The following is a 115,343-nucleotide window of genomic DNA, read 5'->3' as shown; positions in this document are numbered from 1 at the left end:
GCGCCCAAGTGGGGGCGGCGGTATTCGTCTTCGCGCTGATCCTCGAAACCATCCTCACCCTGTCGGTGCCGGGTGCGACCAGAGGGGGATGGGCCCTCGGGGGTGCGGGGGTCGCGGTGCTGCTGGCGTGGATCCGGTGGCTGGTCTTCCTGTACGGCACCAGGAAGGCCGAGCCGATCAGCGAGTGGAACACGCTGCTGGTCGACAGGGCGTCCGCGGCGGAGTCGGTGTACAGCCACATCGCGGGGTTGCTGCGGGACCGGCGGTTGCCGGTGGCGATCTACTACGCCAGGCGGTGGCAGACGCCGTACAACTCCACGGGGAACCGCTTGGTCCTGGTGGACGGGCGGCACGTCGTCTACGTCTCGGTGTTCCAGTACGGGACCGGGCTCTACCTCGGGTGGAGCATGTGGTTGATCCGGACGGGCCGGGACATGGCCCGGCGGTCGCGGTCCCGGATGCGCGAGGACCACCTCGACTACATCGACCGGATCCTGAACCTGGAGCGGCTCAAGGCGATGCGGGAGGCCGTGCACGCGGTGTGCCGGGAGGCGTTGCACACCGCGGTCCGCGACATCGAGGTCGACGAGGGGTATGGGTTCCCCGGTGGGTTGCCCGCCATCGAGGGCTTGCCATACGGCAGTGCGCCCGCGCCAGATGTTGCAGCGCCCGCGCCAAGTTTTCCAGTGCCCGTGCAAGGTGGTCCAGTGCGCGCGCCACAACCGTGACCGGTGTGGTGGTCGCTGGTCGGGATGCCCAGTGGTGGGCGTGGGCGGCGTCCAGGGTCATGCCCGCCACGGGCGCCCAGATGCCCCCGCTGGGCGATCTCCGCACCCGCAACGAGCACTCCGGCCCGGCCGGGCTGGTCGTCCAGGTCGGGCAGCTCACCGGTGGCCTCCACGTCAACGACCGGCCCGCGTCTGCTCCGGATGACTCCGGGTGGTTGCGGTCGGCGTGGTCGCACCTGACGGGTTCGGTCATGGAGATGCGGTACCTCACGGGCCCCGGGTGCGTGGAGGGTTTCCTCTTGGTGCGCAGCGAAGGCACTAGCGGGGAGGAGGCCGAGAAGCGGGTCGTAGACCTGCGGGCCGCGCTCCAGGTCATGCCGGGGCACGCGCAAGCCGTACCGGTCACCGATGAGGCTGAGACCCGCCGGGTGTTGGCGCCGTTGCGGCCGCAGGGCGGGGTGGTCGAGGTCCGCAAGCGGGTGACGACGCACCGGACGGGGCGGGTTGACGCGGACGGTCCGTGGTTGGCGGCGGTGACGCCGTTGCGGTACCGCCGCGTGGAGTGGGGGCCGTTGTGGGCCGCGATGGCGGATTTGCCGTTCCGGACCATGCTGTCGGTCGCGCTGTCGCCGTTCGCAGTAGGTCCCGGGTTGCGGTCACACCTGGCAGCCCGGGTGGCGGAGTTCGGGCGGCTCGCCCGGCAGGGACCGCCGCCGACGGGGGTGTGGAGCGCGCCGAGGTCGCCCGATGGGTTCGCGGTGGCGGCGTTGCCGTTGGTGACCGACGCGGTGCGGCGGTACACGGATCGGGTGTTCCTCACCCGGGTGTCGCTCGCCGGGGAGGAGCCGGTTCCGGGGGTTCTCGCGGAGCTCGCGGCCGAGACGATGTCGCCGCGAGAGGCGAATCGGGGGTTCCTGGGAGCGAGTCCGACGGTAGAGACGCTCGACCACGCCGATAGCGCTACCGCGTGCCACAACCTCAGCACGCTCAACTTCGCGCCGACGTCCACCCCGGGTGTGCCGTCAGAGGCGATCGGTGAGGTGGAGCGAGTACTCAGCTCTATCACTGACATCGACGAGGCTGCTGCTGTGTTCCGTCTCCCCTACCGGAGCGCGGACCACGGGGCGTTCTGGGGATAGGGGCGACCCACATGGGCCGCCCCTGCCCGGTGGGACTAGTAGGCGTAGGCCTGGATCTCGTTCACCCGCGCGTACTGCGGCTGGTGGGAGGGGCCGACCTTGGCCAGGATCTTGACGCCGCGGGTGATGCGGGCGCCGAACCAGACGTTGACCTTGGTGTTGGTGTTGTAGTTGTAGGTGGCGACGGTGTCCCACCAGCCGTTCGGGTTGTAGACCTGCACGTCGAAGTCGCGCAGGGGGTAGCCGTCGCTTGTGTAGACGACGATGTGGCTGACGCTGCGCTCGTAGTGCCAGGTGACCTGGACCCACTCGGGGGTGACGCTGGGCGGGCGGCCGACGTCGTTGGTCCAGCTGTGGTCGCAGCCGAGGGTGGTGGCGGCGCTGCCGTCGTTGACCTTGTGCGCCGAGTAGCCGGGGAAGGTGGACGAGGCGGTGGCCCAGCCCGCGAGCGCGAAGTTCGTCCCCGGCTTGGGCGGGGTCGGTTCGGTCGGCGGGTACGTGGTCAGCAACGGGGAGTTGGGGGGCGACGACGGGCTGGAGGGGTTCGTGGTCCCGGTGTAGGTCGGGCCCCCGGTGGTCGTCGTCGTGGTCGTGGTGGTCGCCGTCGACGTGTCGCACGGCGGCTTGGGCATGGTCGACGACGGCTGGGTGGTGGTGGTCGGCGGGAACGTGGTGAGCGCGGCGGCGGCCGGGTCGGCGCTCTGCGTCGGGGTGGCGGTGGCGGTCGGCACGACCACGCCCAGGATCGTCGCGCTGATCAACGCCAGCGCGGCCGGGACGTGCTTCCGGGCGATCAGGGGCACCGGTGTTTCCTCTCGGTCGGGGTGGGGAAACCCGCGGACCACGGCGGCGGGACGTCCGCATCGAGGCGCGGTGGGAATCGGGACAGCACCGCCAAACTAGCGGAAAAGGATCACCGTCGGAAACTGTTTCCCATTCCGCGATGACAGTGTGTCGACCATCGACAAACTCGCCGGGCGAACTGTGAACCAGGCCCTGACCTGCACGGACTCCGGGACGATCCTGTCGTCACCCCACCGGGGTATCTTGCCGCTCCGGTTCCGGTGACACGATTTCTCGACGTGGCAGCAATACCGGTGTCAACAGAATGAGAATGCCCGCGACGGCGATTGCGGCCCGCGCGCTGGTGAGTTCCGCGAGCACGCCCCACAGCGCGGTTGACGCCGCCGTCACGGCCTTGCCGGTGATCGACCACGCGGACTGCGTCCTGGCGACCCGGTCCGCCGGGACGTGCCGCAGCCGGTACGTGGCCTGCAGCGGGTTGAACACGCCGACGCACGCGATCAGGCCGAACTCGACGACCGCAACCAGGACCAGCCCGCCGACACCCGGTCCGACGAAGGCCAGTCCGATCGGCCACAAGGCGCGCAGCACCCCGGACACGACCATGACCCGGTGCGCCCCGTACCGCTGGGCAAGCCGCCCGACCAGCCGCGAGCCGAGGAGCCCACCGAGGCAGGGAACGGTGAAGACGAGGCCGTACTGCCAGGGCGCGAACCCGAGGTCGGCGAGCATGAGCACGGCCAGCAGCGGCGCGGTCACCATGATCAGGGCATTGACCGCCACGGTGTTGAACAGCAGCGGACGCAACACCGGGTGGGCGAGCAGGTAGCGCCACCCTTCGAGAAGCTCACCCCGCGAAACGCCTGAGGTAGCGCGCACGGGCTTCGGTTCCGTACGGCCGATAGCGCGAATCCCCAGCGCCGAGAGCAGGTAGCTGATCGCGTCGGCGACCACGGTCACCACCGGGCCGAACAACCCGAACGCGGCCGTGCCCAGCGGGGGTCCGACGGCGGTGGCGATCCACGTCGTGGACTCGAGCCGCCCGTTCGCGACGAGCAGGTCCCCCGGTGCCACCAGCGCGGTAAGACACGCGCCCGCAGCCGCCCGGTAGGTGATGTCCGCGGCCGCGACAACAGCGGACACCACCAGCAGCTGCACAAGGGTGAGCCAGCCGAGCGCGTAGGCCACGGGCACGCTCGCCATCGCGGCGAACCGAGTGAGGTCCATGCCGACCATGACGGTGCGCTTGCGGCGGAACTCGACCCACGGTCCGAGCGGCACGGCGACGACCACGCCGACCGTCTGCCCCACGGCCGCCAGCAGCGCCACCCCCGTCGCGCCGGTGCCCAGCACCAGGATCGCGATCAGCGGGAAGGCGTTGAACGCGAGGAACGTGCCGAAGGTGCTGACCGAGTACGACGCCCACAGCCAACCGAACCCGCGCCCCAGCCCCACCCCGCGACTCCCCCGACGACCCGTCCGGCACCGACCGGCGACAGGGTACGCGGCAGCGGCGACAACCGGCAGAATTCGTTCTTCGCGACACCCGTGGTGAATCACCGATATGCCACGCCAAGAATGTCGCGAATTGGCTGGGAAACACCGGTTCCAACCTCGGCAGCTGTCATGGTACCGCGCACGGTACGAGCCCGCACAACCCGACAATGCTTGTCACGCAACGGAGTCAGCGCCGTTCCTACTGGGCCATCCGGTGCACCATTGGTATGGACCATTGACATGGGACCCGGATTTGGCACGATGGGGAAGTGGGTCTCGCGGACCGGGCGGTGAATTGACCGGTGCCCCGCGATCACTCGCTAAACGGGGCCGATGAGCACCGAGCGAGTATCCGGGAACGGCACTTGGCGTCGGACCACCTGGAACCCGGGCGGGCCACGGCGGGTCGCACCCGACCCGGCGCAATCGACAACACCTTGGCGGGGGTCTCAAGGGATGGCTTTGAGCGATAGCGCACGACTGCCGGTCGCCGACCGGGCACCGGTGGACACCGACGACAGGCTCCTGGCCGCGGCGGCCAGGGCGAGCCACCAGCAGGTGCAGCAGGCGCTGGACGTGAACCAGGACGCGGTGGCCGCGCTGCACACCGCGGACCAGCGGAGATCCGCGGTGACGCGGGTGGCGCAACGGACCATCCCGCGCTGGCACTTCGCGATGCTCAACGACGCCGAGCGCAACGACGCGCTGGCCGTCGCGGTGGAGCGGCAGGTGCGGCCGGGGATGCACGTGCTCGACATCGGGTCCGGCAGCGGCCTGCTGGCGCTGATGGCCGCGCAGGCGGGCGCGGCGCGGGTGACCTCGTGCGAGGCGAACCCGATCCTGGCCGAGATCGCCAGGCAGGTGGTGGCCGCGCACGGGTTGGCCGACCGGATCGAGGTCGTGCCCGCGATGTCCACCGACCTGGTGGTCGGCAGGGACCTGCCCCGACCGGCCGACATCATCGTCTCCGAGATCGTGGACTGCGGGCTGATCGGCGAGGGCCTGCTGCCCACCATGCGCCACGCCAGGGACCACCTGCTCGCGCCGGGTGGGCGGGTGCTGCCGCTCTCCGGCACGCTGCACGGGGCGCTGCTGGAGAGCAAGGTGGTGGCCGGGTTCAACCGGGTCACCGAGGCGGCGGGCTTCGACGTCAGCGCCTTCAACATCACCGCGACCACCGGGCACTTCCCGGTGCGGCTGGCCACCTGGCCGCACCGGGTGCTCAGCGGGTACGAGCGGCTGGTCGACTTCGACGTCCGGCACGGCGACCTCGGCGACGGCACCCGCCGCAGCACCCTGCGCCCCGGGGCGGACGGCACCGCGCACGGCGTCGTGGTGTGGTTCGAGATGGACCTGGGCGGCGGGGTCGTGCTGCGCAACTCGCCGGACAACGTGGGATCGCACTGGATGCAGGCGTTCCTGCCGTTCGACGACCCCATCGCGGTCACCGCGCACCACGGCGTGGACGTGCTGCTGCGCTGGCAGGACACCAAGCTCTTCGCCTCGGCGGGCTGAGACCCGCACCGCACCACCGTTGCAGCTCGACGATTCAACCGGGGAGAATCCATGAGCGACGTCGGACCGTACCGCCCGTTCGAACTGGGCGGAGCCGACCTCAGGGACGCGATCAAGCGCTACACCACCAACCCGCTCTACCTCGACAACGAGGAGTGGGAGAACGACGACAACCCGTACCGCAGGCAGTTGCGCCCGCAGGTCATCGAGCACCTGGACTTCGACCGGGTGCTGAGCCGGGCCGAGATCCTGGACTACGAGAACCTCGCCGCGCAACGCATCCTGACCACGATCTACGAGACGGACCTGGTGTTCTTCCCCAAGTCCGGGCTCACCGACCAGGCCAAGTGGTCGGACTTCAACACCTTCTACAGCTCGTCCAACCGGGTGCTCGGCGAGACGATCCGGCCCGCGCTGGAACGGCACTCCTTCGGCTTCCTGGACGACGAGGTCGACGTCTCGGGCGACTGGACGCGCGACTCGTTGGAGGCCTACCTGCGCGCCGTGCAGGACGAACCGCAGGAGCCCTCCCTGGCGGAGCGGGCGATCAGCGGTTCGAGCGACCCCGAGCGGGCGGCGCGCATGTGGCTGATCCAGTACGCGCCGGACTTCCTGTCCGAGGCGTCGCCGATGATCCGCAACGTGCTCGGCTACTACGGCCCCGCCCAGTCCGAGTGGTTCAAGGTCGTCATCGACGAGTACGGCTACGGGGTGCACGACACCAAGCACAGCAAGCTGTTCGAGGACACCCTGACATCGGTCGGGCTGCGCACGGACCTGCACCACTACTGGCAGTACTACCTGTCGAGCAGCCTGATGGCGAACAACTACTTCCACTACCTGGGCAAGAACCACGAGCTGTTCTTCCGCTACCTGGGCGCCCTCTACTACACCGAGACCACGCTGGTGGACTTCTGCCGCCGCGCGGACGCGCTGCTCAAGTCGGTGTTCGGGGACACTGTGGACACCCGGTACTACACCGAGCACGTGCACATCGACGTGCACCACGGCCGGATGGCGCTGGAGAAGATCATCCTGCCGGTGGTGGACGCGTGCGGACCGGCGGTGATCCCGGAGATCGTGCGCGGCCTGGAGGAGTTCAAGGTCATCGCGGGCATCGCCGACGAGGACTTCGCCCGGCAGATCGAGTGGATGGACGCCGGGCCGCGCAACAAGGAGCTGCACGCGCCGGTGTGGGACGCGCTGCGCAGCGGCCGGGTGACCGCGCCGGTGGCGCACATCGTGGAACCGCGCGGGGAGCTGTCGAACACCCACTGCCACAACGGCGACGAGCTGTGCCACATCGTCTCCGGCACGATGAAGTTCGTCAGCGGGTTCGACTCCCACCAGATCCTGGAGGCGGGCGAGGGCACGGTGATCAGCGGCAACCGGTTGCACGGCGCCATCATCGAGTCCGAGGAGTGCGTCTACGAGATCCACTCGGTCGGGGACCACGAGAAATGCTTGTCCTGAGCTTCGCGGTCGGCGGCGCGGGCAACTGCGTGACGGTCGCGGGGGTCCCGTACGTCTACGCCCGGTCCCGGTTCGGCTCCTTCGTGCTGCCCGCGCGGTGCCCGCACCGCGGTGGGCCGCTGCACCTGGGGGTGTTCGAACCGGACCGGCCGCGCCTGGTGTGCCCGTGGCACGAGCGCGCCAGCTCGGTGACCAGGGCGATCACCTCGGGGGTTCCCGTGGTGCGCAACGGGAACCGGGCGACCGCGGTGTTCCCGCACGCGCCGGGGACACCGCACCAGCTCAGCCACCTGCCGTTGTCCGCCGACCTGGCGGGCCCGACCTGGGAGGACCGCGGATGAGCCAGACCCGACCGGCGGTGATCGTCGACCCGTACACCTCGGGCGCCCTGTTCGCGCCCGCCTTCCACGAGGCGGGCGTCCCCGTGGTGGCTCTGCTGTCCAGCCCGGAACCACCCGAGGTCTACGCGGCGTCGTTCCGGCCCGAGGACTACGCGGGGGTGATCGTCCACAGTGGAGATACCGAGCGGCGGTTGCGCGAGCTGGACCCGGTGTGCGTGCTACCGGGCTGCGAGTCCGGGGTCGAACTCGCGGATGTCCTGACCGCTGCGGTGTTCCCGGACTGGGCCAACGTGCCGGAGTTGACCCCGGCGCGCAGGCACAAGGGCGCCATGGCCGAGGCGGTGGCGCTGGCCGGGCTGCCGATCATCCCGCAGGTCTGCACGGCGGACCCGGACGAGGTCACCGCCTGGATCGAGAAGTACGGCCTGGCGGGCAAGGACCTGGTGGTCAAGCCGCCCAAGAGCGCCGGGACCGACGGCGTCACGAAGGTCCCGGGCGGCGACGGCTGGCGGGAGCCGTTCGACGCGCAGCTGGGTCGCCCGAACCGGCTCGGGCTCGTCAACGACGAACTGCTGGTCCAGCAGCACGCCGTGGGCACCGAGTACGTGGTCGACCTGTTCAGCCACGGCGGGCGGCACACCGTGGCCGACGTGTGCCGCTACGGCAAGGTGGACAACGGCAGGCACATGGCCGTGTACGAGAGCCTGGAGTGGCTGGCGCCAGAGGACCCGGTGGTGCCGGTGCTCACCGACCACGCCAGGCAGGTGCTCGACGCGGTGGGGCTGCGCTACGGCACCGCGCACGTCGAGCTGATCCTGACCGACCACGGGCCCCGGCTGATCGAGGTCGGGATCCGGCCGCACGGCGGCGGGCACCCGCGCTACTGCCGGGTGGCCACGGGCGACAGCCAGGTCGACCGCGCGGTCCGGCACTTCACCGGGCAGGGCGAGGTGCCGGACGGTTACCAGCTGCGCAAGCACATGCGGGTCGTGTTCCTGATGAGCCGGACGGCGGGAACGGTGCGCGGCACCGACTCGCTCGCGGTCATCCCCGAGTTGGCCGCGCACCACGAGTCGGTGATCAGCGTGCGGCCCGGGGACCGGATCGCGGTGACCGAGGACCTGTTCTCGACCTTCGACCTGGGGTTCGTGGTGCTCGCGCACGACGACCCGGAGCAGGTGCTCGCCGACGAGGCCGCGGTGCGCAAGGCCGAGGCGGGCCTGGAGGTGCGCGCCGACGCCCAGCTCTGAGCCAGTTCCGGCAACGCAACGCAACGAATCGACCACGGGCGGTGTTCTCAACGGTATGGACAACTTCAGCCACCTGTCGGCCACCCGGCTGGCAGACATGATCAGGCGCCGGGAAGTGTCACCGGTGGAAGTCGTCAAGAGCAGCCTGGAGCAGATCGAGCAGCGCAACCCCGAGGTGAACGCGTTCGTGACGCTGTGCGCGGAGGAGGCGCTCGACGCCGCGCAGCGGGCCGAGCGGGCGGTGGTCTCCGGGGAGCCGCTGCCGCCGCTGCACGGGGTGCCGATCGGGGTCAAGGACCTCGACCCGGTGGCCGGGGTGCGGATGACCAGGGGATCGGCGGTGTACGCCGACCTGGTGCCCACCGAGACCGTGGAGTGCGTGGCGCGGTTGGTGCGGGCCGGGGCGATCGTGGTCGGCAAGACCAACACCCCGGAGTTCGGGCACAAGGCGACCACCGACAACAGCCTGTTCGGGCCGACCAGCACGCCGTTCAACCTGGCGATGAACTCGGGCGGGTCCTCCGGCGGCAGCGCGGCGGCGGTCGCGGCGGGCATGGTGCCCATCGCGCAGGGCTCCGACGCAGGTGGGTCGCTGCGGGTGCCCGCGTCCTTCTGCGGCGTGTACACGCTGATGAGCACGTTCGGCCGGGTCGCGGTCCCGGCCAGGCCCAACGCGTTCCGCCGGTTGAACCCGATGGTGTGCTTCGGCGCGCTGACCCGCACGGTCGCGGACTCGGCACTGGTGCTGGACCTGATGTCCGGGCCGCACCCGCGTGACCCGTACTCGTTCCCGGTGCCGGACCGGGCAGGCGACCACCTGGACCGCTCGCTGGCGGGGGTGCGCGTCGCGTACCTGCCGACGCTGGGCGGGTACCCGGTCGAACCCGAGGTCGACGCCGTGGTGCGGGCAGCCGTACCCGCGTTCACGCAGGTGGGCGCGCAGGTCGACGAACTCGACTTCACCCTGCCGCTCCCCCACGACGAGCTGACGGCCGTGTGGCGCCGGTACCTCAAGGTGGCGCACGCCGAGTCCGTCGAGTACTCCCGCCGCCACGGGCTGGACATGCTCAGCGAGTGGCGGGACCGGATCGCGCCGGAGTTCATCGAGAGCGCGGAACTCGGCGCGCTGCCGTCAGCGGTGGACGCGAAGATGGACGACATCGTCCGCACCCAGGTCCTGGACGCGTTCGAGGACCTTTTCGACACCTACGATCTCGTGGTGAGCCCGGTCAACTGCGTCACCGGCATCGCCAACGACCAGACGCGCACCACCAAGGGCCCGGCGACCGTGGCCGGGGTGGCGGTGGACGCGCAGGTCGGGTGGTCGATGACCAGCCCGTTCAACTTCATCGGCAGCCCGGCGGCGAGCGTTCCCGCGGGGCTGGCGAGCAACGGGGTGCCGGTCGGGCTGCAGATCGCGGCCCGGCGGGGCAACGACGTGGCGGTGGCCGCGGCGAGCGCCGCCTTCGAGCGGGTCGCACCCTGGCACGACCTGTACCTGACGCTGGAGGACCGTGCATGACCGTCGCGTTCAAGGCCGCCCTGTTCGACATGGACGGCACGCTCGCCGACAGCGAGCCGCGCAGCAGGTGGGCGTGGCGCACGCTGTTCCGGACCTACGGGCTGGCGCTCGACGACGCCGAGCTCAAGACGTTCTCCGGGCGGCGGGGCCAGGACGTGCTGGCCGAGCGGATGCACCTGTTCCCCTCGGACTCCACAGTGGACGGGTTGTTCGACGAGGCCATGGGGTACTGGGCGGTCGCCGACGTGCCGAAGGCGGTCGCGGTCGCCGGTGCGCCGGAACTGGTCCGGGCCGTGCACGCGGCCGGGATCCCGGCCGCGATCGTCTCCTCCGGTAGACGCGCGGACGTGCGCGGGTTGCTGGCCGAACTCGGGCTGAGCGAGCTGTTCAGCGTCGTCGTCGCGGCGGAGGACGTGACCGAGGGCAAGCCGCACCCGGAGGGGTTCCTGACCGCGTGCGCCCAGCTCGGCGTGGCACCGGAGGACGTCGTGGTGTTCGAGGACGCGCCCGCGGGGGTCGCGGCGGCGAAGGCGGCCGGTGCCGTCTGCGTCGCGGTCACCACGACGCGCCCGGAGGAGCAGCTCGCGGACGCGGACCTGGTGGTGGCGGACTTCGTCGGGCTGGCCTGGCCACCGGTGCCGCGGTGAGCGCTCTGCCCGGGGGCACCCGGTGGCCGCTGGCGGTGCTGCTCAGCGGTCAGCTGATGGTCAACGTCGACCTGGCGATCGTGAACACGGCCGCGCCGTCGATCCAGCACACCCTGCGCGCGGGCGACGGCGAGCTGGAACTGGTGGTGTCCGGCTACATCCTGGCCTACGCGGTGCTGCTGATCACCGGCGCGCGGCTCGGCGCGATCCACGGCTACCGGCGGCTGTTCCTGGTCGGCCTGGTCGGGTTCGTGCTGGCGTCGCTGGCCTGCGGGCTGGCCCCCGGGACCGGCTGGCTGATCGCGGCCCGCGTCGCCCAGGGCGCGGCGGCGGCGATGATGGTCCCGCAGGTCCTCAGCGGCATCCAGCTGACCTTCACCGGCGGCGCCCGAACCGCGGCGATCGGCTACTACAGCCTGGCGCTCTCGGGCGGCGCGGTCCTGGGGCAACTGCTCGGCGGAGTGCTCGTGTCGGCGGACCTGTTCGGCACCGGGTGGCGGCCGATCTTCCTGATCAACGTGCCGCTGGGGGCACTGCTGCTCGCGGCGGCCGTCCGGTACCTGCCTCGGGACGACCGGGCGCGGCACCGTGAACCACTGGACCTGCGCGGGGTGGCAGTGCTGTCGCTCGCGTTGCTGCTCGCGGTGGTGCCACTGGTGTTCGGGCGCGAGGCGGGGTGGCCTTTGTGGACATGGGTCAGCTTGGTGGCGAGCATCCCCGCCCTGGGGTGGTTCGTGTCGACCCAGCGGCGGACGTCCAACCCGCTGGTGAACCTGTCGCTGGTCGCGCGTCCCGCTGTCCGGTGGGGACTGATCGCGCACGGGGCCAGCACGTTGACGTACCTGGCGCTGCTGTTCGTGCTGGCGGTGTACCTGCAGCGCGGCTTGGGTTTGAGCCCCGCGTACTCCGGCTTCGCCTTGGTGACCTGGGTAGCCGCGTTCGGCGTGGCAGGCCCGTTGCTGCCCAGGCTGCCCGCGCACCTGTCGCACCTCATGCCCGCCCTGGGCTGCGCCATCCTCGCCCTCGGCTACCTCGCCACCAGCATCACCGCCGCCACCGGCCACGCCTCAGGCGGCATCCTCTTGGCCGTCCTGGCCATCGGCGGCTTCGGCCTGGGCCTCAGCTCAGCCGCCCTCATCACCCACCTCACCACCGCCACCCCCACCAACCACGCCGCCGACCTCAGCGGCATCATCAGCACCAACGCCCAACTCTGGGGCGCCATCGGCGTAGCCGCCGCAGGTACCGCCTACCTGGGCCTAGCCCACCCCCCAGGCAACGGAACCACAGCCTTCACCCTCATCACCGCCACCTTCAGCGCATTGGCCCTAGCCGCATCCGGCGCTTCCCTACTCGCCACCCGAGCGGCCGGCAAGCACCAACAACTGGAGTCGACCGATCCACGGACCGCAGCCGAAGAAGCGGCCACGTGATCACAAAACCGCTGCTTGTTGCGGTTCTGGCGGACCTACTGGTCGCGGGGTTGGTCGGCTAGGAAGCGTTCGAACTCGGCGCCTAGTTCGTCGGCGCTGGGGAGGGGTTCGCCGTCGGGGACGAGGAGGCTTTGGGAGCTTTCGGCGTAGGCGTCGTACTGGCGTTCCAGGGCGGCTACGACCTCGGAGACCTCGGTGGACTCGGCGACCTGGCGGGCGATCTCGGTGTCGGCGCGGCGGGCGGTCTCGCGCAGGCCGTCGGTGCGGATGACCAGGTCGGTGGCGGTGATGATCGACTCGAGCAGGCCGAGGGAGGCCGCCGGGTAGGTGCTCTGGGCGAGGTAGTGCGGCACGTAGGCGGCGAAGCCCATGGCGTCGTGACCGGCCTGGCCCAGGCGGAACTCGAGCAGCGCGGAGAGGTTGCCCGGCACCTGGACCCGGTTGAACGGCGACTTGTCCGCCACCAGCTCCGGCCGGGTCGCGTGCGAGATGACCGTCAGGTCACGCGTGTGGGGGACGCCCATCGGTATGCCGTGGGCGCCGACCGCGAGGCGGACGCCCCAGCGCTCGACCAGGGACTGGACCGCCGCGACGACCGCTTCCCAGCGCCGGTCCGGCTCGGGGCCGGTCAGCAGCAGGAACGGCGTGCCCGCGGCGTCGTGCAGCAGGTGGACGACCAGTTCCGGGGTGTCGTAGTCCTGCCACCGGTCGGTGTCGTAGGTCATCACCGGGCGGCGGGCCCGGTAGTCGATCAGGTCGTCGATGTCGAAGCGGGCGATCACCCGGTGTTCGTGCAGCTCAAGCAGGTGTTCGACCAGCGTCGAGCCTGCCGCGCCCGCGTCGACGAACCCGCTGAAGTGGTGCAGCAGCACGCTCCCGGTCAGGTCCGGGACGTCGGAGTCCACCTCGAACAGCTCCGCCGGGTCCACCGCCACCACGTACCTCCCACGTCCGCCACACCGCTGCTTTCCCCGTTCAGCGTCGCAGCACCACCCGGTATTCCCGATCACGGTGAGTGGGACGACACAGCGCGTCTCACCCTGTGGTGCGTCGCTCGACCAGGACCTCGATGCCGTCGAGCAGCCGGTCCAGGCCGAACCGCAGGATGTGCTCCGGGCTGTACGCCGCGCCGTGCTCGGTCCCGGCCGCGGTGCCGACCCGCTCCGCGGTGGGGTGCTGGCCGGGGGTGCTGAACCGGGTCAGCCAGGGCGCCTGGACGCGCCACCACTGCTCGTCGGTCAGCCCGGTGCTGCGTTCGAGGTCGCGCGAGTCGGCCGAGGCGCGGGCTGCGGTGCGGACGTGCCCGAGGACGAGGGTGAGCACCGAGTCCAGTTCGACGTCGTCGAGCCCGGTGCCGTCGAGCGCGGTCAGCTCGCGCTCGTACTTGGCGATCAGGTTCGGCCCGAGCACCGGCCTGCTGGTCTCCACGTGCGCCAGCCACGGGTGCGCCAGGTACAGCTCCCAGTTCGCCCAGGCCACCCGCGCCAGCCGGTCGCGCCAGGTGCCGGACGGGTCGAGCGCGGGCACCTCGCCGTAGGCGGTGTCGACCATCAGGTCGAGCAGCTCCGGCTTGCCCTGCACGTAGGTGTAGGTCGACATGGTGCCCACGCCGAGCGCCTCGCTGACCCGCCGCATGGTGAGTGCGCCGACCCCCTCGGCGTCGGCGACCGCGATGGCGACCCGGACGATCTTGTCGACGCTGAGGTCGGCGCGGCCGTCGCGGGACGCGGGTTCCCTGGTCCGCCACAGCAGCGCGAGGCTGCGGGTCGGGTCCGACTTGATGACGGGCTTCGCGCGATCTCTGGCCATGGTGCGCCCCAGCCTACTGTCGCCCGGGGTGGGTTTCCGCGTCCACCGCGAGGGGGAACTCGGATGGCCGACCCGAGGCCGCCGCGGCGGTGGCGACCACGGCCTCGGCGTTGTCGAGGACCTCGTGCGCCAGCGCGGCGAGCCGGACGGCGTCCGACCACGGGTCCGCCGCCGTGAACCCCTTGCCCGCGAGCAGGTCCGCGGCTCGGCGAGCGGCGTCGGCGGCCAGCACGGCGAGGGCGCGGTCGTCGACCGGCGACACCATCTCGACGTCGGCCAGCAACGGTGCCAGCCGCAGTGGCGGCGCAAGCAATGGACCGGGTGGCTCCGGCAACGGTGCGGGCGTGGCCGACCACACCTCGGCGGCGGGCACCCCCACTTCGGCCGTCCCGCCGACCGCGGCCGCCCCGGCGTTGCGCCGGTGCAGCTCCGCCATCAACTCCGCCTCGCCCCGGCCGCGCACCAGCAGCAGGACGAACGGGTCGCGGTCGAGCAGCCAGGAGACCTGGTAGGACAGCGCGGCGGCGTGCCTGCACGGGCTGTTCCAGTCGGGGCAGGCACAATCCGGGTCCAGGTCGTCGAACCCGGGCAGCAGCCGCACACCGGCGTCCGCGGCGGCGGTGACCAGCTCTCGCGGCATGTCGCGGTCGAGCAGCGCGGCGACGTGACCGGCGCGCCTGGCGGCCTGGTCCAGGAACCGGTCCCAGCCCGCGTCCGTCACCTGGGCGAGCCGGACCACGGTGCTGAACGGGTGCGTGTGGTCACCGTCGTGCACCGACGCCGAGACCCGGCCCTGGCTCACGGTGATGGGGCCGACGTACCCGGCGAAGGCGTGCGCGCGGCCCTTGCGCAGCTGCTCGCGGTCGAGCGCGGTGTCCTCCATGGACTCGGTCCAGGCGTTGCCCCACCAGGTGTCGGCGAACTTCTTGCCGTAGCGCCGGTGCGGCTCGAACGCCGGGAAGGTCACCGCGTGGACCGGCTCCTCCCGCTCGTCGGGTTCGTCGTCGTCCTCGTCGGCGAACAGGGCCGCGAGGTAGTCGTCGTCATCGTTCACTCAGGACTCCTCAGCGCGACGAGGCGGAGCAGCTCGGTGTCGTCCAAGTCGCTGAACGCGGCGTCCCCGAGCACCGCCTCCGAAAGCTCCTTTTTGGACTCCAACAGGACGGCGATCCGCTCCTCCAGCGTCCCCGTGGTGACGAACCGGTGCACCTGCACGGACTTCGTCTGGCCGATGCGGTGTGCCCGGTCGGTCGCCTGGGCCTCCACGGCTGGGTTCCACCACCGGTCGAAGTGGACGACGTGATCGGCTCGGGTGAGGGTGAGGCCGGTGCCCGCCGCCTTGAGCGAGAGCAGGAACACCGGGACCTCACCGGACTGGAAGCGCCGCACCATCTCTTCCCGTTGCGGCACAGGAGTTCCACCGTGCAGGAACAGGGTCGGCATACCTCGCGCGGCGAAGTGCTGTTCGAGCAGCCGCGCCATCCGCACGTACTGGGTGAACACCAGCACCGCGCCGCTCTCCGCCGCGATCGTGCCGACCAGCTCGTCGAGCAGTTGCAGCTTCTCCGACCGGGACCGCGCGGGTGTCCCGGTCTCCTTGAGGTAGTGCGCCGGGTGGTTGCAGACCTGTTTGAGGGCGACGAGGAGCTTGAGCACCAGCCCGCGCCGGGCGATGTCGGTGTCACTGGCCCGGATCTCGGCCATCACCTCGTCGACCACGCGCCGGTACAGCTCCTCCTGCTCCGCGGTCAGCGCGACCGGGTGGTCGGTCTCGATCTTGGGTGGGAGTTCGGCGGCGATGCCGGGATCGGTCTTGCGCCTGCGCAGCACGAACGGCCGGACCAGCGCGCCGAACCGGCCCGCGACGCGGTTGTCGCGGTCGACCTCGATCACCCGCCCCCACGTCGAGCGGAACGCGCCCGCCGTGCCCAGCAGGCCGGGGGTCGTCCAGTCGAGCAGCGTCCACAGGTCGGTGAGGCTGTTCTCCACCGGGGTGCCGGTGAGGGCGACCCTGGCGGCGGCCGGGATCGTGCGCAGCGCCTTGGCGGTCTCGCTGAGCCGGTTCTTGACGTTCTGGGCCTCGTCGGCGACCACCAGCCCCCACCGCACGCCCGCGAGCACGTCGGCGTCCACCCGCATGGTCCCGTAGGTGGTGAGGACGAACCCGCCGTCGAGGTCGGCCAGCGACCGCGAACCGCCGTGGAAGCGGCGCACCGGTGCGCCCGGGGCGAACCTGGCGATCTCGTTCGCCCAGTTCCCGAGCAACGATGCGGGGCAGACCACCAGCGTTGGTTCGTCGGCGGCCCGCAGCAGGTGCAGTGCGATCAGCATGACCGTCTTGCCGAGGCCCATGTCGTCGGCCAGGCAGCCGCCGAACCCGAGCCCGGTCATCCGGTGCGCCCACCGGACGCCGCGCGCCTGGTAGTCGCGCAGGGACGCGGTCAACCCGGGTGGGCCGTCCAGGAGCTCCGGGCCGCCCTCGGGATCGGTGACCAGGTCGACGACCGCGCCGAGCCAGCTGTCCGCGATGGTCTCCACCAGGCACCCGTCGACCTCGGTGCTGCCGATCACGGCGGCGGTGAACCCGGCGAACGCGGGGAACGGGCGCAGGTCGCGGTCCCGTGCCTTGCGCGCGACGTCCGGCGGGACCATCACCCACTGGTCGCGCAGCGCCACGATGGGTCGGGCCGTGGCGATCGTGGCTGTCTCCGCGTCGGTCAGGGGCCGGCCCGCGAGGGTCACCTGCCAGCGCGCGGGCAGCGGGGGCGACTCGCGGAGGTACGCGGCGACGTCGGTCGGACGGTCACCGGGCGCGTGGACCACCACCCGGGCGCCGAGTTCGCGCGACACCTCGTCCGGCCACTCGATCACCACGCCCGCCTCGGCCAGCCGGGCCTCGGCACCGTCGAGCAGGTCGAACACGTCCTCGTCGACGAGGTCCCACTCGACCGGTTCGGCGTCGGCGAGCAGGCTCTCCAGCGGCGACCACACCTTCGCCGCGCGGCGCACCGCCACCATCGCCTCGAAGGTCGCGCGCTCGCCGAACCCGGTCTCCTCACCCGTCCACAGCGCCCGCGCGTCGGTGACCCGGGTCGGGTCGGACAGGTCACGCAGCCGTACGACGGCGGTGACCGGGCTGGTGGCCGGATCGCTCCGGACCTCCAGGCGCAGGGCGACCTGCAAGCCGACGTCGACGCCCGCGGCCACCTGCCGGGCCCACTCCCCCAGGTCGATGTCGCCTTGGGTGCGTTCGGCGCGTTCGGGTGCTCCGGCGAAGCGGGGGTCGCCGGTCAGCCAGGGCGCGCCCGGCGTGCGGGGCATCGTGTCGGCGATGGCGTCGAACAGCGACCGCAGCAGACCTTCGGCGTCCGGCAGCCGGTCGTCCTGGACCGGCGCGGCGCGGGCGGCGGCGGGCATGGCCAGCGAAAGGGCACGCACCCGCTCGATGTCGGCGATGTCGTACGGACCGACCCGCCACGCGTCCACGCCGCTGGGCGAGACACCGGGCAGGATCCGCCCGCGTGCCACGAGGTGCAACGCGACCCTGGCGGCCGCGGCGTAGAAGACGAGCGACGGCTCGGTCTGGTCCGCCAGCAGCACCGGGAGCATGGCGTCGACCGGGACTCGCCGGACCGGGACCGACCGCGTGACGACCGCGCCGGTCTCGTCGGGCAGCGCCAGCATCGCCTCGGACGGCACGCCGAGGTCCGGCAGCGGCTGACGGCCGTAGACGAGGAACGTGCCCGTCCGCGCCGGGTCTCCCTGCTCGAACGCCACCGCCAGTCGATCCAACCGCAAGCGGGCACCCCTTCCCGAACTACGTACGATACACTCTACCGTACATTGTTCTGACGGTGTTCGCCGCCGCTCACCTGGCCGAGGCCGTGCTCCGGGAGGTGCGGTAGTCGGTGGGGGTGACGCCGAGCAGCGCGGTGAAGTGGCGGCGCAGGGTGGTCGCGGTGCCGAACCCGCAGGCCGCGCTGATCCGCTCGATCGGCAGGTCCGTGGTCTCCAGCAGGCTCTGCGCGCGGGCGACGCGCTGGTTGAGCAGCCACTTGAGCGGCGTCAGCCCGGTGGCGGCCTGCGCTCGGCGGAAGAACGTGCGTGTGCTCATCCCGGCGCGGCGCGCGAGGCCGTCCACGGTCAGCGGCTCGTCGAGGTGCGCCGCCGCCCAGTCCAGCACGAGGGCCAACCGGTCGGCGTCGCTGTCGGGCACCGACAGGTCGACGAACTGCGCCTGCCCACCCGGCCGGTGCCCGGAGACCACCATCCGGCGCGCCAGCTGGCTCGCGACCGCCGAGCCGAGGTCGCGGCGGACCAGGTGCAGGCACAGGTCCAGACCTGCCGTCATACCCGCGCTGGTCAACAGGTCGCCCTCGTCGACGTAGAGCACGGACTCCACGACGTCGACCGCCGGGTACCGCGCGGCCAGGTCGGCGGTGTACATCCAGTGCGTGGTCGCGCGCCTGCCGTCGAGCAGCCCGGCCTCCGCGAGCGCGAAGGCACCGGTGCACAACGACACCATGCGCGCACCGCCCGCCGCTGCCGCGCGTAGAGCCTCGATGAACTCGGCGGGCAGGGAACCGCCGCGCAGCACGGAGTCCGGAGTCGACGGCACGATCACCGTGTCCGCGGCGACGAGGTCAGCGAGACCGTGGTCGGTGCGGATGGAGATCCCGCGCGCGAGTGGCGGCTGGTCCGCGGTCACCGCGCACAGCTTGAGGTCGTACCAGGGATCGGCGAGGTCGGGTTGCGGGTCACCGAAGACGGCGTTGGTGATGGCCGTCTCGTACACCTCGCAGACCTGCATGTCGGTTGCGTTGATCACCGCGAAGGCGACCGACCCGGGTGTCATGCCGCCACCCTATGGCAGGAATCGTTCGAAGGTCGTCGCTCCCGTGCCTGTCGGCGCCCACCTAGCGGTGAAACGCTTGCGGCCACAGGGAAATCGGCAGTGTTGAATGGAGCAGGCAATGACGACCCCGGACGTCTCGCGGTCACCGGTCACCGTGATCGGCCTTGGCCTGATGGGCACGGCGCTGGCCGCCGCGCTCCTGCGCGACGGGCACCCGACCACGGTGTGGAACCGGTCGGCAGGCAAGGCCGCCGACGTGGTCGCGGGCGGCGCGGCGCTGGCGGACTCGGTGACCGAGGCCATCTCGGCGAGCCCCTTGGTGATCATCTGCGTGACCGACTACGACGCCGTGCACGCGCTGCTGGACCCGGAACGCGAGGCGCTGGCGGGTCGGGTGCTGGTGAACCTCACCACCGGGACGTCGACGCAGGCGCGTGAGACCGCGGAGTGGGCGGCCGAGCACGGGATCCGGTACCTGGACGGCGCGATCATGGCCATCCCGCCGGACATCGGCACCGCCGCGGCCATCGTGCTGTACAGCGGCCCGAGGTCGGCGTTCGAACCGCACGAGGGCACGTTCGCGGCCCTGGGCACCACGACGTACCTCGACGCCGACCACGGCCTCTCGGCGCTGTACGACATGGCGCTGCTGAGCATCATGTGGGGTGTGCTCAACAGCTTCTTGCACGGCGCCGCGTTGCTGGGCACGGCCGGGGTGAAGGCCACGGCGTTCGCTCCGCTGGCCAACACGATGATCGGCGTCGTCACCGAGTACGTGACGGCTTACGCGCCGCAGGTCGACGCGCGCGAGTACCCGGCCGACGACGCCACGATCGCCATCCACCTCGGCGGGATCGACCACCTCGTGCACGAGAGCGAGACGCTGGGCGTGAACGCGGAACTGCCCCGGTTGGCCAAGCTGCTCGTCGAGCGGGCGGTGGCCGACGGGCACGCGGGCAGCGGGTACGCGGCGCTGTTCGAGCAGTTCACCCGCGGTTGATCCACTGTAGACAGTGAGCGCGGCCACACCCCGCTGGCGAACTTCGGCGTTCCGCACCCCCGGGATCGGGCGGGCCGCTAACATCGCCGCCGGATTGGGGGACACACCACCGTGGATCAAGCCAGGTACGAGGACACGGCTCGGCGGTTCGCCGAGCAGGCGGCGGGGGCGGCGCGGCTCAAGGAGGGCATCGCCGGGCTCAAGGGCAGCGCCCGCAACGGCGACGGGTCGGTGACGGTGACCGTGGCCCCGTCCGGCGCGGTGCTGGGGCTGCAGCTCTCGCCCGCGGCGATGAACCGGTCGCACACGCAGCTCACCCAGGAGATCCTGGGGGCGATCCGCGCGGCGCAGCAGCAGGCCGCCGCCGCGATGGAGGAGCTGGTCCGGCCGTACGTCGGGGACGAGCAGTACGAGCGCTTCCAGACCGCGTTCCGCGCCCACGCACCCGCCGTCGAGCCGATCGGGCCCTCCGCGCCACCTCCACCGGCCGCGCTCCCCACGCCGCACTCCCCCGCGCCGGCTCGTGCCGCGCGGCCTGTTGACGACGACGGTGACTTCACCGACGAAAGCATCTACAAGAGCCGCCCGTGACTGGCAGCATGGACATCGCTGGTGGCGCCCTCTTGGCCCACGCCGCTGGTTCGCGTAATCAGGCGGAGAACTTCAACGGGTTGGCGCGCCTCTTAGAGCAGGCACGCGTGCACGACGAGTGCTTCGGGCCGCTGGGCAGAGTCATGGCCAACTGCTACTTCGACTCGCTGCAGGAGTGCCAAGACCTGGCGGGTAAGGCTTCGTCCTACCTCACGCAGATCGCGGAGGCAGTCGAAGAGTCGGCGGCCGCGTACGGGGCTACCGACGCCGATAACGCCACCGGGCTCACGTCGGCCGGGCAGGGCGTGGGGTCGTTGGGCGATCTCAACAGCGCGGGCGACAGCAACCGTGACGGCTACCTGAGTCAGGTGAGCAACTACGGCAGCTCTTGGGCTGACGCCGCCGACAAGCTCCAAGACGCCGGTAGTCCTGCCGAGGCCGGGTTCGCGCTGTTCAACGCGCGCATGGAACAGATCAACACCTTGATGAGCCCTGGCCAGGCCCTCATCGACAACGGCCTGGGCTGGTTGATCTCGCTCGCGATCAGCCCGCTGGTCAACCTCGTGCTGGAGCCCGCCGTCGGCGACCCCGAGCAGATGCGCAGCACCGCCAAGGGCTGGGAGAAGGTCGGCGACTGGCTCGACCAGGTGGCCCAGCTGGAGCAGAACCGCGCCCAGGCCACCGCCACCGGCTGGCAGGGCGAGGCGGGCGACGCGTTCCGCACCGAGATGACCGAGTTCGCCGACGGTGCCCGCGCGCTCGGCGGCGACGTCAACGGCCTCAAGACCATCCTGGAGACCGCCGCCGACATCTTCGACACCTTCGTCCAGGTCGTCGTCGACATCATCCAGGAGTTCGTCCTCGGCCTGATCATCGAGTGGCTGGCCGCCCTGGCCGCGTCCTGGATCACCGCGGGCGCCTCCACCGCCGCCGCCACCGGTCTCACCACGGCGCAGATCGCGGTCACCAACACCCGACTCGGCACGAAGGTCGCCGAACTCCTGCACCGGCTCCGGCCGTTGATCACCAGGCTGGAGCGGCTCCTCGTGGTGATCCGGGAGAACAAGATCGCCCAAGGAGCCCTCCAGCGGGTCGACAAGGTGACCAACGTGCCCGTCGTGGGCAACCACCTCGGTCGCAAGATCGACCGCGCCAACCCCGCGCTCGGACTCGTCCGCAACCGCGACACGAAGCTGGCCACCACCACGCCCAACCTGCGCGTCGGCAAGTACGTCCGTGACGCCGACGGCAACGTCGTGCTGAACAAACACGGCAATCCAGTCGAGGTCTCCGGGGATCAGGCGCTCGCGCAACGCCTGGTGACCACCGGTCTCGGCTACCTCGGCGTCAGCGGCACCACGAACATGGGCCGCGTGGTGCTCGCCGGGACCCTGGAGAACGTGCCCGGCGCGGCGGTCGAGTGGGGTCTCAAACAAGCCGAGAACCACAGTGACGACCCGTCCACCGCCGAGGAGCGCGCGGCCGCCGAGCACCGCGGCTTCACCGTCGACCCGGGGCGGTCCTGAAGTGGACGAGCTGGGTGTGGCGGCCGCGGTCCGGCCGCTGCTCGACGCCGGGGAACAGTTGCTGTGGGCCGCCAAGACCTACTCGGTGGGCTTCCAGGTGCGCGGGCTGCGGCGGGACGGCACCCCGCAGCCGGGCTGGGGACGCCGAGTGGGACGGGCCCTCGCCAACGGCGCGGGCGCGGTCCTCGCGGCCACTGTCGACGGTGAGTCGAAGCACGAGCCGACCTACGACGTGATGGTGGTCGGCGAGACGCCTGACTGCGCCGCGGCACGGATCGGTCACGCCGCCGCCCTCATCAAGGTGTGGGCGCTCACCACGCGACGGATCCTGCTGCTCGAGGAGAACCGGAGCGCGGTCGTGGAGTCGGACAACCCCACCCGGCAGGCCCTCGGCGACCTGGTGCAACTCGGTCGCGACGTCACCTCCGTGTTCAGCCGGGGCTTCGGCAAGGCGACGACCACCGTCAGGCTGGAGGAAGTGCTCTCCGTCCCCCGCGAGGACATCGCGGCGATCGGGCCGTCGGGAAACCGACCTCTCTTGCGGGTGACCCTCACCGACCGGTCCGCCATCGACTACTGGCTCTGGAACGACTCGACGCAAGCGGATGCGGACCGGATGATCGCGTTGTCGGCAGGAGCGCCCGAGTGACCGAACCCCTCCCCTTCGCGCCGGACGAGGCCGAGTCGGTGGCGCTGCCCGTCAAGTGGGTGTGCCTGGGCTCCCGGGTCGCGGGCGTCGTGACCGTGCCGCACCTGCCAGGGCCGGACGCGCCGCGCCTGGTGGAGGACCGGCACCGGTGGCGACTGCCCGCCGAGCTCATCGCCAACGGCGCCCCCGGCGGCGACTGGGCCGACGACCCGGCGATCGGGTGCTGGGCCGAGGCCGCCCACCCCCAGCAGGACGCCGTGCGTGTGGTCGAGGCGGGGGCCGCGGGCCGGGGGCTGGTATCGGTCGCGGTGACCCGGCGCAGGCTGGTGGTGATGTTCCCGCGCAAGCTCTTGGCCGACGCGCCCGACACACGGCCGCGCGGGATGTTCGGCAGGCCCAAGGGCAACCGGACCGACTGGGCGGAGGGCGACATCCCGCACATCCAGTTCAGCGTGCCCCAGGACCGGATCGCCGGGTACCACACCGCCCTGGTGGGCCGGTCGATCCCGGCGCCGCGCTTCCTGGCGGTCACCTTCACCGACGGCTCGGTGCTGTTCGTCCGCTGCGACAAACCCGACCCGCACGTCGAGAAGATCCGCGCCCTGACCACATAGGACCGCTCGTGGATCGCGAGGTTGTGATGGCCGTTACCGGTGGCCAGGTGGGCGCGGGCGGGGTGTTTGCGCGGGTGGGGGTCTTGGTGCACACTCCCTAGGCCGCTCTGGGGGCGGCTACTGGGGAAAGGCACTGGGGACGATGGTGTTGTTGCGCGCCGCCTTGGCGGTGGCGATGTTGGTCGGTTTCTACCTGCTCGCGCTCGCGCTGGTGGGCGGGATGGTCGCGCTCGAGTTCATGGCGTTCGAGCACGCGCCGTTCACCGCGATCAAACTCGGGTTCTTCGTCGTGCCCGCGACGTTCGCGGTGGTCGCGGCCGTGGTCACCCTCGAGCGGCACGAGTCCGGCGCGGAGCCCGGCCTGCGAGTCACCCCGGAGCAGCAGCCCCGGCTGTGGGCGCTGGTGAACCGGATCGCCGAGCAGGTCGGCACCCCACCGCCGGACCAGATCCGGGTGATCGCCGACGTGAACGCGGCCGTGTCCGAGAGCACCCGGTTCCTCGGGCTGGTCGTGACGGAGCGCCGGATGTACATCGGCGCGCCGTTGCTGGCGGCGTTGAGCGAGCGGCAACTCGCCTCGGTGCTCGCGCACGAACTGGGCCACTACGCCAACAGCGACACGCGGCTGTCCGGCATCGTCGTCACCGGGCGCGACGCGATCCGCCGCGTGGTGGTCGGGATGAACCGCGAGCACCGGCTCCAGGCGTTGCTGCACAGGGTCTTCGTCGGCTACGCGAAGGTCTACATGCGACTGTCCAGCGCGACCTGCAGGCGCCAGGAGCTGGCCGCGGACGCGGTGTCGGCCAAGATCGTCGGCTCCGCGTCGGCCGCCTCCGCGCTGCGCGAGGTCGGCGCGATCGGCTTCTCGTGGCACATGTTCCTCAACGGGCACCTCGCCAAGGGCTGGGCGGCGGGCTACCTGCCCACGTCGATCTACGCGGGCTTCACGGCGATGGCTGGCGCCCCGGAGGTCCAGCCGGTGCTCGACGACATCCGCTCCCAGGACACCGACGAGGACGCCGACCCGTACGACTCGCACCCGCCGACCAAGGTCAGGATCGCGGCCATCGAGGCACTCGGCGCGCCGTCACCGCGGGACTGGGCGGACCAGCAGGCCTTGGCGCTGCTGGACGGCCCCGAGCGGCTGCTGGACCGGGTGTTGATGACGGCCATCGACGAGGGCGCCGACCAGAAGAAACGCGTCGACTGGGACACCTTCCACCACGTCGGCGCCCAGAACCTGTTCGCGAAGGCCACGAACCGCCTGACCACCACCGCCGCCAAGATCATGGGCGGCGACCCCACCCTCGGCACCGTCCTCAACGCCCTCGACGCCAACCGCGTGGTCGACCTCGCCCCAGAAGACCCCAGCCGAGTAGGCGGCCCCCAAGCCCGCCGCACCCACGCCGCGAAGGCAGTGGCCACCGAGCTGCAACAACTGGTGGAACTCGCCCTCTCCACCACCGGCCACGGCCGCTGGTCCATCAACTGGGCCGCCGAGGTCCGCCTACTCCTCCCCACCTTCGACGCCACCGACCTACCCCACACCATCACCACCGCCACCGGCGACACACACGACACCACCGCCCTACGGGCACTGCTGGACAAGGCAGGCATCCCCACCGCCTTCACACCCACCCCACCCTGACCCCGCCAACCCACCCCATGCGCCTCACCTCAGGACCACCACGCCGCAGCCTCACCACAGCTGGCCCGTGATCCCGCCCAAAGCTCACCACCGCACCATTTCGCTCACCCGCCCCCGCTTTGCGCCACCCACCCCGTCCCCCCAACCGCCCCGCTTCGCCCCCACACGCCAACTTCGCCCCACCACCCGCTCAGCACTATCGCCCCGCTACACCCAACCGCCCCACTTGGCGCTACCCCCGCTCAGCGCTATCGCCCCGCTGCACCCCGCCGCCAACTCAGCGCCACCGCCGCGCTTAGCCCAACCACCCCACCAAGCGCTACCGCCCTACTTAGCTCTATCGAGCCACCCCAGCCCCACCGCCCCGCTACCCGCCCACGCGCCAGCCTCGCCCCACCGCCCCGCTTCGCGCCCGCGCGCGGTCCACCCCAGCCCGGCCCCCACCCTCTCCGGGGGGCGGCCCAGGTCCAGTCTACCGGGACCCACCCACGGACGATCTTGAAACAGGCACCGTGGAGATCCACATGTGGATAACTTCTGTCACCCAGAAGACGGAAATTCGGGATGGGAGCGGCAGCATATCGCCTGGTCAGAGGCGTGAGGGTCGCCGATACAGGCACGGCCGAGGGCAAGTCGTCGCCAGAGTGATCAACTAAGGCCATCCAGCGCGGCCGACCGTCCACAGTGGACTCAACCGGATGCGCTGCGGGGACTTCCCGAGCGCGGCCACGACGCGGCGCTGAACCCTCTTACCCCGCCGCACCCGCTTCGCGCGCGCACGCGGTCCCTCCCCCGCCCAGCCCCCACCCTCTCCGGGGGGCGGCCCTGGTCCAGTCTACAAGGACCCCCCGACAGTCGATCTTGAAAGCACCCCCGCAGAGATCCACATGTGGACAACTTCTGTCACCCAGCGGAGTGGAAAATGGCGGACCTCAAGACCCGAACCGCCTGGTCAAGGCCACCAAGGCGCGCGAGGCGATAGCGCCAAGGCGAACATCGGCTTGACGGTGATCATCCGAGCACAGTGTCAGCGGGTCGTCACCCAAGGGATGGCGTCGTCGAGTAGGCCGATCATGCCGGAGACGAGGCGCATCTGGTCTGTGGTGCGGATGTCGGCGGTCACGAGGTGTGGGGAGCAGACCAGGACGGCGAGGGTTTGGGCTCGGGAGAGGGCGACGTTGAGGCGGTTGCGGGAGAGGAGGAAGTCCAGGCCGCGTGGGAGGTCGGCCGCCGAGGAGGAAGTCATCGTGGCGATCACGACCGGTGCCTCCTGGCCCTGGAACCGGTCGACCGTGCCCACCCGCACGTCCGGGTGTCCCGCCGCCGCCAGCGCCCTAGTCACCACCCGGGCCTGCAAGTTGTACGGCGCGACAACAAGGATGTCGCGATCACCAATGGGCCGAGACGAGCCCCGGTCATCGAAGGCACGGCCGTGCAACATGGTCACCAGCTCCGCGACAGCGGCGGCCTCCTCAGTGGACCGAGTCGTGTTGCCCCGGTGGTCGACCTCCAGCACATGCAGCCCCGGCACCACCCCCGCGATGGACCGCTCGGCGGCGCTCGGGTGGGCGTGCAGCCTGCCCGCGTAGGACAGCCGGGACACCGGCGCGCAGACGTCGGGGTGCATGCGGCGGGTCTGGTCGAGAAAGAACCCCAGGTCGGGCGGGATGATGTCGGCGGCGCCGAGCAGGTGCCCGAGCGCGGAGGCCTCGGCCCCGGCCGGGTGGGTGCCCTGGACGACCTGCGGGAGCTGGCGCGGGTCGCCGAGCAGCACGAGGTTGCGGGCGCAGGTGGACACCGCGAGCGCGTCGGCGAGGGCGAACTGGCCAGCCTCGTCGACGATCAGCACGTCGAACGGGTCCTCGCGGAGCGCTTTGTTGGCGAAGTTCCACGCGGTGCCGCCGACCAGGTGACCGGTGTCGTGCTCCCGGCGCCACCCGGCCAGCGCGGCGAAGTTCTTCGGCTGGTCCCAGGCCACGTCCGGCGCCGGAGTGGTGCCACGCGGGCGTTTCGCGACGGGCAGGTCCGGCGCGGCGGACAGGGCTGCTGTGAGGACGTTCTCGACCGCCTTGTGGCTGGTTGAGGTCACGCCGACGGTGCGGCCGGACTTGACCAGGTGCGCGATGAGCCTGCCCGCGAGGTAGGTCTTGCCCGCGCCGGGAGGTCCCTGCACAGCCAGGGTCGAGCCGTCCAGCGCGTCGACGGTCTCGATGACCGTGCGCACCAGGTCGTCACCCGGCGCCGGGAGAGCCCCGCCGCCGCGCAATCTCGGTGGTGTGCGGCGCAGCAGGTCGATGCCGGGGTGTGGGGGAAGCGCGGGCGCGGCCGATGGGATGGCCAGGGCGAAGGCTGATTGGGCGGGGAGCGCGTCGGCGACCTGTTTGGCCAGGTCGAGCACGGCCTCGTCCTTCGGCGCGGGCCGCACCGGTTCGCCGGGCAGCACGGCCTGCACCACGCCCGGGGCGATCGCGTCGGGTGCGCGGCTCTCCTCGACCACGATGCGGTCGGCGGTGGCCTCGGTGACCTTGCCATCGTGGCTGTCAGCGCCGTAACGCAGCCGGACCTGGTCACCAACGGCGAACGGGTGCGGCCGGTCCTGGTCGCACACCACCCGCAGCACGCGCTTGTGCCTGCCGTTGCGGCGTTTCGGCGGCTCCCACTCCCCCGCGTCGACCCGGACCGGCACGGCGCAGGTCGTGTCGGCCTCCAGGTCGTGCAGCGGGGCGGCGAGCTGGCGGAAGTACTCCCACCAGGCTGGGTTCGTCTCACGCCGGTAGTAGCCGACGGACGCGGCGAGCAGCGCGCGGGCCCGGTCGTCGGGGGTGAAGTCGGCGGGGTCGTCCGGGAGGCCGTCGATGAGGGTGTCGACCAGCCGGGCCAGCTCCTCGGCCTTCCTGGCGCGCTCGTCGTCCTGGACGTCGCGCAGCCCGGCGTCCAATTCGGACTCGTCGACCTCGTGCCTGGTCTCGATGCCCTCCTCGCGGCGGACCTGGTGCAGGAACTCGAAAAGCCGCTGGGTGGAGACGCAGTCGTACTCGTTGTAGTCGGCGATGCCCTGCAGGATCTCGGCGGCGCGCTCAGTCTCCCCGGCGGTGGTGAGCGTCAGGTAGTCCTCGTACGCCTCTATGCTCGACACGGCCGTCTTGACCTCGCCCTCGCGGGCCTCTGGCATGTAGAGCGGCTCTAGCGCTTTGATCGAGTATGTACGCTGCGAGACGCGCAACGCCTTACGCACCACGGCATAGAGGTCGATGAGGGAACCGTGGCGCAGCAACCTGTCCACGGCGTCTTCGCGCGTGCCGTGCAGAGCGGCGAGGCGCTTAAGGGCGGACGACTCGTACGGCGCGTAGTGGTAGACGTGCGCGTCGGGGTGCTCCGCGAGCCGGGCGGTGGCGAAGTCGACGAACCGCTCGAACGCCCGGCGCTCGGCGGCCCGGGTGTGCGCCCAGAACGGCGTGAACGTGTCGTCGGCGACCGCGCCGAACAGGTACTCCAGGCCGGTGCCGCCGATCGCGTACGGGTCGCCCTCCATGTCGAAGAAGACGTCACCGGGACTGGGCGGCGGGATCGTGGCGAGCGCGTCGGGGTCGACGACCTCATAGGCGACCTCGCCGGTGGCGTCTTGGCGGACCTGGATCGCGGCCTGGGCCCGGAGCGCGGTGTAGGACGCGAGCGACAGCGTCGTGGGCCGGTCCTCGGGGCCGGCGGCGGCGAGGGCGTCGATGGTGGTCAGGCCGCCGTCGACCAACTTGCGGCGCTGGTCGGAGCGCATGCCCGCCACCAGCGCGAGGTCACGGTCGGCGGCACGTCCGGCGGCGCAGTGCTCGGCGTAGGGGCAGCCGGAGCAGGCGGGGCGCTCGTCACCCCAGAGGCGGTCGGGCAGGTGGGGTTCGCGGGCGAGGAGGCGCTGTTGCAACCGGCGCAACAACGGGAGGAACTCGTCCACCCGGAACGACGCGCGGCTCCCGTCGCCGAGCAGCAGGTGCGTCTCCGGCCCGGCCGGGTGCCCCGCCCTGGCCAACGCGTCGGCGTAGGCGACGACCTGGATGACGGCGGCGGGCCGCGCGTGCCTGGCCAGCTTCGTGTCGTACACCTCGTAGCGGCCGTCGTCACCGCGCACCAGGAAGTCCGCCCGCCCGGTCATCCCGCCCGGCTCGTGGAACACCGCCTGGTACACCACCGGCACCCCGGCCCGCAGCGCCTCAGCCGTCTCCGCCGCCGCCGTCACCGGATCCCGCGAGTCGATCTCGACCACCGCGTGCTGCTCCCCTCGCAGCCGCGTCAACGTCGCCCGCTCGTGCTCCCGCCCGTGCTTGACCGTGACCCGATCCGGCCCAGCCCCCGGCTGCGGCGCCCCCGCGATCCCGGCCGCGTTCGCCTGCCCGAGCACACTCCGGTGCTCGCACTCCAACAAATCCGCGATCTCCGACGGCGTATACATCGCCGACCAGTCTCCCACCGCCCAGCCCTACCCCCACCCCCGACACGCCGACCTACCAGCGTCCCCGCTCCTTCTCCGCCCGCCGCCGAACCGCCTTCGGGATCTCAGGGTCCTCGCTGAGAGCCTTCAACGCACCATTCCCGATCTTGCGGTTCCTCTTCCGCGCCTCGATCGCCGCCTCCAGCCGAGACTCAGCGGCGGCCGTACGGTTGGCCGAGTGCTCGGCCAACAAGTCGGCGGCCCGCCGATCGCTCGACAACTCCATCGCCGCAGTGATCCTGACGAACGGATCCTCGGCTGACTGGGCCAAACCCGCCCGGACCCGATCGCCCGCTTTGCCCAGGTGCCGAGCACCGCTGAGGCGATCTCGTTCTGGCACGCCCTTCACCCGGTTGACTCGCTCGATGACCCGCTTGTCCCCCGAGGCGATCGCTGCCTTCATTCGGTTCCCGCCAGGCAGAGACCCGCGTTGCGCGATGACAGCAAAGAGTTCTCGGCCCCGGGCGGCATCTCGTTCGCGCACCTTCTCGGCTGCGGCGAAGGCGTAGTCGAAGCTCCCCGTCTCCGCCAGACTCTCGTAGACATCAAGTTCGAAGGCCGCGCTCAGGTGGCGCGCTTCCTCCAGGCGGAGCCGGTCGTCCGTGCGCCGATCCATGAGCGTCTCCCGCACGGCTTTCATCCCCTTGCTCGGGTGCAGGTTCATCGCTTTCCGCTGCACTTCGAGGCGCTGCCGACCACGCAATCGCGACGCCTCGTCGAGATAGAGGTCCGCGGCGAGTTCTCGGTCGAGACTCCCGACGCTCTCGGCTAGAGACACCAGTCGACCCCTGGGAACCAACCCGGCTCGCACTAGTTCTCGCAAGACCTTCGTGCTCCCGCCGTACTTCGTGGCGACCAGCAACGCCGCGTCGAGCCGCAGACCGGCGGCATTCCTGGTGTCACGGGCCAGCCCGGTCGCGAGTTCACCGGCGCGATCCGGCGCCGAGGTGCCGATGACCCGTAGCGCCGCGAGGCGCTCCGCGCTGTCCGCACGTGCCGAGGTGATCACACCTTCGGCCACTTCGAGGGCGAACTCTTTGTGGTGCGGTTGAACCGCCTCGGCCAAGTCGAGCAGGATCTCCAGTCGGTGAACGTGGGCGACGATATCGCGCAGCCCCCTGATCGCGGTCTTGGCATCAAGGGGAAGAAGCGCGATCAAGGCGGCCACTCGGAGGTTGATGTCGGCGTGCTCGGGGTATGTGAGCGACCTGACCAGGTCTACCGAACGGCTCACCGTCGCGGCCTTGACCCGGTGAAGCCCCATATCCCGGTCATTCACCAGAGCCGTCAGAGCCCTGGTTCCCGCGTCGCGGTTCAAGTCCAGCATGCGCTGCGCCGCGGCGAGCCGTGCCGCTGGCTCGCCCGTGAGGTGATCGGCCAGCCAGGCGAGCTGGGCCGGACCATCCGGGTGGTCGCGGTCGAGCAGCGCCACGACCGCGTCCAGTCGCGACCCGGGCCCATGGCCGCCAGTGCCCTGATCCGACTCGTGACGGCTCGAGCGGCCACGGCCGGGTCGTAGGTCCACAGCAGGTGCACGGCTCGCTGCCAAGCCTCACCCGTGGTCGACTTGACCGAGTCGACGAAATATCTGGTCGCGCGGTCGCGAACGTCGACAGGCAGGCGCGCCGCCGGGATCCCGTGGTAGGCGAGCTCAGCGATGAACTCGATGTTGCGCGACCGGTGCGGCCAGGCCAGCAGCCGCCGCAGTTGCCTGGTGAGATCGACGTTGGAGTCCAGCCAGCCCGCCGCGAGGAAAACCTTGACCTTGTAGTGCGGCCACGGCCAGGTTCGGCGCGGCGCCAGCAAGGCGAGGCTGCGCGGCTGGTGCACTTCTGGGCCACGCGAGTAACGCACCACCAGGTGGCGGGCGGCGAGGAACTCCCCAATGGTGGGGTGCAGGAAATCGAAGCCGCGGCTGGTCTGGGTCACCAGGCCACTGGCACGCAACGCCGCGACCGCGGCATCGCGGCGCTCAGGCACCGACCTCAGATCGCCCCAGCACATCTTGGGCGAGTCGAGGACTTGGTCCAGCAGTGGTCGCCGGTCCAACTCGCGCGCACAGTGCCTGCGGTGGGCGATCTCCATGAGCGCCAGCATGAGCTTGGACCGCACGGGGTTCGTCTCGCTCCGACGTTCGGTCGGCTTGCCGAGCTTGTCCGTGGCCAACTGGATGAACTGCACGAACAACTCGTGTTGGTTGACCGGCAACTGCGCGGTGTCATCGCTGTTGAAGAGGATGAACAGCATCGTGGCCATCAGCGGGATGTGGGTGAGTTCGCGCAACTGCGGTTCGTCAGCGCGACGCAGGAATCGCGACGCGGTCTCGGCGGGGGTGGCGTTGCCCAGCGCCGTGAACCACTTCTCCGCGAACCTGTCGCGTTGTGCCCTGGTGAACCGTTCGATCATGTAGGTCGGTGCACGGTCGCCGGAGCCGCGGGCGAGCCGGGCACCGAGGTCGATTCCCAAGGGACGGCTGGTGACGACCACTTCGAAGCACAGGTTGTCGCGAAGACGGGTGATGCTCTCCAGCACCTTGGCTCTCGCGTGGTCGGGGGCCTCGTCGAGCGCGTCGACCAACACCAGCCACGGCACTCCCGCGATGGGCTCGGAGGCGAACAGCTCCGCGAGTCCGGCGTGGCTGAACTTGGCTTGGAACACGCCGTCAGACACCCCGACCGCCAACGCTTCCACCAAGGGCAACTCGCGGCTGAGTACCTCGGCCGGGACCTGCACCGGCACGAACGCCCCTGTTCCGCTGGTGAGCCACCGGGCTGCCTCGGTCGTCGCGATGTGCCGGAGCAGACTGGACTTCCCCATCCCCGGCTCGCCAATCACCTGCACGCCGCGCGGGTGGCGGGCAACCACGTCAGTCGCGGGGATCCTGTGCCCATCCTGGTCGGCCTGCTGCCGCACGTAGAGTTGGGACAGCGGCGGTGGGTGACCAAGTCTCTCCAGGAACTGGGCGTACGGGTGGGAGTCCGCGGAATCGCGTACCGCCGTCAGATAGTCACGCAATCGTTGATCGGGGTAGCGATGGCCACCCGCGGTCAGTTGTTCGCGCGTGAGCAGGGTGAGCCATTTCTGGTTGATGGGCTGTCCGGCGATGGCCGCAGGGTCGGGTGCTGCCAGGGCGAGACCGTGTCGGGCGTCCACCAAGCCGCACACCGAGCCGGTGCGGAGGTTGAGTACGGGGCTGCCGGTGAGGCGTTGTGGCCTGCCTTGGTGGCGGAGAACTTGACGTGCCTGGTCGTCGAATCGACCGTCCCACTCCAGGACAACCAGCCGGGGAGCGGATGAGTCCGGGAGGTACTCGTACGCCTCCAGGTGGTCGCCGATCACGAGGTCGGGTGCGAGCACCGCCAAATCGGGCGCGACGGAGTCGAGAGCGACGGTCTCGGTCCGCGCGGACCCACCCAACACCAGGGCCTGACCTGGCCCAATCACGACGCCCAGGGTCTCCCCCAGATCGACGACACACTTGCGCAGCAGGGTTCGCAACGCGGTGTGGTCGTCGCTGGTCGGGGCCAAGGCGGGCGCGCTGTAGGAGGCGGTGTACGAGCCTGCTTGGACGATGTCACCCGCGACGAAGCCGCTGATGGAGTTGCGGACTCCCGGGTGGGAGGGGTCCTTGTCGGGGTCTTCGTCGGATTCATTGTCGCGGTCGCGCACTGGACCATGATCGGGATGTCGCGCCGGGCGCACAAACCGGGCTGGTCAGGGGAGGGGGAGGTGGGCGATCTTGTTGGTGGTGAGGAGGCCGAACCAGATGGCGGTGGGGTCGTGGACGTTGATGTCGCAGGGGTAGGAGGCTGTCGAGGGGGTGGGCCAGGTGCGGACTTGGTGGGTGGCGGGGTTGAAGCGGGCGATCTGGTTGCCGAGGCCGAAGGCGGCGGGGAAGCTGACGGCGAAGTAGATGTTGCCGTCGCCTGCTTCGGCGATGGGGCCGGGCATGGGCAGTGGGTTGCCGATGCTGCCGATGGCGAGGCCGTCGAGCAGGCTGGTGAGCAGGCCGTTGACGCCGAGCAGTGGGTACTCGGTGATCTGGCCGGTGCCAGGGGTGATGCGGGCGATCTTCATGCCGAGTGCCTCGGCGACCCAGATGGTGCCGTCGGCCGCGGTGCGGAGGCCGACGGGGAAGGACAGCGGGGTGGGCATCACGTACTGGGTGAAGCGGTGGGTGTCGACGTCGAGGGTCGCGACCTTGTTGAGCTGCGGTAGGTCGAACAGCACGGTGCGGCCCGGGCCGGGTTTGATGATGCCGAACAGCGCGCCGACCTGACCGAGGATCTCCCCTGGTACGGGGAACCGGTCCCACGCGCCGGTGCGCGGGTCGTAGCGCCCGATCGAGTTGAGGCCGCCGAGGGTGAACCAGAGCGCCCCATCCGGTCCGAGCGCGAGATCGTTGGGCAGGCCGATGCCCAGGTGCAGGCGCTCCAGGGTGAAGGCGTTCGCCCAGGGCAGCGGGAGTTCGGTCATGGAGCCGTCGGCGGTGTCAACGCGCAGCAGGCTGTTTCCGGTGACCTGCGGCAGCCACAGGTCGCCCGCCAAGTCGACGTCCATGCCGCCGGGAACCGACAGCGGCATCGGGGTGCTGAAGGTGGTGAACCGCCCGGTCGCCTGCTCGAACCTGGTGACCTGGCTGCTGAGGTACTGCTCCACCCACAACGCGCCGGTGCGGTCGAACTCGACCTCGCACACGCCCCCGATCGGCAGCGACGACGGCACCGGTCCGTGCTCGACGATCGACGGGTACTCGGCCGCCATCGAGTTGACGATGACTCCAGCGATCCCATCGGCCTCAGCGACGCCAGCAACCCCCGTGATCGGCGCGACCAAGTACGCCGGTGTCGGTGACAGCACCAACACCAGGACGAGCGCCAAGACGAACCGCACCACTGCCTCCCCCGACTGACTGGACACCGCAAGGCTATGCCGCGCAACACTTCCCGGCATCACTCGACCGGTGGCAGTCGGCGCCACGGATGGGTCATGTCGATCTGCGGGAGGATGGCGGTATGGACATGGACGAGTTCCTGGTGGCGGCCGAAGAGTTGTTGGCTATCCCGTCCACGGCGGATCGGGGGGTGGAGTTGGGGCGGGCCCTGGACTTCGTGTTGGGGGTGGTCGGCGCTGGGGTGACCGTTGAGCGGTTCGAGTCGGGGGGCAAGCCGAGTGCGTTGGTGTACCGGGGTGCTGAGCGGCCGCGGTTCCGGGTGGTGTTCAACGGGCATCTGGATGTGGTGCCCGGGACGCCGGAGCAGTTCGAGCCGCGGCGGGTGGGTGATCGGCTCTACGCGCGTGGGGCGCAGGACATGAAGCTCTCGGCGTTAGCGCTAGCGATGGCGTTCCGCGATGTAGAGGCCCAAGTGCCGGTAGGGCTACAGCTGGTCACAGACGAAGAGATCGGCGGCCACGACGGGACGGGATACCAACTCGCGCAGGGAGTCGATGCGGACTTCGTAGTGATCGGCGAGTACAGCGGCCTGCGCGTGGTGATCGAGTCTAAGGGGCTGCTCACGGCACGTCTGCGCGCTAGTGGCCTACGGGCCCACAGCGCGTATCAGTGGCTGGGCGACAACGCCGTCCTCAAGCTCATGCGGGCGGTAGACGGAGTCCTGGCGGCATACCCGGTCGCGACCGAGGAGGTGTGGCGTACGACCGTCAACGTGGCCAGGGTGGAGACCGAGCCCGGCGCGATCAACCAGGTGCCCGCCGAAGCCACGGCGTGGCTGGACATCCGCTTCACCCCGGGGGACGCCGACTTCGCGAACCGCACGCCTGCCGAGGTCACCGCCCACCTGACCGCGCTGTGCCCGCCCGGCGTCACCGTCGAGGTCGACCGCGTCGAGCCGCCCCACCACGCCGACCCGGACAGCGCCGCGGTGGCCGCACTGCGCAGCGCCGCCCAGTCGCAGGGCTACTCGGGCGACTTCCTCCGCAAGCACGGCGCCGCGGATTCCCGGTTCTATTACCAGAAAGGCGTCGACGCGGTGATCTTCGGGATCGGCGGCGACGGCCAGCACGGACCGGACGAGTACGCCGACCTCACCACCGTCGAGCCCTACTACCGCGCCCTCACCGCGTTCCTGGGCGGCCTGCGGTAGCGCGGGCCAGCCGCCACACGGGTGGTGTGGCGGCTGGTTCACCAGCGGATCAGCCCTGGGTCACAGGGTGACCGACCACGCGTCGAGCACCCCGGTGTCGCCGGAGCCGTTGTCGCCGATGCGGAGGGTCCACTTACCGCCGGCGTTCTCGTTGACGTTGGCCACCGAGAACGTCTTCGGGTTGGGGAACGCGGTGCACTGGAAGCCGCCGTAGCGCTGCAGCGAGTACCAGGTGCCGGACGGGCCCACCAGGTTGATGTTGAGGTCCTGCTGGCAGGTGTGTGTGGCGGCGACGGTGACCTTCACCGTCGTGGCTGCCCTACCGGAAACCGTTGACGTCAGCGGGCTGATGACCGTCGTGTAGTCGCGGATCTGGTAGTCGGTGTCACTGCGGACAGTGCGACCGCCGCCCGTGTCCCCCGGCTTGGTACGAGCTTGCACCGCCGCACTGGCCGGTGAGGCGTTCCCTGCCGCGTCCGTGGCCTTCACCGTGAAGGTGTACGCGGTGTCTGGCGTCAGGTTGCTGACCGTCGCGGTAGTGCCAGCGCCAGAGGCAGCGACAGCGGTTCCGTTGTAGACGGTGTAGCCGGTAACGCCGACGTTGTCGGTAGCGGCGTCCCACGCGAGGGTCACGCTGTTGCTCGTCGTGTCCGTCGCGCGCGGGTTACCCGGCGCGGTCGGCGCCTGCGTGTCACCACCCCCGCCACCGGTGACCAGGGTGAGACCCCACTTGCGCAGTGCCTCGTTCACCGGCTGGAAGATGGACTGGTCCCGCGCCCCACCGGGGCTGCACGAGGAGGCGCCGCCGGAGTGCAGGCCGACGGCCTTGTCGCCCGCCAGCCACGCGCCACCGGAGTCGCCGCCGAGCGAGCACGCGGTCGTCGTGGCCAACCCCTCGACGACCACACTCCCGTAGCTGATGGTCTGGTTGACCGCCGTGACCTCGCCGCACTGCCACTTCGACGTGTTGCCCGAGTGGCACACCGCCTGACCGACGATCGGCTCTACCGACCCGGTCACCGTGACAGCGCTACTCCCCCAGGTATTGACCGCCGCAGACAGGTTCCACCCGGACTCGGTTACCGCAACGACCCCCATGTCACCTTCGCGTGCGTTGACGGTCCGCGAACCGCCGACGTTAGAGGTACCGATCCGGTTCTGGCTCCCGCTCTGGCCGTACGCGGCCTGGTTGGCGTCGTTGGTGCAGTGCCCGGCGGTCAGGAAGTGCTTGCCGCCGGAGGAATCCGTGGCCGGGAACCCGACCGAGCAGTTGGACTCGCTGCCCGGCCACCACGGGTTGCCCGGCTGCACGGTGCCGCTCTGCTGCACGGGCGAGGAGGTCGTCGCCACGACCCGGACCCCGTCGATGGCCGGGAACGCGCGGGACGTGCGGCTCCGGTCGACGCGGACCTCTACCTCGTTGGTCGGGGGGTCGATCCCCCAGCCGGTGACACCCGGGAACGCGTGCCCGGCGACGGTCTGCACGAGCCGGTCCAGGGCCGCCTGGTCGCGGCGCACCATGACGGGCTCCGCGCCGAGGTCGCGCACGGCCTTCGCGGTCGCCTCGTCGGTCACCGCGACCTTGAGTCCACCGTCGAGCCAGACGCCTGCCGTGCCGGTGCGCGGTAGGGCTGCCACGACGCTTTGGGCCTGTGCTTGGATCGCGAGCCGGTCTTGTGCCTCGGCCTGGGTGATCCCGAGGTCACGGCTAAGAGCGTCGGCGACTGGGTCCTCCTGGCTGCCGCCATAGGCGTACCCGGCACTCACGGATAAGGTCAGCGCGCACGCCAACCAGAGGGCTGTTCGGTATCGCATGTTCAACTCCGTCGGAGTCGGTTGCAGGGTGTCGTCGAAGCTAGGGACGACGGGATGGCGCCGAAATGGGGGAAACCCCTCGTCCAGCGGGTTCCCGCTGGTGGGGCCCGCGTCGGCGGCCCAAGATGGGCTGATGCCCCTCGTCGGTGCCCGGCTCGCGGATCACGACCACCCCCGGTTGGTGCTGTACGGACCGGCCGGGATCGGCAAGACCGCGCTGGCCACGGCCCTGGCCGAGCGCGCGGGGTCGGCGGTGGTGATCGCGCCGCAGCAGGCGGACGCCGAGGTGCCCGGCGCCGGTCTGGCCGAACTGCGGGCGGCGGCCGGGTTGCCGTCGTTGCCCACGGCGGACGGTCTGGCTGGTCGGACGATCGCGGTGGACACCGTGCGGGCGCTGTCCGGGGTGCTGGTCGTGGACAACGCGCAGTGGCTCGATCGGGTGAGCGCCGAGCTGATCGGGTTCGCCGTGCGGCACGCGGCGGACCTGCGGGTGGTCGTCGCCGAGCGCACGCACCAGCGCCCGGTCCGGGGGGTGGCCATCTGCGGCGAGGACGCGGTGCGCGGCCCGGTGTCGCCGCTGAGCCCGGACGACGTCGCGGAGCTGCTGGCGCACAACGGGTTCCGCTACCGCTGGGCGGGTCGCGTGCACGCACTCAGCGGCGGTAACCCGGGCCTGGCCTTGGAGTACGGCGCGGCTCTTGGCGGCCGCGAACTCGTCGCGGCCGTACCGTTGCCCGATGCTGTACGGCACGCGGTGGGTACTCGGCTGGCCGAGTTGGACCCGGCGGTCCTGCGCACACTGCGTCTGGCGGCGTTGGCCGAGCATCCGACCCTCGCGTGTCTGCATAGAGCGGGCGGCGTGGCGCTGGTCGATGTCGAGGACCTGGTCACTGTGGACGAACTGGACTCCGTGTCGTTCACGGCAGGCGCGGTCTCGGCGACGTTGGCCGCGGACATCCCCTACGATCAGCGCCTGGCGTTGCACGAAGACCTCGCGCGCGCGGTAGATGACCCGGTCGAACAGATCCGGCACCGCGCGTTGGCGGTAACGGCGCCGGACGCGGATCTCGCCGACGCCGCCGAGAAGGCCGCGGCGGTCGTACGCGGACAGGGCAACCGGCGTCGCGCGGCCGAGTTGTGCCTCCTCGCCGCGCAGCGCACCCCACCGACCGACGAAGACACCCAACTACGGCGCGCGGGTGACGCGGCGGTCGACGCAGGTCACTCCGGTCTGGCCGAACGCGCCTGGAACGCGGCGCGGCTGGTGCTCGACCGCAGCACCGACGCCCGGCAGCGGCTGCGCGTGCGGCTGGCGCTCGCGGACTCGGCGGGCCAGGCGATGACCGATGTGGACGACCAACTCGCGGCGGCGGTGGCAGACGCGGGCGACGATCCGGATCTACTCGCGTCGGTGCGTCTATGGGAGGCGGTGCGCGCCAACATCTCCGGTGACCCGGTCGCGGGTCGTGGCCTAGCGCGGCAGGCCGCGGACCTGGTGGTGCACGACACGGCGGTACGGGCGCGGGCGTTGACGGTGTGCGCGCGGATGGAGCGGGTTCTAGGGCTGCCCGACACAGGAGCACTCGACGAGGCTCTAGCGATAGGAGGCGCCGGGATCGACGTGCACGACACGCCGGAGTACCTGGCCGTGCGGCACGCGGTGTTCGACGACCGCCTCACCACTGCGCGATCCCGCCTGCTGGTACTGCTACCTGCCGCGCAACGGTCAGGGGCGGTGGACGACGTGGTGGACGTGCTCCGGTCGTTGGCGGAGGTAGAGGCGCGTGCGGGTCGGTGCGGGCATGCGCTGTCCTATGCGCGACGGGGGCTAGAGCTGACGGCAGTGGCGGGGTTGTCGCCTGGACCTGCCTGGTACACGGCGGCGGTAGCGGAAACGGCGGGCGGGACGTTCGAGCGTGCCGTGGCCTACGCGCGGCGCGGGGCGGTCGCGTCCGAACAGGAGCAAGACCGGGTGTACCTCTCCCGGTGCCTGCACGCGCTCGGGGTCGTACGGCTGGTCACGGCGGCGTCCCAGGATGCGGTCACGGTGCTGTCGCGGGTGCGTGATCTGGAGCACGCGCAGCGCGTGGGCGACCCGTCGATCCTGCGCTGGCATGCGGACCTGGCCGAGGCGATGGTCGCGGTGGGTGACGCGTCGGCGGAGGAGTTGGTGGCGGCCACGCGGGTCCGCGCCGTCGAACTGGGCCGCGACGGGGTGCTGGCGATGCTCGACCGGTCGACCGGGATCGCGGAGGGCTCGGCGACCCAGCTGCGGTCGGTCGTCGGGCGGTTCACGGCGCTCGGGTTGCCCGTCGAGGCTGGTCGGACCCTGCTCTCGCTGGCCGCGGTGCAGCGGCGGGCGCGGCGGCGGGGTTCGGCGCGGTCGGTGCTGGTGGAGGCGGCGGAGCTGTTCGACCGGCTGGACGCGCCGCCGTGGTCGGCGCTGGCCGCGCAGCAGCTCACGCACCTGGAGCCGATGGCGGGCGACCTGACCCGCACCGAGACGAGGCTGGCGGAGCTGGTGCACGCGGGGGCCACCAACCAGCAGGCGGCGACAGCACTCTCCGTGAGCGTCAAAACCGTCGAGGCGACGCTGACCCGGGTGTACCGCAAGCTGGGCGTGCACTCCCGGGCACAGCTGGTAGCCAGGCTGGCCCAGCGGTAAGGGTTTTCCCTTATTGGCCGCGCGGGCCCGGTCGGCCACTCTCTCGACCGTGGAACTAAGCGATGTCCTGGCGGAAGTGCGCGAGACGGTCGGCACCGTCACCACCGGCGTGGTGACCTCGGCGATCCCGGCATTGGCCAGGATCGACCCGCACCGGTTCGGGCTGGCCTACGCGGGCGTCGACGGCGAACTCGTCGGCGTGGGCGACTGGGACACCGCGTTCTCGGTGCAGAGCGTGTCGAAGGTGTTCAGCCTGGCCCTGGTGCTGGCCCACGACGGCGAGGCCCTGTGGACCCGCGTCCGGCGGCAGCCCTCGGTGTACCGCTTCAACTCCCTGTCCGAACTCGACGGCGACTGCGGCATCCCGCGCAACCCGTTCGTCAACGCGGGCGCCCTCGTGGTGACCGACCGCCTGCTGGGCATCACCGGCGACGCCAAGCAGGCGGTGCTGGACCTCCTGCTCACCGAGTCTGGCGGCGGCCTCTACGTGGACGAGGCGGTGGCCGCCGACGAACAGGCGCACAACCACCGCAACAGCGCCATCGCGCACCTCATCGCCGACCACGGCAACCTGCACCACCCGGTGGAGGACGTCCTCGACCACTACACCGGCCACTGCGCCATCGCCGCCACCTGCGGCCAACTCGCCACCGCCGCCCTCTTCCTCGCCCGAGGCGGCATCCGCACCAACGGCGAACGCCTCCTGTCCGCCGCCGACACCACCCGCCTCAACGCCATCCTGCTGACCTGCGGCACCTACGAGGCCGCGGGCGACTTCGCCTACTCCGTAGGCCTCCCCGCCAAAAGCGGCATCGGCGGCGCCATCCTCGCCGTAATCCCCGGCCGAGGCATCCTCTGCGCCTGGGGCCCAGCCCTCGACGCCCACGGCAACTCCATAGCCGCCACCCAAGCCTTGTCCACCTTCACCTCCATCACCGGCTGGTCAATCTTCTAACCCTCGCCACGTCCCGATGAAGCCCCCACGCCCCACAACGCTCGCCGCCTGAACACCCCACGCTCCGCCAAGTCCCCACGCCCAACCCCAGCCCACCACATACGACTGTCCAAGACCCCGCCCACGTTGCCCCTGCCATCCGCCGCCGACATTGGCCGGCACGCGCCCGCAAACGACGTTGGCCGATACGCGGCTGGTGCCAGGCCGGCTCGATGGGGCGGACTTGTTTTGTGTGGGGGGACGGTACCCGTAGCGTCGTTCAGCGGACAGGGCCATGCTTTTCGGCCCCTGCTTTGCGGTCCTGCCACGGGTGTCGTAGGGGCCCCGCACAAAACAAGTTCGCCCCATCGAGCTCTGCTCGAAACTCGCGTCAATCCGATGGCGCAGCCGAGGCGTCCACCGCAGCGCAGCGGAGGCACGAGACCCAGACTTCCCCCAGCTCAACGCCCCACCAACCACGGCCGCCAAGATCAACCCGACCCAAAGACCCCCGAATACACAGCCTACCCAAGGGAACGCAAGCCTGGAGAGGCTGAAAGTCGACCCTGTGGACAACTCAGACCCGTATGGACAACTCCATCCCTTGCAGACAGCTCCGTCCTTCGCAGACAGCTCTAGCCCACGAGGCGCAAACCAAGCAGTGCACTCAGCGACCAGAGGCAGACACCCTGCCGGACAGCTAACCCGCTACCGAGCCACCCCAAACCACCGCGAGAGCTGCTCCTCCAGCTCCCCCTGCCCCTCCCCAACCCACGCCACATACCCATCCGGGCGCACCAGAACCGCCGATACCTCAATCCCCGCAACAGAATCAGCGACAAGGTCAACCCGGTCCGACCACCCACCCACACCCAGCAGCCCCGTCCGGTCCAGCACCAACCCACGCCCCGCGCGCAGACGGTCGAACACCCGCCCATCCCGCAGTTCCACATCCACCAACCGACGCCCCACCAACTCAGACTCAGCCCCGAAGTCATAGCGGATGCCAGTAGCAGTGATCTTCTCGATCAGCCGCCGGTTCACCTCATCAACGTCCATCAGCTCAGCCACCAGCTGACGCACAGCCTGCGAACCCGGATCAGCGCCAGACAAAGCCACCTGAGCGCGAGTGTTCGCCAGCACACCAGCGGCGACCGGGTGGCGTTCGGCGTGATAGGTGTCCAGCAAGGTTTCCGGCGCCCAGCCCTGGATCTGCGCCGCCAACTTCCAACCCAGGTTGACCGCGTCCTGGACGCCCAGGTTCAGGCCTTGGCCGCCCGCAGGTGGGTGGATGTGCGCCGCCTCGCCCGCCAAGAGAACCCGGCCAACGCGGTACTGCTCAACCAGCCGGGTCGCGTCGCCGAAGCGGGATAGCCAGTGTGGGGAGTGGACGCCGAAGTCGGTGCCGACGAGGGCGCGTAGCTGCTGTGCGAAGTCCTCGATGGTGGGCGGCTCGTTGCGGTCCTCGCTGACCCCCGCAGCTGGGATCACGACGCGGTAGACGCCTTCGCCGAATGGGGCGAAGCTGAACGCTCTACTGCGGACTTCGGCTACCTTCATGGCGATCTCCTCGGGCGACGCGGCCGCCTCCAGTTCGCCCATCAGCGTGTCGTTTCGCGAGGGCTCGCCGGGGAAACCGACGCCGAGCAGCTTGCGGACCGTGCTGCGGGCGCCGTCACAGCCGACCAGGTAGCGCGACCGCAGACGCTCGCCGTCGGCCAGTTCGACCGTCACACCCTCGTCGTCCTGTTCGACTCCGGCCACCGCACAACCACGCCGGACCTGCGCACCGAGGTCGACCGCGTGTTCTTCGAGCAGGCGGTCGATGACCGGCTGCGGGATGCCCAACAGGTAGTCGTACGCGGAATCCAGGCCCTCGGGCGCGGGCTTGGGGATGCCTGCGAAGACACCACCGACCGGGCGCTGCCTCCCGTGTGCGAGGAGACGATCCAGCAGGCCGCGCATCGCCATGAGTTCGATGCTGCGGATGTGCAGGCTCACCACCCGGACGTACGACGACACCGGCTCGGGTTCCTTCTCCACGACGAGCACCCGCACGTCGTGCAACCGCAGTTCGGCGGCCAGCATGGCCCCCGTCGGCCCGCACCCGGCAATGATCACATCGAACACGCGCCACCACTTCGCCTCTGTCGCCCACCCAGCCACCGTGCGGCTCGGCACGCCGATTCCGGATTTCCGCAGGTCCTGGCACCGGCCGCACAGTGTCCGGCAACCCAGGCGCCGGCCGCAAGCGATATTGGTCCCCTGTGGATGCCCCCGGCCTACGCGGGCTTCCGCATGATCAGGTACCCCTGCGCGCTGGCCTCCGGGGGCTCGGGTGCCCGCACCAACCGGGCCACCTCCGCGAACCCGACCGCGCCCAACATCTCCGAGACCCGCGCGGTGGGCAGCCAGTACACCCGCAGCGACAGGTCGTGCCCGTAGGCGTGCTTCAGGTGGCGCCGCTCGTCGCCGTCCTTGAAGGCCACCAGGAGGTACCCGCCCGGGGCCACGACCCGGTGCAGCTCGGCGAAGAGCACCGGCAGGTCCGACGGGTCCGTGTGGATGATCGAGTACCAGGCGACGGCGCCCGCGACGGAGTTGTCCGGCAGGTCCAGGGCGAGCATCGACCCCACCGTGAAGCGCAGGTCGGGGTAGCGCCTCCGGGCGACCGCCACCATCCCCGGCGACAGGTCGATCCCGAACGCCGACAGGCCAAGGGAATCGAGGTGCGCGGTGATCCTCCCGGGACCGCAACCCAGGTCCGCCACCTGCCCGTCGACCAGCTCGGCGAACGCGGCCAACATCGCCCGGTCGAACGATCTCCGCTCCAGGTCCCCACGGAGGCGCACTTCGTAGTCGTCGGCGACCAGGTCGTAGGTGTCACGGGCTTCGGTGATGTAGGGCGGCTCAGTCATGGGAGTCCCGGGGTTCAGCCGCGGCGCGACGCTGAGGCGGTTTCCCTTGGAACGTAACAGGTCGCCGCGACGGGCCGGTCGATGATCACCTGATCGCCCGGCCCGTTCACCCGGTCCGCGCGGCGGCCACCGGGTCGTCCGGGGTGTGGACACCGGAGGGCAGCGGCGGTGGGGAACCCGTACCGTGGTGGGGTGAGCACCGTGACCGTTGCCCTGAGCGACCAGTTCGCCCGCGCGTTGCCGGAGATGGCGCTGGCCTGGCAGGCCGAGCCGGTGCCGGAGCCCCGGTTGCTGGTGCTCAACGAGGCGGTCGCCGGGGAGCTGGGGCTCGACATCGGGTGGCTGCGGGGGCCCGAAGGGGTGGGGCTGCTGGTCGGCACGCACGTCCCGGCGGGGGCGAACCCGGTGGCGCAGGCGTACGCGGGGCACCAGTTCGGGCACTACTCGCCGCGGTTGGGCGACGGTCGCGCGCTGCTGCTCGGTGAACTCGTCCACGCTGACGGTCGGTTGCGCGACCTGCACCTCAAGGGGTCGGGGCGCACGACGTTCGCGCGCGGCGGGGACGGGCTGGCGGCGGTGGGGCCGATGCTGCGCGAGTACGTCATCAGCGAGGCGATGCACGCGTTGGGGATCCCCACGACCCGGTCGCTGGCCGTGGTGGCGACGGGGCGACCGGTGCCGCGCGAGACGATCCTGCCGGGGGCCGTCCTCGCCCGGGTCGCGAGCAGCCACCTGCGGGTCGGCAGCTTCCAGTACGCGCGGGCCACCGACGACGTCGACCTCCTGCGGCGGCTCGCCGACCTCGCGATCGAGCGGCACCACCCGACGGACGCCGACAACCGGTACCTCGCGCTGTTCGAGTCGGTGGTCGCGGCCCAGGCCTCCCTGGTGGCGCGGTGGATGCTGGTGGGGTTCGTGCACGGCGTGATGAACACCGACAACATGACGATCTCCGGCGAGACCATCGACTACGGCCCGTGCGCGTTCATCGAGGCGTTCGACCCGGACACGGTGTTCAGCTCGATCGACCACGGCGCCCGCTACGCGTACGGCAACCAGCCCGCCATCGCCGAGTGGAACCTCGCGCGGCTGGCCGAGGCGCTGCTCCCGCTGCTGGCCGACGACCAGGAGCGGGCGATCGCGCTGGCCGTGGCGGCGCTCGGCGGGTTCCGGCGGACGTACAACGACGTCTGGACGGCGGGGGTGCTCGCCAAGCTCGGTGTCCGGGAGGCAGACCCGGCGCTGGTCAACGAGCTGCTCGACCTGCTGCAGGCCAACCACGTCGACCACACGCTGTTCCACCGCCGCCTCGGCACGGCCGCGCGCGGCAACCCCGAACCGGTCCGCGAGCTGTTCACCGACCTCGCCGCCATCGACGCCTGGCTCCCCCGCTGGCGCGAGCTGTCGCCGGACGCCGACGCGATGGACCGCGTGAACCCGGCGTACATCCCGCGCAACCACCTGGTCGAGGAAGCCCTCACCGCCGCGACCGACGGGGATCTGGAGCCGTTGCACGGTCTGCTGGCCGCCGTGACCGCGCCATTCGACGAGCGCCCCGGGCTTGAGCGTTACGCGACCCCGGCGCCGCAGGACTTCGGTTCGTACCAGACATTCTGCGGCACCTGATTAACGCGGAACTGACGTACGGCCCCTTTGCGGACCGATGAGCAACTGATATACGAACCTGTCAATTCTTGCGCCGTTCGAGTGCTTTCCGTAGCGCGCCGGAGTTCTAGGCGGGGATGAATGCAAGCCTGTGGTCTTCCACGAACCGTTCACGGGAGGACCACAATGAGGAAGGCCGTCATCGCCGTCGCACTGGCCGCCGCCGCGCTCGCGAGCGCCACCCCGGCCGCCGCCGACGTGCTCGTCATCCAGGGCACCTGCGGCGACAAGTTCAGCCCCACGGTGCCCGGCGGCGCCGCCGCGTGGACCGTCACCTGCGCGGGCGGCAACGTCCGCGCCCAGGGCTGGGTCAAGGACACCCGCGCCGACGGCAAGGGCGCCGAGGTCTACGGCACCTGGGGCGACGGCTCCAGCTTCGGCACCGTCCGCGCGGGCGGCAACGGCGTCACCAAGACCTTCGACAAAGGCCACTCCGGCTCCACCGTCTACCTCTACCTCCGGGTCATCTGACCCATTTTCGGCAGATTTCCCATTCTGCCCCAACCCGAAACCCCTCCCTTTCCCGCACCCCACGGCCGACTAGTCCACAACCCCGCCAACCATCCACAGCCCAGCCGCGCCCCCCTTGACAAACCGCCGATTCCGCTAGGCTCGAACGTGGGACCTCAGACCCCGGGAGGGTGGGCCCCACCACGGAGTTGATCATGGACGGCGGCGGAGCTCTTATCGCGGTCGGCGCTCTTGCACCGACCCGCAGGGGTGCACGCCAGCCCGCAGGGGTGAGTCGGGGAACACTCTTTCAGCGCCCCGAAGGGGTACGTCGGGGAACGTTCTTGCACTAGCCCGCAGGGGTGCCGATGGGGAACCCTCTTGCACCAGCCTGCAGGGGTGCCTCGGGAGGTGCTCTTGCGGCGACCCGCAGTTGCGGTGGTCAGCGCAAGGAGCAGTTAGGGCTCCGGGGAGCGAGCGACGGTCTTGTGAGAGGCGTCGCTCGTACGACGATCGACCCGTTGAGGCGGGCAGCGCCATGGGCTCTAGAGCGAGCGGCGGGCAGGGCGTTGGGGGCGGCAGGGCGTTAGGGGCGGGCAGCGCGTTGGGAGCGGGCTGCCCGCCCGTCACGGTGGGCGCTCTTACGACGGGCAGCGCCAGAGGAGTGATCAGCGTGGTCTCACTGTGAGGTGCTAGAGGGTGGCCCACTGGACCCACAGGGGCAGTAGCAAGAGGGTCACCAGGGAGCTCTTGACCACCACCGAGGCCGCCAAGTCAACGTCCACGTCGTAGCGCTGGGCGAAGACGAAGAGGTTCTGCGGGGAGGGCATGGCGGCGATGAGGACCAGGTACTTGAGCCAGTCGCCGGTGATGTGGAAGGCGTAGCGGCAGAGGAGGAGGGTGATCAGGGGGAAGGCTAAGCACTTGAAGGTGATCAGAGCCAGTTCGGTGCGGGTGGTGCCGCGGATGGACAGGCCCGCGCCGCCCAGGTAGAGGCCTAGGGCGAACAGGGCGACGGGGGCGGCTGCCTCGCCGACGAAGGCGAGGCCGTCGAGCAGCGGGGTCGGGACCGGGACCGACAGCAGGTTCAGCAGGATCGCCAGGTTGCAGGCCAGGACGACCGGGGTGTTGAGCGAGGCCCAGACCGCGCGGGCGAGTTTGCGGGGTGTGCTGCCGGTGCCGCCGAACTCCATGGTCGCCAGGATGACCGTGGACAGCAGGCACACCTGCAGCAGCAGGATCGGGAAGATCGGTGCCGCGTCGCCGAAGAGCATGACGAACACCGGGACAGCGAAGTAGGCCGTGTTGACCTGGACGGCCGCCATGACCCGCAGGGCGCGGACCTTCGGGCCGCCCCGCACGACCAGGCCGACCAGCAGCACGCACAGCGCCGCGCTGGCCGCGTACGCCGAGATCGCCCGGACGTCGAACAGGTGCCCGAGGTCGCTGAGGAAGATCTTGCCGAACAGGTAGCTGGGGATCGCGAACAGGAACGCGAAGTCGGTGAAGAACCCCGCCGCCTCCGCCGGGATCACCTTCCGCCGCGCGAACACCGCCCCGGTCCCGAACGCCAGGACGACCGGGACCAGCTTGCCCAACGCCGCGAGCACATCCATCAGCGAACGCCCCCACCCACCACGCTACTGCTCGCCGACGCCCCAGCCGCAGGCGCGGGTACCGTGACGCGCCAACTCCACGCTCAACCTGGAGCCCGATCCCGACCCCAGGTCCGATCCGGGGGCGTTGGCACTGTCCGTCCACAGCGCACCGCGCCCGCGCGGCTTCGCCACCCGATTGGTGGAGAGTGCCGACTCCCCGGTGATCACCGCCGTGGTGCAGGCGGAGCCGCACGTCATCGGCATCCGGGCGCTGGCGGTGGACTGACTGTCGCCGATGGGTGACCGAGCGCGGTCGCCCCCTCGTCCATTCCGGTCACGAATCGAGAAGCGCCGCTGGTGGGCCTCTCCTACTGTCACGGACAGGGCAGGCCACCCCGGCCTGGACACCCGAACCGCGATCGCGAGGAGTGACCATGTCCGGTACGCCCACCGTCAAGACGATCCTGCACCCGGTGACCGACGTGGCGAAGGCCAAGGCCGTGTACACCGCGCTGCTCGGTGTCGCCCCGCAGGCCGACGAGTCCTACTACGTCGGCTACGAGGTCGACGGCCAGCACATCGGGTTGGTGCCCGGTGGCGCGGAGCAGGGCCTGACCGGGCCGGTCGCGCACTGGCACGTGGCCGACATCGAGGCGAAGCTGGCCGAGGTGACCGCCCAGGGCGCGACCGTGCGGCAGGCACCGCGCGAGGTCGGCGGCGGGCGGCTGGTCGCGACCTTCGCCGACCCGGACGGCAACGTGCTCGGGCTCATCCAGGACCGCTGAGCCAACGCCGGCGCGGGCGGTGCACGACCCCTGGACCGGTTCCGGGGCTGGTTAGATCGAAGCAGGTCCAGACCCCTGTGCGGCTGGGCCGAGCAGGGTGGAGCACGGCGACGCGGCGCGGACGGACGCGACCGACGCCCGGACGATGGGGAGCACGATGAGCAAGGCCAAGCGGACGCAGGCGCCCGCGCAGCACGCCGCCGACAGCCACGACCTGATCCGCGTGCACGGCGCCCGGGTGAACAACCTCAAGGACGTCAGCGTCGAGATCCCCAAGCGGCGGCTGACGGTGTTCACCGGGGTCTCCGGGTCGGGCAAGAGCTCGCTGGTGTTCGGCACCATCGCCGCGGAGTCGCAGCGGCTGATCAACGAGACCTACAGCGCGTTCGTGCAGGGCTTCATGCCGACCCAGGCCCGCCCGGACGTCGACGTGCTCGACGGGCTGACCACCGCGATCATCGTCGACCAGCAGCGCCTCGGCGCCGACCCGCGCTCCACCGTCGGCACCGCGACCGACGCCAGCGCCATGCTGCGCATCCTGTTCAGCCGGTTGGGCAAGCCCTACATCGGCTCCCCGCAGGCGTTCTCGTTCAACGTCGCCTCCATCAGCGGCGCGGGCGCGGTGACCATCGAGCGCGGCGGCACGACAGTCAAGGAGCGGCGCAGCTTCAGCATCACCGGCGGCATGTGCCCGCGCTGCGAGGGCCGGGGCTCGGTGTCCGACATCGACCTGACGGCGCTCTACGACGACACCAAGTCGCTCAACCAGGGCGCCATCACCATCCCCGGGTACAGCATGGAGGGGTGGCAGGGGCGCATCTACCGGGGCAGCGGGTTCTTCGACCCGGACAAGCCGATCCGCCGCTACACCAAGAAGGAACTCGCGACGCTGCTGCACCAGGAGCCGACGAAGATCAAGGTCGAGGGCATCAACCTGACCTACGCCGGGCTGATCCCGTCGATCCAGAAGTCGTTCCTGTCCAAGGACGTCGAGGCGATGCAGCCGCACATCCGCGCGTTCGTGGAGCGGGCGGTCACCTTCACCACCTGCCCGGACTGCGACGGGACCCGGCTCAGCGCGGAGGCCAGGTCGTCGAAGATCAAGGGCGTCAACATCGCCGACGTCAGCGCGATGCAGATCAGCGACCTCGCCGAATGGGTCAAGGGCCTGTCGGAGCCGTCGGTGGGGCCGCTGCTCGACGCGCTGCGCGAGACGCTGGACTCGTTCGTCGAGATCGGCCTCGGGTACCTGTCGCTCAACCGGCCGTCGGGGACGCTCTCGGGCGGCGAGGCGCAGCGGGTGAAGATGATCCGGCACCTCGGGTCCTCGCTCACCGACGTCACCTACGTGTTCGACGAGCCGACCACCGGCCTGCACCCGCACGACATCCAGCGGATGAACGAGCTGCTGCTGCGGTTGCGGGACAAGGGCAACACGGTGCTGGTGGTCGAGCACAAGCCGGAGGTCATCGCGATCGCCGACCGGGTCGTCGACATCGGACCCGGTGCGGGCGCGGGCGGCGGCACGATCTGCTTCGAGGGCACCATCGAGGGCCTGCGGGCCAGCGACACCGTCACCGGCCACCACCTCGACGACCGGGCCGCGGTGAAGGACTCGGTGCGCGAACCGACCGGCGCGCTGCAGATCCGCGGCGCCACGGCGAACAACCTGCGCGAGGTCGACGTCGACATCCCGCTGGGGGTGCTGGTCGTGGTCACCGGGGTCGCGGGCTCGGGCAAGAGCTCGCTGGTGCACGGGTCGATCCCGGGCGGCAACGGTGTGGTGTCCATCGACCAGGGTGCGATCAAGGGGTCGCGGCGCAGCAACCCGGCGACCTACACCGGGCTGCTCGAGCCGATCCGCAAGGCGTTCGCGAAGGTCAACGGGGTGAAGCCCGCGTTGTTCAGCGCGAACTCCGAGGGCGCGTGCCCGACCTGCAACGGCGCGGGCGTGATCTACACGGACCTGGCGATGATGGCGGGCGTGGCGACGACCTGCGAGGAGTGCGAGGGCAAGCGGTTCCAGGCCGCGGTGCTCGACTACCACCTCGGCGGCCGCGACATCAGCGAGGTCCTGGCCATGTCGGTCGCCGAGGCCGAGGCGTTCTTCGCCGACGGCGAGGCCCGCATCCCCGCCGCCCACGCCATCCTCACCCGCCTCGTCGACGTCGGCCTCGGCTACCTCACCATCGGCCAACCCCTGACCACCCTGTCCGGCGGCGAGCGGCAACGCCTCAAGCTCGCCACCCACATGGGCGAGAAGGGCGGCACCTACGTCCTGGACGAACCCACCGCGGGCCTGCACCTGGCCGACGTCGAACAGCTCCTCGGCCTCCTCGACCGCCTCGTCGACTCCGGCAAGTCGGTCATCGTCGTCGAACACCACCAGGCCGTCATGGCCCACGCCGACTGGATCATCGACCTGGGCCCCGGCGCGGGCCACGACGGCGGCCAGATCGTCTTCGAGGGCACCCCGGCCGACCTGGTCGCCGCCCGCTCCACCCTCACCGGCCAACACCTGGCCGACTACGTCGCCTGAGCCCACCTCTCCCCCGGTCTGGCCCCATCACGGCGGACCGGGGGAGCTTGTCGGCTTTCACGCCCCCTGGGGCGCCCTTGCCGGGCAGCGGGCACGCACGTGCGCAACTGAGGGCCGCCTGCGAGCTGGTGACGTGAACGGCAAGCCTGGAGAGCTGGCTCAGCTGACAGGACCGGCGCGGCACCCACCAACGACCGCTCGCACCAGCGGGCCCCACGCCCACCCGCGCTGACCCCACCCGCCCACGCCGCCTACTCCGCGAACGCCGATCCGCAGGCACCGACCCGGCCACCCCTCGCGCCAGCCTTCCCCCGCACGGCGGCTCGCACTGGCCTCACGCTCACCGCCCCCACCCACAGCGTCCCTAGGGCCTGCCCGCCCCACCCGCTCTCAGGCCTCCCGGCACCCCCGCCTATCACACCTTCGGGTGAACCCCCTTGACGACCCCCGCCGCCCCACCAACTTGGGCCCGGCCCCCACCCTCTCCGGGGGGCGTCCCTGGGCCAGTCTACCGGGGCGCACCGACAGTGGATCTTGGAAGCACCCCCGTGGAGATCCACATGTGGATAACTTCTGTAACCCAGAAGAGGGAAGCTTTCCACCCGGGCGATAGCAGATCCGCTGGTAGAGGCCAAGAACAGCGCAGGCACACCACCGGCGAGGACCAATCAGGGTCGCGAGTGATCAATCAGGCCAACCGATCGGGCCGAAGCGTCCACAGTGGACAAGAAGGGTCACCCGGTCGGTGGAGAGGGGTGGGGGCGGGGGGTGGGGGTCCGCAGGCTGGGGGGTATGGACGATGAGGGTGAGGTCGGCGCGGAGAGATACACCGTGTTGTCGGTGCGGGCGATGGTGGTGTGGGCCGCGGTGATCGTGGCGGTGGGGGTCGGGGTGGCGGGGTGGTTGTTGGCGGGACCCCAGGGGCAGGACAGCGAGGAGAGCCGGGTCCGGTTGGACGCGATCCGGACGGCGGGGTCGATCGTGGTGGGGACCGGGGGTGCGGCGGCGTTGTTGCTGGCGGCGCGCAGGCAGCGCAGCACCGAGATCGCGCTGCGGCAGAAGGACAGGGACCTGGCCGACGCGGCGGTGGCGTTCCGGCTGCGGGAGCGGGTGGCGGCCGACACCAGGGACGACGCGGCGGCGCGGCGGATCACGGACCTGTACACGAAGGCCGTCGAGCTGCTCGGGTCACCGCAGGCGCCGGTCCGGCTAGGTGGGCTCTACGCGTTGGAGCGGCTCGCGCAGGACAACCCCGGGCAGCGGCAGACGATCGTCAACGTGCTGTGCGCGTGCCTGCGGATGCCGTGCGACCTGCCCGACGACGCGGGCGACGAGTTGCGGGCCGAGGACCCGGCCAGTGACCGGGACCGGTTGCAGGAGCGCGAGTTCCGGCTCACCGCGCAGCGCCTGCTCGCCACGCACCTGCACCCGGGCACCCACCCCGGCGCCCCGGTCGCGTCGTTCTGGCGCGACATCAACCTGGACCTGACCGCGGCGACGCTGGTCGGGTTCACGCTGCACGGGTGCGCGGTGCGGACCGTGGTGTGCAAGGCGGCGACGTTCGTCGGCTACGCCGACCTGGCCTGGGCGACGGTGACCGGCGAGGCGGACTTCAGCGGCACGACCTTCACCGCGGGCGCGACGTTCGCCTCGGCGGTCCTGCGCGGCGACGCGGATTTCGAGTGGACGACGTTCACCGACCACGCGAGCTTCGACGCGGCCGTGTTCGCCGCGGTGGACTTCGAGTGGAGCACCTTCGCCGACGGGGCGGACTTCACCGCTGCCCGGTTCACCCGGGGCGCCAACTTCGGCTCCGCGGCGTTCACCGACGGCGCGGACTTCGAGCGGGCGCGGTTCGACGAGGACGCCACCTTCGGCGCGGCGACCTTCGGCGGGTACGCCGACTTCCGCGCCGCGACCTTCCTGGCGGGTGCGGACTTCGGCGCCACCACGTTCAGCGGCAACGCCGACTTCCACGACACCCGGTTCCCGGCCGTCGTCCCGTCGAGCGGGGAGCACGCCCCCCGCGTCGACTTCCGGAGCACCACCTTCGACCGCGGTGTCCCGCCGGGACTGGCCGACCTGGACTAGCTGTTCGCGAGCGCGGGCGTGCGCAGCGTCGCGCCCACCGAGTGCAGGTGGCTCAGGACCTGGCGGTACGAGGCGAAGATCCCGCAGTGCACGTACGGGATGCCCTGGCGGGTGCAGTACTCCTGCACGATCGGCTGCGCGCGGCGCAGGTTGGCCCGGGGCATGTTCGGGAACAGGTGGTGCTCGATCTGGTAGTTCAGACCGCCGAACAGGTAGTCGACCCAGCGGCCGCCGATGATGTTGCGCGAGGTGAGGACCTGCTTGCGCAGGAAGTCCACCGCGTCGTCCTTGGACAGCACCGGCATGCCCTTGTGGTTGGGCGCGAACGAACAACCGAGGTAGACGCCCATCAGGCCCTGGTGGATGGCGATGAACACCAGCGCCTTGCCCGGGGACAGCACGGTGAACACCGCGCCCAGGTACACCACGGTGTGCACGACGAGCAGGGTGCCCTCGAGCCGGACGGTCTTGATCTCCTTGGCGAGCACCGCCTGGAAGCTGGCGATGCGCAGCATGATGGCCTCGACCAGCAGCAGCGGGAAGAACAGGAACGCCTGGTACTTGGTGATGAAGTGCGCGACGCCGCGCTTGGTGGTGGCCTGCCGGTCGGTGAAGGCCAGGACCAGGATGTCGATGTCCGGGTCCTCGTCCTCGTGGTTGGGGTTGGCGTGGTGGCGGTTGTGCTTGCTGACCCACCACTGGTAGCTGATGCCGGTGATGGCGCCGTGCGCGTAGCCGATCACGTCGTTGCCGCGCCGGGACTGGAAGATCTGGCGGTGCCCGGCGTCGTGGCCGATGAAGGCGAACTGGGTGAGCACCACGGCGATCCCGGCGGCGGTGAGCATCTGCCACCACGAGTCGCCCAGCAGCACGAAGGCGACGACGCCCGCGGCGAGCAGCGCGAGGTTCGTGCCGATCCGCAGCGCGTAGTAGGTGTGCCGCCGGTGCAGCAGGCCCTCGCTCTTGATCCGGCGCGACAGCTCGGCGAACTCGCTGCCGCGCCGGGCCTCCGCGGTTTGGGTCTCGGAAGCAGGTGATGCAGTCATGGTGTGGTCATTTCTTTCGGTGGGCGCTCAGCGCGGCCTGCGGTGGTGCCGCGCTGGCAAGCGAGGTCTGGACAAACCTTCCACCACCGGGGTCAGCGTCCGGGACCCGGGAGTGGACGGGGGCGTGGTGTTCATCCGGCGGGAGCACCGGGGCAACGACGACGTCAGCGGGGTGTCGCCGCGCGGGGTCAGCTGGGCAGGGCGGGGCGTACCCGGCGCCGGGGGAACCAGGTCCGCGGTGAGCGGGCGCGCGCGCCGAGCAGCACACCGGCGGCGACCAGCAGGGCCACCGCAGGCGGGGCCACGTCGGCGGCGCTGGGTGCGAGGGGGGCGGGCTGGGCACCGCTCGAGGTGAGCACGAGCACCACGGCGACGAGCACGGCGGCCACGACCAAGGCGGCGACCGATGCCGCGCGGACCGGGACTGGGGTGGGCAGCTCCGCGGCGTTCGGCGGAGTGGGCTCCGCGGGGTGTGGAGTCGACAGTACGGGCCCGGTGGCTGACGTATCGGTCACGGGTGCCCCCTCTCTGCGGTGGGGCTCACCGCTGAGGCTATACCACGCATTCCCCCCATGCCGACGCGGCGAGGCCGTACCCGAGTCCGCCTGGTACCACCAGGTACGACGCCGCGGTGGGGGTGAGTCGGGTCAGGACAGCACCCCCGCCACGGGCTGCTCGATCCGTTGCGGTTGAACCAACTCCCCACCGTCCGGGACGGGTGCCGCCGACGACGGCGTCGGGGTCCGGGTGGGCGGCGTGACCTCCACGGTCGGGTCGCTCGGTGGTGCCGGGACCCCGGTGGGCGAGTCACTCGGTGTGGACGTGGTCGGGGTGTCGTCGACGACGGTGTTCCCCCGGTACGGGACGTAGTCCGCCGCGGTGTCCGTCCAGGTGTACTCCCGGTACACCGCCTGGACGGGGGTCTGCTCGTAGACCCAGTAGCCAGTCTGGGCCGGGTCGGTCCAGCCGCCGAACACCCGGACGTGCCCGAACTCGGTGGGGTCCGGGTTCACCCAGAGCAGGATGTCGCCGGGCCGCAGCCCCGCCTTATCGACCGGGGTGGCGCGGCCGGACAGCATCCGGGTGGACGGGTTGTCCCCGAGGCCCCACACCATCGCGACGAACCCGGAGCAGTCCTGGCGGTACCCGTCGGTGTGCCCGGTGTTGCTGTAGGGCACGGCCCGCTCCACCCAGGACCGCGCCCGGGCCAGCACCTCGCTCCTGCTGATCTGGGTCATGGCGGACCTTCCTGCCGCGGGCGCGGGCGCGCTGTCGGCGGTCGCGGTGAGGACGCCGCCGAAGGTCAGCGCGGCCGTGACGACCGCCAGCACCGGGGCGATGAGGGTTCGCTTGACGTTCATGGCTCGGTCCTCGCATCGGGAGTGGACACCGCACGAGGCACTCGCCCTCGCACCGGCCAAGGATCGGACGCGGCCCTCTAACCCGGCTCTAGATCCGGACCGGGTCCCTATAAAACGGCTATAGGTCGACCTGGAGGCGCCCGGGTGAGCGGGTTCGCGGTGCCGTGCGCGCAGGTCAACCCGGTCGGGCAGGTCATCGGCGCGGATCGGGTCCTGGCGGCGCCCGGTGCGGTAGAGTCGGGTCGGTCGGGGTACCTCAGGTGTCGGCACCCAGCGGACCCGGTTCCCGGCTGAGACCGACCGCCGTTCTCGCGGTCGGGGACGGGAGCACCGGCTTGCCGCCGGACTACCAGCTCGCCTCGTCACACCAACCACTGAGCACCCCCGCCGCGCCGCGCTCGAGCAAGGTGAAGGCCGCGATCGGGTTCGCCGACGGCCGCGCGGCCGCGGAGAAGGCCGAGGCGGTGCAGCGCAAGCGCGCGGCGCGCACGGTCGCGGTGCACTCCCTCGACGCCGAGGACCGCGGTGTGCTGCTGTCCATGTTGGGCATCGCGGGCCAAGAGCCCGCGCCGAGCGCCCCGCAGCCCGTGCACAGCCCCCAGCCCGGCGCCGTCTCGGCGTGGTCGACCCAAGGAGTAGGCCGATGAGCAACGGAACCATCAAGTGGTTCAACGGGACCAAGGGCTTCGGCTTCATCACCCCGGCGGGCGGTGGCGTCGACCTGTTCGTGCACCGCTCGTCCATCCAGGGCTACGACAACGCGGGTCTGGCCAACGACCAGCAGGTGGAGTTCGAGATCGGCGAGGGCCGCAAGGGCCCGGAAGCGGTCTCGGTCCGCGTTCTCTGAGCACGCGTGCCACTGCCCGCCCCCGGTGTTCCGGGGGCGGGCAGTGGTGTTTTCGCAGTGTGGCGCCAGCGCGCGGTGGTATTCCGCGCGAGCGGTGCAATGCGCGGGGGTGTTTCCGCACTACGCCGTGGTGTTTCTGCGCCCTGCCGTGGTACTTCCGCACAGCACAGCGGATCTCTACCCGGCGCGGGGGCGTTGTCACGGCCGCGGTGGTGTTCGCGCGGCTCGGGTCACGCGGGCATCGGCACGCGAGGCGCGGGCGTTCTCAGCCCCGGGTTCTCTCCCGGTGCCGCGCCGCCCGCGCGGCACCGGGAGCACAGCTCGGTGGGAGACCCCAGTGGTCCCAGCGGGCCGGACGCTCAGTCCACTTCGGATCTCAGGGGGCCGGGTAGTGGTCCGGGTGCCGCGGCGCGGGCGCGTGGGTGTCCGATGAGGACTCGAAGCGGGGCACCTCGACGCTGCCGGGGTTCCTGGTCACCGCCCGCTCCTCGGTGGTGGGGTGGCTGAACAGGACGGGGGCGGTGCGGCCCTCGTTCGGTGCTGTCACAGGCGTCATGGGTTCCTCTTGTCTCACGGTGGATCCTGGTCTGGTGGGGGTTCGCTCAGCGGCCATGACCGCGCATGCGCTCGACGACCTGGGTCCAGTCGAGCGGCTCGGTGGTGGCGGGGCTGGCGGGCCGGGCGGTGCGCCTGGCCAGGGCGATGGACACGAACCCGGCGACGGTGGCCGGGTCGGGCACGAGGTCACCGGTCGAGGCGGACAACACGATCGGCCGCTCGCCCGGGTCGGTCTCCAGCGACACCGACCAGCCGCGCGCGTCCCACACCAGCATCACGTCGCGGTCCGGGAACGCCGTGGCGCGGTGGCCGAGCGCCAGGTAGGCGGTGACCGTGTCGGTGACCTCGCAGGTCACGCCCTCCGCGGGCACCCCGAGCGCGACCGCGACGGCCTTGACGTAGCCGCGCAGGGCGTCGGCCAGGGCGTGCGCGATGTCGGTCGGCGGGGTCACCGAGCGCCTCGGCGCGGTGGCCGGGCGGCGCTCGAGCGCGGTCCGCTGCAGCGGCGCGCCTGCCGAACCCGGTTCGGTGGCCCGGTGCTCGCGGCGCAGCGGGTTGCGCTGGGCCTGGCCGGTGGTCGCGCGAGCGGTGTCGCGCTGGGCGGTGTCGCGGTGTGCTTCGGTGCGTGTCATGTGGATGCGGCCAGCCTCCTGGCTGTGGGCCAGCGGCGCGGCGGGCCGCGCGTGGCTCGGGAAGGGGCCGCGGGCCTCGGGGGCACGTCCGCGATGCGGACCGTGCGCGTGGTGGCGGCCGGGGAATGCGGGGAGTGCGGTCGGCGCCCGGCGGTGTGAGCCGGTGCGGCCCCGAGCCCAGGTGGGTCGGACGAGCCGGGTATCGCACCTGGTTGGAGTCCTGCTGGGTGAAGCCTGCCAGTGGTGCGCCCTTGGGCCAAGCTTACCCCACCGGCGGCCCGAATGGGGGTGACGACCTGCACGTCGCCCGAGAACCGCAGGTCGGAGCGGTCATCACCGCGTGTCGACCGCGCCGCCGCGCTCAGCGACATGGTCGGTTGGCCCCCGGCCGCGTACCGTCATCAGTGACAGGCGGTGCCACGGCGCAGCACCGGCCGGGTGGATCCCGGCAGCGCCCCGCCACTCGCGTCCGGTCGGTCACGTGCTCGCTACGTCCACCACGGCCACCGGACGTCGGACCACCCCCGTTCGACCCCACCGAGCGCTGCCCGCACCGGGCAGCCGCGCGACCACGCGCGGAACCGCTCGTCCACCCCGAATCCCGAGGCGAGATATGACCACAGCGACACCCAGCCCCCCGGTCGACACCCCGCGGCCGAAGAAACCGATCCTGGCCGAGCAGGCGGGCCGCGCCGAGCTGGTGACGATCCGGGTCTTCCTGATCATCCCGTTCCTGGCGCTGCTGGCGGTGGTGCCCGCCGCGATCTGGGGCTGGGGCGTGAGCTGGGTGGACATCGGCATCGCGACGGTCTTCTACGCGGTGTCGACGCTGGGCATCACGGTCGGCTACCACCGCTACTTCACCCACGGCGCGTTCAAGGCCAACCGCGGCCTGCGGATCGCGCTCGCGGTGGCCGGTGGGCTGGCCGCGCAGGGCTCGGTGATCACCTGGGTCGCCGACCACCGCCGCCACCACGCGTTCTCCGACCGCGCCGGTGACCCGCACTCGCCGTGGCTGTTCGGCACGTCGCCGATGGCGTTGCTGCGCGGGTTCTGGCACGCGCACATGGGGTGGTTGTTCGGCCGCGACCGCACCAACGTCGACCGCTTCGCCCCGGACCTGGCCGCGGACGCGGACCTGCGCGCGGTCGACAACCTGTTCCCGCTGTGGGTCACCCTCAGCGTCGGCCTGCCCGCGCTGCTCGGCGGTCTGATCACCTGGTCGTGGTGGGGCGCGCTGAGCGCGTTCCTGTGGGCCGGGCTGGCCAGGGTCGCCTTCCAGCACCACGTGACCTGGTCGGTCAACTCGGTCTGCCACATGGTCGGTGACCGCCCGTTCGCCAGCCGGGACAAGTCGGCGAACTTCTGGCCGCTGGCGATCCTGTCCATGGGCGAGTCGTGGCACAACCTGCACCACGCCGACCCCACCTCGGCCCGGCACGGCGTGCGCCGCGGCCAGGTCGACATCTCGGCCAGGGTCATCTGGGTCTTCGAGCGGTTCGGCTGGGCGCGCGACGTGCGCTGGCCCGACGACCGCCGCCTGGCCCGGCTCGCCGCGAACTGACGTCGTGCCCCGGCTGGGCTGTTCGCGGCCCAGCCACCCGGGGCGCCCGTGACAGGCGGGTCGACTACCCGGCTCGGTGGACCGAGACCGCGTAGTCGCCGCCGTCGAACGGGTCCTTGGCCCACGTGGCGTACCGCTCGGTAGCCGTGAGCCCCGCGGCGGCGCAGTGCTCGTCGTAGTCGGCCGTGGTGTAGCCCCGGTCCAGGGAGAACCCGGCGATGAGCACGCCCCCCGGCGCGACGTGCCCGGCGACCCCGGCGACGAGCTGGGCCTGGGTCCCGGGTGGGGTGAACAGCGGGACGTTGCCCGCCATGACGACGACGTCGAAGTCCCGCCCGAGGTCGAGCCCCACCAGGTCCCGGCAGTGCCACCGCACCTGGGGCGCGCGCTCCCCCGCCACCGCGAGCATCGACTCGTCGACGTCGACCCCCTCGACCTCCACTCCGTGCCGGGCCAGCTCGATACCCACGCGCCCGGTGCCGCAGCCCGCGTCCAGCACCGACCCGGGCCGGTAGCCGAGCACGAACACGGCTTCCCCGTGCACGTCCTGGCCGCTCTCGGCCAGGGTGTCGAACCGCCGCTGGTAGTCCTCGCCGTTCCACGTCACCGGCCCACCGTCGCACACCCGTCCGCGTCGATCGACTCCGCCACCTATGGCGATCCGGGAACCAGATCGGGATGCCCGGCGTCGAGGGGGTGTGGTGGGCGCGGGGTTCGCGGTGGCGGGGTTGGTGTGGGCCGGTGTGTCGATGCTGCTCGACGGCGGGGTCGGTCGGCAGGACGGGACGTGGGGTGGGGTCGGTGTCGCCGGGGTAGCCGTGGCGGCGCTGGTGGTGTTGTGGGGTGCGCGCCGGAGCGGGTTGGTGCTGGCGATAGCGGCGACGGGCCATGCCGGATACCTGGTCGTCACCGATCTGGAGTCAGGGGTAGCGGGGCCGTCCTCGGTAGTTCTGCTGGTCGGCGCGGTGGCGACGCTCGCGGGGGCGCTGACCAGACGGCTCGGCGGATGGGTGCGGACCGGGGTAGCGGTGCTTGTGGTGGCGGCAGCGGGATTCGGTGTGCAGCCCATCCCGGCCGCTGTGGCTGTCGACGGGCACACGGTCGCGGCAGGCGTGCGGCTGCCGGTGGCGGAGCGGTCGGAAGGCGAGCCTTGGCGGTGGGTCGCGGACGCGCCGGTGGTGGAGGCAGTGGCCGCTGGCACCGGGCTCGTGGTCGGCACCGATGGCGGCAAGGTCGTCAGCGTTGGTCCCGGGGGTCGGCGGCAGTGGCACTACGGGCGTGCGGGTACCCGGGTGACCTCACTGGTGACCACGCCTGACCAGGCCTTGGTGGTGACCACGTTCAGCGGCGGCGGGCCGCATGCACGCGATGGTGAACTCCACGTGCTGCTCGACGCGGCGACCGGAGCCGTGGTGCGCGAATGGCCAGGCGACGACCACAGCGATCTGGACCCGCGGCCCTCCACGACCGTGCTGCCCGTGGCCGAACGCCTCGAACAACCCGATGGGACGCTGGACTTCCGCGTCCACGGCACCGATCTCCGCGGCGGTCAACACCTGTGGACGTGGCGCGCGCCCGCGGGCTGCCTGTCGCCCTGGGGTGTGCACGAGTCGGGCACCGACGTGGTCATCGTGTCGTTGAGCTGCGGGGATTCCTGGGGAGTCGCGGCGCTGGGCGACCGCGACGGGGTACAGCGCTGGCAGCGACTGTTCCCCGTGGCACCGGGCAAGAGCACGCACTTCCTGGTCAACCGGACCTCCGACGGGCGGGCGGTCTCGATCGACAACCTCGCGGGCAGCCGGGAGGTCGTGCGCACCGGCGACGGCGTGACCGTGGGCGCGGAAGCGTTGCGGGGCCGGTGGTTGTGGGCGAACGCGGGACCGGTCGTGATCGGCGAGGAGCAGTCGCCCGACGGGAAAGTGCTGTCGTCGAACACCGTCGACCCGGCGACTGGCTCCGTCACCGCGGTGACGATGCCGCCCTGCGCGGGTCGCCGGACGGTGGCCACGACGGCGAACACCGTGCTGCGGTTGTGCTTCACCGACACGACCGCCGACCTCGCGTGGCAAGAGCTCAGCAGCACTACCGGTGACAGCACCACAGGCGACAGCACTACCGCTGACAGCACGAGCGTCCCCGGTTGGACCGCGCTCCCCGGCACGCACGGCTCGGGCGACTACCGGTCCCCGTTCCGCGCGGCCGGGGTGTTCCCCGCGCCGGGGTTCATCGCCGTGGTGCGACGGGGCGATCCCGCCGTCCTGGGCTTCCCCGGCTGAACCCCGGGGTCAGTCGGCGATGACCAGGACGGCGGCCGGGCGGGCGGTCGACCGCAGGCTGTCGTCGTCATCACCGTCATCGTCGTCGTCATCACCGCAGGCGGCCAGCAGCGGCAGCATCGCCAGGGCACCCACGACGGCGAGCAGGCGCAGCGGACGGCGGGCGGTGGGGTCGTGAGCCACGGGGAAATCCCCTCGTTGTAGGACAAACCGGTCATTCCCACAGTACCCACACCGCGGTCCGGTGAACCGGGAACGAACCGGTTCGCGCGGGCCAGACCGGTATCGGACCAGATCAGCCCGGGCATCAGGCCAGGATGCGGCCGTGGTCGGCCCACCAGCGGCGGTACCCGGCGGTCCGCTCGACCATCGCCCGGTACTCCTCGGCGACCACCCGGTGCAGCAGGTCGGCCGGGACCGGGCACTGGTCGACCCAGGCCAGGTCGAGCCTGCCGCACACCGGGTCACCCGCCAGCGGGCGGAACACCACCCCGTTGTGCTCCGGGGAGAGCGGGTCGGCGATGGCCACACACTGGCCGCCCGCGACGAACGCCCGCGCACCGGCCATGTGGCTGCTCTCGTAAGCCACGCGCGGCTGGAACCCGACCTGGGCGCAGGCGGCGCGCACGGACGCCATCCAACCGGGGTTGTCGTGCGGGTTGACGATCCACGCCTCGTCGGCGAGATCGGCCAGGTCGACCTCTGGCCGCGCGGCCAGCCGGTGCCGGGCGCTGAGGGCGATGAACACCGGTTCCACGGGCACGACGGTCACCCGGTGCACGCCAGCCGCGACGGGAAGCTCGAAGCCGATCACCTCGCTGATGACCGCCGCGTCCAGCCGCCCCGAGCGCAGCATCGCGATCAGCGCGGCCGCCGCCGGGTCGATGTGCGCGCGGACGGCCAGCGCGGTGCCGGTGGCGGCCAGTTCCCGTTCCAGGCGCGGGATGACGCGGGCGAGCAGCAACCCCGAGTCGCCGAGCACGACCTCCCCGCGCTCCCCCGGCGCCGAGTCGAGCAGCAGGCGGTCCATCTCGCGCAGCACGGTCCGCGCCCGGGTCAGCAGGCCGCGGCCGAACTGGGTGGTGCGCACCCCGGCCCGGCCGCGCACGAACACCTGCTCGCCGACGACCCGCTCGATGCGCTGGAGCTGGGCGGTCAGCGAGGGCTGGGAGAGACCGAGCGCGGCGGCGGCCCTGGTGATGCTGCCCTCGTCGGCCACCGCGAGGAGAACGCGAAGGTGTCTCACCTCAAGATCCACCCCGGTGTCGACCACGGCCCCGCCTTGGGACAGTCAGCCCGCGGTGACGGTGACGTCGTCGAGGACGAACGACGTGCGCAGGTAGCTGTCCTCAAGCCCGGTGAAGGTGATCGGCACCGACTGGCCCGCGAACGCGGTCAGGTCGTAGCTGAACTGCCGATACCCGGTGGCCGCGTTGACGTTCGAGAAGGTGACCAGCGTCTTGCCGCCCGCCGTGGCGGTGAACCGGTCCCAGACCCGGGCGTCGCGTTCGGCGGTGTCGATGTGCAGCCAGAACGACAACTGGTAACTGCCGCACCCGGTCGGCACGGCCACGGTCTGGGTCACGGAGGTGGTGTTCGCCCGGCCCTTGCCGCCGAGCAACGCGCTCCACGTGCCGGTGTGGGCGGGTTGCCCGGCGCCCGCGTGCTGGCCGATGACCCCCGAGGTCGCCGTCCAGCCGGTCGCACCGGACTCGAAGCTCGGGTTCAGCACCTTCTGGCCGACCTGGCAGCCGCCGGTGACGGTCCAGGTGAACGAGACCTGGGCGGTGGCTCCGGCGTTGTCGCGCACGGAAACCACGACGGTCGACGTCCCTGCCGCGGTCGGGATGCCGGACAGGGTCACGACATCGCCGCTGGCGGCAGCGGTGATCCCGGCGGGCAGGCCGGTGGTCGTCCACGTGTAGGGCGCGGCGCCGCCGGTGGCGACGACCTTGACTCCGGCCTCCTCCCCCACCTTGGCGTTCTGGTCGCCCGGGTTGGCGATGTCCAGGTCACTGGCCTCGGCGATCGTCCAGGTGAAGTCCGCCGATGCCTTGGTACCAGCGGCATCCGTGACAGTCACCGTGACTGTGTTCCTACCCGGGCCGGTCGGGGTCCCGGTCAGGGTCGCCCCGGAAACCGCTATCCCGTCGGGCAATCCGGTCGCGGTCCAGGTGTACGGGGTGGTGCCGCCGTTGGCCCGCAACGTGATCGTGACGGCGCGGCCGACCGGGCTGGTCTGGTCACCGGGGCTGGTGACGGCAAGCGGTTGCGGAGTAGCGGCGGCGTGCAGGAGCCGGTTCGGCGATCCGGCACCGGGGTTGGTGACCTTGTCCGGCGTGACCGCGGCGACCACGCCCGCGTGGACCTGCGCCGGGGTGTCGGCGGGGTGGGCGCTCAACCACAGCGCGGCGACACCGGCGGTGTGCGGGGACGCCATGGAGGTGCCGCTCGCGGTGTAGGTGGCGTTGTCGTTGTCCTTCCAGGCCGACAGGATGCCCACGCCGGGGGCGAACAGGTCCGTGCAGGGGCCGAAGTTGGAGAAGGTCGGCTTGGTGTCGGTCTTGTCGACGGCGTTGGCGGTGATCGCCTCGGTGACCCGGGCGGGCGAGGAGTTGCAGGCGTCCTTGCCGTCGTTGGCGGAGGCCACCGCGAACACGACCCCGGACGCGATGGACTTGCGCACGGCGGCGTCCATGGCGGGGTCGGCGGAACTGGTCAGGCTCATGTTCGCCACGGCGGGCTTGACCGCGTTCTTCGTGACCCAGTCGATACCGCTGATCACGGCGCTGTTGGAGCCCGAACCCGCGCAGTTCAACGCCTTGACGGCGACGATCTTCGCGGCCTTGGCGACCCCGTACTCGCGGCCGCCGATGATGCCGCCGACGTGGGTGCCGTGGCCGTGGCAGTCGGTGTTGTTGGTGTCGATAGTGTTGGTGCCCCAGCTCGCCCGGCCCTCGAACGTGCTGTGCGTGGTGCGGATGCCGGTGTCGATGACGTAGGTGGTGACGCCCTCGCCGGTGCTGCCGTAGCCGAACTTGGCGTCCAGCGGCAAATCCCGTTGGTCGATCCGGTCGAGCCCCCAGTTCGGCGGGTTCGGCTGCTCACCCGCGATCCTGGCGACGGCGTCTTGCACCACCATCTCGACCGCCGGGTCCGCGGCGAGCCTGCGGGCCGCGCGGGCGTCCATCTTCGCGGCGTAGCCGGTCAGGGCGTGTTCCCACTTGGCTGTCACCGTGCCGCCGTACTCGCTGGCCAAGCGGTCGGCCACCGGCTGCTTGGTGACCACGATGTAGCTGCCCGCGATCGCGTCCGGCCGGTCGGCGCCGATCACCACGCCTTGGGCGGCGGCCGCGGGTAGCGCGCCGCCGAAGGCCATCCCGACCGCGAGCACCACGTGCCACGTCCGATGTCGTCTCACTTCTCACTCCTTCACGCAGGGTCCGCCTCGTCCGGGAACGCGGCGGTAGCAGGAAGGGCGACAGTGCCGGGGAATTCGCGCCGGGCACAGGGGTGACGGCCGGGGAACAGCCGTTCAGAACAGCGAGATCCACTGGGTGTTCCACGTCGGACGGCCGCCGGGAGCGGCTGATGGTCCATAGTGGAACGCGGTCATCACATCGTACTATGGCGCGGCTGAATTCACTGCCTGGCCAGTGAATCCTATCGCTTCCCGGTTAACGCGTTGATGGGAACAGACCGACATCGATACGCTCCCGGCCCTGTGGCGAAGATGCACGCGGGCGAGGTGGACGTCGACGACGGGCTCGTGCGGCGGCGGCTCAGCGACCAGTTCCCCGAGTGGGCCGATCTGCCGGTGCGGCGGCTGGTCTCCGGCGGGACGTCCAACGCGATCTTCCGGGTGGGCGACGACCTGACCGTCAGACTGCCGCTCACCGGAGGTGGTCCCGAGAGCGAGACCCGGTGGTTGACCGCGCTGGCGCCGTTGCTGCCCACCACGATCCCGACCGTCATGGGACTGGGTGAGCCTGGCGCGGGCTATCCGTGGCCGTGGTCGGTGCACCGCTGGATCCCGGGTGACGTCCTGGTCGAAGGGCACGAGCGCGAGGACCTGGCGCGCGACCTGGCCGAGTTCGTCACCGCGATGCGCGCGGTCGGGCTCGATGGTGGACCACCCGCGCACCGCGGCAGCAGTCCGCTGGCCGAGGCCGACGCGGCGACCCGGGCCGCCATCGAGGCTTTGCGCCAGACCGACGAACCGTTCGACGCCGAGGTCACCATCGCCGCCTGGGAGGCCGCTCTCGCCGTTCCGCCCTGGTCAGGGCCGCTCTGCTGGACGCACTGCGACCTCATGCCCAGCAACCTCCTCGGCGCAGGGGGTCGGCTCGCGGCGGTCATCGACTTCGGCACCGCCGGGCTCGGGGACCCTGCCACCGACCTGATCCCCGCGTGGAACCTGCTGACCGGGTCCGCCCGCGGGGTGTTCCGCGACCACACCGGCGTCAACGAGCACATGTGGCGGCGGGGCCGGGGCTGGGCGTTGTCGATGGCGCTCATCCACCTGCCGTACTACCGGCACACGAACCCGGTCATCTCGGCCAACGCCCGCTTCGTCCTCCGCCAAGTCCTCGCCGACGGGGTGTGACATCCCGGCCGCACCGGACATAGGCCTGGGTAGCGGCAGAGAGGCGGGCTCGTGACCGAGCGACAGGAGCGGTTCAGATGGCTGTACCGCGAGCACCACGGCGAGGTGCACAGGTACGTCGCGCGTCGATTGGCCCGTGCGGCCGACGTCGACGACGTGGTGGCCGAGGTGTTCACCGTCATGTGGCGCCGGATCAACGACGTCCCGGTAGCGCCAGAGGCACTGCCTTGGCTCTATGGCGTCGCCCGGCGGGTCCTGGCCAACGAGTTCCGACGGTTGGAACGGCGGGCCACGGTGGTCGACGACGCCGCGCTCGACGAGGCGGTGGAGTCCGATCACGCCGATGACGTGCTGGACCGGCTCGTCGCGATCGCGGCGTTCGCCACCCTCGGCGCGGACGACCGGGAGGTGCTGCGGCTCGTGGCCTGGGAGAACCTGTCCAGCACCCAGGTCGCGGTGGTCCTGGGGTGCCTGCGCACAACCGCCGCGATGCGGGTCCGCCGAGCCCGCCGCCGACTGCTCGCCGCCATGGCCGTGGTCGACCGCCCACACGACGGGTCCCAGCGAGTCGGGATGAAGGGAGCGCGCTGATGCGTGCCGAGCAGGACATCCGCCGGTTGCTGGCCGCCGCCGACCCGGTGCGGGACCACCCGGTGCCCCCGGTCCCCGTCTTCGACCCGCCCGCACCGGTGCACCGACGCCGACGGGTGCTGGTCGCCGCCGCCTTGGTCGCCGTGGTCGCAGCCGGAGCCGCCGTGTGGACCGTGGCCAGGCCGAACGCACCGCGCGGGGCGGCGGCGACTCCCCCACTGCTGTCCATCACCGCGGCGACCGACACCCGTCCCGCACCGGTGTTGCTGGAGGAGATCGCCGCGCGTGCGCAGCGCTCCGGTGTGCCGACCGGGCGGCCCGGTGGCACGGAGCACTTCCAGATGCAGGCCTGGTACCTGCACGCCCAGGTCCAGCGCGGCGACACGCGGTCGGTGTTGCAGGCCACCTACACAGAACTGTGGTGGAACGCCGACGGGTCCGGCCGGATCGACACCCGGGACTCGCCGCCGCAGTTCCAGTCCGAGGCCGACCAGCGGGCCTGGGCGTCGGAAACCGACGGCGAAGGCGACAGTTCGTCCTTCGAGCCGCACGAACGGACCCGCATGTGGCCGGACCGCCCGCCGACCGACCCCGCCGAGCTGGCGTTGTGGCTGGAAATCAACCACCCCAGGGCGAACGGGCCGACCGAGGTCATCGCGTCCATCACCGACCTGGTGCGCCAACGGGTGTTGACCGCTGATGAGCGCGCCGCCGTCCTGCGGGTGCTGGCCACCGTCCCCGGGCTGCGCCACGACGGCACCACGCACGACCGCACCGGACGTCCAGGGATGGTGTTCTCCCTGGACTCCAACGGTCACGGGCTGCCGACGCGCTACAGCCTGGTCATCGACCCTGGTACGGGCCTCATCCTCGCCCGCGAGGAAGTGCTCACCAAGGATCCGGGTGCGCTCGGCGTCACCATCCCGGCTGTCATCACGTCTGAGGTGTATGTGCGTCAGGACTTCCAGGGCACGCCGTGAACCGTGCCGGGACCGCCGCGATTCACCTGGCACGGGGATGGCAGGGAGGTCCGCGAGAACGTGTGAGTGACTGGGTGACGGAACGGGGGTGGGCGGCGGTTTCGGCTGCCTGAGTGGGGGTCGCTGAGTGGTCGGCAACAGCGCCCGTTCGGCAGCGCGGAGTGTCGTCTGAGGCGTGCATCCGGTTCGCACCCGAGCGCGCACCCGACCCGCTCTCGCCGGGCTCGAACCTTGTGTCATCCAGCCAGGACGACCAGGGAGATCCCCGATGCGCCGCTCGCTCACCACCCTCGCCGCCACCGCCCTGGCCGCCACCGCGGTCGTCATCGCGGGCCAGCCGGTCACCACGACCGCCGCCGCGAACGACGAGGTCTTCCTGGTCGCGGAGGCGTTCACCTACGACGAGGGCGACGCGGTCACCGCCGCCGCCACCGCCGCCTCGGCCGCCGGCGCCTGCGAGGACACCACCTACGCGCTGAAGACCTGGAAGGTCGGCACCCTGAACTGGATGTACAACGGCCAGGGCGTCCCCGCCAACATCGCCTCCACCGCTCTCGCCTCGATCACCACCTCCACCAACACCGTCGCCAAGGGCACCAACCGCTGCGGCCTCGCCCCCCTCACCACCTCCACCTACAACTACGCCGGCACCACCACCCTCAAGCCCCAGGTGTCATCGACCGCCACCTGCACCGGCAACGACAACAAGTCCGTCACCGGCTGGGGCGCTCTCCCCACCAAGGTCCTCGCCTACACCTGCACCTACTACAACGCCAAGGGCGTCGTCATCGCCTCCGACACCCTCATCGACAACGTCGCCTACACCTGGTTCACCACCAAGCCCGCCAACTGCACCGGCGCCCAGTACGACCTCGAGACCACCCTCACCCACGAGCGCCTCCACACCGCCGGCCTCGGCCACGTCGACCAGACCAACAACGCCACCCAGACCATGACCCCCGCCAGCTCCCCCTGCGACACCTCCCGCCGCCTCCTCGGCGCCGGTGACTACGCCGGCCTCAAGGCCCTCGCCAGCAAGTAGTCCCCTCCCCTGGCTCAGGCCCTCTCCCCCCGCTCCCGGGGAGAGGGCCTTTCGCCGTTGGCGGTCATGTTCAGCTCTCGAAGGAGCTCGGCGTCCTTCGAGCTCAAGCCGGTGGCGCTCTTGCGGTCGCCGCGACTTTCCGCCTCCAGGTGCAGTTCGCGATGCCGCGCCCGTGCTCGTACCGTTCCCACACCCTAGCGACCCAAAGCCCATTATCTATATAGCTAATGGTGGATATCAGGAGCATGCTAGCGGAGTCATCGGCGGCAGAGAGCGGTTGGCAGCGGCCAGCGGGGTTGACACCGCGGCCGACAGCGCCCAGCCGACCCACGAACAGTCCGGCGTGGACCGATACGCGACGGCGAGCGGCAGCTTGCCCGGAAGGCGGGATTGGCTGTTCCGGGCCCGCAGCCCGCTGGTGATCACTACGCTTCCCCTGGCGGTGGTGGGGAGGGGTGGGCGGATGATCTGGTCGTGGCTGGTGTTGTTCGTGGCGGCCATGGCGGCGCCGGTGTGGGTGGTGGTGCGGGACTACCGGCGGGCGCGGGACGCGAGCCTGGTGGCTGGGTTCGCCGGGGATCTGGTGGACGTGGCCCTGTTGCGCGGTGGGGTGGCTCGGGTGGCAGACGCGGTGGTGGTGGACCTGGTTGATCGTGGGGCGCTCACCGTCACCGACACGAACTGCCTGGTGCCCGGGGTCGAGCCTGCGGCGACGACGCCGATGGAGCAGGTGATCCTTGACTTCGCCTGCTCTCGGACCGTTCGCCTGCGGGCCGTCAGGGACGAGGTGGCCGACAAGTGCGCGGATGAGTTCAAGAAGCGCACCACCAGGCTGCGGCGCAAGGGGCTGCTCGTGGCCGAGTCCGGGAGCGGGCTCGCCTTCCTGATCCTGCACAGCTTCCTCGTGTACACCTCCGGCGCGCAGTTCATGTACTGGATCGACGGGATCTTCGTGGCCGAGCCGCTCTGGCTGTGGGACGGTCCCACCGGCCGCGCCTGGGTGTTGCTGCTCGTCCTGTGGGCGGTCCCGTTCGCGGTGGTCACCTGGCACCGGGGTTTCCTCCGCGAGGACATCCGCACCCCGCTCGGTCGCGCGATCATCGACCGCCTGGTCCGCACCGCCCCCGAGTCGCTGGGCACCTGGGTCGCCGTGCACGGCCTCGCCACCACCGATCCCGACCCCGACGACCCCCGCCCGCTCATCCTCGGCGACCTCGAACCCGCCTAGCCGCGCAGAACATCCAAGAGTCCATAAAGGACCTACAGGGTGCGCCCCGGCCTGATGGGCTTGTTAGTAGATCCTGGAAGTGTTGTCGGCGGGGAAACAAGCCCGCGGCAGCCACCGCGGGCGCGACCAGCCCGCCGGGACGCGGCGGGGAGTCCGGCTACAACCCTCGGGGGCGGGCGCCGTGAACGCGAGTGCGAAGACGCGGTGGGAAGCCGTGTGCGATCGGGACGAGCAGGCGGACGGGCGGTTCTTCTACTCCGTGCGCACCACCGGCGTCTACAACCGGCCGTCGTGCCCGGCCCGGTCGGCGCGGCGGGAGAACGTGGAGTTCTTCGCCACCGCCGCGGCGGCGGAGGCGCGGGGCTACCGGCCGTGCAAGCGGTGCGCGCCGGATCGGCCCACGGCGCACGAACGGCACGTGGCCGCGGCGGCGCGGGCGTGCCGGATCGTCGACGAGCGGGGTGAGCGGGCGCCGAACCTCGACGACCTCGCCGCCGCCGTGGGGTTCAGCAGGTTCCACTTCCACCGGGTGTTCAAGGCGGTGGTGGGCATCACCCCGCACGCCTACCTGTCCGCGCGGCGGGCGCAGCGGGTGCGCGACGTGCTGACCGAGGCGGACAGCGTCACGTCCGCCATCTACGACGCGGGCTTCAACTCGAACGGGCACTTCTACGCGACCGCGCCGCTGATGCTGGGCATGACCCCGACGAGTTTCCGCGCGGGCGGCGCGGGGCAGACGATCCGCTACCTCGTGGGGTCGTGGGGTGAGAGCGCGGCACTGGTGGCGGTGGCCGAACGAGGGGTGTGCGACGTGCTGGTCGGCCCGGACCCCCGAGTTCTGCCCGGACGCCTGCGAGAGCGGTTCCCCATGGCCAGAACCACTCCTGCGGCAGGCGACCTCGCGGCGGCGGTGCGAGCGGCCCTCGACGCCGCCACAGCGCCGGTGATCGGCGCGGACCTGCCGCCGGGGGTGGCGCTGACCGTGCTGCGCGAACAGGTCACCGAAGCGCTGCCCGACGCGACGTCGGTCGACCTGCCATCCGACCGCCTCGCCTGACCGCCGACCACAACCCCACCAACGGGAACCTACGCCGTCGCACTGTCCACATCGGAGACAGGCGCACGGATCGGGAGGACACGCCATGACCACAGTGGACCCAGCGCGCGCCGTAGTCGACGTCATCACCGGGACCTGGCGCACGCAGGCCCTCTACGCGGCGGTGAAACTGCGCCTGCCCGACCACATCGCCGCCGGGTGCGGCACCGGCGAGCGCCTGGCCGCCGCCGCCGAGGTCGGACCGGACGCCGTCGTCCGGCTGATGCGGCTGCTGACCGCCATCGGCGTGTTCGGCGGGGACGACACCACCGGCTACACCCTGACCCCGGTGTCGGACCTGCTGCGCGACGGTGTCCCCGGCTCCATGCGGGACATGTGCCTGCTCTACGGCGAGGAGTTCCACGAGGCGTGGGGGGCGACCGTGCCCGCGCTGCGCACCGGGCGGTCCGGGTTCGAGGACGCGTTCGGCCGCACGCTGCACCAGTACCTGGCCGACGAGCCCGACGCCGGGCCCCGGTTCCTGCGCGCGATGAACGCGGGCGGCTCGTTCTTCGCCGAGGTGGCCAACGGGCACGACTTCGGCACCGGCACGGTCGTCGACGTCGCGGGCGGCAGCGGCATGCTACTCTCCAGCATCCTGCTGGCGCACCAGGGGGCGCACGGCGTGCTGTTCGACCGCGAGCACATGGTCCAGGTCGCCAAGGAGCACCTCACCACCACCGTCGCCGGGGACCGGTTCGACGTGGTGTCCGGCGACTTCTTCGAGTCGGTGCCCACCGGCGCGGACACCTACGTGCTGTCGCGGATCCTGCAGGACTGGGACGACCGCCGGTGCGTCGACCTGCTCACCACGGTCCGGCGGGCGATGCGCGCGGAGTCGGCGCGGCTGCTGGTGGTGGAGCGGGTCGTCGACGAGGACGGCGCGAGGCTGCTCCCGCTGCTGTTCGACCTGCACCTGATGGTCATGGCGGGCGGCAGGGAGCGCACCATGGCGGGCTACCGGTCGCTGCTGGCCGCGGCAGGCCTGCGGCTGGAGTCGGTGCGGGACCTGGCGCTGGAGACCAGCCTGCTCGTGGCCCGGCCGGTGTGATGGCGGCGCCGACGCGCACCCCGGTCGTGGTGGTCGGTGGCGGCCCGGTCGGGCTGGTGCTGGCGCTGCTGCTCGACCACCACGGCGTGGCGTGCACGGTCGTCAACGACGGCGACGGGCCCACCACGACACCGCGGGGCAGCACCCACGGGGCGCGGACGATGGAGCACTACCGGCGGCTGGGCCTGGCGGAGGCGGTCCGGCGGCTCGGCCTGCCCGCCGACCACCCGACTGACGTCGTCTACCACACCCGCTACACCGGGTTCGAGCTCGCGCGGCTGCGGATGCCCTCGGCGCTGGACAAGCGCGCCGCCGTGCGGGACGCGCCCGCCACCGACCAGGTGCCGGAGCCGCTGCACCGGGCCAACCAGCGCTACGTCGAGCGGCTGCTGTTCGCCGCGGCGGGCGCCCGGCCGGGGATCACCCTGCGGTTCGGCCACCGGGCGACCGGGCTGGCGCAGGACGCGGACGGCGTCACCACGCACACCGACGGCGGGGACCTGCGCTCGGCGTACGTGGTCGGCTGCGACGGCGGGCAGGGCGTGGTGCGGGCCGCGCTGGGCGTGCGCTACCGGGGCAGCGGGGCGGTGGACCAGGCGATCCTCGGGCGCCGGGCGGTGGCGGCGCACCTGCGGGTGCCGGGGTTGGCCGCGGTGTTCGCCCGCGCGGGCGCCGGGTGGAGCCACTGGTCGCTCAACCACGAGGTCGTCACCAACCTGATCTCGCTCGACGGCGCGGCCGAGTTCTTCCTGCTCACCAGCTCCACCGACCGCGACGGCGTCCCCGGGCTGGTGCGGCGGGCGGCGGGCGCGCCGGTGCGCGTCGATGTCCTGGGTACCCGGGAGTGGACGCCGGGCCAGGCGCTGGTGGCGGAGCGGTTCAGCGACCGCAGGGTGCTGCTGGCAGGCGACGCCGCGCACCTGTTCACCCCGACCGGCGGGTTCGGGATGAACACCGGCGTCGACGACGCGGCGAACCTGGCCTGGAAGCTGGCCGCGGCCGTCGCGGGGTGGGCCGGGCCCGGGCTGGTGGACAGCTACGCCGCCGAACGGGTCCCGATCGCGGTGCGCAACACGGCCGCGGCGCGGGCGCTCAACAAGAACCTGGCCGATGTCCGGCCTTGTACGGAAATGGAACTGGACACCGAGTCGGGCCGCCGGGAACGCGCCAGGATCGGGCATCAGCTCGCGGATTTCGGTGAGCAGTTCGCGTCCATCGGTGTCCAGCTCGGCGCCCGCTACGACGGTTCCCCGATCGTCGCCGAGGACGGCACCCCACCGCCGGACTCCGCCGTCGACTACACCCCGTCGAGTGTCCCAGGTGGACGTGCGCCGCACGCGTGGTTGCGCGCGGGCCACGGGCCGGGAGACTCGCTATTCGACCACTTCGGACCAGGTTTCACCTTGCTGCTACTGGGTTCCACGCCACACACGGGCGCGGGTCTGCGCGCCGCGGCTACCGCGCTCGGCGTGCCGCTGGAGGTGGTGGAGGTGCCCGACCCGCACGTGCGGGACGCGTACTGCCGCGACCTCGTGCTGATCCGACCGGACCAGCACGTCGCGTGGCGCGGTAATCGCGAACCCGCCGATCCGCACGCCGTTCTCGCCCGCGCGGTCGGGCACGGGGAATAGCCGAGCAACATTCAGAGCGGCCCCGGCAGGTCGCGCCGATAACGTGATAGCCATCAGCGACCCGACTCCGCGGAGGTCGATTCCATGTCGGTCGACGAAACCGTTCCCGTGTTGATCGTCGGTGGCGGCGGCTCCGGTCTGCTCGCCTCCGTCGTGCTCGCCGACCTGGGGGTCGAGTCGCTGCTGGTGGAGCGGCACCCGTCGACCTCGCGGCACCCCAAGGCGCACATCCTCAACGCGCGGACCATGGAGGTGCTGGCCAAGCACGGCCTGGCCGACGAGGTGTACGCGGCGGGGTCCCCGCCGGAGCGGTCCTCGGCGATGGTGTGGCTGACCAGCCTCGGCGGCGACGAGCCGTTCGACCGCAAGGTGCTGCACCGGGTCGACGCCTACGGCGGGGGCGCGCTGCGCGAGCGGTACGCCGCCGCGTCGGCCTACCGGCACGGCAACCTGGGCCAGCTGTGGCTGGAGCCGCTGCTGCGGCGCCACGCCGAGGAGCGCACCCCGGGCGGCGTGCGGTTCCACCACGAGCTGCTCGACCTCACCCAGGACGAGGCATGGGTGACAGCGCGGATCCGGGACCGCGACACCGGCCGCGTGTACACCGTGCGCGCGCTCTACGTGATCGGCGCGGACGGCGGCAAGACCGTCGGCGCGGCGCTCGGGGTGCGGATGGCGGGCACGCCGACCTTCTCCGAGTGGATCAACCTGCACGTCCGGTCCGACTTCTCCGCGTTCCTCGACCACGACGACGCGGTGGTCAACCGGGTCTCCGCGCTGACCGGGGACGGCCGGTTCGAGCACTGCGGCGTGGTGCCGATGGGGCCGGACAGCTGGGGCAGGTCGTCGCGGGAGTGGACGCTCATGGTGACCCGCTCCCCCGGCGAGGCCGCCGCGCTGGACGACGACGCGGTGGTCGCCGGGGTGCGCTCGACGCTGAAGCTGCCCGCCGACCACCCGATGGAGGTCGTGTCGATCAGCCGGTGGCCGGTCGAGGGCACGGTCGCGGACCGGTTCCGCGTCGGACGGGTGTTCCTTGTCGGCGACGCCGCGCACCGGCACCCGCCCTCGGGCGCGCTCGGCCTCAACACCGGGATGCAGGACGCGCACAACCTGGCCTGGAAGCTGGCCGCGGTGCTGGCGGGCACCGCGGGCCCAGCGCTGCTGCGCAGCTACGAGGCAGAACGGCGGCCGGTGGCCGAGCGGGTGGTGCGGCGCGCGCTGTACTCGGCGTTCAACCAGATCAGCATGACCGCCGGGACCGGGGTGAGCCCGGTGGGCAGCCCCGCGTGGAACCGCGCGCAGCTCACTGCCCTGTTCGCCGACACGGAGGACGGCGAGACCAGGCGCGCGATCCTCGGCGAGTACTTCGCCACCAACCGCATCACCACCGAGCACCTGGGCCTGGAACTCGGCTACGACTACGCGGACTCGCCGTGCGTGTTGCCCGACGGCAGCGCTCCCCCGCCGCGCGACCCGCTGGGCGTCGACCACCACCCGAGCGCCCGCCCCGGGCACCGGCTGCCGCACGCCTGGCTGCGGCTGGGCGACGAGCGGGTGCACACCCACCACCTGGTGCGGCCCGGCCGGTTCCTGCTGCTGGCGGGCGCGGCGGGCCAGGGCTGGGTCGAGGCGGCGACCGCGGCGGGCATCGACGCCTACCGGGTCGGCCCCCAACCACCCAGCCCCACGCCACCCGCCGAACCACCCGGCAGCACGCCACCCGCCCACGGCGGCGACTGGTCCCGGCTGCGCGGCCACGACGACGACGGCGCGGTGCTGGTGCGCCCGGACGGCGTCATCGCCGCCAGGGCCCACCGGGCCGACGCGCGGGAGGGCAAGAGCCAATGGCTGGACCGCGCGCTGAGGGTCGCGACCGGCCGGACCGAACCGACAACTCCAACCCCCGAGGAGGGACAACAGCGATGACCACCCGCGACACCCAGCACCGTACCGACCAGGACACCCGAGTCACCCAGAACACCGAAGCTGTCTGGAACACCGAAACCGAGAAGGTGCTGACCAAGCTCAAGGAGTACGCGCTCGGCCCGATGCGGTTCATGAACCTGCTCAGCTGCTTCGAGCTCGGCATCGTCGACGTGCTGCGCGCCGAGGGGCCGCGCACCGCGGTCGAGATCGCCGAGCGGGTCGGTGGCGCTCCCGCCGCCATCGAGCAACTGCTGCTGCTCCCGGTCAAGGACGAGTTCCTGAGCCAGGACGAGCGGGGCCGCTACGAGCTGGCCGGGTTGGCCCACCCGAGCGCGGCGGATCTGGGCCGGGTGCTGCCCTGGATGGACATGATCAAGGTGATCTGCCTGCGGCAGCTGTACTGGCTGACCGACAGCGTGCGCACCGGGACCGTCGTCGGCCTCAAGGAGCTCTACGGGCACGAGGGCACGCTGTACTCGGCGACCGCCGCCAACGACGACCTACGGGCGTCGTGGAGCGCGATGATGGACTCGGTCACCGACTACATCGACGGCTGGTTCTTCGCGAACCTGCAGGTCCGGCCGGGTGCCCGGATCCTGGACCTGGCGGGCAACACCGGGCTCGGCGCGGTGCTGACCCGCAAGTACAAGGCCGAGGCCGACCCGGCGGTGGTGTGCTTCGACTTCCCGGAGAAGGAGGCCGCCGCGCTGGCCACCTTCGCCGCGCACGGCGAGTCCGAGCGCTGCGGGTTCATCGGCGGCGACGTCTTCGACGGCGTGCCCGAGGGCTTCGACCTGGTGCTGATCAAGCACTTCCTGGACATGTTCGACAAGGACAACGTGCTCAGGATCCTGCGCAACGTGCACGCCGCGCTCGAGCCGGGCGGTGAGGTGTGCGTGCTGGTGCCCAGCCACCCCGAGCACCTGGCCGACACCAGCTCGGTGGACTTCTTCCCGGCCTACTTCCTCGGCTGCACGATGGGCGAGGGCGGGCCGCAGAAGGTGTCGACCTACGCCGCGTGGGCGCGGGAGGCCGGGTTCGAGGTCACCACCGCGATCTCCCAGGACGTGGCGAGCATGCCGCCGGACATGGTGCCGATGCACGGGATCATCGTCGGCCGCAAGAACTAGGCCGCTACCACCCGACACCGACGAGGAGGGGTCGTGCACCTGTTCGGCACGCACAGATCGGCGCTCGCCCGGCTGCGGTTGGCCCGCCGCGCGGACCTCGGGGCGGGCAACTTCTTCTGGCACACCTGCGCGGTGGCGACCGACCTGGACCGCCCGCTGCTGTACCGGCGCGAGTCCACCGGGCTGACCGGGCACTCCCTGGCCGAGTTGCGCGACCGGGTGCTGCGGTACGCGAACTGGTACCGCGCCAACGGTGTCCGACCGGGCACGCGAGTGGGCGTCCACACCGTCGACGGGCTGGCCGGGTTGCTGCACCACGTCGCCATCACCAGTCTCGGCGGCGCGACGGTGCTGACCAACCCGAACATGGCCGCGGCGACCGCGCGGGACTACTTCCAGCGCGCCGAGACCGAGTTGCTCGTCGCCGACGCCAGGTTGATCGCCGCGACCTACCCCGACGGCGGCGGACCGCGACCGCACAGCCTGTCCACAGTGGAGCAAGAGGCGGTGGACACCGGGCAGGCTCCCGGTCACCCGTACGCCAACCGCGACGACGACGTGATCCTGGTGTCGCACTCCTCGGGGACGACCGGGATCCCCAAGCCCGCCACCTTCGCGCACCGCTCGTTCGCCGCGGGCAAGAAGGAGCGGTTGTGGAACTTCCCGTCCGCGCGGTCGGACCGGATGCTCACCGCCCTACCGCAGAGCCACTCCTCCGGCATCAGCTACCTGTCGTTGGCGATCATGCTGGGCCTGCCGACGCTGCTGGTCGACGACCAGTCCGGCGCGGCGGTGGCCGAGGCGATGAACGCCTTCGAGCCCACCGTGGTGCTCGGGTTCCCGATCACGTTGGCCGACCTGCCGATCGGGGCGCTGACCGAGCGGGCCCGCTCGGGGGTGCACACCTGGATGGGCATGGGGGACGCCTCGCACGAGCGGCACATCCGGCCCCTGGTGCGGATCGGCCGCACGAGGGCGCGCGGCGGCTGGACGACCGGGTCGACCTATGTGGACGGTCTGGGGTCGTCGGAGATGGGCATGGTGCTGTTCAAGGTGCCGCACACCGCCGACAGCGACAACTACGGCCGGTTGATCGGCAGGCCGGTCGCCGTGGTCGAGTCCGCCGCGGCGCTCGACCCGACCGGGCGCGAGGTACCCACCGGCGCGGCGGGCCTGCTCGGCGTGCGGACCCCCAGCGCCACCCCCGGGTACGACAACGACCCGGAACTGACCGAGCGCGCCACCCTCAACGGCTACTTCCTCACCGGGGACGTGGTCAGCCAGGACGCCGAGGGCAACTTCTACCACCTCGACCGCACCCCGGACGTGATCACGACGGCCGCGGGCGCGGTGCACAGCCTGCCGGTGGAGGAGGTCGTGCTCACCGAGACCGGCGCGTTCGACGCGGCCGTGGTCGCCGCGGACGACCCGGCGGGCCAGGCCTCGCTGCCGGTGGCGGTGGTGCTGTTCAACGACGGCACACCGGTCGACCCGGACGAGCTGTTGCGGCGCTGCAACACGGCGCTGGAGCGGGCAGGCCTGGCGCCCCTGGCAGCCCTCGTGGTCGCGGCGGACCGAGCGGGCCTCCCGGTCGGCGTGACCGGCAAGGTGCTCAAACGGGTCCTGCGCGAGACGCACCGGGACCTGTTGCGGGGCAAGCCTCCCGCCGACGTCGCCCACTCGCGTACCCGGTCACCCGAAGACGAGCCAGGAGGAGTCACCGCATGGCGGCACTGACACCGACACCGGCGCTGACCGGCAAGGCGCTGCGCCTGGCCCGGTTGTCGCGCCCGAACGACGGGCGGTTCCTGTTCGTCCCGCTCGACCACTCCGTCTCCGACGGGCCCATCGGCACCGCGGCCGACTTCGCCGGGCTGGTCGGCGAGATCGTCGCGGGCGGGGCGGACGCGGTGGTGGTGCACAAGGGGCGGGCCAGGATGATCCCGGTCGACCTGCTCGCCGGGTGCGGGCTGGTCGTGCACCTGAGCGCGAGCACCGCCCAGGCGCCCGACGCCGACGCCAAGGTGCTCGTCGGCGACGTGGCCGAGGCGGTCCGGCTCGGCGCGGACGCGGTGAGCGTGCACGTGAACATCGGCTCCGACACCGAGGCCGCGCAACTGGCCGACCTGGGCACCGTCGCCGCCGAGTGCGACCGCTGGGGCATGCCGCTGATGGCCATGGTCTACCCGCGCGGGCCGCGGGTGGCCGACCCGAGCGTGCCCGACCTGCTCGCGCACGCCGCCGGGGTGGCCGCCGACCTGGGCGCCGACCTGGTGAAGACGGTCATGGCGCGCCCGGCGGAGCGGATGGCCGACGTGGTCGCCAGCTGCCCGCTGCCGATCGTGGTCGCGGGCGGGGCAGGCGAGCAGGACGCGGCCCGGCTCGCGGCCGCGGTCATGTCCACCGGGTGCGCCGGGCTCGCCGTCGGCAGGCGCGTGTTCACCAGCCCGACCCCGCGGCGCACCGTGCGCGAGCTGGCCGCCGCCGTGCACGGCGGGGTGTTCCCGCCGCGGCAGTCCGAAGCAGATCCCCGCAACCGATTGGCAGAGGTGCTGTGAAACTCGCATGGATCGACCTGCGCACCGTCGCGGCCGAGCAGCGCGCGGCGGTGGTCGACGCCGCACTGCACGCCAGGGTCGACGCGATCGTCGACGACGACCCGACCACCCTGGCCGCGCTGCCCAACACCGTCCGGCGGGTGCTCGTCGGCGAGCACCCCGGCGACACCGGTGACCTGCTGCGGCTGCGGCAGGTCACCGACACCGACCAGATCTCCGCCATCGGCGCCGACGGTGCCGCGCTGGTGGACGTGGTCGACGACCGGACGCTGCGGCTGGCCTGCGACACCGCCCGCGGCGCCGGGCACACCGTCGTCCGCTTCCGCGACCCGACCAAGATCCCGCTGGAGATCGTCATCGCCGCCGCGGACACCGCCGGGGGCGACCTCATCTGCCAGGCGGACGACCTGACCGAGGCGGGCGTCATCGTCGACGTCCTGGAGAAGGGCTCCGAGGGGGTGCTGCTCGCGCCGCGCTCGGCCGACGACGTGTTCGCCCTGGTCGACATGCTGCGGACGAGGACCCCCGACCTGGCGCTGACCAAGCTGACGGTGGACCGGATCACCCACCTCGGCCTCGGCGACCGGGTGTGCGTCGACACCTGCACGCACTTCGAGGAGGACGAGGGCATGCTGGTCGGCTCGTACGCGCACGGCTTCGTGCTGTGCTGCAGCGAGACCCACCCGCTGCCGTACATGCCGACCCGGCCGTTCCGGATCAACGCGGGCGCGCTGCACTCGTACGTGGTCGGCCAGGACAACCGCACCAACTACCTCAGCGAGCTGGCCTCCGGGCACGCCGTGCTCGCGGTCGGCGCCGACGGCAGGACCAGGCGGGTGGTGGTCGGCCGGATCAAGCTGGAGTCCCGGCCGCTGCTGGGCATCGACGCCACCGCCGAGGACGGCTCCCGGGTCAACCTGATCGTGCAGGACGACTGGCACGTGCGGGTGCTCGGCCCCGGCGGCGTGGTGCTCAACGTGACCGAGCTCGAGGCGGGCGACCAGCTGCTCGGCCACGTGGCCACCGACAAGCGGCACGTCGGCTGGCCGGTCGGCGAGTTCTGCGTGGAGAAGTGACGGGCGCGACGGACACCGGGAGGGCGCGATGCGGTCGTGGTGGGGCGCCGAGCTGATCGAGCACAACCCACCGCACGCGGTGTGGGCGCGGGGGCACCGCACGATCACCATGGGGCAGCTGCGCGCCGAGGTCGCGACCTCGGCCGCGCTGCTGCGCGCCCACGGCATCGGCGACGGCGCCACCGTCGCGCTGCACGGCGGCCCCAGCTTCACGCACCTGTGGTCGCTGCTGGCGCTGTGGTCGCTCGGCGCGCAGGTGCTGCAGTTCCCGCCGGGGATGGCGGTCGCCGACCGGCGGGCGCTGCTGCGGCTGTGCCGACCGCGGTTCCTGGTGAGCTTCGGCGGCCCACCGGGGGCCTTCGTCGACGAGTGCTCGGTGCTGGTGCGCCCGCTGCCCGACGGGATCGGCGCGCGCACCAGCCACTGCGTCGTCCAGTTCACCTCCGGCACCACGGGTCGGCCGAAGGTGGTCGGCAGGACGTCGGAGTCGCTGTTCACCGAGGTCGACCGGATGCGGGCGCTGCCGGGGATGCCGGTCGCCGGGGAACGGGTCGCGGTCCTGGAGGGGCCGTCGCGGTCGTTCGGCCTGATCGGCGGCCTGCTGCACGCGCTCGACGTCGGCGCCACCGTGCTGTTCCCGCCGCTGGGAGCGGCGACGGCGCACGTGGTGCTGGGCAACCCGGGTCACTTCGCCGCGCTCCTGGGCACCCGGCACCGTGGCGCGCTCCCCCACCTGCGGCTGGCGATCTCCAGCGGAGAACCGCTGCCGCTGGGCACCTACACGGCCTTCCTCGACCGCTTCGGCGTCCGGATCGGCCAGGCCTACGGCACCACCGAGACCGGACTGCTCGCCGCCGACCCCACCGGCGAACACGCGCCGCCCGCGGTGGGCCCGCCGGTCCCCGGGGTCCGGCTCCGGGTGTCGCGCGGCGTGCTGGAGGCGCACGTCCCGCAATCGCCGTACCTGCACCAGCCTCAGCCGTGGGCCGGTGGCTGGATGCCGACCGGGGACCTCGTGGTCACCGATCACGCCACCGGCGCCCTCCAGCTGTGCGGCCGCGACCACCACGTCGCCGTGGCGCGCCAGTTGGCCAGGGTCGGGGCGTGAGCGCTGTCGACCTGCGGTGCGCGGCAACAAACGGAGTGCCCCGGCCGGGCGGGTTCGGCGAGGCTGGGGTGAGCACCCACCGCAGAGGAGGAGACGGATGAGCGTCACCGAGGGCGAGGTCTTCCTCAACCCGCCGTGCAGGCAGCGCATCGTCGTGCGGACGCCCGCGGCGCGCACCGGCGGCGTCAGCAACCTGATGGACCTCTACGTCGGCCCCGGCGGGTTCGCCGCCGACTACCACCGGCACCCGGTCAGCGAGGAGCGGTTCACCCTGGTGCGCGGCAGGCTGCGGGTGAGCGTCGACGGGAGCGACGTCGTCCTCGCCGAACCGGGGGCGCACGTGGCGGTGCCGCCGGACACCGTGCACCGGTTCTTCAGCGCCACCGACGACGAGGAGACGTTCGCGGTGGTGGAGTTCGTCAACCGGGCCGAGCGGTTCGAGAACCTGCTGCTGCGCCAGCTCTTCGGGCTCGCCGAGGACGGGAAGGCCGACGAGCACGGCGTTCCCGGGTTGCTGCAGCGGTCGGTGACCATGCTGGAGTTCGCCGACGTGCTGCGGTTCACCAGCACACCCTGGGCGTACCAACGGCTTCTGTACGGCGCCGTCGCCCCGGTCGCGAAAGCGCTCGGCTACCGCGGCTGCGACCCCGGCTACCTCGCGCGCGCCTCCGGTGAGACCGCGGCGCTCGAGGAGCTGCCACCCGAGGTCACCCAGCACCTCACCGCTGTGTGACCCCGCGGGCCCCGGGCAACCGGAGGGCGGACGCCCCCGGTGGCTCACCGCTCGGCGGGCCTCAGGGGCCGACCCGCGCCAAGGCGGGGACGTCCAGGAGCGGGTCCCCGATCAAGATGTCGGTGTACAGCTCGGCGGTGCGGGCCTCGGGCTCCGGGTGGTCGGCCGCGAGCGCGGGCTCGGCGGAGAGCCGCCCGCGCAGGGCCGTGTAGAGCGCGATGGCGTCGGCCTGCCTGCCCGCGCGGTACAGCGCGAGCATGAGCAGCCGGATCAGCCCCTCGTCCGCCGGGTGGTCGTGGACCAGACCCGCGAGCTCCCCCAGCACCTCGCGGTGCAGGCCCAGCACCAGCTCGACCGAGATCCGCGCGGTCACCGCCTCCAACCGCAACCGCTCGGCGCGGTCGACGGCCGCTTGCAACAGGGGTCCGACCGCGACGTCCACCAGGGCCGGACCACCCCAGACCGCCAACGCGGAGCGCAACCGCCGCCCGGCGTCGGCGTGCCTGCCCTCGCTCAACCACGCCCGCGCCGAGGTCACCGCGTCGGCGAACTCGGCCAGGTCCAACTCTCCCGCGCGGGTGCGCAGGAGGTAGCCCTGGTCGGTGGTCGCGATCCGGTCGTCGCGCAACGCCCTGCGCAGCAGCATGACGTTGTTGTGCACCGCGGCGACCGCGCTGCGCGGCGGGTCGTACTCCCACAGCTCGGTCACCACGTCGCGCACCGGCACCACGTGGTTGGCGTTGACCAGCAGCAGCGCCAGCACCTGGCGCTGCTTGGGCGCCGACGGCGTCACCAGCCGCGGACCGTCGGCGACGGCGAGCGGACCGAGCACGGAGAACTTCACGGGAACCCCGTTCGACGAACACCAAAAAGGGTGGGTCGGGTATCCGCCGAATGCCGCGTCCACGGTCGGCGAACAGGCGCACGAGCGACGTTCCCCGGCCACCGGGCACCGAAACCACCGGGCGCGGAAAACGGCAGGAAGAATGTCACGAGAGGGAAAATGGGTGTCTTACCGGCGGGCCGCGAGTAGCGTTTGAGCCCGTCACCCGCTGTCGGATCCGTTCCAGTGGAACGGATCCGGCCAGCGGTGAAACCTGGGGAGGGAAGGTCGGAAACCCGCGAGCCACCAAGGGGGAAAGCGGTGCGAATGGGACTACTCGGACCACTGTACTTATGCTCCGTCGATCGCAACACCGCGCCGACGGCGCCGAAAGTGCGCCAATTGCTGGCACTGCTGATGCTGCGCTCGGACACCATGGTGCGGGTCACCGAGTGCGTCGAGGAACTGTGGGGAACCGAGTCACCCAAGCGCGCCATGTCCACCCTGCAGACCTACACCCTGCAGATCCGGCGGGCGTTCACCGCGGCCGGGTGCCCGGCAGCGCTGCTGCCCAGGACCCAGGCGTCGGCGTACCTGCTCGCCGGGCACGAGGTGGACTGGGTGCGCTTCGAGCGGCTCGCCGCCGCAGGACGGGCCGCGGCGGCCGCCCGCGACCACCGGCGCGCCGCCGACCTGCTCACCGAGGCACTGGCGCTGTGGCGCGGCCCCGCGATGGTCGACGTGCCGACCGGCCCGCTGAGCGCGGCCAGGGTGGTGGCGCTGACCGAGAGCCGCAAGGTGGTGCTCGAACAGCGCGTCGAGGCGGAACTGCGGCTCGGCCTGCACGAACGGCTGCTGCCGGAACTCGCGGACCTGACCGGGGCCAACCCCACCAACGAGAACCTGCACGCCCAGTACATGCTGGCGCTGTACCGCTGCGGGCGGCCCGAGGACGCCGAAGCGGTGTACCGGGGGCTGCGCGACCTGCTGGTCGACACGCTCGGGGTGGAACCGGTGCCGCGGCTGCGCGCGCTGTACGAGACGGTCCTCGACCGCCCGGCGGACATCCCGACGGGCGCGATCACCTCGCTGAGGCACCCCGCGGACCGCTGACGGCCGCTCACGGCCGCGTCCGCTGCCGCGACTGCCCCGACCCGCCCGCGCCGTGCGACTGACCCAGCCCACCCACACTGTGCGATTGACCCACCTCGCCCGCGCTGTGCGATTGACCCGGCCCGCCCACACTGTGCGATTGACCCGGCCCGCCCACACTGTGCGATTGACCCGGCCCGCCCACCCTCTGACGGGGCAGTCCGGCGCCGTCCTGGCCCGCAGGGCTCGACCCGTCCCGAGCCTGCCCGGCTTCCTGGGCCAGTGCGGGGCGGATCGCCAGGTAGGCCAGCACCGCCGCTGCCAGGACGGTGGCCGCGAGCAGGCCGGTGACCACGCCGAACGCGTGCACCCCGGCGTCCCGGCCGGGCGCGGGCGCGAGGTCGAGGTAGATGGTGCCGAAGACGGCCACACCGAGCGTTCCGCCGACCTGGAGCGTGGTGTTGAACAGGCCGCTGACGTCGGCGGCGTAGCGGGCGGGCGCGGTGCTGGTGATGTGGGTCAGCGTCCCGCTGAAGGCCGCGCCGTAGCCGAGGCCGCCGAGGCCGAGCAGCACGACCAGCAGCACCTGGTTGCCCGCGAACCCGGCGACCAGCGCGCCGGCCACCGCCGCGAACGCCACCGCCAGCACGACCCGGCCGACCGGGCCCGCCAACCGCCTGGTGCGCGCGGACGCGCGGCCCAGCAATGGCCCGGAGATCCCGAACGCGGCCACCCAGGCCACCAGGGAAAGCCCGGACACCAGCGCGCTCAACCCCAGCCCCTGCTGCAGGTACAGCGCGAGGGTGAACAGCAGCGCGAAGTAGGTGGCGACGGTCAGCGCCTGCGACAGCAGCGCCAGCGCGATCGGCCGGTCGGTCACCAGTTCCAGGTTGACCAGCGGGTACCCGCCCCTGGCGACCTGCCTGCGTTCCACCACGACGAACGCCGCCACCAGCACCGCGCTGAGCACCAGGCTCACCCACGTCCACGCGGGCCAGCCCAGGTCCCGGCCCATCACCAGCGGAACGACGAGCAGCAGCATGGCCGCCGACAGCGTGGCCACGCCGGGCAGGTCCAGCTTCTTGTCCGACTTGGGCGCGTCGGCGGGCACGAACTTGAGCACCAGCGCGACCAGCGCGAGTCCAACCGGGACGTTCACCAGGAACGCGGGCCGCCACGAAGTGCCCCACAGGTCGGCGGAGACGATCACGCCGCCGAGCACCTGGCCGACGACGGCGCTGGTGGACAGCACCGCGGTGTAGAGGCCCAGCGCGCGGGCCTTCGCCTTGCCGTCGAAGTGCAACTGGATGCCGATGAGCACCTGGGAGGTCAGCAACGCCGCGCCCGCACCCTGCAGGACGCGCGCGATGGTCAGCGTCAACGCCGACGGCGCCAGGCCGCACAGCGCCGAGGACGCGGTGAACAGCACCAGCCCGATCAGGTACATCCGCCGGTGACCGCGCATGTCGCCGAGCCGGGCGCTGGTCACCAGCAGCATCGCGTAGGTCAGCGTGTACCCGGAGACGATCAGCTCCAGTTCGCTGCCGGAGGCACCGAGGGTGTCCCGGATCGAGGGCGCGGCGATGTTGACGATGGCGATGTCGACGCTGCCCAGGAACATCCCGCCCAGCAGCGCGACCAGCAGCCAGGTCTGGCGGCGTCGGCTCAGTTCTGCAGGCATCCGGCCCCAACTCCTGATATGTCGGCTTTGCACACACTGCCCCCGATTCGCGGCAGTCCTTCACCAAGGAGAACACCGGCGGACCCCGGGCGGTTGCGGTTCGAGTCGTACCGGATCGTGTGCAACTGTTCCCCCGTGGCCGGTGTTTCCCTTGTGGTAAGAGCATTGTCGGACACCGGATCGACGAGTTGCCTTGCACCGCATGGGCGATTCGCGAGGTCTGGTGGCGATGTCCTGAAACCGTAAGGAGAAACCGTGACCTTGACCGGGCGGACGAGCCGGACGATCACCCGGGACGACGCGGTGCGCGTGGTCCGGGCGGCGTTGACCGAGGCGGGACGCCAGGGCGCCCGGGTGTCGGTCGTCGTCCTGGACGCCTCGGGCGCGGTGACGGCCGTGGTCCGCGACGACGGCGTGACCGAGACCGTCACCGCCATCGCGCGCGCGAAGGCCAACACCGCGCTCACACTGCGCACGGCCACCGCCGACTTCGTCCGCGCGATCAGCGCCAACACCACCCTGTTCACCGCGCTGGCCGCCCAACCGGACATCGCCCTGATGCCCGGCGGCGTCCCCCTCACCGACAGCGACGAAGTCCTCGGCGCCATCGGCGTCAGCGGCGGCCGCGGCGACCAGGACCCCACCATCGCCCTAGCCGCGGCGGCAGCACTCGGTCACTGAGGTCGTTCGCCTTGGCAGCGCTGAAATGGCCTGCTCGAGGGTCGCGTGGGCCGGTACCGTCGCGAGCATATCGAGCGACTCGGCCGATCTGTCCTCTGTGGACAAGACATCCCGGGTGGACGGCACCTCGCGGGTGGGCGGCGCCGAGGTGACCGTCCGGTGCGAGGTGGATCCCGCGTGCTCAGTGACCTTCACCGAGCGGCGGGTGGTCGCCGAGCCGTACATCGGCGACGTGGTGCGCTACGTCGTGCACGTGCGTGGTGCGGCGATGGACGCGCGGCTGCACGTGTTCCTCAGCGCAGACGGCTAGCGGGTGGGGTGCCGGTCGGAGTGGTCGTCCTGGGTGAGCTGGGTGGGGCTCAGCGCGGTGTCGTCCTCGCCCTCCTCCAGCAGCGTGGTCGCCGCGCCGACGATGCGGTGGTCGGGTTTGCCGACCACGTCGAGGTCGCGGTCGGTGTAGTCGAGTCCGGCCAGCACGCCGCGCATGGCCTCGAGCCGGGCGCGGCGCTTGTCGTTGCTCTTGACCACCGTCCACGGCGCGTGCGGGGTGTCGGTGGCGCGGAACATGGCGACCTTGGCTGCGGTGTAGTCGTCCCAGCGGTCCAGGGAGGCCAGGTCGTTGGGGCTGAGCTTCCACTGCCGGATCGGGTCGACCTGGCGGACGATGAACCGGGTGCGCTGCTCGCGGCGCGACACCGAGAACCAGAACTTCACCAGGTGCACGCCGTCGTCGACCAGCATCCGCTCGAACACCGGCGCCTGGCGCAGGAACAGCTCGTACTGCTCGTCTGTGCAGTACCCCATGACCCGCTCGACCCCGGCCCGGTTGTACCAGGACCGGTCGAACAGGACGAGCTCACCGGCGGTCGGCAGCTGGTTGACGTAGCGCTGGAAGTACCACTGGCCGCGTTCCTGCTCGGTGGGCGTGCCCAGCGCGACGACCCGGGCGCCGCGGGGGTTGAGGTTCTCGGTGAACCGCTTGATGGTGCCGCCCTTGCCCGCGGCGTCGCGGCCCTCGAACAGGATCACCACCCGCTGCCCGGTGTCCTTCACCCAGCGCTGCAGCTTGAGCATCTCGATGTGCAGGGTGCGCTTGGCCCGCTCGTACTCGCGCCTGCGCAGCCGCTTGTCGAACGGGTAGTTCTCCCGCCAGGTGTCGACCACGCTGCCGTCGGCGCGCAGCAGCACCGGCTGGCCGTTGTCGCCGAACTCGACCGAGAGCTCGTCGCCCAGTTCGGGGAACAGGGTGCGTGCGTGTGCCAGCGGGTCCTCGGTCATGCCTCCACCGTTCCACATGCTCTGTCGTCGTGTCGGGGCGCGCCCCGGCGCTCCACGTTGGGCCGGGGTCAGTCGCGGTGTGCTTTGGCAGCGGCGAAGCAGTAGACGCCGAAGGCCGCCAAGCCGAGGGCGATGACGGCGAGCAGGATGACGCCGTAGGGCTGGGCCGCGACGGTGTGCAGTGCCTTGTCCATGCCGCCGGAGCGGGCCGGGTCGGCGTGGATGGCGGCGAGTCCGACCAGCACGGCGATGACGCCGTAGGCCAGTCCCTTGCCGATCCAGCCCGCCCGGCCGACGTGGTGGACCAGGTCGCGGGTGCCCGCGGGCAGTTCGGACATGTCGAGGTCGCGCTCGAAGGACCGCTTGACACCCTTGTGGAAGATGACGGCCGCGATCGCCAGGATGCCCAGCGCCACCAAGCCGACCAGGACCTGGCCGAACGGCATGGCCAGCACCTTCGCCGTGAGGGCCTGCTGCTTGCCGGTCGAGTCGGTGCTCCCCGCGCCCATGGCGAAGTCCAGGGCGGCGATGCCGATGCCCGCCGCGGTGATGGCCCGCGCGCCCGCCCCGAGCCGCTTGGCCAGCCGCTTGCGGGGCTGGGAGACGTAGGTGTACCCGGCGAGCCCCTCGGTGACCTGCCACAGCGCGAACAGGAACAGGCCGATGGTCAGCGCCCACAGCAGCACCGGCCCCAGGGTGGTCTCCGCGATCTCGGCGATCGCGCCCTTGGAGTCGGTCTGCTCCCCCGTCTGCCCGACCACCACCTGGATGGCCAACCAGGCGATGATGAGGTGCACACCGCCGTAGAAGACCATGCCGATCCGCCCGAGCGTCTGAATAGCCGGGTTCCTGCGTACTTGCCCCACGGTGCGCACTTCGGCTACCTACCCCCGCACGGTGTCACTCACACGGGTATGACGCCGGTGGGCGTTGGTCTTTCGCCACCGACTCACCCGGCGAACCGGCTCACCTCGCCCGGCGGCCTGCCGATGGGGTGCGTCGTGACCTCTACTCTGCGCCTACCGCGCGGCGCACGGCTGACCCCGGAATCGTGGGCGGCGCGCCACCGCATCCTGACCGTGCTGCTGTGGCTGCACGTGCCCGCCCTGGCGATCCTGGGCCTGCTCGGCCCGCGGCCGCTGTGGGAGTCGTGGGTGCTGCCGCTGGGGGTCGCCCTGTTCGCGGTGGCCGCCGCGATCAGCGGGGTGCCGCGGCGCAAGGCGAACCTGACCAGCCTCGGCCTGCTGAGCAGCACGTTCGTCGCGATCGAGCTGTCCGGCGGGCAGATGGCCGCGCACATCCACCTGTACGCGATCCTGGCGTTCGTCGCGCTCTACCAGCAGTGGGGTCCGCTGGTGTGGGCCGTCATCGTGATCGTCCTGCACCACGGCGTGCTGGGCCTGGTCGCGCCGGAGATGGTGTTCGGGATGTCGCACACCGACCACGCGGGCATGGCCATGTCGATGTCGGCGGGCGAGGCGCTGGTGATGGTGGGCGTGCACGCCGGGCTCGCGCTGCTGGAGTCCGTCGGCATCCTGTGCTTCTGGCACTTCTCCGAGCAGGCCGAGCGCGACGCCGAGGAAGCCGCCGCCCGCGTCCAGCGGGAACGGGAGCAGGAGCAGGCCGTCGAGCAGGCCGCCAAGACCGCCGCCGCCGAGAGCGAACGGGAGCGCGCGGCCCGCCTGGCCGAGCGCGGCGCCCAGCTGGCCGCCGACGCCGCCGCGATCGGCGCCGGGGCCCGTGCGGCCATCGACGCGGTCGCCGTCGTCGACGCGGAGCTGGCGACGCTGTCCACCGCCATCCAGCAGATCGCCCGCCGGGCGGTCGACGCCGCGGGCACCGCGGGTCAGAGCCAGAGCACCGCCCGCCAGTCCGCCGACCAGGTCACCCGCCTGGAGCGCTCGGTCGGCGAGATCGCCACCGTCAACGGCATGATCGCCGACCTCGCCGAGCAGACCAACCTGCTCTCGCTCAACGCCGCCATCGAGGCGGCCAGGGCGGGCGAGATGGGCAAGGGCTTCGGCGTGGTCGCCAGCGAGGTCCGCGCCCTGGCCAACGCCACGTCGTCCTCGGTCGGCCGGGTCGAGGCGGTCATCAACACCATCGTCGCCGAGACCGGCGAGGTCACCCGCAGCTTCGACACCACGATCTCGGTGATCGACACCGTCCGCGACACCCAGCTGGAGATCGCCAGCGCCGTCGAGCAGCAGTCGCAGGTGCTGACCGAGGTCACCGACCAGCTCTCGCGGGCGACCAAGGCCGCCCGCGAGGTGCTGGCGGGCCTGGACCAGCTGTCCGCGACCGCACTCGACTGATCCCGGGGGTCAGACGCCTCGGCCGGTGCGTTGTTGGAGGTCGTCGATGAGGCGGGAGGCGTCCGCCTTGGTCAGGTCCGCGGGGACCTCGACGCCCGCCTCCTGGGCGAGGGTGTGCAGGTAGGACTCCTGGGGGCCGGTCATCGGCTCGTCGCCGGTGGTCCAGTCGGCGGGGTCCTTCTCCGGGGTCCGGTCCACCTCGGGGTCGGTCACGGGCTCTCCTCTCGGGTCGAACACGTGTGCGGTACCCGGCCGGGGCGAGGGGCAAACGTCAGGGTTCGGGCCTCGGCGGCTTGACCGGTTTGACCTTGTCCTTGGGCTTCGCGGCATCGGGCGGGGGCTTGGCGGCGGTCGCGGCAGGACCAGTGGGACCCGTCGCGGCAGGGGTGGTGGCGGTGGTGGCTCGCACGACCCGCGGCTGGTCGACCACCGTCCTCGCGGTGTCCTCAGTGGTCACCTCCGTTGTCGAGGGCACGGCGTTGGTCGGCGCGGGTGCCGACTTCGTCGTCGTGGGCACTGGCACGTCGGCGGCAGGCTTGGTCGTGTCCGAGTGCGACACCGCCCAGGTCAGGACTCCCGCCGACAGCAGGGCCACCGTGGCGGATCCGAACACCCGGCACGGGCGGGTCCGACGGGGGACGATCGCGGTCAGCGGCGGGGCCTCGGTCGCGAGCAGCTCGGCGCAGCGGTGCGCGGTGGGGCGGCGGTGCGGGGCCAGCGACGTCATCAGCATCAGCAGGCGCACCAGGTCGTCCGGGAGGTCACGGGGGACGTCCGGGGCGCGGTGCAGCCGGGCGACGGCGGCTTCCACGTCGCGGCCCTGGTACTCGCGCTTGCCGGTCAGGCACTCCAGCAGCACCAAGCCGAGCGCGTAGACGTCCGCCGGGAAGCCGACGTCGGCACCGGTGACCTGCTCCGGCGAGAGGTAGGCCGCGGTGCCGGTCATCCGGCTGCTGCTGGTCAACCGGGTGGCGCCGATCAACCTGGCCAGCCCGAAGTCGGCCAGCACCGCCGCTCCCCCGCGGTCGAGCAGGATGTTGGACGGTTTCACGTCGCGGTGGACCACGCCGTTGTCGTGCACGTAGGCCAGCGCCCCGGCGAGGCGGGTACCGAGCCGCCGGACCCGGTCGACCGGCATCGGGCCGCGCGCGATCGCCCGGCCCAGCGTGCTGCCCTCGATGAGCCGCAGGACCAGGAACGGGTGCGGGCCGTGGGTGCCGGTGTCCAGGATCGGCACCAGCGCGGGGTGCTCGAGGCGGGTCAGGATCCGCGCCTCCAACTCGAAGCGCCGGTCCTCGGCCAGGTCGGAGTCCGGCCGGAACACCTTGACCGCGACGGCCCGGCCCAGCCGCAGGTCTGCGGCGCGGAACACGTGCGCCATCCCGCCGAACCCGATGAGCCCGGTGATCCGGTACCGGTCGAGCAGCACGTCACCGACCTCGGGCGGGGGCAGCGCGTCGTCGCGCGCGGCGGGGACCATCCCAGCAGCATGCCTTGTTGATCACCACCAGCGCACCCCACCCGGCCGCACACGCGGGAATAGGACGGCGCGCGGCCGCCTTGGTGCTGGCATGGCAGACACCACGTTCGACCCGCACGCGCTGCTGGCCGGGAGCAGGCTGGGCGTCCTCGCGACCATCAAGGCCGACGGCCGCCCGCAGCTGTCCCCGGTGATGCCGTTCTACGACCGCGAGCGCGGCGTCATCCTCGTCTCGATCACGGAGGGCCGCGCCAAGACCGCCAACCTGCGCCGCGACCCCCGAGCCACCCTCGAGGTCACCAGCGCCGACGGCTGGTCCTGGGCCACCGCCGAGGGCATCGCCACCCTCACCGGCCCCGGCACCACCCCCGACAGCCCCGAGGTGGACGCCCTGGTCGCCTACTACCGCCGCGCCGCGGGCGAACACCCCGACTGGCCCGACTACCGCACCACCATGGTCACCGACCACCGAGTCCTCATGACCATGACCGTCGACCACGTCTACGGCGCCACCGTCGCCTGAGCGCGGGTGTCACCGCCTGAGCGCCCCACACCCCGTCCAGGTCAAGGCGGCATCTAGCACCGAACGCTCCGGCCTTCGCCCAAACGCGGGCGTCCGACGCCAGTAGTGCGCGTCGGACGCGATGCACTGGGGCACCGCTTCCGACCAGTAGTGGCAGGTCAGGGCGCTCGGCGGAGGTAGGTGAGGCTGAAGGGGGCGTCGGTGGGGGTTCCGGTTGGGGTGCTGCAGGAGATCTGGATCGTCACCTGGGGGGCGGAGCCGTAGGAGTTCCAGGCTGGAATGGCGCAGTGGTGGGGGTGGGGGCCGAGGGTGGTGATCTGGACTATGTCGGCGGGGTAGACGGGGCGGGGGCCGAGGTCGGGGTAGGTGAGGGTGTAGCGGCCTGGGGAGCGGCGGGTCAGGGTTGGTGGGGCGCCGTTGGTGTAAGTGTGGACGAGGGTGTTGTTGTCCACTGTGGCGTAGGCGGCGGGAGTGGTCGGGTCTTGGTGTAGGCCAACGCCTTCTACGTAGGTCAGGTGCCAGGGGGTGTCGGTGGGGGCGCCTGTGGGGGTGGTGCAGTCGACGCGGATGCGGTTGGGGGTCAGGGAGGAGACGCGGCAACGGGCGGGGATCGGGCCAACGGTGCTGAGTTGGGGGTGGCCGTTGCCGGTGGTGGAAACCGGGATCTCGTAGCGGCCGGTGTCGACGCGGACGACCTCCGGGGCAGTGGAGCGCACCATCACGGCCGATGGGGATACGCGCTCGCCGAAGAAGACGGTGAACCACTGGTCTTTCGCGAGGCCGCTAGGGCCGAAGCACGCCACGTCAATGAGTTCGTCCTCGCCCTCCGGCCGGTTGTCCACAATGGAGCACATGTCGTCAGGTCCGGGGAACGGCGTGATGTGAGCTAGTCCCGACGATCCGATCCCGGGTAACCGAACCCGGTACCGGCCGAGGCCCTGGTGCACCACGGTCGGCTTTCGGACCCACAGCGCGTCGAGCAGCGGGATGCCGCGCGACCAAGTCGTCCACGCCCACTGCCCGTCCAACGTCGTCTCCACGCCCAGCGGGGTGTCGTGCGCGGTCACCCGGGCGTACCCCCACTTGGGCACCGCCGGGCCGGGCACCACCGGCCCGCGCTCGCCGACGAGTGGACCAGGCGGCCGGATCACCGCGACCCCGAACCGGCGGTCCACCGGCTTCCCGTCCGCGTCGACGCAGGCCACGGTCGCCCAGGTGTCCCCCGCCTGCTGGTACGAGACCAGGTACTGGCCGAGGCAGTGCCCCAGTGCCGAGCCGATCGCGGTCGCCAGCAGGATGTCGCCGCGCTTGCCGACGCCCCGGAAGCCGACCCGGTAGAGGCCGGTCGACACCCGTTCCGCGGTCATGTACCCGTTGGCGCTGTTGAACGAGCGGTCCGGGTCGACAGTGAGCCCGGGTGTCATCTGGGCGTATGCGCCAGGGGTGTCGGAGTGCGTCAGCGGCCCGCGTTCCACGTAGGTGAGGTGCCAGCCGGAATCCACCGGACGCCCGCCGGTGGTCCAGCACGCCACCGACAGCAGCCCCGCCCGGACTTCCTCGTTCTGGCACCGAACCGGCCCGCCGCCGTACGGGGTGACCTGGAGATAGCCACGGCCGCTGAACGCCGGAGCAAGCGAAACCTCGTACCGGCCGACGCCAACGCGCGCCACTGACGGACGCCCACCAGTAGAGTCCCAAGTATCCACAGCAGACTGTCCATTGTGTCGCACCGCCACCATGGGCGCCCCACCGACCGCGGGCTCCACGAACAGCACTCCGAACGGCGCGTCCTTGGGCGTGCCAGCGAGGTCGTGGCAGCTCACGGTGACGAACTGGTCGGCCAGCTCGGGATGGCTGTCGACCACACCGCAGGACCGGGCGTTGGCACCGGCGTAGACGGTCCTGAAGTTCACCGACACCTGCGCCACACCCCGAGCGGACGCCAACTCGGGTAACCGCAACCGGTACAGCCCCGGCCCGTCGTGCACCAAGGTCGGCTTGCGCACGCCGGCGTCAACCCAGCCGCCCCACGCGCTCTCGGTCGTCACCGGTTGCTCGACTCGCGGATCCGAGTACACAGTGGACTGCTCGTTGACCAGCACATACCCCCATCGTGAGGACCGAGGTACCACCGGCGGAGACGTGATCGGAGCGGGCCCCGCCGAGGAGTCGGCCAGCGACGGCGTCACCACCGCAGGAATCACACCCCCAGTCGGTGTTCCCGGCACAGAAGACCCGGAAACGCGCGACTCGGCCACAGACGGCTCAACCGAGGAAGTCTTGGCCCCAAATGATTCCGGCACCGGCGACGCACTGGACGATACAGGGTCAACCACAGGCTCCGCACCGACGGATGATCCCGGCGGCACCACGGGAGCGGACGACGCCGGTGGCCCGCCAGGTGCCGCCTCAGTCCGCTGGTCACCCCCGACCACCGAAGCGACGATCGCCGCCGCGACCAGCACAACCCCCGCGACCACAGCGGCGACCACGCGCCGGAACGCGTCCGGGTTCTGCACCGCCAGCTCGGTCACCGCCCGGGGCATGCTCGCCACCCGCGCGGTGACCGCCACGCGCACCCGGTCCACCACCCCCAACGGCACAGCGCTCAACGGGACAGCACCCAGCGGGACAGCGCCCAACGGAACGGCCTCCGCGGATGCCCCCGCCCGCCCGAACAGCGCGACCAGCGCCCGCCGCCGCTCCTCGTCATCCTCCGCGAGCCCGAACAAACCCGGCCCCAGAGCCCACTTGCTGTACGCGTCGACCTCGCTCGCGCGCTTGCCGCACACCTGACACCCGTTGGCGTGCTTGGTGACGGCCCGCGCACGCACCGAGTCGAGCGCAGGCTGCTCACCGACGATCGCGGCCAGTCCCGGGCAGCGGTCCCGACTCCCCCGCGCCAGCACCACGGCGACGATCATCTCCTCGGTGCGTTCCCGCGCCCGCCCGAGCTGGCGGTTGAGGTCCGCGACCGGCATCTCCAGCGCCGCGGCCAGTTCCGTCCCGACCACCAACTGGTGTGCGGCACGGCTGAGCCGCACGTGTTCGCGCATGACCCGGGCGAGTCCGTCGGGCAGCACGGCGATGGCGTCGTCGACCGCGGCCGAGAGTTGCCGCTTGCCCAGCAGGTGCTCGAGTTCACCGGGGCTGTCCGGCACCCGGTCGAGGTCGAGCACCGGCGCCTGTGGCAGGTCGGCGAGGACGTCACCGCTCACCAGCGCCCTGGCCTTGGTCGCCGCCACGTACCGTTCCTTCAGGACGTTGCGCGCGATCCCGCCGACCCAGGCGCCCAGGTCGTCAGGCCGCGCCCCGCGCTGGATGCCCTCCAGCGCCCGGGTGACGACCTCGCTGACGCAGTCGTCGACATCATCGGCGTTGGGCAGCTTCGACCGGAAGTACGGCCGCAACGCCCCGCGCGACCGGAGGAACAACAGGCGCCGCGCCTCGGCGTCACCCGCGTGCAGCGCACCCAGCAGGTCGTCGATCATCGAACCCTCCCCGGAGAGGCAGTTCCGTCACCGTCTCCGTGGCGACCTCGTCCCGGTTCTCCCCCGATTCTGGCCAAGATCCCCCGGTCGGACGAGTACCCCACCCGAACTGTCCTGGATCTGACCGCTCCTGTTGGGCCGAACGGATTATCGGCGGCTGAGGCCGGGGCGCATCAGCCATGATCCGTCCATGGAGCGGCAGAGCTGTCGACTACGTCACGACCTGTTGAGGACCAGGTCTTGCAGTCGGTCGATCGGGAGGGCGGGTGAGCGGCGGCCCAGGCGGCCGGTCATGGTTTTGCCCGCTACCAGCGCGTTCAGGACCGCTTCCTCCACCGCGTGGACGACGGCGGTGAAGAAGTCGTCCATGCGGTTCCAGGGGATGTGGCGGAGGGTGTCGTAGCCGGGGTCGCCGGTGGGGAATGCGGAGGGGGTGAGGACGTTGCCGGTTGAGAAAGCGAGGAAGAGGTCGCCGGAGAAGTGGGAGCCGGTGGTGCCGGTGCGAGCCAGGCCGAGGGGGACGCGGCGGGCCAGGGCGGTGCATTGGCCGGGGAGCATGGGGGCGTCGGTGGCGATGACGACGATGACGGAGCCGGCGCCAGGGGGCACCATCCAGTCGCCGTCCTCCATGGGGTTGTCGTCGGCGAGGTCGGCGCCTACCGGGACGCCGCACACGGTGAGTTCCTTGCGGGAGCCGAAGTTCGCCTGGACGAACGCGCCGACGGTGTAGGCATCAGATCCATAGTGGACAGTCCGCGACGAGGTGCCGCTGCCGCCCTTGAAGGCGTAGCAGTTCATCCCGGTGCCGCCGCCGACCGAGCCCTCCGCGACCGGACCCCCTGCGGCCGCGTCGATAGCCGCGACGGCGTGCGCGGGTTGGATGTGCGGGCCGTTGATGTCGTTGAGGTACCCGTCCCAGGTCTCGGCGACCACCGGCAGCAGCCACTGCTCGGCGACGGCGGGCTTCTCCCGCGCGACCCAGTCGATGACGCCGCGGTGGCACGGTCCGATGGCGTGGGTGTTGGTGATGAGCACCGGGAGCCGCACCGAGCCGATCTCGTCGATGAGCGCCGAGCCGGTCATCTCCCCGTTGCCGTTCAACGAGAACCGGCCCGCCGCGCACGGCAGGTGCACGTCTTCCCGTGCGCGGGGCAGGATCGCGGTCACCCCGGTGCGCACGGCGTCGCCCGACACCAGCGTGGTGTAGCCGACCTCGACGCCGGGGACGTCGGTGATCGCGTTGTGCGGGCCGGTGTCGCCGGTCAGCCGCAGTCCGAGGTCACGGGCACGCATGTCAGGGCTCCAGTTCGCAGCGGGTGGCGTCGGTGGCGAAGGCGAGCAGGACCGCCTCGGCCTGGGCGACGGTGAACGTGGGCACGGCCTGGGTGAGGTGCAGCCCGAAGCCGTCCTCCAGGGCGACCAGCCCCCGGGCGATCGTCGTGGCGTCCCGGGTCAGGTCGAACGCGCCGGTCGCGGCCCCGGCCTCCAGGACCGCGGTGTAGAGGGCGACCTGGCGCTCGCACAGCCGGATGTGCTGCGCGGCGTACGCGGGGTCGCGGCGGGCGTGGGCGCCGAGTTCGTAGAGCAGTACGCACAACTCGTCGTCCTGGCCGGTGGGCAGGCCCGCCCGGATGGTCCGGACCAGCTTGCCGCGCGGGTCGCCCTCCTGTCTGGCCGCCTCCTCGCGGTCGACGCAGAACCGCTCGACCGCCTCGCGCTGGACCTCGAAGAGCAGGTCGGCCAGGGAGGGGAAGTAGTACAGGACCGAACCGGTGGACATCGACGCCAGGTCGGCGACGTCGCGCAGCCGCAGGTCGAGCACGCCCCGGTCCAGGACGGCCTGACGGGCGGCGGCGATCAGCTCGCCGCGCCGGTGGTGCGCTCGGCTTGGTCTCGGCATGGCCGCCATTGTTCAACCGCCCGTCAAAGAACGCAAGAGTCTCCGTCTGTGGTCATACCGTTTCGAATCCTGGTATTGACGCGCGGCTCGCCGAGTTCTTTGATGACCAGTCAAAGAACCGCGTCCGAGGAGACCGCCATGCCGGATCCGTCGCCGTCGTCCCCACTCCCACCGTCCACACCGAACTCCCCACCGCCGACCCCGGCGCTGCGCCGGGGGCTGAAGGTGCTCGGCACCCTGCTCATCACGCTCTCGGCGATCTCGCCCGCGTCCTCGGTGTTCATCATCGCGCCGGGAGTCGTGGCCCAGGCGGGCAGCGGCGCGTTCTGGAGCTTCGTGATCGCCGCCGTCGTCGGGGTGTTCATGGCGTTCGTCTACGCGGAGCTCGCCTCGGCGTACCCGTTGAGCGGCGGCGAGTACGCCATCGTGGCCCGCACCCTTGGCCGGTTGCCCGGGTTCGTCACCCTCGGCCTGCTGCTGGTCACCCAGCTGCTGATCATCGCGGTGATCGCCCTCGGCGTCGGCACCTACCTGGAGGTCCTGATCCCCGGCCTGCCCGATCCGGTGGTGGCCGCGGTGACCACGGCGGGCGCGACGGTGCTCGCGGTGTTCGACATCAAGCTCAACGCCTGGATCACCGGCGTCTTCCTGGCCATCGAGATGGTGGCGCTGGTCGTGGTGAGCGCGCTCGGCCTGTTCGACCCGGCGCGCCCGCTCGGTGAGCTGATCAGCGCCCCGGTCGCGGCTGTGGACGGCGTGGTCGGCCCGGCGGCGGCGGGGTTGGTGACGGCGGCCGCGGCGGTGGCCATCTTCTCCTACAACGGCTACGGCTCGGCGGTGTACTTCGGCGAGGAGACCACCAACGCCCACCGCGGCATCGCCAAGGCCATCCTGTGGGCGCTGGGGATCACCGTGGTCGCCGAGCTGGTGCCGGTCACCGCCGTGCTGCTCGGCGCGCCCTCGCTGCCGGAGTTGTTCGCCGCGGACAACATGATGAGCTACTTCGTCACGGCCAAGGCGGGCTCGACGGTGAACACGGTCATCAGCCTGGCGATCGCGCTGGCCATCCTCAACGCGGTGCTGGCGATCATCCTCATCACCGCGCGGATGGTGTTCAGCACCGGCCGGGACGCGGCGTGGCCCGGCACGATCAGCCGGGGCCTGGCCGCGATCCACCCCAAGGCCGGGACGCCGTGGATCGCCACGCTGGCCACCGGCGCGTTCGCCACCGCGTTGTGCTTCGCCGACAAGGACTTCCTGCTCGTGGTGACCGCGACCTCCATCGTCGCGGTGTACGCGGCACTGTGCCTCGCGGTGATCAACGGGCGACGCACCGGGGCCACCGCGCACGCGGCGTACCGGATGCCGTGGTTCCCGGTCGCGCCGGTGGTCGCGTTGGCCGCACTGGCTTACGTCATCTGGCAGAACGCGCTCGACCCGGTCATCGGACGGCCCAGTCTGGCGATCACCGTCGGTATCGGCGTCGCGGCGGCGCTCTACTACGCGCTGGTGCTGCACAGGCGCGGCCGGTGGGAACTGCGCGGGCCGGAGGAGGCGGAGACCACAGCGGGCTAGCCGGTCGGCCGGGTCCCACCGCGGGCCCGGCCTGCTACCGTGCGGTGTTTGGTGGCTTTGGGCCTGGGGGGTCGCACGAGTGCTGATCAGTGTCACGCGATGAGCACAGCCAGCACACCACCGAGGCAGGTGTTGACACCGGAACTGGCGGTGTTGACCTTCTGCCAGTTCCTCTACTACGGCGGTCTCGCCGTCGACCTCACGCTCACCGCGCTGGTCGGCCTGCACTTGGCCCCGTCCACCGCGCTGGCCACCGTTCCCTTCACTGTAATGGCGGCGGTCGCGGTGGTCGCGTCGTACTTCGCGGGCACGCTGTCGGCCAGGCACGGGCACCGCGCGATCCTCATCGCGGGCGCGCTCGCGGCCACCGCCGGCGGCCTGGTGTCGATGTGGGCGGTGATCGCGCACTCGTTCCCCCTGCTCTGCGTCGGGACGGCCTGTGTCGGCCTGTACAAGGCGACCGGTGGCTACTTCCGTTACCTGGCAGCCGATCGAGCGCCTGAGGGCGGGCGGACGAGGGCGTTGAGCACGGTACTGCTCGGCGGTGTCGCCGCGGCATTGGTGGGGCCGTGGGCGGCGACCTGGAGCGGTGGCCTGTTCGGGACCCAGTACGCGGGGTCGTACCTGCTCGTGGCGGTGCTGGCGTTCGCCGTGGTCGTGCTGGTGCTGTTCGTCCGCGCCCACCCCGGCGGTGAAGCCGGTGAGCCGCAGTGGAAAGCGCCGATCGGCATCCGGGAAGCGAGCGGCGCGACGACGTTCCGCACCGCGATGGTGCTGCTCGGCGCGGCGTCGGGCCTGATGACGCTGCTGATGACCATGGGCCCGATCGCGGGCGCGCACCACGACCACACCGCGGGTGACGGCGCGCTGATCATCCAGTGGCACATGGTCGGCATGTTCGCGCCCGCACTGGTCAGCGGCAGGCTCGTCACCCGCTGGGGCGCGGCGCGGTGCGCGGCGCTCGGCGCGGCGACACTGGCCGCGGGCGGGATCACCAGCGCGCTCGACGATTCCGTCACCGGGTACACGGTGGGCCTCTGCCTGGTCGGTGTGGCGTGGAACCTGCTCTACGTCTCGGGCAGCCAGTACACGATCCGCAGCTACCCGCCCGGGCGCGGCGGCCGGGTGCAGGGCGCGATCGAGGCGGCGGCGGGAGGGATCACCGTGCTGGCGTCGCTGGTCTCCGCCGAGATCTTCCGCTCGCTCGGCTGGACCGGCGCCAACGTGGTGGTCGCGGTGATCAGCGGGCTGCTGCTGGTGTGGACCCTGACCGCCCTGCGCGACTAGCCCCGATGAGAACCCCTGCCACCAGCGCCACAACAGGGATGAGCGCGAGGAACACGCTCACGCCGACGCTGCCGCCGGTGACGAGGGTGAAGTTGGAGATGACCAACCACAGGCTCGCGACCAACCCGACGACAGCGGCGATCGGCGCGACGACGGTGGTCATCACCCGGCCGCGACGGGCTTGCGGATCCCGCTGGAAGAAGGCGAACACGGCGACGGAGGTCAGCAACATGAGCAGCACCATGCCCACCGTCGACACGCCCGCCATCGACCCGAAGACCCCGACGAGCGGGTCCAGGCCGACGAGGGCGAACACGACGACGAAGACGAGCGCGGTCGTGCTCTGCGCCAACGAGGACGCGGCGGGCGAGCCCTGGACCGGGTGGACGCGACCGAGCGCGGCCGGGAACGACCCCTGCGCCGCCAACGCGAACTGGTAGCGGGCGATGACGTTGTGGAACGACAGGACGCACGCGAACACACTGGTGCACAACAGGACCTGCATGATGTCGCGCAGCACCGTGCCGAGGTAGGTGCCCGCCGAGTCGAGCAACATGTTGCCGCCGTTGCTGAGCGCGGTGGTCGCGACCGCGTTCGCCTGCGACGCGCCGACGCCCTCGATGATCGCCCAGCACGACAGCGCGTAGAACACGCCGATGATCCCGACGGCCAGGTACGTGGCGCGCGGGATGGTGCGCTCGGGGTCGCGGGCCTCGTCGCGGAACACCGCGGTGGCCTCGAACCCGATGAACCCGGTGAGCGCGAACAGGACCGCGATGCCCAGCGGACCGGAGCCGATGGCGTCCGGGGTGAACGACGTGCCGGTGATGCCGTCCGCGCCGCCCTTGGCGAAGATCGCGGCGTCCAGGGCGACGACGATGGCGATCTCCAGGACCAGGGCCACGCCGAGCACCTTGGAGCTCAGCTCGATGTGCCGGTAGCCGAGCAGGCCGACGACGACCACACCGCCGAGGGCGAAGACCCACCACGGGATCGCGGGACCGCCGTAGTGCGTGACCAGGTCGCCGATCGCCCAGCCGAAGTAGCCGTACATGCCGACCTGGATGGCGGTGTAGGCCACCAGCGCGACGGACGCGGTGCCCATGCCCAGGCGCCCGCCGAGGCCCTTGGTGACGTAGGAGTAGAACGCCCCGGCGTCCTTGACGTGCGGGGTCATGGTCACGAAGCCGATGGAGAACACCAGCAGCACCAGGGCCGCGATCACGAACCCGACCGGCGCGCCCGCGCCGTTGCCGGACCCGATGGCCAGCGGCACGTTGCCGCCGATGACGGTCAGCGGGGCCGCCGCCGCGATGACCATGAAGACGATGCTCCCGACGCCGAGGCGACCGGAGAGCCGGGGCTTGCCGCTCGCGTCCCCGGTCGTACCGGGCCGCGCCACCTCGGGTTGGGTCATGCGGTGCACTGTCGATCGTGGACGGTCGGGCGGCAAGTGACGAACCGTAAAGCGTGTCGCCGGTCGAGCTACACAGTGTCAGATCCGGCCGGTGGCGGTGGGCTCGTCACCGTCGATCTCCTCCGGCGCGGTGGAGACGGCGCCGAGCTGGTGTGCGCGGTCAGGCCTGGTCGTGGGCGATGACCGCCAGGTGCAGCGACACCCGGGTCTCGGCATCGGCGATGTCGCGGCCGAGGACGTCGGAGAGGCGCTTGAGCCGGGCGTAGACGGCGGGCCTGCTCAGGTGCAGGGCACGGGCGAGCACGGCGACGTTGCCGTTGGCGGCGAGGTAGGAGCGCAGCAGCTCCAGGAGGTCCTGCTCGGCCGGGCGGCTGAGCAGCGGGTGCAGTTGCAGCTCGGCGAACTGGTGCAGCCGGGGGTCGGCGCGCAGCGACCACAGCAGGCCCCGCGCGCCCAGGTCGCGGGTGCGGTAGACCTCGCGGGCACCGACCCGGCCCTGGTCGGCGGCCACGGCGTCGGCGATGTGCGTCGCCTCCTCCAGCGCGGCGGACAGGCCGGAGAACCGGGTGGCCGGGGTCGCGGCGGCGACGACCAGCCCGGCGGGCAGGCGCGGCTGGGTGGACAAAGCGGCGAGGAACGAGCGGACGGCGGCGGGTTCGTCGGTCTCGGCGGGGCAGGAGAACACGATCGCGACCCGGCCGGGCGCGGTGACGCCGGTCAGCGCGGCCCTCCCCTGGGTCCGCGCGGTCGCGGCGGCGGCGTCGAGCGCGGCGTGGTCGGCGTCGGCGGAGGGCGCCCCGGGTGTGCCGATTGCGAGGACGAGCACGGCGTAGGCGCGGCCGACCCGCAGCCCGATCGCCCGCAACCGCGCGCCCACGGCGTGCTCGTCGGTGATCTGGCCGGTCAGCAGGTCGCGCAGCATGCCGCCGTGCGCGTCCAGGGCGATGTCCTTGCCGCCGTGCAGCATCCGGGTGATGGCGAGGGTCGCGGCGGCCCGTTCCAGCACACCGGTCACCCGGTCGAGATCGGCGACGGCGAGCGGCACGACCAGCCGACCCCAGCGGCCCCGGCGCGGTCCGACCGGGGTGCACAGCCACCGCTCCGGCCCGGCCACAGCCGTGTCCCCGCCCGCGACGGCCAGCCGGGACCGGGACTCCCAGTCGCGCAGGACCTCCCCCACCCGGGTGCCGCTGAACGCGATCGCGTGGTGCGCGAGGTCCTCCAGCACGACCGGGTGCCCGCTGAGCGCGCCCGCCTGGGCGAGCACCTCCTCGGCCCGCGCGCCCTCCACGGTCAGCGTCGTGAACACCTCGTTGACCTGCTGGGTGAACCGCAGCCGCTCGTGCTGGGCGTTGACGATCCCGGCGTGCACCGCCTCGGTGATCTCCACGAACCGGACCGTGCGGCGCAGCTCGACCAGCGGGAAACCCAGGCGGCGGGCGGTGCGGACCATCGGCTCGGGCAGCGCGGGCAGGTGCGGGCCGAGCTCGACGATCAGGCCCCGCGCCCCGGCGTCGCGCAGGGCGGTCACGTAGGCGACCAGGTCGACGCCGGGGTCGGCGGCGGCGATGCCGGTGGAGAGCAGCAGTTCCCCGCCCTGCAGGGTGCCCGCGACGTTGGCGATCTCGCTGACGTGCACCCAGCGCACCGGCTCGCCCAGCGCCTGCTCGCCCGCGCGCACCCGGGGGTCACCCGCTTGGACGCTGGCGATGGCCAGCACGTCCGCCACCGTGGGGTCCATGCGCCGACGCTAGCACGGTGTTTTACACATCGTCGGGTATCGCCGCTGATCACCGGCACTGTGTAACTAGCCGGGGGCGCCCCACCTGATCGAGGCTGGGGACACCAGCGGCGAAGGGGAGCGGATGGACATCGTGCGGCACTGGATCGGCGGCGCCGAGGTGACCGGGGACCCGGGCCGCACGGCCGAGGTGTTCGACCCGGCCACCGGCGAGGTCGCCCGGCGGGTGGCGCTGGCGGGCGCGGCCGAGGTGGACCGGGCGGTCGCGGCAGGTGCGGCGGCGTTCCCCGGGTGGCGCGACACCCCGATCTCCCGCCGGACCAGGGTCCTGTTCGCCTTCCGCGAGCTGCTCGACTCGGCGGCCGACGAGCTGGCCGAGATCATCACCGCCGAGCACGGCAAGGTCGTGTCCGACGCGCGGGGCGAGGTGGCGCGCGGGCTGGAGGTCGTGGAGTTCGCCTGCGGCATCGGGCACCTGCTCAAGGGCGGCCACACCGAGAACGCCTCGACCGGGGTCGACGTGCACGGCACCCGGCAGCCGCTCGGGCCGGTCGCGGTGATCAGCCCGTTCAACTTCCCGGTGATGGTGCCGCTGTGGTTCGTGCCGATCGCGATCGCGGCGGGCAACACGGTGGTGCTCAAGCCGAGCGAGAAGGACCCGTCGGCGGCGTTGCTGCTGGCCAGGTTGTGGCAGCGGGCAGGACTACCGGACGGGGTGTTCACGGTCCTGCACGGCGACAAGGAGGCCGTCGACGGGCTGCTGGACCACCCGGACATCAAGGCCGTGTCGTTCGTCGGGTCGACCCCCGTGGCCCGGTACGTCCACCAGCGGGCGAGCGCGGCGGGCAAGCGGGTGCAGGCGCTGGGCGGGGCGAAGAACCACATGGTCGTGCTGCCCGACGCGGACGTGGACCTGACGGCGGACGCGGCGATCAACGCGGGGTTCGGCTCGGCGGGCGAGCGGTGCATGGCGATCAGCGTCGTGGTCGCCGTCGGGGCCATCGCCGATCCGCTGGTCGACGCGATCGCCGACCGGGCCCGCGCGGTGCGCACCGGTGACGGCAGGCGCGGCTGCGACATGGGCCCGCTGATCACCGCCGAGCACCGGGACAAGGTGGCGGGCTACGTGGCGGCGGGGGCCGAGGCCGGGGCGCGGGTGGTCGTCGACGGCCGCGACGTGCAGCCGGACGCGGACGGGTCCGGCTTCTTCCTCGGGCCGACGCTGCTCGACCACGTGACGCAGGCGATGTCGGTCTACACCGACGAGATCTTCGGTCCCGTGCTGTCTGTCGTGCGCGTGGAGACCTACGCCGAAGCGCTGTCTTTGGTCAACGGCAACCCTTACGGCAACGGGACCGCGATCTTCACCAACGACGGCGGGGCCGCGCGGCGGTTCGCGAACGAGGTGGAGGTCGGCATGGTCGGCGTCAACGTGCCGATCCCGGTCCCCGTCGCGTACTACTCCTTCGGCGGCTGGAAGGACTCGCTGTTCGGCGACACCCACGCCCACGGCACCGACGGCGTGCACTTCTTCACCAGGGGCAAGGTCGTGACCTCCCGCTGGCCCGACGACGGCCACCGCGGCGTCGACCTCGGCTTCCCCCGCAACGACTGACCCACGAGGAGCACCGGACATGACCCTCACCGAGCGCGACCCCGCGTCGACCGGCTCCGCCACCGCGGGCTGGGGGAACCTGTGGCCGCACTTCACCCGGCTCGCCGCCGACCGCACCCCGGTGATCACCCGGGGCGAGGGCACCCACATCTGGGACGACCGGGGACGGCGGGTGCTGGACGGGTTGTCCGGGCTGTTCGTCGTGCAGGTCGGGCACGGGCGCCGGGAACTGGCGTCGGTGATGGCGGCGCAGGCGGCGGAACTGGCGTACTTCCCGGTGTGGGGGTACGCGACGCCGCCGGTGATCGAGCTGGCCGAACGGCTCGCGGCCGCCGCACCGGGTGACCTGAACCGGGTCTTCTTCACCACCGGCGGCGGCGAGGCGGTGGAGAGCGCGTGGAAGGTCGCCAAGCAGTACTTCAAGCTGACCGGCCGCCCGCTCAAGCACAAGGTCATCAGCCGCGCGATCGCCTACCACGGCACCCCGCAGGGCGCGTTGGCGATCACCGGACTGCCCGCGATGAAGCAGCAGTTCGAACCGCTGACGCCGGGCGGGTTCCGGGTGCCCAACACCAACATCTACCGGGCGACCGAGCACGCGGACGACCCCGTCGCGTTCGGGCGGTGGGCGGCGGACCGGATCGAGGAAGCGATCCTGTTCGAGGGCCCGGACACCGTCGCCGCGGTGGTGCTGGAACCGGTGCAGAACTCCGGTGGCTGCTTCACTCCCCCACCCGGCTACTTCCAGCGGGTCCGCGAGATCTGCGACAAGCACGACGTGCTGCTGGTCTCCGACGAGGTGATCTGCGCGTTCGGCAGGCACGGCAGCACCTTCGCCTGCGCCAAGTTCGGCTACCAGCCCGACATCGTGACCTGCGCCAAGGGCATGAGCTCCGGCTACGCGCCGATCGGCGCCATGATCACGACCGACCGGGTGGTCGAGCCGTTCCTGCGCGACAAGACGGTGTTCCCGCACGGCTACACCTTCGGCGGCCACCCCGTCGCCGCCGCCGTCGCCCTGGCCAACCTGGACATCTTCGAGTCCGAGCGGCTCAACGAACGCGTGCTGGCCAACGAGTCCGCCTTCGGCGCCACCATGCGCAAGCTCCTCGACCTCCCCATCGTCGGCGACGTCCGCGGCGACGGCTACTTCTGGGCCGTGGAACTGGTCAAGGACAAGACCACCAAGGAAACCCTCACCGCCGCGGAACGCGAAACCCTCATCCGCGGGTTCCTGCCCAAGGCCCTCTTCGACAACGGCCTCTACTGCCGCCCCGACGACCGCGGCGATCCCGTCGTCCAGGTCGCCCCACCCCTCATCGCGGGCCAGGCGGAGTTCGACGAGATCGAACGCATCCTCCGCCACACCCTCACCGAGGCCACCGCCCTCCTCTAGCCCTCCCCCCACTGGGACACCGCTGTTTCACCTGAACACCGCTGGGTCGACCCGCGAGGGCGTGGCTGATCGCCGAGATCGGCTCCCGAGCCGGGTTGGGCGATGCTCGACCTAAGTTCGGTCCGGGGGCTAGTGGCGCCCGGGTTCGGCGGGAGCGGGGGTGCTGGGTTGGCGCTGGGCGGGGAGTTCGGCGGCGGTGGAGCGCGCGGTGACGCGGAGGCGGAGGTCGCGGGGACGCAGGGTGGCGGCGATGGTGGGGCGGACCTCGTTGTCGGACAAGGCTTCGACGTGCCAGCGGCTGGTGATGGCGGCGAGGACGAGGGTGATCTCGGTGAGGGCGTAGTGATTGCCGACGCACTTGCGGGGGCCGTTGCTGAACGGCAGGTACGGGGTGCGGGGCGTGGGCGCCGACGTCCAGCGGTCGAGGTCGAAGCGGTCCGGCTCGGGGTAGCGGTCGGGGCGGTGGTGGACCAGGTGCGGACTGAGGACCACCGCCGTGTCGGCCGGGATCTCGTAGTCGCCGAGCTGGGTGTCCATCGTGGTGGTGCGGGTGAACAACCAGACCGGCGGCCACTTGCGCAGCGACTCGGTGATGAGCTTGCCGGTGGTCGTCTCCGGCCCGGCCGCGACGCCCGCGGCGAGGATCGCGGGGGCCTCGGCGCGCACCCGCTCCTGCAGGTCCGGCCGGGTGGCGAGCAGGTGCAGGCTCCACGCCAGGCAGCTGGCGGCCGTCTCGGACCCGGCGATGAAGAACGTGATCAGCTGGTCGGTCAGCTCGGTGTCGGTCGACCGCCCCCTGGTCTGCGGGTCCTGCGCGGCGACCAGCGCCGACAGCAGGTCCCCGTGGTCACCCCCGCCCAAGCGCCGGTCGACGACGAGCTGGTGCAGCGTCTCCCGCAACCGCACCGTCGCCCTGCGGTAGGCCCGGTTCCCCGGCGTCGGCAGGCTGTCGAGGATCGGCGGCGTCATCATCCGCCGGTACAGCCCCGTCAGCAGCACCGCCGTGTCGTCGAGTACCTGGCCCACCTCGTCGTCGGTCAACGCGTCGGAGAACATGGTCGCCGCCACGATGCGCGAGGTGATGACCAACATCCGCGGCAACACGTCGAGCACCTCACCGTCACCCCAGTCCGCCGCCGCCGCCGTCGCCTCCCGCGCCATCACCACGGCGTAGTCGGGCAACCTGCTGGCGTGGAACGCGGGCTGCACCAACCGCCGCTGCCGCCGGTGCAGGTGGTGCGGACACGACGACAGCCCGTCCCCGGCGAACTCCCTGACCCGGTCCCAGAACGGCCCGCCCTTGTCGAAGACGTGGTCGTCGCGCAACACGTCGTCGGTCAGTTCGACGCCGCACACCACCACCGCCCGCACCGGCCCCAACCGCACCCGGACCAGATCACCGTGCTGCGACAACGACTCCAGGAACGCCAGCGGATCCCGCACCATTCTCGGCGCGTGCCCCAACAGCGGCACCGCCCCCGGCGCGGACGGGATCGAGCTGAACGGGTTCGCCATCGCTGAGTGCCTCCGGTCAGGTGCGACCCTGCTTGTCCACGCGGGAAGTCCCCGAACTCCGGGGAACTTCCCGCCCACCGTAGGCACCCCCAAGATGACCTTCCAAGGAAGATCACTCGTCCTGGTGACCCCACCGCGCTGGGGCAAGCACCCCGACATCCGCCGGTCTTCGCCGGATCCACACCCTCGACCCAGCACGGATTCGACCGCACCCGGGCACCAGCCAGGGCTTCGGCAGCAGATCGCGGACACCACCCGGACGGAGCGTCGGACAGCATGCCGGACGCGTGGCCGCGGGTCAGGCGCGATAGTGATCAAACATGGATCCTCCTCTGCGGGTGCGGGGTGTGGGTGCGGTTGCGGTCAGCTGGGCAGCGGAGCGCGGGGTCGGGACGCGCGGCGGGCCAACGGGACGAGGTTCAGCAGCAGTCCCGCGACGGCGACGCCGGTGACCAGGTTGAGGCCGGGCCGGAAGGCGCCGAGGTCGGTGGCGGTCGAGCCCGCGATCACGGCCGTGACCACGGCCAGGATGAGCGCGGAGCCGACCTGCCCCGAGGTCTGCAGCAACCCGGCCGCCAAGCCCTGTTCGGCGTCGTCGATGCCGTCGGTGCCCTGGGCCATGATCGCGCTGAAGCCGAACCCGAACCCGCCGCCGAGTAAGAGCATCGTGGGCAGGATGGCCAGCGGGTAGTCCGGTGTGGTGCCCGCCGCGACGAGGAACCACACGTACCCCAGGCTCAGCGACACCATCGAGGCGAGGATCAGCCGCTCGGTGCCGTAGCGGTCGATGAGCTTGCCGACCAGCGGTGAGCCGATGACGACGACGATCCCCGCAGGCAGCAACGCGAGCGCCATCGTCAGCGGCGCCCAGCCGAGGACGTTCTGCAGGTAGATGGTCATGATGAACTGGAAGCTGACGTAGGAGCCCATCAGCGCGACCACGCTGAGGTTGGCCCGCACCACGGTGCCGATCCGCAGGATCCCCAACCGGATCAACGGGTGCGCGATCCGGTTCTCGATCAGCACGAACGCGGTCAGCAGCGCCACGACCACGACGACGGACGCCAGCGTGATCGGCGACAGCCAGCCGCGTTCCGGTGCGGTGACCACGGTGTAGACGGCCAGCAGCATGCCACCGGTGAGGGTGAGGGCTCCCCAGATGTCGTGACCGCCGTCGGAACGCGCGGTGTCCCTGGGGATGAGCCGGATGCCGACCACCAACGCCGCCAAGGCGACGGGCACCGGCGTGAGGAACGTCCAGCGCCACCCCGCGCTGGTGAGCAGGCCGCCCAGGATCAGGCCGGACGAGTACCCGCTGGCCCCGAACACGGTGAAGATCGACAGCGCCCGGTTGCGGGCGGGACCTTCCGGGAAGGTCGTGGTGAGGATGGACATGGCGGTCGGCGCGGTGAAGGCGGCGGCGAGGCCCTTGATGAAGCGGGTCAGCACGAGCAGGACGCCGTCGTCGACCAGGCCGCCGACGAAGGAGGCCACCGCGAAGGCGGCCAGGGCGATGAGGAACACCCGGCGGCGGCCGAGCAGGTCGGCGGTGCGGCCGCCGAGCAGCAGCAGACCGCCGTAGCCGAGGACGTAGCCGTTGACCAGCCACTGCAGCGAGGACTCCGACATGCCCAGTTCCGCGCCGATCGAGGGCAGCGCGACACCGACCATGGAGACGTCCATGCCGTCGAGGAAGAGGACGACGCACAGCACGGCCAGCACTCCCCAGAGCCTGCCGGACCAGACGGGTGCCCGCGTCGGGGCGGGGACCGTGGGCGTTTCGATGAGGGACACGTCCGAAAACTACATGCTGTCGCATCTAATGCGCCAACATAATATGCCATCGGGTAAGATGCTTTGACATAAATTGCTGGCGCGTGGTAGGGTGCCCGCCATGGAGCGGGGAGCGGAGTTCGTCGACCAGTGGCGGTCGATGTCGTCGCGCTACCACGAGATCGCGTGCAGGCTCGACCGCGAGCTCGAGGAGTCGCACGGCGTGAGCATGAACGAGTTCGAGACGCTGGACCGGCTCGCCGCCCACGACGCCGAGGAGCTGCGCATGCTGGACCTCGCCGCGTCCATGTACCTCAGCCAGAGCGCGCTTTCCCGCACCGTGGCCCGCTTGGAGCGTGCGGGGTTGGTCGAACGCGCGCTGTGCGAGGCCGACCGGCGCGGCGTCTTCGTCCGCATCACCGCCGAGGGTCTGGCCCGCTACCGGGTCGCCAGCGACACGCACCGCGCCATCCTCGGCGAGCACCTCACCGCAGAGGACTAGTCCAGGATCCGGCGCTGGTACGCGGCAGCGACGGCGGACGCGCGGTCGGAGACCTCCAGCTTCGCGTAGATGTGCAGCAGGTGCGTCTTCACGGTGGCCTCGCTGACGTACAGCTCGGCGGCGGTCTCCCGGTTGGTGTTGCCGCGCGCGACCATGCCGAGCACCTCGAGCTCCCTGGCGCTGAGTTCGCGCACCGTCTGTCGCGGGCGGACCCGGCTGAGCAGCACGGCTGCGACGGACGGGGAGAGCACCGTGTCGCCCTTGGCCGCCGCGCGCACGGCACGGAACAGTTCCTCCCTGGGCGCGTCCTTGAGGAGGTAGCCGGTCGCACCCGCTTCCACTGCAGGCAGGACATCGGAGTCCGTGTCGTGGGTGGTGAGCACGAGGACCGCGACGCTCGGGACGCGCTCGCGCAGCAACCGGATCAGCGTGCCACCGCTCGGATCGGGTAAGCGCAGGTCGGTGAGCACCACGTCCGGTCGGGTCGCGGCCACCACCGCGATCGCCTCGGCACCACTCGCGGCGGCACCGACCACCTCGAAGTCCGATTGCGTGCCCAGCATCCCGTGCAGTCCGTCCCGGACGACGGGGTGGTCGTCGACCACGACGAGCCGCAGCCGGGTCATCCCGCCACCTCGATGACCGGGACGCTGACGCTGACCGCCGTCCCCGCGCCGGGACGCGACTCGATGTCGACGAGCCCCGCCAGCGACCGCACCCGGTCCCGCAGCGCCGCGAGGCCGAACCCACCCGCGGTCGACGTCACGAAACCCGCCCCGTCGTCGCGGACGTCCAGCACGATCACGTCCTCCATGTAGGACAGGGTGACGGCGACCCTGCTGGCGTGGGCGTGTCTCCCCACATTGGACAGTGCTTCCTGGGCGGCGCGGAGCAGGGTCACCTCTACCTCCGAGTGCGCGGGTCGTGGTGTCCCGGTCGTGGTGAACGTGGCGGGGATGGCGAATTGTTCGCGCCATGCCAGCACGGTCTGCCGCACCGCGTCACCGAGCCGCGCGTCGCGCAACGGCCCCGGGCGCAGCGCGTCGAGTGACCGGCGGACCTCCGCCAGGCTGGTCCTGGCCAGTTTCCGGGCCGTGTCGACCCTGCGGCGTGCCGGTCCGGGCAACTCCCCCACCGCCTCCAGTTGGGTGACGATACCGGTGAGGCCCTGCGCGACGGTGTCGTGGATCTCGCGGGCCATCCTGGCGCGTTCCTGCGCGACGCCGGTTTCCCGCGCTCGCGCGACCACCAGGTCGTGCAACCTGGCGTTCTCCTCGGCCATGGCGACGAGGGCGGTGTTGGTCTCCCTGCGCCGGACCGCTTCCCGTTCCATCGCCCGGATCATCCCGCCGATCAGCGCGGCCATCGGCGTCACGAGGGCGAGGTCGAGCACCGTCGACCGCAGGTCGGCGCCTGACACCACCAGCCACGGGATGTTCACGACGAGCACGCCGAGGTAGGCGAAGCGACCCGGCAGCACCCCGAACGCGAGCAGGTAGCAGACGGGGACGAACAGTTGGAACGCGTCGTCGCGCTGGACCAGGACGACGGTGAGGGCGAGCACGCCGAGGAAGTACCCGGTCATCGCCCACGGCCGGGGCGTCCGACCGGTCACGACCCAGGCCGGGTGCGCGACCACGAACCACCAGTGCCACACCGCGAGCACGGCCGCGATGAGCAACGTGGCCAAGCGGTAGCCCCACTCGCGGTGGTCGAACACAAGAGTCACCGCACAGGCTAAGAGCAGCAAGGCGAATGGCGCCAAGGCCCAGACCTGGTCCCACCGGTATTCGCGCTTCAGCTGTTCGTCCACGGCCCTCACCGCGCGATCTTCGCCGCTCGACCGCCATAGGTGAGACGGCGGAGCAGCACCTCGGCAGGCCCCCGCTTCCCGTTCCGTCGCAACAGGTCCGCAAGCAAGATGGAAGCGAGCCACGTTGCGAGCGCGATGATCGCGACCTCGGCAGTGCCCGCCGTCTTGCCCAACGCGAGGGTGTACGGCGAGAGGAGCGCGACGAAGACGACGGACTGGAAGAGGTAGCAGCTCAGCGAGCGTTCGCCGCACGCGGTGATGGCCAGCACCACTGGTCCACGACGATCACCGATGCGCACGGCGACCAACCCGATCAGCGCCTCGTAGCCGAGTCCGCCCGCAATGCCTGTCACCGCGTGCAACGCCGACGTGGCCCACAACATCGTTGCACCAGTCGGTGTGTAGAACCCGCCTACCGCAAGGCCCGCGGGCAAACCGCCGAGCAGAGCCAGCGTCAAGCCGATGGTCGCCGTCCGCGACAGCAACACGCGGTGCCGCGCCGGATCGCTGATCACCCCCCGCCGAGCGGCCCACGTCCCGACCAACGCGGCGCAACCGACACCGAGCATCCCGAACGGTGTCATCAACCATTCGACGGGTCGCAACGCCATCGCCTCGAACGCATCGGTGGTCTCGAAGGAGAAGAAGAACGACCGGGTGCCATCGGACGGCATCATGTACGCCGTCCCCTGCACCAGTGCGACCAGCACCGACCACAGCCCGGCCGCGACGAGCAGCGTGCGGTCCTTCACCCCGGTCAACGCGACCAGCACGAAGCCGAGCACGCCGTAGAGCCCGAGCACGTCACCCGGGAACAGCACCACCACGTGCACGAACCCGAACGCGATCAACCACCGGCTCCGCCGCCTCAGCAACCGCTTCGCGTCGCGCTCCGACACCCCCGCGTCCCGCTGCCGCTGGAACACCCGCACGACCCCGTAGGCGAACAACGCCGCGAACATCGGATACGCCCGCCCGTCGACCACGGCCACATCGACCACGCTGACCAGCCGATCAAACACCCCCTCCTCCACGATGTGCTGCCGCGCCCCGTACGGACGGCCGTAGAGGTACACCACCGAGTTGGCCACCGCGATCAGCGCGAGCATCACCCCACGCGCGAGATCCGGCGCCAACTCGCGCACTTGGACAGGACCTTCCGTCAATGCCATGCCACTAGCGTGCTGCCCGCGCCCCCACCCCGAATCGACAGAACGACCGAGCCCCGCTGTCCACCACTCGCCCACCCCCATCAACCGATCGGTGGATGCGCACCCGTCGCTCCACTCCCCCACCGCACCCCAGTCCCACTAGGCGTCTACGCCAGCGCGGCGTTCTTGGCGGGCACGACCCTCTCGCCGAACTTGCCCTCGACCTGAGTCCTCGGCCATCGCAAAGCCAAGCATCCGCCCAACTCCGCAGCCCAGCGCCGGGTTCCCCAACCCCCGCCCGTCACACCTTCGAGCGAACCCCCTTGACGGCCCCGCCGCCCCCCGCCAACCTCAGCCCGGCCCCCACCCTCTCCGGGGGGCGTCCCTGGGCCAGTCTACCGGCACCCCCCGACAGTCGATCTTGAAACGACCCCCGCAGAGATCCACATGTGGATAACTTCTGTAACCCATAAGAGGGAAATCCACGCGGCACCAACGAAAAGTCCGCTGGTCAGAGAGCCTCAAGGGACGCCAGCAGCCTCCCGGAGCCAAAGTCGGCCAACGAGTGATCATCCAGAGCCGACGCAGCAGCAAAAGTGTCCACAGTGGACATGAAGCTGCCCGGACCCCACCAGGAGTCCGGGCAGCGAGGACGAACGCGATCAGCCGGTGAAGCCCGCCGTGATGGCGGTGAACTCCCAGTTCGGGCGGTCGCGGTTGACGGCCCAGAAGGAGAGGCGGCCGATGTGGTTGGCGTTGGACCAGTCGCGGATGCGGGTCCAGGTCTGCGGGGAGGTGACCTCGCCCGCGTCGCTGCTGTTGTTCATGCCGGAGATGCCGACGTGGGCGTAGGCCTCGGCGTCGGTCCAGCCGAAGGTGGACTTGAGCTTGTTCTTGAGGCCCTCGGTGGAGTTGACCGTCGCGGCGTACATGTCCGCGGCGCCGCCGAAGTTGAACGGCATGATGGTGAAGTTGTCGATGTTGGCGTTGAGCGCCTTGGCCTGCTCGATGAGCCGGTTGCCCCAGGAGTTCGGGCCGGTGTTGAGGGTCGGGAAGGTCAGGATCGTGCGCAGGCCGGGGTTGTTGGCCTTGACGATCTTGAGGGCGGTGAGGATCCGGTCCTGCACCGCGGCGCTCTCGAACTCGTCGGTGTTCTCGATGTCGACGTCGATCGCCTTGAGGCCGTAGGCGTCGATCACCTTCTGGTACGCGCCTGCGAGCAGTTCCGCGGTCGCGCAGTTCGGGCCGAGCTTGTTGCCGCTCCAGCCGCCGATCGACGGGACGATGTCACCACCGGCGGCGCGGATGGCCTTGACGTTGTTCTCGTCGACGCCGCCCTTGAGCGGGCGCTGGCTGTCCCAGGTCGGGTTGCAGCCGTTCTGCGCGAGGATGAACGCCATGGTGAACCACTTGACGCCGGTCGCGCGCATCACGTCGGCCGCGGCGGGCGGGTTGCCCCAGCCGAGGTAGAGGTATGGCGCGGCCTGGATGAAGCGCGGGCCGGGGTTGCCGTCGTCCTTGCCCGTCGTGGCGGTCACCGCTACCGAAGACGGCGAGGTGTTGCCCGCCGCGTCCTTCGCGCGCACCGTGAAGCTGTACTGCGTGCTGGGCGACAGACCGGTGACGGTGGCGCTAGTGCCGGTCGCGGAGGTCACCTGACCAGTGCGGACGACCTCGTAGCCGCTAACGCCCACATTGTCGGTAGAGGCGTCCCACGCGAGGGAGACGCTGTTAGCGGTAACGCTGGTGACGCGCGGATTGCCAGGCGTGGTCGGCGCCTGCGTGTCGTTACCGCCACCGCCGCCAGGTCCGTCCAACGCGATGTCGTCGGCGTTGTACGTACCTTGCCCGTACCACCCGTGCAGATAGACCTCCGCACTGGTCTGACTGGCCGTGGTCGTGAACGTGATGCTGAGCTGGGTGTAGCCGGAGGCCGAGTTGGCCCACTTGACCGCGCCACCGGTGACACCGAGGTGCACGTAGTTGCCGCGCACCCAGGCGGACAGGGTGTAGGCGGTGCTCGGCTTGACCGCGACGGTCTGCGCGCAGCGGGCGTAGTTGCTGGCGGACGCGGCGCCCGCGAGGGCCTTGGTCCCGCTGCGCACCGGGGTGCTGACCACGGAGCCGGTGCCACCGGCGCAGGTCCAGCCGGTGAGGCTGCCGGTC

The 115,343-nt window shown here is 71.4% G+C and carries 94 protein-coding genes (2 of these 94 cut by a window edge); 53 read left to right on the top strand and 41 right to left on the bottom strand.

Features of this window, described 5'->3' with window-relative positions:
* Positions 1-728, top strand: the 3' portion of a protein-coding gene (locus LV79_RS33210) for a hypothetical protein (RefSeq protein WP_253842282.1). The gene continues 142 nt to the left of window position 1, outside the view; 728 of the gene's 870 nt are visible here — the last part of the coding sequence; its start codon lies off the left edge, out of view; it ends in the stop codon at positions 726-728.
* A gap of 5 nt (positions 729-733) precedes the next feature.
* Positions 734-1,867: a hypothetical protein gene (locus LV79_RS33205; protein WP_253842281.1), complete on the top strand. Its 1,134-nt coding sequence runs from the start codon at positions 734-736 to the stop codon at positions 1,865-1,867.
* Positions 1,868-1,902: 35 nt separating this feature from the next.
* Here LV79_RS33205 and LV79_RS33200 read toward each other — a convergent pair whose 3' ends face one another.
* On the bottom strand, positions 1,903-2,670 hold the full coding sequence (locus LV79_RS33200; RefSeq protein WP_253842280.1) for a galactose-binding domain-containing protein: 768 nt from the start codon (positions 2,668-2,670) through the stop codon (positions 1,903-1,905).
* A 226-nt stretch (positions 2,671-2,896) separates the two neighbouring features.
* Entirely contained in the window at positions 2,897-4,120 is a 1,224-nt protein-coding gene (locus LV79_RS33195) for an MFS transporter (protein ID WP_253842296.1), read from the bottom strand.
* Between the two features lie 504 nt (positions 4,121-4,624).
* Between LV79_RS33195 and LV79_RS33190 the strand changes: the two genes are divergently transcribed.
* The 7 genes from LV79_RS33190 to LV79_RS33160 are packed head-to-tail and all read left to right on the top strand — an operon-like array spanning position 4,625 to position 12,349.
* Entirely contained in the window at positions 4,625-5,683 is a 1,059-nt protein-coding gene (locus tag LV79_RS33190; protein ID WP_253842279.1) for a class I SAM-dependent methyltransferase, read from the top strand.
* Between the two features lie 51 nt (positions 5,684-5,734).
* Positions 5,735-7,156 carry an iron-containing redox enzyme family protein gene (locus LV79_RS33185; protein WP_253842278.1) on the top strand — a complete coding sequence of 474 codons (1,422 nt, stop codon included), beginning with the start codon at positions 5,735-5,737 and terminating at the stop codon, positions 7,154-7,156.
* Positions 7,144-7,497: a Rieske 2Fe-2S domain-containing protein gene (locus tag LV79_RS33180; protein ID WP_253842277.1), complete on the top strand. Its 354-nt coding sequence runs from the start codon at positions 7,144-7,146 to the stop codon at positions 7,495-7,497. Before LV79_RS33185 ends, LV79_RS33180 begins: the two co-directional genes overlap by 13 nt.
* The gene (locus LV79_RS33175; protein ID WP_253842276.1) at positions 7,494-8,747 is read left to right on the top strand and encodes a hypothetical protein; all 1,254 of its coding nucleotides are present in this window, start codon (positions 7,494-7,496) and stop codon (positions 8,745-8,747) included. The genes LV79_RS33180 and LV79_RS33175 overlap by 4 nt, the downstream gene beginning before the upstream one ends.
* 55 nt (positions 8,748-8,802) lie before the next feature.
* Complete coding sequence (locus LV79_RS33170; protein ID WP_253842275.1) at positions 8,803-10,269, top strand: amidase; 1,467 nt, start codon at positions 8,803-8,805, stop codon at positions 10,267-10,269.
* Entirely contained in the window at positions 10,266-10,916 is a 651-nt protein-coding gene (locus tag LV79_RS33165; RefSeq protein ID WP_253842274.1) for an HAD family hydrolase, read from the top strand. The genes LV79_RS33170 and LV79_RS33165 overlap by 4 nt, the downstream gene beginning before the upstream one ends.
* Positions 10,913-12,349, top strand: coding sequence for an MFS transporter (locus LV79_RS33160; protein WP_253842273.1), 1,437 nt, complete (start codon positions 10,913-10,915; stop codon positions 12,347-12,349). Before LV79_RS33165 ends, LV79_RS33160 begins: the two co-directional genes overlap by 4 nt.
* Before the next feature lie 35 nt (positions 12,350-12,384).
* On the opposite strand, the gene LV79_RS33155 is transcribed toward LV79_RS33160, so the two are convergent.
* The 5 genes from LV79_RS33155 to LV79_RS33135 all read right to left on the bottom strand — a co-directional run bounded on the left by LV79_RS33155 (position 12,385) and on the right by LV79_RS33135 (position 18,968).
* Positions 12,385-13,284, bottom strand: a complete 900-nt coding sequence (locus tag LV79_RS33155; RefSeq protein ID WP_253842272.1) for a proteasome assembly chaperone family protein — start codon at positions 13,282-13,284, stop codon at positions 12,385-12,387.
* A gap of 100 nt (positions 13,285-13,384) precedes the next feature.
* On the bottom strand, positions 13,385-14,158 hold the full coding sequence (locus tag LV79_RS33150) for a TetR/AcrR family transcriptional regulator (protein ID WP_253842271.1): 774 nt from the start codon (positions 14,156-14,158) through the stop codon (positions 13,385-13,387).
* Positions 14,159-14,171: 13 nt separating this feature from the next.
* On the bottom strand, positions 14,172-15,212 hold the full coding sequence (locus LV79_RS33145; RefSeq protein WP_253842270.1) for an SWIM zinc finger family protein: 1,041 nt from the start codon (positions 15,210-15,212) through the stop codon (positions 14,172-14,174).
* Positions 15,209-17,956, bottom strand: a complete 2,748-nt coding sequence (locus tag LV79_RS33140) for an SCO1167/SCO6262 family helicase (RefSeq protein WP_253842269.1) — start codon at positions 17,954-17,956, stop codon at positions 15,209-15,211. The genes LV79_RS33145 and LV79_RS33140 overlap by 4 nt, the downstream gene beginning before the upstream one ends.
* Before the next feature lie 70 nt (positions 17,957-18,026).
* Complete coding sequence (locus tag LV79_RS33135; protein WP_425547610.1) at positions 18,027-18,968, bottom strand: GlxA family transcriptional regulator; 942 nt, start codon at positions 18,966-18,968, stop codon at positions 18,027-18,029.
* 163 nt (positions 18,969-19,131) lie between these two features.
* On the opposite strand from LV79_RS33135, the gene LV79_RS33130 reads away from it, so the two are divergent.
* The 6 genes from LV79_RS33130 to LV79_RS33105 all read left to right on the top strand — a co-directional run bounded on the left by LV79_RS33130 (position 19,132) and on the right by LV79_RS33105 (position 25,041).
* On the top strand, positions 19,132-20,013 hold the full coding sequence (locus LV79_RS33130) for an NAD(P)-dependent oxidoreductase (RefSeq protein WP_253842267.1): 882 nt from the start codon (positions 19,132-19,134) through the stop codon (positions 20,011-20,013).
* A gap of 111 nt (positions 20,014-20,124) precedes the next feature.
* Positions 20,125-20,604 (top strand): YbaB/EbfC family nucleoid-associated protein, encoded by a 480-nt coding sequence (locus tag LV79_RS33125; RefSeq protein WP_253842266.1) that lies wholly within the window; start codon positions 20,125-20,127, stop codon positions 20,602-20,604.
* Positions 20,601-22,130: a WXG100 family type VII secretion target gene (locus LV79_RS33120; protein ID WP_253842265.1), complete on the top strand. Its 1,530-nt coding sequence runs from the start codon at positions 20,601-20,603 to the stop codon at positions 22,128-22,130. The genes LV79_RS33125 and LV79_RS33120 overlap by 4 nt, the downstream gene beginning before the upstream one ends.
* Before the next feature lies 1 nt (position 22,131).
* Positions 22,132-22,779: a hypothetical protein gene (locus LV79_RS33115; RefSeq protein WP_253842264.1), complete on the top strand. Its 648-nt coding sequence runs from the start codon at positions 22,132-22,134 to the stop codon at positions 22,777-22,779.
* Positions 22,776-23,393 (top strand): hypothetical protein, encoded by a 618-nt coding sequence (locus LV79_RS33110; RefSeq protein WP_253842263.1) that lies wholly within the window; start codon positions 22,776-22,778, stop codon positions 23,391-23,393. The genes LV79_RS33115 and LV79_RS33110 overlap by 4 nt, the downstream gene beginning before the upstream one ends.
* A 142-nt stretch (positions 23,394-23,535) precedes the next feature.
* The gene (locus LV79_RS33105; RefSeq protein WP_253842262.1) at positions 23,536-25,041 is read left to right on the top strand and encodes a M48 family metallopeptidase; all 1,506 of its coding nucleotides are present in this window, start codon (positions 23,536-23,538) and stop codon (positions 25,039-25,041) included.
* Positions 25,042-26,068: 1,027 nt separating this feature from the next.
* Here LV79_RS33105 and LV79_RS33100 read toward each other — a convergent pair.
* Genes LV79_RS33100 through LV79_RS33085 form a run of 4 tightly spaced genes read right to left on the bottom strand, consistent with a single transcriptional unit; the run spans position 26,069 to position 34,414 of the window.
* Complete coding sequence (locus LV79_RS33100; protein ID WP_253842261.1) at positions 26,069-29,482, bottom strand: TM0106 family RecB-like putative nuclease; 3,414 nt, start codon at positions 29,480-29,482, stop codon at positions 26,069-26,071.
* Positions 29,483-29,534: 52 nt separating this feature from the next.
* The gene (locus LV79_RS33095; protein WP_253842260.1) at positions 29,535-30,953 is read right to left on the bottom strand and encodes a hypothetical protein; all 1,419 of its coding nucleotides are present in this window, start codon (positions 30,951-30,953) and stop codon (positions 29,535-29,537) included.
* Positions 30,836-33,190, bottom strand: coding sequence for an NACHT domain-containing protein (locus LV79_RS33090; RefSeq protein WP_253842259.1), 2,355 nt, complete (start codon positions 33,188-33,190; stop codon positions 30,836-30,838). The genes LV79_RS33095 and LV79_RS33090 overlap by 118 nt, the downstream gene beginning before the upstream one ends.
* 45 nt (positions 33,191-33,235) lie before the next feature.
* Entirely contained in the window at positions 33,236-34,414 is a 1,179-nt protein-coding gene (locus LV79_RS33085) for a Vgb family protein (protein ID WP_253842258.1), read from the bottom strand.
* 122 nt (positions 34,415-34,536) lie between these two features.
* Between LV79_RS33085 and LV79_RS33080 the strand changes: the two genes are divergently transcribed.
* Positions 34,537-35,625 carry a M20 family metallopeptidase gene (locus LV79_RS33080; RefSeq protein WP_253842257.1) on the top strand — a complete coding sequence of 363 codons (1,089 nt, stop codon included), beginning with the start codon at positions 34,537-34,539 and terminating at the stop codon, positions 35,623-35,625.
* A gap of 60 nt (positions 35,626-35,685) precedes the next feature.
* Here LV79_RS33080 and LV79_RS33075 read toward each other — a convergent pair whose 3' ends face one another.
* Positions 35,686-37,440 carry a proprotein convertase P-domain-containing protein gene (locus LV79_RS33075; protein ID WP_253842256.1) on the bottom strand — a complete coding sequence of 585 codons (1,755 nt, stop codon included), beginning with the start codon at positions 37,438-37,440 and terminating at the stop codon, positions 35,686-35,688.
* A gap of 133 nt (positions 37,441-37,573) precedes the next feature.
* Between LV79_RS33075 and LV79_RS33070 the strand changes: the two genes are divergently transcribed.
* The gene (locus LV79_RS33070) at positions 37,574-40,105 is read left to right on the top strand and encodes a helix-turn-helix transcriptional regulator (RefSeq protein WP_253842255.1); all 2,532 of its coding nucleotides are present in this window, start codon (positions 37,574-37,576) and stop codon (positions 40,103-40,105) included.
* A 49-nt stretch (positions 40,106-40,154) separates the two neighbouring features.
* On the top strand, positions 40,155-41,060 hold the full coding sequence (gene glsA / locus LV79_RS33065; RefSeq protein WP_253842254.1) for a glutaminase A: 906 nt from the start codon (positions 40,155-40,157) through the stop codon (positions 41,058-41,060).
* Positions 41,061-41,747: 687 nt separating this feature from the next.
* On the opposite strand, the gene LV79_RS33060 is transcribed toward glsA, so the two are convergent.
* Positions 41,748-43,169: an FAD-dependent monooxygenase gene (locus LV79_RS33060; protein WP_285470700.1), complete on the bottom strand. Its 1,422-nt coding sequence runs from the start codon at positions 43,167-43,169 to the stop codon at positions 41,748-41,750.
* Positions 43,170-43,321: 152 nt separating this feature from the next.
* Positions 43,322-43,957, bottom strand: coding sequence for a class I SAM-dependent DNA methyltransferase (locus LV79_RS33055; protein WP_253842253.1), 636 nt, complete (start codon positions 43,955-43,957; stop codon positions 43,322-43,324).
* Between the two features lie 192 nt (positions 43,958-44,149).
* Here LV79_RS33055 and LV79_RS33050 point away from each other — a divergent pair, with 192 nt between their 5' ends.
* Positions 44,150-45,583: a protein adenylyltransferase SelO gene (locus LV79_RS33050; RefSeq protein ID WP_253842252.1), complete on the top strand. Its 1,434-nt coding sequence runs from the start codon at positions 44,150-44,152 to the stop codon at positions 45,581-45,583.
* A 165-nt stretch (positions 45,584-45,748) separates the two neighbouring features.
* Positions 45,749-46,093: a hypothetical protein gene (locus tag LV79_RS33045; protein WP_253842251.1), complete on the top strand. Its 345-nt coding sequence runs from the start codon at positions 45,749-45,751 to the stop codon at positions 46,091-46,093.
* Between the two features lie 671 nt (positions 46,094-46,764).
* Here the strand turns inward: LV79_RS33045 and LV79_RS33040 are convergent.
* On the bottom strand, positions 46,765-47,688 hold the full coding sequence (locus tag LV79_RS33040) for an AEC family transporter (RefSeq protein WP_253842250.1): 924 nt from the start codon (positions 47,686-47,688) through the stop codon (positions 46,765-46,767).
* Between the two features lie 127 nt (positions 47,689-47,815).
* Between LV79_RS33040 and LV79_RS33035 the strand changes: the two genes are divergently transcribed.
* From LV79_RS33035 to LV79_RS33020, 4 genes are all read left to right on the top strand, one after another.
* Positions 47,816-47,956: a hypothetical protein gene (locus LV79_RS33035; RefSeq protein ID WP_253842249.1), complete on the top strand. Its 141-nt coding sequence runs from the start codon at positions 47,816-47,818 to the stop codon at positions 47,954-47,956.
* Between the two features lie 148 nt (positions 47,957-48,104).
* On the top strand, positions 48,105-48,455 hold the full coding sequence (locus LV79_RS33030; RefSeq protein ID WP_253842248.1) for a VOC family protein: 351 nt from the start codon (positions 48,105-48,107) through the stop codon (positions 48,453-48,455).
* Positions 48,456-48,612: 157 nt separating this feature from the next.
* The gene (locus LV79_RS33025) at positions 48,613-50,994 is read left to right on the top strand and encodes an excinuclease ABC subunit UvrA (protein ID WP_253842247.1); all 2,382 of its coding nucleotides are present in this window, start codon (positions 48,613-48,615) and stop codon (positions 50,992-50,994) included.
* Positions 50,995-51,786: 792 nt separating this feature from the next.
* Complete coding sequence (locus LV79_RS33020) at positions 51,787-53,085, top strand: pentapeptide repeat-containing protein (RefSeq protein WP_253842246.1); 1,299 nt, start codon at positions 51,787-51,789, stop codon at positions 53,083-53,085.
* On the opposite strand, the gene LV79_RS33015 is transcribed toward LV79_RS33020, so the two are convergent.
* From LV79_RS33015 to LV79_RS33005, 3 genes are all read right to left on the bottom strand, one after another.
* A complete protein-coding gene (locus tag LV79_RS33015; RefSeq protein WP_253842245.1) occupies positions 53,082-54,131 on the bottom strand; it encodes a fatty acid desaturase family protein in 1,050 nt (349 codons plus the stop codon). The two genes, LV79_RS33020 and LV79_RS33015, sit on opposite strands and share 4 nt — an antisense overlap.
* Positions 54,132-54,319: 188 nt before the next feature.
* Positions 54,320-54,646 carry a hypothetical protein gene (locus tag LV79_RS33010; protein ID WP_253842244.1) on the bottom strand — a complete coding sequence of 109 codons (327 nt, stop codon included), beginning with the start codon at positions 54,644-54,646 and terminating at the stop codon, positions 54,320-54,322.
* 132 nt (positions 54,647-54,778) lie between these two features.
* Positions 54,779-55,492 (bottom strand): NlpC/P60 family protein, encoded by a 714-nt coding sequence (locus tag LV79_RS33005; RefSeq protein WP_253842243.1) that lies wholly within the window; start codon positions 55,490-55,492, stop codon positions 54,779-54,781.
* A 260-nt stretch (positions 55,493-55,752) separates the two neighbouring features.
* Between LV79_RS33005 and LV79_RS33000 the strand changes: the two genes are divergently transcribed.
* Positions 55,753-56,139: a hypothetical protein gene (locus LV79_RS33000; RefSeq protein WP_253842242.1), complete on the top strand. Its 387-nt coding sequence runs from the start codon at positions 55,753-55,755 to the stop codon at positions 56,137-56,139.
* On the top strand, positions 56,136-56,339 hold the full coding sequence (locus tag LV79_RS32995; protein WP_253842241.1) for a cold-shock protein: 204 nt from the start codon (positions 56,136-56,138) through the stop codon (positions 56,337-56,339). The genes LV79_RS33000 and LV79_RS32995 overlap by 4 nt, the downstream gene beginning before the upstream one ends.
* Before the next feature lie 376 nt (positions 56,340-56,715).
* Here LV79_RS32995 and LV79_RS32990 read toward each other — a convergent pair whose 3' ends face one another.
* Both LV79_RS32990 and LV79_RS32985 read right to left on the bottom strand, forming a co-directional pair.
* Complete coding sequence (locus LV79_RS32990; RefSeq protein ID WP_253842240.1) at positions 56,716-56,886, bottom strand: hypothetical protein; 171 nt, start codon at positions 56,884-56,886, stop codon at positions 56,716-56,718.
* A 55-nt stretch (positions 56,887-56,941) separates the two neighbouring features.
* Positions 56,942-57,529 carry a DUF6292 family protein gene (locus tag LV79_RS32985; protein ID WP_253842239.1) on the bottom strand — a complete coding sequence of 196 codons (588 nt, stop codon included), beginning with the start codon at positions 57,527-57,529 and terminating at the stop codon, positions 56,942-56,944.
* 613 nt (positions 57,530-58,142) lie between these two features.
* Between LV79_RS32985 and LV79_RS32980 the strand changes: the two genes are divergently transcribed.
* Positions 58,143-59,093, top strand: coding sequence for an acyl-CoA desaturase (locus LV79_RS32980; protein WP_253842238.1), 951 nt, complete (start codon positions 58,143-58,145; stop codon positions 59,091-59,093).
* Positions 59,094-59,157: 64 nt separating this feature from the next.
* Here LV79_RS32980 and LV79_RS32975 read toward each other — a convergent pair whose 3' ends face one another.
* Positions 59,158-59,700: a class I SAM-dependent DNA methyltransferase gene (locus LV79_RS32975; protein ID WP_253842237.1), complete on the bottom strand. Its 543-nt coding sequence runs from the start codon at positions 59,698-59,700 to the stop codon at positions 59,158-59,160.
* A gap of 94 nt (positions 59,701-59,794) precedes the next feature.
* Here LV79_RS32975 and LV79_RS32970 point away from each other — a divergent pair, with 94 nt between their 5' ends.
* On the top strand, positions 59,795-61,369 hold the full coding sequence (locus LV79_RS32970) for a hypothetical protein (protein ID WP_253842236.1): 1,575 nt from the start codon (positions 59,795-59,797) through the stop codon (positions 61,367-61,369).
* Between the two features lie 9 nt (positions 61,370-61,378).
* On the opposite strand, the gene LV79_RS32965 is transcribed toward LV79_RS32970, so the two are convergent.
* The 3 genes from LV79_RS32965 to LV79_RS32955 form a co-directional block, all read right to left on the bottom strand.
* Positions 61,379-61,552, bottom strand: coding sequence for a hypothetical protein (locus LV79_RS32965; RefSeq protein ID WP_253842235.1), 174 nt, complete (start codon positions 61,550-61,552; stop codon positions 61,379-61,381).
* Between the two features lie 124 nt (positions 61,553-61,676).
* Complete coding sequence (locus LV79_RS32960) at positions 61,677-62,615, bottom strand: LysR family transcriptional regulator (RefSeq protein WP_253842234.1); 939 nt, start codon at positions 62,613-62,615, stop codon at positions 61,677-61,679.
* A 45-nt stretch (positions 62,616-62,660) separates the two neighbouring features.
* A complete protein-coding gene (locus LV79_RS32955; protein WP_253842233.1) occupies positions 62,661-64,790 on the bottom strand; it encodes a S8 family serine peptidase in 2,130 nt (709 codons plus the stop codon).
* 312 nt (positions 64,791-65,102) lie between these two features.
* Between LV79_RS32955 and LV79_RS32950 the strand changes: the two genes are divergently transcribed.
* The 15 genes from LV79_RS32950 (at position 65,103) to LV79_RS32875 (ending at position 82,128) form a co-directional block, all read left to right on the top strand.
* Positions 65,103-65,975, top strand: a complete 873-nt coding sequence (locus LV79_RS32950) for an aminoglycoside phosphotransferase family protein (protein ID WP_253842294.1) — start codon at positions 65,103-65,105, stop codon at positions 65,973-65,975.
* Positions 65,976-66,026: 51 nt separating this feature from the next.
* Positions 66,027-66,566, top strand: coding sequence for an RNA polymerase sigma factor (locus LV79_RS32945; RefSeq protein ID WP_253842232.1), 540 nt, complete (start codon positions 66,027-66,029; stop codon positions 66,564-66,566).
* Entirely contained in the window at positions 66,566-67,546 is a 981-nt protein-coding gene (locus LV79_RS32940) for a CU044_5270 family protein (RefSeq protein WP_253842231.1), read from the top strand. Before LV79_RS32945 ends, LV79_RS32940 begins: the two co-directional genes overlap by 1 nt.
* A gap of 268 nt (positions 67,547-67,814) precedes the next feature.
* The gene (locus tag LV79_RS32935) at positions 67,815-68,588 is read left to right on the top strand and encodes a peptidase M10A (protein ID WP_253842230.1); all 774 of its coding nucleotides are present in this window, start codon (positions 67,815-67,817) and stop codon (positions 68,586-68,588) included.
* A 463-nt stretch (positions 68,589-69,051) separates the two neighbouring features.
* On the top strand, positions 69,052-69,816 hold the full coding sequence (locus LV79_RS32925; RefSeq protein ID WP_285470701.1) for a TIGR04222 domain-containing membrane protein: 765 nt from the start codon (positions 69,052-69,054) through the stop codon (positions 69,814-69,816).
* A 181-nt stretch (positions 69,817-69,997) separates the two neighbouring features.
* Entirely contained in the window at positions 69,998-70,873 is an 876-nt protein-coding gene (locus tag LV79_RS32920; RefSeq protein ID WP_253842229.1) for a bifunctional transcriptional activator/DNA repair enzyme AdaA, read from the top strand.
* 85 nt (positions 70,874-70,958) lie between these two features.
* Positions 70,959-71,963, top strand: coding sequence for a methyltransferase (locus LV79_RS32915; protein ID WP_253842228.1), 1,005 nt, complete (start codon positions 70,959-70,961; stop codon positions 71,961-71,963).
* Positions 71,963-73,594: an FAD-dependent monooxygenase gene (locus LV79_RS32910; RefSeq protein ID WP_253842227.1), complete on the top strand. Its 1,632-nt coding sequence runs from the start codon at positions 71,963-71,965 to the stop codon at positions 73,592-73,594. The genes LV79_RS32915 and LV79_RS32910 overlap by 1 nt, the downstream gene beginning before the upstream one ends.
* A gap of 84 nt (positions 73,595-73,678) precedes the next feature.
* Positions 73,679-75,523 (top strand): FAD-dependent monooxygenase, encoded by a 1,845-nt coding sequence (locus LV79_RS32905; protein WP_253842226.1) that lies wholly within the window; start codon positions 73,679-73,681, stop codon positions 75,521-75,523.
* Positions 75,520-76,653: a methyltransferase gene (locus LV79_RS32900; RefSeq protein ID WP_253842225.1), complete on the top strand. Its 1,134-nt coding sequence runs from the start codon at positions 75,520-75,522 to the stop codon at positions 76,651-76,653. The genes LV79_RS32905 and LV79_RS32900 overlap by 4 nt, the downstream gene beginning before the upstream one ends.
* Positions 76,654-76,686: 33 nt before the next feature.
* Entirely contained in the window at positions 76,687-78,390 is a 1,704-nt protein-coding gene (locus tag LV79_RS32895; RefSeq protein WP_253842224.1) for a class I adenylate-forming enzyme family protein, read from the top strand.
* Positions 78,378-79,211 carry a 2-amino-3,7-dideoxy-D-threo-hept-6-ulosonate synthase gene (locus LV79_RS32890; protein WP_253842223.1) on the top strand — a complete coding sequence of 278 codons (834 nt, stop codon included), beginning with the start codon at positions 78,378-78,380 and terminating at the stop codon, positions 79,209-79,211. Before LV79_RS32895 ends, LV79_RS32890 begins: the two co-directional genes overlap by 13 nt.
* Complete coding sequence (locus LV79_RS32885; RefSeq protein WP_253842222.1) at positions 79,208-80,287, top strand: 3-dehydroquinate synthase II family protein; 1,080 nt, start codon at positions 79,208-79,210, stop codon at positions 80,285-80,287. The genes LV79_RS32890 and LV79_RS32885 overlap by 4 nt, the downstream gene beginning before the upstream one ends.
* A 28-nt stretch (positions 80,288-80,315) precedes the next feature.
* Positions 80,316-81,395 (top strand): AMP-binding protein, encoded by a 1,080-nt coding sequence (locus LV79_RS32880; RefSeq protein ID WP_253842221.1) that lies wholly within the window; start codon positions 80,316-80,318, stop codon positions 81,393-81,395.
* 97 nt (positions 81,396-81,492) lie between these two features.
* On the top strand, positions 81,493-82,128 hold the full coding sequence (locus tag LV79_RS32875; protein ID WP_253842220.1) for a cupin domain-containing protein: 636 nt from the start codon (positions 81,493-81,495) through the stop codon (positions 82,126-82,128).
* A gap of 61 nt (positions 82,129-82,189) precedes the next feature.
* Here LV79_RS32875 and LV79_RS32870 read toward each other — a convergent pair whose 3' ends face one another.
* Positions 82,190-82,972 carry an AfsR/SARP family transcriptional regulator gene (locus LV79_RS32870; protein ID WP_253842219.1) on the bottom strand — a complete coding sequence of 261 codons (783 nt, stop codon included), beginning with the start codon at positions 82,970-82,972 and terminating at the stop codon, positions 82,190-82,192.
* A 381-nt stretch (positions 82,973-83,353) separates the two neighbouring features.
* On the opposite strand from LV79_RS32870, the gene LV79_RS32865 reads away from it, so the two are divergent.
* Complete coding sequence (locus LV79_RS32865; protein ID WP_253842218.1) at positions 83,354-84,064, top strand: AfsR/SARP family transcriptional regulator; 711 nt, start codon at positions 83,354-83,356, stop codon at positions 84,062-84,064.
* A gap of 7 nt (positions 84,065-84,071) precedes the next feature.
* On the opposite strand, the gene LV79_RS32860 is transcribed toward LV79_RS32865, so the two are convergent.
* On the bottom strand, positions 84,072-85,724 hold the full coding sequence (locus tag LV79_RS32860) for an MFS transporter (protein WP_253842217.1): 1,653 nt from the start codon (positions 85,722-85,724) through the stop codon (positions 84,072-84,074).
* Positions 85,725-85,979: 255 nt separating this feature from the next.
* On the opposite strand from LV79_RS32860, the gene LV79_RS32855 reads away from it, so the two are divergent.
* Complete coding sequence (locus LV79_RS32855) at positions 85,980-86,405, top strand: GlcG/HbpS family heme-binding protein (protein WP_253842216.1); 426 nt, start codon at positions 85,980-85,982, stop codon at positions 86,403-86,405.
* Positions 86,406-86,502: 97 nt separating this feature from the next.
* Entirely contained in the window at positions 86,503-86,715 is a 213-nt protein-coding gene (locus LV79_RS32850) for a hypothetical protein (protein ID WP_253842215.1), read from the top strand.
* Here LV79_RS32850 and ppk2 read toward each other — a convergent pair.
* Together ppk2 and LV79_RS32840 are read right to left on the bottom strand one after the other, a co-directional pair.
* Positions 86,712-87,683 carry a polyphosphate kinase 2 gene (gene ppk2 / locus LV79_RS32845; RefSeq protein WP_253842214.1) on the bottom strand — a complete coding sequence of 324 codons (972 nt, stop codon included), beginning with the start codon at positions 87,681-87,683 and terminating at the stop codon, positions 86,712-86,714. The genes LV79_RS32850 and ppk2 overlap by 4 nt on opposite strands.
* Positions 87,684-87,751: 68 nt before the next feature.
* A complete protein-coding gene (locus LV79_RS32840) occupies positions 87,752-88,558 on the bottom strand; it encodes a DUF1206 domain-containing protein (protein WP_253842213.1) in 807 nt (268 codons plus the stop codon).
* A 126-nt stretch (positions 88,559-88,684) separates the two neighbouring features.
* Between LV79_RS32840 and LV79_RS34745 the strand changes: the two genes are divergently transcribed.
* Positions 88,685-89,998: a methyl-accepting chemotaxis protein gene (locus LV79_RS34745; protein ID WP_253842212.1), complete on the top strand. Its 1,314-nt coding sequence runs from the start codon at positions 88,685-88,687 to the stop codon at positions 89,996-89,998.
* Between the two features lie 9 nt (positions 89,999-90,007).
* Here the strand turns inward: LV79_RS34745 and LV79_RS32830 are convergent, their stop codons facing one another.
* Both LV79_RS32830 and LV79_RS32825 read right to left on the bottom strand, forming a co-directional pair.
* On the bottom strand, positions 90,008-90,211 hold the full coding sequence (locus LV79_RS32830) for a DUF3072 domain-containing protein (protein WP_253842211.1): 204 nt from the start codon (positions 90,209-90,211) through the stop codon (positions 90,008-90,010).
* A gap of 58 nt (positions 90,212-90,269) precedes the next feature.
* Positions 90,270-91,478 (bottom strand): serine/threonine-protein kinase, encoded by a 1,209-nt coding sequence (locus LV79_RS32825; protein ID WP_253842210.1) that lies wholly within the window; start codon positions 91,476-91,478, stop codon positions 90,270-90,272.
* A gap of 91 nt (positions 91,479-91,569) precedes the next feature.
* On the opposite strand from LV79_RS32825, the gene LV79_RS32820 reads away from it, so the two are divergent.
* Positions 91,570-92,001, top strand: coding sequence for a PPOX class F420-dependent oxidoreductase (locus LV79_RS32820; RefSeq protein ID WP_253842209.1), 432 nt, complete (start codon positions 91,570-91,572; stop codon positions 91,999-92,001).
* A 158-nt stretch (positions 92,002-92,159) separates the two neighbouring features.
* Here LV79_RS32820 and LV79_RS32815 read toward each other — a convergent pair whose 3' ends face one another.
* The 3 genes from LV79_RS32815 to LV79_RS32805 all read right to left on the bottom strand — a co-directional run bounded on the left by LV79_RS32815 (position 92,160) and on the right by LV79_RS32805 (position 97,392).
* Entirely contained in the window at positions 92,160-95,492 is a 3,333-nt protein-coding gene (locus tag LV79_RS32815) for an RNA polymerase sigma factor (protein WP_253842208.1), read from the bottom strand.
* Between the two features lie 216 nt (positions 95,493-95,708).
* Entirely contained in the window at positions 95,709-96,785 is a 1,077-nt protein-coding gene (locus LV79_RS32810) for a DmpA family aminopeptidase (protein ID WP_253842207.1), read from the bottom strand.
* Between the two features lies 1 nt (position 96,786).
* Positions 96,787-97,392 (bottom strand): TetR/AcrR family transcriptional regulator, encoded by a 606-nt coding sequence (locus LV79_RS32805; RefSeq protein WP_253842206.1) that lies wholly within the window; start codon positions 97,390-97,392, stop codon positions 96,787-96,789.
* A gap of 138 nt (positions 97,393-97,530) precedes the next feature.
* Here LV79_RS32805 and LV79_RS32800 point away from each other — a divergent pair, with 138 nt between their 5' ends.
* Positions 97,531-98,967, top strand: coding sequence for an APC family permease (locus tag LV79_RS32800; protein WP_253842205.1), 1,437 nt, complete (start codon positions 97,531-97,533; stop codon positions 98,965-98,967).
* A gap of 99 nt (positions 98,968-99,066) precedes the next feature.
* Complete coding sequence (locus LV79_RS32795; RefSeq protein WP_253842204.1) at positions 99,067-100,254, top strand: MFS transporter; 1,188 nt, start codon at positions 99,067-99,069, stop codon at positions 100,252-100,254.
* Here LV79_RS32795 and LV79_RS32790 read toward each other — a convergent pair.
* Complete coding sequence (locus tag LV79_RS32790; protein WP_253842203.1) at positions 100,208-101,671, bottom strand: APC family permease; 1,464 nt, start codon at positions 101,669-101,671, stop codon at positions 100,208-100,210. The two genes, LV79_RS32795 and LV79_RS32790, sit on opposite strands and share 47 nt — an antisense overlap.
* A 160-nt stretch (positions 101,672-101,831) precedes the next feature.
* On the bottom strand, positions 101,832-103,412 hold the full coding sequence (locus LV79_RS32785; protein ID WP_253842202.1) for a PucR family transcriptional regulator: 1,581 nt from the start codon (positions 103,410-103,412) through the stop codon (positions 101,832-101,834).
* A gap of 124 nt (positions 103,413-103,536) precedes the next feature.
* Between LV79_RS32785 and LV79_RS32780 the strand changes: the two genes are divergently transcribed.
* Together LV79_RS32780 and LV79_RS32775 are read left to right on the top strand one after the other, a co-directional pair.
* A complete protein-coding gene (locus tag LV79_RS32780) occupies positions 103,537-105,027 on the top strand; it encodes a CoA-acylating methylmalonate-semialdehyde dehydrogenase (protein ID WP_253842201.1) in 1,491 nt (496 codons plus the stop codon).
* Positions 105,028-105,046: 19 nt separating this feature from the next.
* A complete protein-coding gene (locus tag LV79_RS32775; protein ID WP_253842200.1) occupies positions 105,047-106,423 on the top strand; it encodes an aspartate aminotransferase family protein in 1,377 nt (458 codons plus the stop codon).
* Positions 106,424-106,552: 129 nt separating this feature from the next.
* On the opposite strand, the gene LV79_RS32770 is transcribed toward LV79_RS32775, so the two are convergent.
* On the bottom strand, positions 106,553-107,938 hold the full coding sequence (locus LV79_RS32770) for a cytochrome P450 (RefSeq protein WP_253842199.1): 1,386 nt from the start codon (positions 107,936-107,938) through the stop codon (positions 106,553-106,555).
* Between the two features lie 363 nt (positions 107,939-108,301).
* Positions 108,302-109,660: an MFS transporter gene (locus tag LV79_RS32765; protein WP_285470705.1), complete on the bottom strand. Its 1,359-nt coding sequence runs from the start codon at positions 109,658-109,660 to the stop codon at positions 108,302-108,304.
* A 172-nt stretch (positions 109,661-109,832) separates the two neighbouring features.
* Between LV79_RS32765 and LV79_RS32760 the strand changes: the two genes are divergently transcribed.
* Positions 109,833-110,213 carry a MarR family winged helix-turn-helix transcriptional regulator gene (locus LV79_RS32760; RefSeq protein WP_253842198.1) on the top strand — a complete coding sequence of 127 codons (381 nt, stop codon included), beginning with the start codon at positions 109,833-109,835 and terminating at the stop codon, positions 110,211-110,213.
* Here LV79_RS32760 and LV79_RS32755 read toward each other — a convergent pair.
* The 4 genes from LV79_RS32755 to LV79_RS32740 form a co-directional block, all read right to left on the bottom strand.
* Complete coding sequence (locus LV79_RS32755) at positions 110,210-110,839, bottom strand: response regulator transcription factor (protein ID WP_253842197.1); 630 nt, start codon at positions 110,837-110,839, stop codon at positions 110,210-110,212. The genes LV79_RS32760 and LV79_RS32755 overlap by 4 nt on opposite strands.
* Positions 110,836-112,026, bottom strand: a complete 1,191-nt coding sequence (locus LV79_RS34740; RefSeq protein WP_253842196.1) for a sensor histidine kinase — start codon at positions 112,024-112,026, stop codon at positions 110,836-110,838. The genes LV79_RS32755 and LV79_RS34740 overlap by 4 nt, the downstream gene beginning before the upstream one ends.
* Before the next feature lie 5 nt (positions 112,027-112,031).
* On the bottom strand, positions 112,032-113,198 hold the full coding sequence (locus LV79_RS32745) for a DUF418 domain-containing protein (RefSeq protein ID WP_253842195.1): 1,167 nt from the start codon (positions 113,196-113,198) through the stop codon (positions 112,032-112,034).
* A gap of 641 nt (positions 113,199-113,839) precedes the next feature.
* Positions 113,840-115,343, bottom strand: partial view of a fibronectin type III domain-containing protein gene (locus tag LV79_RS32740; protein WP_253842194.1) — the 3' portion only. Its footprint extends 119 nt past the window's final position; only the last 1,504 of its 1,623 coding nucleotides appear in the window; its start codon lies beyond the right edge, outside the window — the gene reads right to left on this strand; it ends in the stop codon at positions 113,840-113,842.

This window comes from Actinokineospora globicatena (genome assembly GCF_024171945.1).
Taxonomy (GTDB): domain Bacteria; phylum Actinomycetota; class Actinomycetes; order Mycobacteriales; family Pseudonocardiaceae; genus Actinokineospora; species Actinokineospora globicatena.
This window is presented reverse-complemented; position numbering and strand designations above follow the sequence as displayed.

Excerpts from the sequence above, each read along its gene's own strand:
- LV79_RS33175 (WP_253842276.1), top strand. The coding sequence starts at position 7,494 with ATGAGCCAGACCCGACCGGCGGTGATCGTCGACCCGTACACCTCGGGC.
- LV79_RS32760 (WP_253842198.1), top strand. The coding sequence starts at position 109,833 with ATGGAGCGGGGAGCGGAGTTCGTCGACCAGTGGCGGTCGATGTCGTCG.
- LV79_RS32910 (WP_253842227.1), top strand. The coding sequence starts at position 71,963 with ATGGCGGCGCCGACGCGCACCCCGGTCGTGGTGGTCGGTGGCGGCCCG.
- LV79_RS33070 (WP_253842255.1), top strand. The coding sequence starts at position 37,574 with ATGCCCCTCGTCGGTGCCCGGCTCGCGGATCACGACCACCCCCGGTTG.
- LV79_RS32985 (WP_253842239.1), bottom strand. The coding sequence starts at position 57,529 with ATGACACGCACCGAAGCACACCGCGACACCGCCCAGCGCGACACCGCT.
- LV79_RS33015 (WP_253842245.1), bottom strand. The coding sequence starts at position 54,131 with ATGACTGCATCACCTGCTTCCGAGACCCAAACCGCGGAGGCCCGGCGC.
- LV79_RS32755 (WP_253842197.1), bottom strand. The coding sequence starts at position 110,839 with ATGACCCGGCTGCGGCTCGTCGTGGTCGACGACCACCCCGTCGTCCGG.
- LV79_RS32785 (WP_253842202.1), bottom strand. The coding sequence starts at position 103,412 with ATGGACCCCACGGTGGCGGACGTGCTGGCCATCGCCAGCGTCCAAGCG.
- LV79_RS32790 (WP_253842203.1), bottom strand. The coding sequence starts at position 101,671 with ATGACCCAACCCGAGGTGGCGCGGCCCGGTACGACCGGGGACGCGAGC.
- LV79_RS32815 (WP_253842208.1), bottom strand. The coding sequence starts at position 95,492 with ATGATCGACGACCTGCTGGGTGCGCTGCACGCGGGTGACGCCGAGGCG.
- LV79_RS32800 (WP_253842205.1), top strand. The coding sequence starts at position 97,531 with ATGCCGGATCCGTCGCCGTCGTCCCCACTCCCACCGTCCACACCGAAC.
- LV79_RS32770 (WP_253842199.1), bottom strand. The coding sequence starts at position 107,938 with ATGGCGAACCCGTTCAGCTCGATCCCGTCCGCGCCGGGGGCGGTGCCG.
- LV79_RS33040 (WP_253842250.1), bottom strand. The coding sequence starts at position 47,688 with ATGGATGTGCTCGCGGCGTTGGGCAAGCTGGTCCCGGTCGTCCTGGCG.
- LV79_RS33005 (WP_253842243.1), bottom strand. The coding sequence starts at position 55,492 with ATGAACGTCAAGCGAACCCTCATCGCCCCGGTGCTGGCGGTCGTCACG.
- LV79_RS32860 (WP_253842217.1), bottom strand. The coding sequence starts at position 85,724 with ATGCCTGCAGAACTGAGCCGACGCCGCCAGACCTGGCTGCTGGTCGCG.
- LV79_RS33135 (WP_425547610.1), bottom strand. The coding sequence starts at position 18,968 with ATGCAGGTCTGCGAGGTGTACGAGACGGCCATCACCAACGCCGTCTTC.
- LV79_RS33105 (WP_253842262.1), top strand. The coding sequence starts at position 23,536 with ATGGTGTTGTTGCGCGCCGCCTTGGCGGTGGCGATGTTGGTCGGTTTC.
- LV79_RS32805 (WP_253842206.1), bottom strand. The coding sequence starts at position 97,392 with ATGCCGAGACCAAGCCGAGCGCACCACCGGCGCGGCGAGCTGATCGCC.
- LV79_RS33130 (WP_253842267.1), top strand. The coding sequence starts at position 19,132 with ATGACGACCCCGGACGTCTCGCGGTCACCGGTCACCGTGATCGGCCTT.
- LV79_RS32940 (WP_253842231.1), top strand. The coding sequence starts at position 66,566 with ATGCGTGCCGAGCAGGACATCCGCCGGTTGCTGGCCGCCGCCGACCCG.
- LV79_RS32780 (WP_253842201.1), top strand. The coding sequence starts at position 103,537 with ATGGACATCGTGCGGCACTGGATCGGCGGCGCCGAGGTGACCGGGGAC.
- LV79_RS33190 (WP_253842279.1), top strand. The coding sequence starts at position 4,625 with ATGGCTTTGAGCGATAGCGCACGACTGCCGGTCGCCGACCGGGCACCG.
- LV79_RS33170 (WP_253842275.1), top strand. The coding sequence starts at position 8,803 with ATGGACAACTTCAGCCACCTGTCGGCCACCCGGCTGGCAGACATGATC.
- LV79_RS33100 (WP_253842261.1), bottom strand. The coding sequence starts at position 29,482 with ATGTATACGCCGTCGGAGATCGCGGATTTGTTGGAGTGCGAGCACCGG.
- LV79_RS32905 (WP_253842226.1), top strand. The coding sequence starts at position 73,679 with ATGTCGGTCGACGAAACCGTTCCCGTGTTGATCGTCGGTGGCGGCGGC.
- LV79_RS32890 (WP_253842223.1), top strand. The coding sequence starts at position 78,378 with ATGGCGGCACTGACACCGACACCGGCGCTGACCGGCAAGGCGCTGCGC.
- LV79_RS32880 (WP_253842221.1), top strand. The coding sequence starts at position 80,316 with ATGCGGTCGTGGTGGGGCGCCGAGCTGATCGAGCACAACCCACCGCAC.
- LV79_RS33025 (WP_253842247.1), top strand. The coding sequence starts at position 48,613 with ATGAGCAAGGCCAAGCGGACGCAGGCGCCCGCGCAGCACGCCGCCGAC.
- LV79_RS33185 (WP_253842278.1), top strand. The coding sequence starts at position 5,735 with ATGAGCGACGTCGGACCGTACCGCCCGTTCGAACTGGGCGGAGCCGAC.
- LV79_RS32900 (WP_253842225.1), top strand. The coding sequence starts at position 75,520 with ATGACCACCCGCGACACCCAGCACCGTACCGACCAGGACACCCGAGTC.
- LV79_RS33180 (WP_253842277.1), top strand. The coding sequence starts at position 7,144 with ATGCTTGTCCTGAGCTTCGCGGTCGGCGGCGCGGGCAACTGCGTGACG.
- LV79_RS32950 (WP_253842294.1), top strand. The coding sequence starts at position 65,103 with ATGCACGCGGGCGAGGTGGACGTCGACGACGGGCTCGTGCGGCGGCGG.
- LV79_RS33030 (WP_253842248.1), top strand. The coding sequence starts at position 48,105 with ATGTCCGGTACGCCCACCGTCAAGACGATCCTGCACCCGGTGACCGAC.
- LV79_RS33020 (WP_253842246.1), top strand. The coding sequence starts at position 51,787 with ATGGACGATGAGGGTGAGGTCGGCGCGGAGAGATACACCGTGTTGTCG.
- LV79_RS32980 (WP_253842238.1), top strand. The coding sequence starts at position 58,143 with ATGACCACAGCGACACCCAGCCCCCCGGTCGACACCCCGCGGCCGAAG.
- LV79_RS32745 (WP_253842195.1), bottom strand. The coding sequence starts at position 113,198 with ATGGCATTGACGGAAGGTCCTGTCCAAGTGCGCGAGTTGGCGCCGGAT.
- LV79_RS33165 (WP_253842274.1), top strand. The coding sequence starts at position 10,266 with ATGACCGTCGCGTTCAAGGCCGCCCTGTTCGACATGGACGGCACGCTC.
- LV79_RS32810 (WP_253842207.1), bottom strand. The coding sequence starts at position 96,785 with ATGCGTGCCCGTGACCTCGGACTGCGGCTGACCGGCGACACCGGCCCG.
- LV79_RS32995 (WP_253842241.1), top strand. The coding sequence starts at position 56,136 with ATGAGCAACGGAACCATCAAGTGGTTCAACGGGACCAAGGGCTTCGGC.
- LV79_RS32915 (WP_253842228.1), top strand. The coding sequence starts at position 70,959 with ATGACCACAGTGGACCCAGCGCGCGCCGTAGTCGACGTCATCACCGGG.
- LV79_RS32825 (WP_253842210.1), bottom strand. The coding sequence starts at position 91,478 with ATGGTCCCCGCCGCGCGCGACGACGCGCTGCCCCCGCCCGAGGTCGGT.
- LV79_RS32775 (WP_253842200.1), top strand. The coding sequence starts at position 105,047 with ATGACCCTCACCGAGCGCGACCCCGCGTCGACCGGCTCCGCCACCGCG.
- LV79_RS32795 (WP_253842204.1), top strand. The coding sequence starts at position 99,067 with ATGAGCACAGCCAGCACACCACCGAGGCAGGTGTTGACACCGGAACTG.
- LV79_RS32925 (WP_285470701.1), top strand. The coding sequence starts at position 69,052 with ATGATCTGGTCGTGGCTGGTGTTGTTCGTGGCGGCCATGGCGGCGCCG.
- LV79_RS33150 (WP_253842271.1), bottom strand. The coding sequence starts at position 14,158 with ATGGCCAGAGATCGCGCGAAGCCCGTCATCAAGTCGGACCCGACCCGC.
- LV79_RS33080 (WP_253842257.1), top strand. The coding sequence starts at position 34,537 with ATGGACATGGACGAGTTCCTGGTGGCGGCCGAAGAGTTGTTGGCTATC.
- LV79_RS32935 (WP_253842230.1), top strand. The coding sequence starts at position 67,815 with ATGCGCCGCTCGCTCACCACCCTCGCCGCCACCGCCCTGGCCGCCACC.
- LV79_RS33075 (WP_253842256.1), bottom strand. The coding sequence starts at position 37,440 with ATGCGATACCGAACAGCCCTCTGGTTGGCGTGCGCGCTGACCTTATCC.
- ppk2 (WP_253842214.1), bottom strand. The coding sequence starts at position 87,683 with ATGACCGAGGACCCGCTGGCACACGCACGCACCCTGTTCCCCGAACTG.
- LV79_RS33045 (WP_253842251.1), top strand. The coding sequence starts at position 45,749 with ATGAGGAAGGCCGTCATCGCCGTCGCACTGGCCGCCGCCGCGCTCGCG.
- LV79_RS32875 (WP_253842220.1), top strand. The coding sequence starts at position 81,493 with ATGAGCGTCACCGAGGGCGAGGTCTTCCTCAACCCGCCGTGCAGGCAG.
- LV79_RS32820 (WP_253842209.1), top strand. The coding sequence starts at position 91,570 with ATGGCAGACACCACGTTCGACCCGCACGCGCTGCTGGCCGGGAGCAGG.
- LV79_RS33055 (WP_253842253.1), bottom strand. The coding sequence starts at position 43,957 with ATGACTGAGCCGCCCTACATCACCGAAGCCCGTGACACCTACGACCTG.